Below are 115,343 nucleotides of genomic sequence, written 5' to 3'. Positions count from 1 at the left end.
TTAAAACATTAATCCCGTTAAAGGAGATTAAAATCAATACTTGAATAAATGAACCTAAAAATAATTAGTTTAATTGTTGCCTTTATTTTGTCTAGTTTATATTCCGCTTTTGGTCAGGAAAAAAAGGTTTTAGTTGCTGCTACTACAACCAGCTGTGAAGCGATGTGCAAGGCTAATACTTCCAAAAAAGCCTTGTTGTTGCAATCCATTGGGAAAAAATCCAAAGAAAATTCGACTACTTCAAACAATGAAATGGTTTGGATTTCGGGAGGGGAGTTTAGTATGGGAACCAACGATTATCCCGATGCAAAACCCGTTCACAAAGTGAGTGTCAAAGGCTATTGGATGGACGAACACGAGGTAACAAATGCCCAGTTTGCCGCTTTTGTGAAGGCAACCAATTATATAACCATCGCTGAAAGACCATTGGATGCAAAGGATTATCCGGGTGTTCCGCTGGAAAATCTTGTGCCGGGTTCGGCAGTATTTGTGCCGCCAACAGAGAAAGTGGCATTGGACAACATCCAGCAATGGTGGCAATACGTTCCGGGAGCGAGTTGGCAACATCCGTCAGGACCGGAAAGTAGTATTGTGGGACTCGAAAATAATCCTGTTGTGCAAGTTAGTTATTTGGATGCCAAGGCTTATGCCGAATGGGCAGGAAAACGATTGCCAACCGAGGCGGAGTGGGAGTTTGCCGCCAGAGCGGGAAGACCGCATACCAAATATTATTGGGGAACGGAATTGAAACCCAACGGTAAATGGGTGGCGAATATTTTTCAAGGAACTTTCCCAAACAACAACACGGCCGAAGACGGTTTTGCAGCCGCAGCTCCAGTCAAATCTTTTCCGAAAAACCCTTTTGGAATCTATGATTTGGAAGGCAATGTATGGGAATGGTGCAGCGATTTATACCGAGACGATTATTATAAAGATAGTACTAGTGATAATCCAGCAGGTCCTTCAACCAGCAAGGATCCCGAAGAACCGGGAGTGGAAAAACACGTTCAAAGAGGTGGTTCCTATTTGTGCAGCGACCAATATTGCATTCGCTACGTGGCAGGAAGTCGCGGCAAAGGAGAAACGACAAGTGCCTGCAGTCATTTGGGATTTAGATGCGTGAAAGATTGAAAATTTAACTATTGGAGGTAAAACAACAGTCAGACTTTTTTAAACACAATCATTTAATCGTTCAATTTTTTAATCTTTTAATTTAAAAATAATGTCACAAAAAACGAAACAATTCAGCATTCACGAAGATTGGACGGTAGTCATTCTGGGTTTCCTGGTTATCGGAATTTCTCTTTTTCTTTATCTTCCAACGGTTCCCGTATTCAAATGGTCCAACGGAGCAGATTTAGTGGGTGATGTGCTGGCTTTCGAGAATTTGAAAACCTTGCTCGTTCAATTTGTCTATTTTATTTCCATCGGGAGCATTGGTATTTTTCTGGTGGGGAAATCGGTCAAAAACTTTTTGTTGGGATTTCCAGCAGTTTATCTGTTGACCGTTGTCGCTTTGATTCTTGCCGGAAACACTTTCGTGAAAGGACTCAATTTGGAGGCCGTGATTTTTAGTTTGATAATCGGTTTGTTCATTGGTAATTTTTTCAAGCTTCCCGAATGGTTTAAGACAGCACTTTCCACCGAGATTTTTGTAAAAATAGGGCTGGTATTGTTGGGAACCAGCGTCATTTTTTCGGACATCTTGAAAGCGGGTTCTTTGGGATTGATACAAGCTTTGGTGGTGGTTTTGTCGGTTTGGTATTTTGCTTTTTGGTTGTGTAAAAAACTGAAAGTCGATGACGAACTGGCGTTGATGATTTCCAGTGCGGTTTCCATTTGTGGCGTTTCGGCTGCGATTGCGACTTCGGGTGCCATTAAAGGTGATTCCAAAAAATTGTCTTACGTCATTTCGATGGTGTTGGTAACGGCCATTCCGATGATGATTTTTATGCCCATTATTGCCAAATATTTCCACTTTTCCGAAGAAGTGACTGGTGCTTGGTTAGGCGGTAGTATCGATACCACGGGAGCAGTTGTGGCTTCGGGTTCATTGGTGGGCGAAACCGCCTTGAAAATTAGCACAATCGTGAAATTCTCTCAAAATGTATTGTTGGGAATTGCCGCTTTTGCCATTTCGGTTTATTGGACTTATACCCAAAATAAATCGGCGGAAGCTGTGGAATCCAAACCTACTTTGAAGGTGATTTGGGAGCGTTTCCCCAAGTTTGTCATTGGTTTTATTGCTGCTTCCTTGATTTTCTCTTTCTTGATTGCTCCAGAAGTCAGGGATGGAGTGAAAGACAGTTTGAAGAATTTGCAAGGGCTTTGGTTTGCTTTGGCTTTCACCAGTATTGGATTGGAAACCAACTTCAAGGATTTGTTCTCCAACAACAGCAAAAAACCGTTGTACGCCTTCTTGATAGCGCAGTCGTTCAATGTGGTTATTACGCTCATAATCGCCTTTTTACTGTTCGGAAAATGATTTGGCACTAATTTAAAAACACACAATTATGAACCCATTTTATAAAGAAATAGCGAGACAACATCAAAACTTTTTGGTGCTTCCAAAGAAAAAAACGATCCATCAATTCATCGACGAATTGTTTACGGTTTTGTTTTCCAACACCTCCAGATCATTGTCTGATTTGAATATTATCGAAAATAAATTTGTCGAATTGGAAATACAGTTCAATGAATTAGTTTTGGATTTTGAACCTAAAAACGACAAAAGTTTGGAGCAAACCAAAACGTTTTTTTCGGCCTTGCCCAATTTGCATCGAAAGGCATTGAACGATGCCAAGACTATTTTTGCCAAAGACCCGGCCGCCAAATCCTTGGAAGAAGTTTTGTATTCCTATCCCGGATTTTTTGCCATAGCGATTTATCGGTTTTCAAACCAAATTTGGAGGCAGGATTTAAAATTGTTGGCACGAACCATTTCGGAATATGCCCACAGCAAAACCAGCATCGAAATACATCCCGGGGCACAAATTGGCGATGATTTTGCCATTGACCACGGAACGGGAATCGTGATTGGAGAAACCGCCGTTATTGGTGATAATGTTCAAATTTATCAAGGAGTGACTCTTGGCGCTTTGAGTGTAAAAAAAGAAGAAGCCTTCATCAAAAGGCATCCAACGATTGAAAACAACGTCATTATTTATGCCAACAGCACCATTCTTGGCGGACAAACCACGGTGGGACGGGATTCCATCATCGGTGGGAACGTTTGGTTGACTTACACGATTCCGTCCAATTCGGTGGTGTATCACAAAAACGAAATCAAGATTAAGGACAACAATCCTTTTCCGGAACCTATTTTTTACTCGATTTAATTTCACTACCAAGAAAACAAACAATAGTGCCACGAAGGCACAAAGCCACAAAGGCTTTAGAGTAATATTAAACAACAATTTTACTTCGTGACTTAGCGCCTTTGCAGCAAAACAACTAAATAAATATCATTATGAAATTCGAAAACATTTTAGAAACGATAGGGAACACCCCTCACGTAAAGTTGAACAAATTGTTTCCAAACAACAAAGTTTGGATTAAACTGGAAAAAACAAATCCGGGAGCCAGCATCAAGGACAGAATCGCTTTGGCGATGATTGAAGATGCCGAGAAAAAAGGACTTTTGAACCCAGATTCTGTCATCATAGAACCTACTTCCGGAAACACTGGAATTGGGCTTTCGTTGGTGGCGGCGGTCAAAGGTTACAAGGTTATTTTGGTAATGCCGGAATCGATGAGTATCGAAAGACGGAAAATTATGAATGCCTACGGAGCCGAATTTGTCTTGACGCCAAGAGAAAAAGGAACGGCTGGTGCGGTGGAAAAAGCAAAAGAATTAGCCGAGTCCATTCCTAATTCTTTCTTGCCCCTGCAATTTGACAATCCCGCGAATGTGGAAGTTCACGAAAGAACGACTGCTTTGGAAATTTTAAAAGATTTCCCTGATGGGATTGATTACTTGATTACGGGAGTGGGAACCGGCGGGCACATCACGGGTGTTTCCAAAATTTTGAAACAACACTTTCCGAATCTGAAAACCTTTGCCGTGGAACCGGCCTTGTCACCGGTTTTAAGCGGTGGATTGCCTTCACCACATCCTATTCAGGGCATTGGAGCCGGATTTGTGCCGGGTGTTTTCAACAGGGAATACATCGATGAAATCATTCCTGTCGAAAAAGATGATGCTTTTGCTTTTTCCAAAAGATTGACTAGAGAAGAGGGCATTTTTTCGGGGATTTCAACCGGAGCGGCCTTGACGGCAGTTTCCAAAAAAATAAACGAAATACCGCAAGACGCCGTAATCCTAACCTTTAATTACGACACGGGAGAAAGATACCTTTCTGTAGACGAGTTGTTTGATGCCGTTTAGGGAGTTGAAGAATTTAATGAAATAATAAACGGGTATTAATTTTAATTATTTGTAATTCATTAAATTAGCATAGCGTTATTGCGTAAAATAGAGTTTCAAGAATACATTATAAACATTTAAAACTAAAAAAATGGCAGAAGAAAAAAAACAGCAGACCGCATTAGGCGACGTAGCCGCAAGACAATTAGCAATCGCGACACGTTCGGTGCCTACAATGGCAACATCTCCAAGATGGCTTACACACCTTTTGCATTGGGTTCCAGTGGAATCAGGGGTATATCGTTTGAATAAAGTAAAAGATGCGAGTCATATCGAAGTAGATTGTTCGGCAAGAGATGAGCGTACATTACCCAATACTTTTGTGGATTATGTGGAAAATCCAAGGGAATACAACTTGGCGGCAGTTCAAACTATCGTTGATGTTCACACCCGTGTTTCGGATTTGTACAGCAAACCATACAACCAAATTTCGGAACAATTGCGTTTGGCCATCGAAACCATCAAAGAGCGTCAAGAAAGCGAATTAATCAACAACAAGGATTACGGTTTGTTGAATAGCGTGGCGCCTTCCCAAATTATTAAAACCAGAACTGGAGCACCAACACCGGACGATTTGGACGAATTGTTGACCAAAGTTTGGAAAGAACCGGGATTTTTCTTGTTGCATCCATTGGCAATCGCAGCTTTTGGTCGTGAGTGTACCCGTCGTGGCGTGCCGCCTCCAACCACTTCTTTGTTCGGTTCCCAATTCTTGACTTGGAGAGGAATTCCGCTAATTCCTTCGGATAAATTGCCTATCAAGAACGGAAAATCCAAAATTATTTTGTTGCGCACGGGCGAAAGCCGTCAAGGCGTAATCGGATTGATTCAACCAGGCTTGCAAGGCGAACAATCTCCAGGATTGTCCGTGCGTTTTATGGGGATTAATGAAAAAGCCATTGCTTCTTATTTGGTATCGTTGTATTGTTCCTTGGCAGTTACCGTTGATGATGCCATTGCGGTATTGGAAGACGTAGAAATAGGCAAGTATCATGAGTATAAATACTAACAACACAGGCTTGCCAAGTACAGATGATTTGCAAAAATTAGCCAATGAGTTGTTCAGTGCCTTGCCCAATGAATTTCCAAAAGAGATTTCCTTGAGTCCAAACGCCAGTGACCATCCTCGTGCTACCAAAATTGCAGAAACACTGCTTGCTGCAGGGAATTTAGGAGGAGTCGATGCGGTATTTCCCGTGAGTAATCACGATACCCTATTGGCGCAGACAGGTTATGCACCATTGGCAACGCCAACCGTGCCAAGCAATCCGCTGAGTTCACTGCAAACACCGCCATCTTTTGGTGGTTTTGGTGGATCGCCTTCGGTTGCCCAATACGGAAATTTAGGAATTTTTGCAGCGAATCCCAATGCTTTCTCCGATCCCACTATTGAAAATATTTCGCAATTAGGCGATTTGAACTTGGATGTCAATCAAGGATTTGCATCTGCTCCCGTTTCGGGAAGTGGAGCTGATCCTTATGCCGTGAATAACGGCAATAATATCAATGCCGAGGATCCGCAAACGAGTTTCAATGATCCCAATCTGAAAAATAATGGCGGTAATTCGTCTTCATCGTCGAATCTGAATCAAAATTATTTGCCATTCGAATTGGAACATTCTTCTTTTGAAGCGGAATTGAAAACGGCATTGGAAGCGCTAAATTCCAGTTTTGGAATTCCATCTTTGGTAACAACTCCAGAAATTATTGACAGTCCGGGTTCTTATTATTTTTTGAATGAAAACCCTTTTGGCTTTGATTCCAAAAAAGCGGATATTTCTCCCGTAAGTCACCACGAATTGGAAGGATTTGGAGGAACGAATTTCAATGCACATAGCATCAAGAAGGATTTTCCAATTTTGAGAGAAACGGTGAATGGCAAACCGTTGATTTGGTTTGACAATGCAGCGACCACCCAAAAACCACAATCCGTGATTGATCGTATTGCTTATTTTTATGAGCACGAAAATTCCAACATTCATCGTGCCGCTCACGAATTGGCAGCCAGAGCTTCTGATGCGTATGAAGCCGCTCGTGAAAAAGTGAAAGTATTCCTGAATGCCAAATCCGTAAACGAAATTGTTTTTGTTCGTGGCGCGACCGAAGGAATCAATTTGGTGGCTCAAAGTTGGGGTGACCAGAATTTGGTTGCCGGTGACGAAATTGTGGTGAGTAATTTGGAGCATCACGCTAATATTGTGCCTTGGAAACGTCTAGCCGATAAAAAAGGCTTGAAGTTGAGAGTGATTCCAGTTGACGATAGCGGACAAATTCTGTTGGACGAATATGCCAAGTTGCTGAATTCCAAAACAAAATTAGTGGCTTTTACCCAAGTTTCAAATGCGTTGGGAACGGTAACTCCGGCCAAGCAAATGGTGGAAATGGCGCATGCTGTTGGTGCCAAAGTATTGTTGGATGGAGCACAATCTGTTTCGCACATGAAAGTGGATGTTCAGTATCTGAATGCCGATTGGTTGGTTTTCTCCGGTCATAAATTATTTGGACCAACGGGAATTGGCGCTTTGTATGGCAAGGAAGATTTGCTGAACGAAACCCAGCCGTACCAATCTGGCGGAAACATGATTCAGGACGTGACTTTCGAGGAAATTAAATACCACAAAGCACCGAATCGTTTTGAAGCAGGAACAGGAAATATTGCCGATGCCATTGGCCTTGGTGCTGCGATTGATTATGTTTCTAAAATAGGAATAGAAGTAATCGGGCAATACGAGCATTATTTATTGGAATATGCGACCCATTTGCTGAAACAAATTCTAGGCGTTCGATTGATAGGAACTGCTGCTCATAAAGCGAGTGTGCTTTCTTTTAACCTGCAGGGTTTTACCAATGACGAAGTAGGACAGGCATTGAATAAAGAAGGTGTTGCCGTGAGAACCGGACACCATTGTGCCCAACCTATTTTGAGAAGAATGGGCGTAGAAACCTGTGTGAGGCCTTCTTTGGCCTTTTACAACACCACCCAGGATGTGGATGTTTTTATAGAAACCCTCTGGAAGTTGAAATCCGGAAAAAAATAAAAAGTGAAGAAGCCCAAGATTTAGTTCTTGGGTTTTTTTTTGGATTTTAATTTTGACCAATTAATGAATTTATTAGTTTTTTATAGATTGATATAATTTTAAGAAAATTATTATAATTATATTTGAAAAAGTTTGTTAAGTGGTTGTATAATGTTGGGTTGTATAAAATCATAAAGAGTTAGATATCGTTTTAATGGCAATAATAAAATAAAAAATATGAAAGGATATGACATAATAGATATTCAAAAAATTGATACACATATTACTTTTATTAGGATACATCCTTATGATATTACTTTGACGTTAAAGCAGGTATTCGAATCTCTTTCAAATATTTCTTGGATTAGTTCTTTTGATGAAGAATATCTTCAGTTAGCTTTTAAAATTAGAGCTGAAGCATCGATTGATTATATCGCAAATAAAATAATTAAATGTGATGATGATTCTGTTACTAGCAATCCCGATCGCTCGGATGCAACAAAATATCTCGTTCAACGGATAGCGCGGTTTTGCACACGAGCTATAGCGAACTGACGAAGTAACTCCGACCGCTCGGACACACACCAAACACCTCGTAAACGGATAGCGCGGTTTTGCAAACCGTGCCCACAAACTTGTTTTAGCTGCCTATTGGAACCGGCACAGATTGCAAATCTGCGCTATCCTTGTTCGAACTGACGAAGTAAACCCGACCGCTCGGATATACACTAAATATCTCGTAAACGGATAGCGCGGTTTTGCAAACCGTGCCCACAAACTTGTTTTAGTTGCCTATTGGAACCGGCACAGATTGCAAATCTGCGCTATCCTTGTTCGAACTGACGAAGTAAACCCGACCGCTCGGATATACACTAAATATTTCGTAAACGGATAGCGCGGTTTTGTAAACCGTGCCCACAAACGAGAGCAAGCAATAATTTTTAGACTTGTTTTAGTTGCCTATTGGAACCGGCACAGATTGCAAATCTGTGCTATCCCTTGTTCGAACTACGAAGTAAGCCGTGCCCACAAACGAGAGAAAGCAATAAAAGTTCCAAAAGCTACAATAATAAATGTTGTGGCTTTTTTGTGTATATTTAAAACAAAAAAATGTCGACAAAATATAAAGCTATCACTACAGACCAAGCCTATTTTATAACTATAACAGCAGTAGGCTGGGTAGATGTTTTTACAAGATTAAATCAGAAATACAATATAATTAATGCATTGCAATATTGTCAAAAAAATAAAGGATTAGAAATATATGGGTATTGTATTATGTCGAGTCATATTCATTTGCTTTGTAAAGGAACAGATGGTTTTATTTTGGCGGATATTATGCGAGATTTTAAAAAATTTACTTCAAAAAAAATCATACAAACTATTCAAGACGAGCCTGAAAGTAGAAGAGAATGGATGTTGGATTATTTTAAAAAATCTTGTGAACATTTAAAAAGAGAACAAGAGTTTAAAGTTTGGCAAGATGGCTATCACGCAGAAATTGTAGAAACAAATTGGTTTATTAAACAAAAAATGAACTATATCCATAATAACCCTGTAAAAGATAAAATTGTTACTCTCGCTGAAGATTATTATTTCAGTTCAGCTAGAAATTACGCTGGATTAGATAATGATTTAGAAGTGATTTTGTTGGACTTATTTTAGTTGCTTATTGGAATGGGCACAGATTACTTCGTCAGTTCGCTATCGCTCGTGTGCAAATCTGCGTTATCCCTTGTTCAAACTGACTAAGCAAACCGTGCCCACAAACGAGAGTAAGCAATAAAATATAGTGGTAAAACGGTGTATTATTGAATCAAAATATTATACCAATTAAATCTTTAGATTTGTTTTGTAAAATTTTATGAAACATGAACTGTAAAATATCATTTGAGGAAAGAGCAAAGATTGGTATGGAGATGCTAGCCAAGCAAAAACCAGTTACTTTAGAAGAAGCAAGAGCACAGGTAAAATGGCTTAGTGAAGTGAGTACATCAAAAGAGAAGAAACAAAGGAAATAAGTATTTTGTAACTCAATAAATCAAACCTTGCTCTCCGCATTATGCTTCACCGGAAAATTCACGGAATTGGCAATAAAACACAATTTATTGGCTGCTGCGTGCAATTCATTGGCTTTGGCCAACTGCGATTCGTCAGTGATGGTTACAATGGGGTTTAGAGTTACTTCAATAAATTGTCCGGAGCCGTCATTGTTTACGACCATAATTCCCGTGGCATTGTCGACATAATCGGTGACCACGATTCCGGCTTTGACACAAACGTGCAAATACGACATCATATGGCAGGCCGAAAGCGAAGCCAGCAATAAATCTTCGGGATTGTGAACCGTCTTGTCTCCGTGAAAACTAGGGTCGGCAGAACCCAATAAAGTCGTTTTTCCTTCAATCAGTATTTCGTGGTTTCGGTCATAAGTTCGGTAAGAGGAAGTTCCGGTTCCTTTGTTTCCTGTCCATTTTAGCGTCAGTTTGTAGTGGTGATTGGGGTGCATTGGTTGTTGAGTTTAAGGATTACAAACCTAATGATTTTTAGGAAATTTATCCAGAATAGAGTCACTAGCCTGTGTTCTTAAAAAAAGCGAAAATTATTGACCCTAAATTTTGAAAGTAGTGAAAAACAAAAATGCCCGTAAATCCTAAGATTTACGGGCATTTAGTTCTAATTGAATTTAGATTGGTGGAATCGCCGGGAATCGAACCCGGGTCCAAACAAGCAACTAAAAAACTTTCTACACGCTTATTTCCTGATTGAATTTTCGTCGTCGTGCTTGGCCAGAAACAGCCACACAACACTTATCTTCTTTAATTTTTGTAACAGTTCCGAAGCTACACTGTTCTTAGGTTTAAATTTACGATTCATCTTTATCGACCGCTATAAACCAAAGCTTTCGAGATGAATCCTGCTTTCCTACCTGGTAGGACGAGGCTAATCTTACTATAATTCAGATTATGCAGCAAGAGCGTAGTTTCCTTCGCCGTGTAAGTGTTTTGAAACCTTTTATTAACGAGAATTGTCCCAGTTCTCGACGTGCTTACTTTTCAATTCGACTTGCTGTCAAAACCAGTCGACCCCGTTTTATAATTTATGTATTCGAAATTTTAAACTCGAATTCTTAAAATGGAATGCAAATATAGTCAATTTTTTAAACAAATACGATTATCCGATTTGGTTGGCCTTGAGCTTTTACCTGCTTCTTGTAACAACTATCAAAAATCATTCCTCTTTTTCGCCAGCTTCTAATTTAAAAGGATAATCTCCGAAAAGTGGAGCTAATTTCTTAAAGGCATAGATGTTCTTATTAAATTTATTGGACAAAGCAATAATGGTGACATTATCTTTGGACAAAGGAATATAAGACGAAGTATTTCCGTGCCACCAGCCGTTGTGGAAATAAAATTTTTGTCCTGTTTCCCATTCAACCATGCGAATTCCCAAACCATAATTTTTGGTGCCCTTGCGCTCATTACTGTAGCCTTGATAGACTTGACTTCTTAATTTAGGGTTTAAAAAAGTAGGTGCATTTCTTGCCAAATCAAATTTTAATAAGTCTCTCGGTGTAGAATAGATGTTTTTGTCCCCATAAACGGCATCTAAATAATCCAATGCCAATTCCATATTACTTGCCTTATAGGATGGAGTTGCTGTTTTTCTATCTTTTTCAAGGTCAAAAACATAAGTATTATTCATTCCCAATGGTTTAAAAATCATTTGTTGCATGGCTTCACGATAATTTAATCCAGTTATTTTTTCGATAACTAAAGCCAACATGGCATAATTGGTATTGCAATAGCAAAATCGGGTGTCAGTTGGAGATTCTAATTTAATGTTTTTTTGAGTAAAAAGATTCAAAATATCTTGGTTGGTGAGTGTCTTTTTACGATCCCAAACGCCTTTATCTTCGGTGAAATAGGCATAATTGCGTAAGCCACTACGATGACTCAATAAATTTTTAACGGTGATTTTCGGATAAGGAAAGCCTTTTAGAATGGTGTTTACTTTTTGATCCAAATCAATTTTTCCGTTATCAATTAATAGTAAAATTGCAGTTGCTGTTAATACTTTACTGACTGAGGCAATATGCATGGGAGTGTCTTTTTCTATAGAAATGTTTTTTCTTCTATTGGCAATGCCCTGATATCTTTCATAAATAATTTCGCCATTTTTTGCTACTAGAAAGCTTAAATTATTAGCTTCATTTTTCCAATATTTTTGACAAAAACGATCTATAGAAGCCCGTTTCGCATTTATAAAATTAGCATCAAGTCTTGGATAATCTAAATTAGACGGCTTCATCATTGGTAATGAATTTTCCGAAAGTTCATAATCATTGGAATCGCTGCCATCCGTTTTTTTGTGGTTGGAACAAGCTAAAAATAGAATTATCAGTAAGAACAGATTGATATATAAAAACGAGATTTTTGATGTCATAAATAAAACTTTGAAAGCAAATATAGCCAAAATCTCAAATTATCTAATGCGCATTTTATTAACTATTTATTTTAATTTGTTAACTATTTTTATCAATTCATTGGTTTTCAGTATTTAAATCTAGTTTTTTTAAGGATTAAATTTTTTGAAAACGTTATCGTAAAGCAGTACATTTGAAACCAAAATATAAATGTACTTACAAAGATGAAGTTCGGAATCATTAATGAAAGAAAGAATCCACCTGATAGGAGAGTAGTCTTCACTCCTGAAGAATTGGTTCGATTAAAGAAAGAATACCCTGAAGTGGAAATAAAAGTAGAAAGTTCAGATATTCGAGTTTTTAGCGATCAACAATATTCGGAATTGGGTATTGAAGTCGCAGTTGACATTTCGGATAGTGATGTTTTTTTTGGAGTGAAAGAAGTTCCAATAGAAGCGTTGCTTCCCAATAAAAAATATTTCTTTTTTTCACATACAATAAAAAAACAACCACATAACAGGAAATTATTACAGGCAATTCTCGAAAAAAATATCGAATTGTACGACCACGAAACTATTGTGGATGCCAATAACAATCGTTTGATTGGTTTTGGGAGATATGCAGGGATTGTAGGCGTTTATAACGGAATACGCGCATTTGGAATCAAATTCGAGCTGTTCCATCTTCCAAAAGCAGAAATGCTTTCAGGAAAAGATGCTTTGACAGAAAAACTTAAAAGACAAATTTTGCCCCCCATAAAAATTGTGATTACCGGTTGCGGAAAAGCAGGGATGGGTGTAAAAGAAACGCTGGATGCTATTAAGATTAAAAAAGTATCTATTGAAAATTATTTGACTAAAATTTATTCAGAACCCGTTTACACACAAATTGATGTGTTGGATTACAATAAAAGAAAAGACGGACAGATTCTTGGGAATAGCGATTTTTATAAGAACCCAACAGAGTATACTTCTGATTTTGAACGTTTCACAAAAGTATCTGATATTTATTTAGCGGCACATTTTCATGGGAATAATGCCCCAGTTATTTTGACTCGTGAAATGCTCTTGGCTAAAGATTGTAAAATAAAAGTGGTGGCTGATATTTCTTGCGATGTTAACGGGCCTATTGCATGTACCCTAAGATCCTCTACCATTGCGGAGCCTCTATATGGTTATTTGCCAATTGAAAATAAGGAAGTTCCGTTCACGCATCCAGCCGCAATTGTGGTCATGGCTGTCGATAATTTGCCTTGTGAATTGCCCAAGGATGCTAGTGAAGGTTTTGGAGAAATGTTTATGCAACATGTAATTCCCGCTTTTTTTAATGGTGATGCTGATGGTATTTTGCAACGAGCCAAAATGACCGAAAACGGTAAACTCACGGAAAAATTTAAATATTTACAGGATTTTGTTGATGGAAAATAATAAATATTGAACCAAATAATAGAAATGGGTAAACTTATGAAAAGTTTTAATATTTTAAAGGATTTTGTAACTGGTAAACATTTAAAGTGTTGTCTAAACCAAAATCGAAGTTGTTTGCATAATTCATAGCCTTATAAGTAATTTTTTTTTTACTTTTAAAAAATATTTAAATATTCAAAAATGAAAAAATTACATTACATTTTACTGTTCATTTCAATTGGTACAATCCAAGCGCAAAGTATCCAATCTCCATCCAAATCAATTACGCTAGATTTTAAACTTTCGCAAAATGGTAAGCCCAATTACACTGTTACTTATAAAAATAAACCTGTAATTTTAGAAAGTTTTCTTGGAATTAAATTAAAAGGAGGGATTGATTTGGCTTCCAATTTTAAAATTGAAGACACAAAAAAAAGTACTTTTAACGAAACTTGGCAGCCTGTTTTAGGGGAACAAGCCAACATTGTGAATCATTATAATGAACTTACAATTTCTCTTTCTCAAACAAAAGTTAATATTAAAATGAATATTGTTTTCAGGATTTTTGACGAAGGCGTTGCGTTCAGATACGATTTTCCAAAACAACAGAATCTCAATTATTTCATTATTTCGGATGAAGTTTCTGAGTTTAATTTAGCCGGAGATAACAAAGTCTTTTGGATTCCCGGAGATTTTGATAGTAACGAATATGCTTATAATGAAACTCTTTTTTCAAATATCAATACCGAAAAAATTGACTTAAACAATGGCATCGGAGTGAAATCAATTTCAGGAAAATATACCGTTCAGTCACCTTTAATGATGAAATCTGCGAATAATTTATATCTTAACATATTTGAGGCTGCGGTTGTCAATTATCCTGTAATGCATTTAGATGCCGATGTCACTAATTTTAAATTAAAATCACATTTGGTGCCTAATGCTATTGGAGATAAAGCTTATTTGCAGGCCCCTTGTGTTTCGCCTTGGCGAACGATTATGGTGAGTGATGATGCGCGTGATATTGTAAGTTCCAAAATGATTTTAAATCTTAACGACCCATCAAAAATTGATGATACTTCATGGATAAAACCAATGAAATATGTAGGCGTTTGGTGGGAAATGCACGTTGGCAAAGCCACTTGGGACTATGCTGGTTCCCAAAACGCACAAAACACTTCAGTAAATGATATGAAACCAACAGGAAAACATGGTGCAACGACCGCAAACACGAAACGATATATTGATTTTGCCGCAAAAAATGGATTTGATGGCGTTCTTGTAGAAGGTTGGAATGTAGGTTGGGAAGATTGGTTTGGCAATTGGAAAGAAGAAGTTTTTGATTTTGTAACTCCCTATCCTGATTTTAATATTGCTGAGGTTTCGGCTTATGCAAAATCAAAAGGAGTAAAGATGATTATGCATAGCGAAACCTCAGGTTCGGTAGCTAATCTTGAAAGGCATTTAGACCGTTCTTTCGAAAACATGAAAAAATACGATTATCCAGCGGTTAAAACGGGTTATGTAGGAAGAATTATTCCTCGTGGAGAATTTCATGACGGACAAACGATGGTCAACCATTTCAATTTTGTTGCCAGACGTGCTGCCGATTATAAATTAATGGTTAATTCACATGAAAGTTCCCGCCCAACAGGTTACAGTAGAACGTATCCCAATTACATTGCAGCTGAAGCCGCTCGCGGAACCGAGTTCAATGCTTGGAGTAATGGAAATCCACCAATGCACGAAACGATTTTGCCTTTTACTCGATTGTTGGGAGGACCAATGGATTACACCCCCGGAATCTTTGAGATCAAGATGAGCCATTATGATGTTTCAAAAAAAGAACAAGTACACACAACTTTGGCCAAGCAATTAGCACTTTACGTAACCATGTATTCTCCACTACAAATGGCTGCCGATTTACCTGAAAATTATGAAAAATATGCAGATGCTTTTCAGTTTATTAAAGACGTTGCCGCTGATTGGGATGAAAGTAAATATCTGGAAGCGGAACCAGGGGATTATCTAACCGTTGCCAGAAAAACTAAAGGAAAAGAAAGTTGGTTTTTAGGTGCAATTACGGATGAAAATCCAAGAAAAACAGAAATAAAATTAGACTTCTTAATGCCAAATAAAAAATACAAAGCAATCATTTATCAGGATGGAAAAACAGCAGATTGGAAAAATAATCCGATCAATTATGAAATTAAAACTATGCAAGTAACCTCAAAGTCCAAACTGAAATTAGTTTTAGCCGCTGGTGGAGGGACAGCTGTTAGCTTTGTTCCAATAAATTAAAAACAGGATTCTTCATTGACTTTCGTAAATAGAACTTTATTAATTGTTTGGTTTTACTCCTAAGGAAAAAAGATCCTATATTATGTCTCCAGTAATTTGTGTGGATTATATGGCGTAAAACTTTTCAGTCCAAAGGCTTGGAAAATACCGTCAACAATGTTTTAAAACATTACGGTTATCTAATCTACTTCGGAAAATCACCGGATAAATTATTAGGGTTCCATTATTGTCTATGGCAAAAACGAATATTATTTTAATGGCTTGGATAAATCAGATTTTTATTATTTCCAAATTGAAGCTTTCAAAGATAATAGTATTCGAATAAGACGTGAAATCAAAAAATCCGAATAATACAAGTGGATTATTTTGGCAGAACTTTTAATCACGTAAACGTTGTATTTTTATTGGATAACATCAAAGAAATCGATTTAGTTAATAACTATTTTTTTCTTTTCATACCGCTTTTTTAAATAAATGTATTTTTATCATAAATTTGAATTGTTTTATACCACATTTCTATTTTTTATGCTAAAAATTAAGCATATACTAAAATTAATCCATATATTAAATTAACCTTTTTAATTAAATTTACATGAGTTCAGAAAATGTTCAAACCAAATGGGGGCAATTTATTCCCTTAGTAATTGTTTTCTTTTTTTGGGGATTTGTTGCCGCCAGTAATGATATTTTAATTCCGGTATTCAAAAAAGCTTTTGATTTAACGCAAGGGCAAAGCCAGTTAGTTTCTTTGGCATTTTATATTGCTTATACTGTGGGTTCCTTAATATATATGGGAATTTCCTATTTAATGAAAGAGGATATTGTCAATAAAATTGGATATAAAAACGGATTGGCATTGGGTTTAACCATTTCAGCTTTAGGGACTTTACTGTTCTATCCAGCAGCAAATATGGGTTCATTTCCATTAATGTTATCGGGTTTGTTTATTGTGGCATTAGGATTTTCTTTGCAACAAACGGTTGCGAATCCATTAGCGATTGCATTAGGTCCTATCACAACGGGATCTCAACGATTAACGTTGGCTGGCGGAATAAATAACCTTGGAACTACAATTGGACCACTAATTGTGAGTTTCGCCATTTTTGGTTCCAGTACAAGTGCAAATACTGAAATGAGTATTGAAAGTGTGAAAATTCCTTATCTGGTATTGGGGCTGGCTTTTTTACTTGTGGCTATTTTATTGAAATTTTCTTCATTACCTGAAAGACCTGCAACAATTGTTGAAGTTAAAAATGATGTCACTTCATCAAAAAGTTCAGCTTTAAAATATCCGCAATTGGTTTTAGGGATGATTGCGATTTTTTTATATGTCGGTGTAGAAGTTTCTACGGCAAGTAATTTACCAGCTTATATGGAAAGTAAATTAGGTTTTGCATTAGGCGATATTGCCCCATACATTTCATTGTATTGGGCGAGTTTAATGATTGGCCGTTGGACAGGAGCGGTTGAAGCTTTTACTGACAACATGAATACACAAAAAATACTTCGGTTTGTAGCGCCTTATTTGGCATTTGGTGTTTTCTTACTCGTTAATGCATTGGCAAAACATGATTTAACACCATTTTATATTTACGGATTAATTATTTTAGTGTTGATTGCTGCTGATGTAGCCAGTAAAGGAAATCCTGCGAGAATGCTCCTTATTTTCGCTACTTTGGGGATTTTCGCTTTATTGATAGGGATTTCAACTAGCGGAATGGTAAGTGTTTATGCGTTTACAAGTGTCGGATTGTTTTGCAGTACTCTTTGGCCTTGTATCTTTACTTTGGCTGTAAGTGGTTTAGGAAAACACACCAGTCAAGGGAGTAGTTTCTTGATTATGATGATTATGGGTGGAGGAATTATAAGTTTTTTACAAGGACAAGTTTCTGAAAGTATAGGGATCCAAAATAGTTACATTGTTGGTGTTTTATGTTTTGCTTATTTGGCTTTCTATGCTTGGAAAGTAAGCGGAATTTTGAAGACCCAAGGGATTAATTTTGATAAAAAAGTTAGTGGAGGACATTAATTTTAGAATATAACAAAATTAAAAAGGGTTTGTGCAATAGAGCACAAACCCTTTTTTAATTAAGGATATTTCGATTTTTGTAAGCTTCTTAATGAGATTCAATTGTCTGAGTTGACAGTTTTGTGCTACTATTTAATTGTTCTCACCAAACACAATTTCGTCTGAGCTATTTATTTTAGCTGTAGGCTCCTCTGTCGGTAGTGTGAAATAAAAGGACGAGCCCTCACCTTCCACACTTTCGACCCAAATTTCACCACCACTAGTTTCTAAAAACCCCTTAACTAATAATAATCCTATACCTGCTCCTTTCGTCGCTTTCCTCGCTGTTAATAAATCATCCATTTGCGGGCTAAATAATTTTTCTCTTATTTCTTTAGACATTCCAATTCCGGTATCCTTTATTTCCACGATAATCTTTTCTTCTTTACTTTTTGCTGTAACTGTAATTTTTCCTCCAGGGTAGGAATGTTTTATCGCATTTGAAACTATGTTTTGAAGTATGGAAAGCAACATTTTTTTATCGGCAAAAACATTCGTGTTTTCTTCAACTTCATTATGGAGATTTATGGTATTTAGGGTAGCGGTTTCATTTAAAGTGTCAAAAACTTTCTTCACATATTGAGAGAGTTCAATTTTTGTGGGGGAAAAGGCTTCAGATGCATATTTTATTCTTGCCCATTCCACTAAGTAGTCCAACATATTTAATTCATCTTTCGATGTTTTATAAAGTAGGTCGAGCATCTCTTCAATCTCAGAAGGTTTCATTCGGCTAAAATTTGTTTTTAAATATTTAGCTGTCCCAATAATTCCGGTTAATGGACTTCTCAAGTCGTGTGAAAGTATAGATAGGATGTTGTCTTTATGGATAACGAGCTCTTCCATTTCTTTTACATATTTCTGTATAGCATCTTCGGATTTTTTTCTTTCCGTCAAGTCTCGAAGAATTTTGACATATCCTAACATTTCTCCTTCTTTACCGGTAAGCGGAAAAACTAAACCATAGGCATAGAATTTTTTACCATCTTTGCAAACGTGCCACCTGTTATCTGTGGATCTTCCTTCTTTTAATGCGGTATCAATTTCCTCCTGAGGAATGCCTTTTTTTTTATCTTCATCAATAAAAATAAGGTCAAAATGTTTGCCAATAATTTCCTCTGTTTCATAACCAAATATTTTTGTCGACCCAGAACTCCAACTGTTGATGACTAATTCATTATCCATTGTAAAAATCGAATAATCCTGAAGGCTATCTATTAGCTGACTATAAAATTCGGCAGTGGGAACGTACTGTTTTTTAAGAAGTTTAGAGTCTGTTTTTTGATTTTTATTATGCATTTAGGATGAAATTAGGTCTCATAGTTAAAGATTCTAAAAACGACACAAAATTTAAAAATTCTGGGAGTTTTATGTTTTGCAATATACCTTTTTTTAAGCACTTTAATTGCATATTTTGTTGGAGAAGTTGTTTTATGACAAAAATGGAATTATTACTTGCTGAAAGAAGCGGTATCCTCATTTTTTATGGCTTTGTCCCACCAATTAATAAGTTTAAAATGTCATCTTGTCAGCCTGTTTTTTGCCGATTTTAACAAAAACTGACAATTTAATAGAACTTATTGCATTGGCATAATCATTGACTTACCGACTTCGAGTTGTTAAAATAAGTATATAATAAAATTAAATATAAATAAAATGGGTAAAATAATCGGAATTGATTTAGGTACAACAAACTCTTGTGTTTCTGTAATGGAAGGTAATGAAGCAGTAGTAATTCCTAATGCAGAGGGAAAAAGAACAACACCATCTATCATCGCTTTTGTTGAAGGTGGCGAGATTAAAGTAGGTGACCCTGCTAAAAGACAAGCGGTAACTAATCCAACAAAAACGATTGCTTCTATCAAGCGTTTTATGGGGCATTCTTTCGCTGAGATTACAAATGAAGCAAAAAGAGTTTCTTACAAAGTAGTAAAAGGGGACAACAATACACCACGTGTGGATATTGATGGTCGTCTGTATTCTGCTCAAGAATTGTCAGCTATGACACTTCAAAAAATGAAAAAAACTGCTGAAGACTATTTAGGTCAAACTGTTACTGAAGCAGTTATCACTGTTCCTGCTTACTTTAATGACGCACAACGTCAAGCTACGAAAGAAGCTGGTGAAATTGCAGGTCTTAAAGTTATGCGTATTATCAACGAACCTACGGCCGCTGCTTTAGCTTACGGTTTGGATAAAAAAGGTAAAGATCAAAAAATTGCTGTTTACGATTTAGGTGGAGGTACTTTTGATATTTCTGTTCTTGAATTAGGAGACGGAGTTTTTGAAGTTCTTTCTACAAACGGAGATACTCACTTAGGTGGGGATGATTTTGACCACGAAATTATTGACTGGTTAGCTGCTGAATTTTTGACTGAAGAAGGTATTGATTTACGTTTAGATCCAATGTCTTTGCAACGTTTGAAAGAAGCTGCTGAAAAAGCAAAAATTGAATTGTCATCTTCTGCTGAAACTGAAATCAATTTGCCTTACGTTACGGCTACGGCTTCAGGACCAAAACACTTAGTTAAAAAATTAACTAGAGCTAAATTCGAGCAATTGACTGATTCACTAGTTAAACGTTCTATGGCACCAGTTGCTAAAGCGCTTAAAGATGCAGGTTTATCTGTTTCTGATATTGACGAAGTTATTCTTGTAGGAGGTTCTACTCGTATGCCAAGAATTGCTGAAGAAGTTGAAAAATTCTTCGGTAAAAAAGCATCTAAAGGAGTTAACCCAGACGAAGTTGTTGCCATTGGAGCAGCTATTCAAGGAGGAGTTCTTTCTGGAGATGTAAAAGATGTATTGTTACTTGATGTTACACCTTTGTCTTTAGGTATCGAAACTATGGGTGGTGTTTTGACAAAATTAATTGAGTCTAACACAACTATTCCAACAAGAAAATCACAAGTGTTCTCTACCGCTGCAGATTCTCAACCAACAGTTGAAATCCATGTTCTTCAAGGAGAAAGAACAATGGCTGTGGATAACAAAACAATTGGTCGTTTCCATTTAGATGGTATTCCACCAGCACCAAGAGGTGTTCCACAAATTGAAGTAACTTTTGACATTGATGCCAATGGTATCATCAAAGTTTCTGCAACTGACAAAGGAACTGGTAAATCTCATGATATTCGTATCGAAGCTTCTTCAGGTTTAACTGCTGAAGAAATCGAAAGAATGAAGAAAGATGCCGAAGCAAATGCTGGAGCAGATAAAATTGCTAAAGAAAGAGTGGAGAAATTGAACGAAGCTGACGGAATGATCTTCCAAACTGAAAGTCAATTGAAAGAATTGGGTAGCAAAATATCTGATGATCACAAAGTAGCAATCGAATATGCTTTGACTGAATTGAGAATGGCACACCAATCTCAAGATATTCCAGCAATTCAAACAGCCCTTGACAATATCAATGCAGCATGGAAAACAGCTACAGAAGCTATGTATGCTCAAGGAGAACAAGGTCAAGCACAAGAAGCACAACCAAAAGGGGAAGCTCAAGGTGACAATGTGGAAGACGTTGAATTTGAAGAAGTAAAATAAGCAGAGAACCATTTTGTGTAACAAAATTATGTAAATCGCTTATTCCGCTTTTTTGCGGGATTTATAAAAGTAAAACCGAGCTAGAAATAGCTCGGTTTTTTTATGCCAATGTATAAGAAGAAAAAATCATTTTTAGTACCTTTGTGAAAATGCCAAATTAGAATTTTCCGGATATCAATTTATAAATAAAAATAATGAACAAAGCTATTTATATAGCAACCACCAAAGAAAATAGTGGTAAGTCTATCATCACCTTGGGTTTAATGAGTATGCTTCTAGGTAAAACGGCCAAAGTAGGCTATTTTAGACCAATTGTGGAGGACTTTGAAGAAGGGAAATTTGATAATCACATAGAAACGGTGCTAACCCATTTCGGATTGGATATTCAATTTCAGGATGCATTTGCCATAACAAAGAGTAAGTTAATAAAAAAGAAGAACTCGGGGAAATTAGGAGAAGTTATTGATTTAATTATCGATAAGTATAAAAAATTAGAAGAGCGATTTGATTTTGTTTTGGTCGAAGGAACTAGTTTTACTGGTGAAGGAACGGCAATCGAGCTTGATTTGAACGTTCTAATTGCTAAAAATTTAGGAATACCGGTAATCATCGTGGGTTCAGGAGTCGATAAAACGTTAGAAGAATTAATAGACAATCTTCATTTGGCTTACGATTCATTCCGTCTAAAAGAGGTTGAAGTATTGGCTGTTTTTGCGAATAAAGTCAAACCAGATAATATTGACTTGGTCACTGCCGGATTGAGAAAAAATTTACCTAATACCATTTTAATTAATTCAATTCCTATAATTTCAAGTCTAAATAATCCAACAATTCAAGAAATTGTAAACGAATTGGGTGCAAAAGTTTTGTTTGGCAAGGAATATCTCAACAACCAAACAAGTAATTTTAGCGTTGGAGCCATGCAGTTGAGTAATTATTTAATGCACCTAAAAGAGGATTGCCTAGTAATAACTCCAGGAGACAGAGCCGATATCATTTTAGGGGCATTGCAAGCCAATGAATCGGTAAATTATCCAACAGTATCAGGAATCGTTTTAACCGGGAATATTTTACCGGAAACGAGCATTTTAAAATTAATAGAGGGACTTTCAACAATTGTGCCTATTATTACAGTTCGAGATGGTACCTATCAAATAGTCAATAAAATTGGGGATATTAAGGCTAAAATTTATTCCAATAATAAACAAAAAATTGAAACCTCAATTCACACTTTCGAAAAGTATGTTGATTTGGATAATTTGACCCAGAAATTAATCACTTTTGAGGCTGAGGGAATGACTCCAAAAATGTTTCAGTACAATTTAGTAAAAAGAGCCAAAAAAAATCGAAAACATATTGTGTTGCCGGAAGGAAATGATGAAAGGATTATCATGGCCGCTTCTCGGTTATTGGATATGGACGTAGTTGACATTTCTTTGATTGGAAACAAAAAACAAATCGAAAATAAAGTTTCCGAACTGGGTATAGATTTTGATTTCTCAAAAGTAGCCATAATCAATCCAATAGAATCCGAATACTATGACGATTATGTAAATACCTATTGCGAATTGCGAAAAGCAAAGAACGTGACTCTGGAAATGTCCAAAGATTTAATGGAAGACGTTTCATATTTTGGTACTATGATGGTTTATAAAGGTCACGCTGACGGAATGGTTTCTGGTGCAACCCATACAACGCAACACACCATTTTACCCGCTTTACAATTCATTAAAACCAAACCAAATTCATCCGTTGTATCCTCCGTGTTTTTTATGTGTTTGGAAGACCGGGTTTCTGTTTTTGGAGATTGCGCCATCAATCCTAACCCTACCGCAGAACAGTTAGCTGAAATAGCAATTTCCTCAGCCGATTCGAGTTTGGCTTTCGGAATTGAGCCCAAAATTGCCATGCTTTCCTATTCCTCCGGTTCTTCAGGAAAAGGGGATGAGGTGGACAAAGTAAGAACGGCGACAGAAATAGTTAGAAAAAAACGGCCTGATTTAAAAATAGAAGGGCCAATTCAATACGATGCAGCAGTTGACTTAGAAGTAGGACAAAGTAAAATGCCCAATTCAGAAGTGGCAGGACATGCTAGCGTTTTAATTTTTCCTGATTTAAACACGGGGAACAATACCTATAAAGCAGTTCAAAGAGAAACGGGCGCACTAGCCATTGGACCAATGTTGCAAGGCTTAAATAAGCCAGTAAATGATTTAAGCAGAGGTTGTACAGTTGACGATATAATAAATACCGTTGTAATTACAGCAATACAAGCACAAGGATTATAAAATAAATACATGAATATAGTAATTATTAATTCAGGAAGTTCTTCCATTAAATACCAATTAATCAATATGCCGGACAACGAAGTCATTTGTTCCGGTATGATTGATAGAATTGGATTGGACACGTCAAATCTTAGTTATATTACCAAAAATCATAGAATTGAAGAGGTTTTACCAATTGCCAATCATAAAATTGGTTTGGAAAAAATCGCTCAATTCCTGATGGACGTCACAGTAGGAGTAATCAAAAGCACATCAGAGATTGACGCGGTTGGTCATCGAGTTGTTCACGGTGGAAGCAGTTTTTCTAACACTGTAATTATTGACGAAGAGGTGAAAATAAAAATCAAACAACTTTTTGGTTTGGCTCCTCTACACAATCCTGCCAATCTTGAAGGAATAGCTGTTGCTGAAGCCATTTTTGGACATGCCAAACAGGTGGCTGTTTTTGACACAGCCTTTCATCAAACCATTCCGGTTGTGGCACACAAATATGCAGTACCTAATTCGCTGTTGACAGAAAATAAAATTCGAGTATATGGATTTCACGGTACAAGTCATAAGTATGTTTCAGAAAATGCAATCCAGTATTTAAAATCAAATTCAGTTAATAAAGGTTCTAACATTATTACCATCCATTTAGGAAATGGATGCAGTATGACGGCTATTAAAGAAGGAAAAAGTATCGATCATACGCTTGGTTTTGGCCCTATGAATGGTTTGATTATGGGTACCCGAAGTGGTGATATAGACCAATCCGTAATATTTTATTTGGTTAAATCTTTAGGGTATTCGCTTGAAGAAGTGGAAACGATGTTGCAAAAACAAAGTGGAATGCTCGGACTTACCGGTTTTAGTGATTTGAGAGATATTGAATCAAATGCTGAACAAGGAAACAAGGATTGTCAATTGGCTTTGGCAATGAATGCCTACCGAATAAAAAAATATATTGGTTCCTACACAGCAGCGCTCAATGGCTTGGATGCGATTGTATTTACGGCTGGAATTGGAGAAAATTCCTCTTATATACGAAAATTGGTTTGCACCGATATGGAGTATTTCGGAATGGAATTAGACGATGCTAAAAATGAAATGCGTTCCAAGGAAATCAGGGAAATCAATTCACCAGAATCCAAAACCAAAATTTTGGTCATTCCTACCAATGAAGAAATTGAAATTGCCAATCAGGTTTATGAATTGCTTTTGAGTTAAAAAGTAAGCATTAAAAAAAGTATAGATTTTTTATAAAAATCAGTAATTCAGATTGCGTTATTTTTTCATAAATTGCGCGACGAAGATTAAGAATAGAAACACAAAGCATTATAAATCAGTTAACAAACAAAAAATGAAAAGAGAAAATATTTTGACAGGCTCACCATGGGAAGACAAAATGGGATATTGTCGTGCGGTTCGAATTGGTAATGTTATAGAAGTTTCAGGCACGGTAGCCATAGTTGATGGTGAAAAAGTGAAAGCAGACGATGCCTACGCACAAACATTGAATATTTTGGAAAGAATAGAAAAAGTGTTGGAAGATTTAAATGTAGGAATGAAAGACGTAATCCGTACGCGTATATTTACTACCGATATTTCATCTTTCGAGGCCGTTGCAAAAGCACATGCCACTTTTTTTAAAGATATAAAACCTGCTACTGGTTTCTATGAAGTGAGCAAATTGGTCGCTCCGGAATACCTTGTGGAAATCGAATTTACGGCTATAGCCTCCTAAATAATGCGATTTGTATAATTCTAACGCGACAGGTTTTTAAAAACCTGTCGCGTTTTTTTATTCTACAACCTTAATTTCAAACATTTTATCCCAATATTTACCGGTAATAAAAAGGGTTTGTGTTTTAGCATTATAGGCAATTCCGTTTAATACTTCAGATTTTGGATATTTTAACTGTTTTCTCAAATCAGTCATGTTTAATATAGCCTCTACAGCACCATTCAAAGGGTTAACAATGGCTATGGCATCTTTTTGATAAATGTTACAGTAGATTTTCCCGTTGATCCATTCCAACTCGTTCACGCTTTTAATTTTACTATTATTGGTGTAAACATTAATATAATCCACCATTTTTTGCGTTTCCGGATTCATTCTCCAAATTTTCTCCGTTCCATCTGATTGATACAAATTTTTGCCGTCATTTGTCATTCCCCAACCCTCAATTTTTTTATCAAAAGTGAATGTTTTTTCTACTTTCCAAGTATCTGAATTGTAAACAAAGCCAGTTAGTTCTTTCCAGGTTAACTGAAAAATTTTGTTGTTTAAGATTGTAATGCCCTCACCAAAATACTTTCCGTCCAAATTTATGTTTTTATAGACTTTTCCCGTTCTGTAATCCGATTTATAAAGTTTTGATCTATTGTATTGCCCGCCACTTTCATACAAGGTATCTCTGTAAAATTCTAGTCCCTCAGTATAGGAAGTAGTGTCATGTGGAAAAGTATTTATGATTTTATATGTCAATAATTTAGGTTCAACATCCGAAACCAATTCTACTCTTGCCGTAGTTTCAACGTTTTCTCCTTCAAAATAGACCAATGACTTCAAATTTTGATATCCCAATTTTTTGGATGAAAAATCCAGTGATACTTTTTCCAATCCTTTTTTTGAACCAATTTTCACGTCATTCATATAATATATGACACTGTCAATTTTCTTATTTTGAGCATTCAAAATTTCTAGAGTAAGGGTGTCACTTGGTCGATATTGCTCCTTAAAACTTGAAGTATTAAAGCTAAAATAAGATGCCGCATCTTTTTCTGAATGTCCACAGGAGACTAAGAAGAAGTATAATAAAATGATTGACAGGAAGTTGTGATTTTTCATTTTTATGATTTTAAAACTGCAATATACAATAGTAATTTATAAGTTCAATTCCTTTTGCAAAAATACAAAAAGATTGTATATTTGCATCGGCAAGTCCTACACGACCAGCTCCTGCAGACTCCTCCAGGATGGGAACATAGCAAAGGTATGTGGTTGAGCGGTGCGATGTAGGTCGCTTGCCTTTTTTAATCTTCCTTATTTGGAAGATTTTTTTTTGAAGGTAATCCTGCTTTGCGTTGCAATCTTTTGTTTTGAAAAATCCCCGTAACTGCTCTCCGGAGACAAAATAAAATGGATTTCTAATTTAATCAGTGAAATTGCTTTGTGTAAAATAGTATATTTACCATCCTAATCAACAAAACTTAATTAAAAAACCAAAACCATGAAATCAATTTTAATCGCATTGTTGTTCGTCTCAACTTTTTCTTTTTCACAAACGGATGTGAAAACTTCATACAAATCCTTTGAACAGGAATTTGAAACCTACCGAACGAATCCTGAAGTTTCCTCAGAAAACAGTACCATAAAACCAGCACCATGCGGTCAATATAATCTTAAATTTGTGGTTACCGGAAAAGGTTCTAACGAGATCATTACTGTTCCTCCTGCACGTAAATTGTGCTTTGATATGAACAGATTCGACAAAAGCAAAAATCCAAACCTATCTGCCGATTGGGAGTATGAAGTAAAACCAATTGGTGACCGCTATTATACTATTCGTGCGAGTAAGAAAGGTGCTGACGACAAGCAAGAAGTTTATTATTACGAGCGTAAAAAATAAATATAAAAAGTAATAAAACAGAATATTATTTCGGATTCTATATTTGTGTCTGAACAATTGAATAAATCCAAATGTCTAAAGTTATTCTCATTACAGGCGGTTCCTCAGGAATTGGAAAATCCATAGGAGAGTTGTTGCATCACAAAGGTTATAGTGTTTACGGAACCAGCCGCAATCCAGAAAAAAATACCAACTCAGTTTTTCCTTTAATTGCTTTAGACGTAAGAAATATCGAAAGTATTAAATTGGCAGTTGCCAAAGTCATTTCCATTTCAGGAAGATTAGATGTTGTCATTAATAATGCGGGAGTAGGGATTACAGGTCCTTTAGAAGAGATTCCAGCGGAAGAAATCAAGAATAATTTTGAGACCAATTTCTTCGGGCCAATTGAAGTGATGAAAGCCGTTTTGCCTCAGTTGCGTTTGCAAAAATCGGGGTTAATTATTAATATTACCTCCATAGCAGGCTATATGGGTTTACCGTATCGCAGCATTTATTCGGCATCAAAAGGCGCGTTGGAGTTAATAACTGAATCCCTAAGAATGGAAGTCAAATCATTTGGTATTCATATTACGAATGTAGCACCGGGGGATTTTGCCACCAATATTGCTTCGGGTCGCTTTCATGCTCCTTTAATAAAAGGGTCTGCTTATGAAATTTCGTATGGCAATACGCTAAAAATGATGGATGAACATGTGGACAGTGGTAGTAATCCAAAGGATATGGCCGAAGCGGTATATGCCATTATTCAAAACCCAAACCCCAAGATTCATTATAAAGTGGGCATTTTCATGCAAAAATTTTCTATTGTTTTAAAAAGAATATTACCTGATAAATTGTATGAAAAAATGCTTTTGAATCATTATAAATTGTAATTTTGCACCCGCGTAAAGAATTTTAGTGAAAACCCCACGCATTTAGACGTGGATTGTAGCGGAAAGTCTGACTTGAAGTTGAGAAGGAACGAAGCATCTGAGTGTTACGCCCAAAATAAAATAAAAATTAAACCAAAAAAATATGAAATTTTTTATAGACACAGCTAATTTAGCTCAAATTAAAGAAGCACAAGCCTTAGGCGTTTTGGACGGAGTAACGACCAACCCAAGTTTGATGGCGAAAGAAGGAATTACCGGAAAAAACAACATTTTGAAACATTATGTTGACATTTGCAATCATGTGCATGGTGATGTAAGCGCCGAAGTAAACGCATTAGATTATGACGGAATGATCAAGGAAGGTGAGGAATTGGCCGATTTGCACGAACAAATTGTAGTAAAATTGCCAATGACCAAAGAAGGTGTTATGGCTGCAAAATATTTTTCGGACAAAGGAATTAAGACAAACGTAACATTAGTTTTTTCTGCGGGACAGGCTTTATTGGCCGCCAAAGCGGGTGCAACTTATGTTTCTCCTTTTATTGGTCGTCTTGATGACGTTTCTACGGATGGTTTGGCTCTTATAGAGGAAATCAGATTAATTTATGATAATTATGGTTACGAAACGCAAATCCTTGCCGCTTCAGTACGTCACACAATGCACATTGTAAATTGCGCTAAAATTGGTGCTGATGTCATGACGGGACCTTTATCTGCAATTTATGGATTGTTGAAACACCCATTGACTGATATTGGATTGGCACAGTTTGTTGCAGATTTCGAGAAAGGGAATAAATAGAAAAGAACAGTTGCAGTTAATTTGCAATAACTATAATTAAAAAGGCGATTTTCATGTTTTGAAAATCGCCTTTTTTTATTTCTAAAATTCCGAAAGCCAATAGCTTTAAAGAATTTATTTCAAATTGTCTTCAAAATGGGAATCGAAAATATTGGTAAATGCAGTTTTGATTGTAGCGTCTTTATTAAGAATTACAGATCGGTGGACTTTCATAATAGCCCATTTGGCTTTTAAATCTTCAAAATCAGCACTGCGGAGCTCCATAACGCCGTCAAATTTATATTTTGATAAAGTCATATTCCATTCTGCCTGATCTTTGTCTAGGTTGATGCCTATGAATTGGTAGTCGGGATACTTCGATTTTAAATACACGATTTTTTTATGGGCTGCAATCAAATGTGAGGTTAAATTTTTTGTCCAAAAAAAGATGACTGTTTTCTTTTTTGCGAAGGTATTCGAGGAGATTACATTCTTATGTTGATCTATTAAAGTTACTTCGGGTAGTGGTTTTCCAATTTTCAACAACTGAATTGCATTTCCAATTTTTAGGATTTCATTTTTCTTACTACTATCAGTGGAATATTGATGATAAATTTCAAGAAATTTTTGATTGTTTACCATATTTTGATCTTCAAGCAAATAGGTAAAGGCAATATTGTTGAGAATAATATTTTTTACTTTTTTGTTTTTAATCAACGTGTCCGCTATGTTTAGCTTGTTGACATTGGTTTTTAAAGCAAGGTCAATATCTGAAAAATGATTGTGATAAGTGATTGCACCCGTATTGTCAAGCATGTGAGATAAATACATAATATAGGGAGAAAAACTAGCTAGTATTGTGCTGTTGAAATCTATTGTTTTTCTGAAATCATAATAATTTGGGGGTAAATCGTCAAAAACATCCTTTCCAGTACGAATTTTATGAACAATAGGATAGAGTTCTTTTTTGGAATAATAATGAAAATCTAAAGCGCTTTTAGCAAACACATCAAATTCATCACTCCACTTTATTTCTTCTTTTTTAATCTGATAGAATTTTTTGGTCTTTGCATAAATGGAGTCTATATTTTTGTTGAATTTTGGGATATCATAATCAAAAACATCAAACAAATTGCTTTTATCCTTTTCATTTTTGAGGTATAAATCCATCAAAAAATTGTTCTTTTCATCACCTCTTCCACAAAAAATAATAGATTCATCAAAATCTTTTGAATTGATGTGAACCATGATACTGTCATTTTTATCAAAATAAACATATTGATATTCAGGTTCGTTTTTAAAAGTATATAAGCCTGGGGTAAGTGAATCGAAAGTAATAAAAAAACGATTATTTCGGTCTATTTTTATAGTGTCAATGATTTCTGAATCCCTGCAAAACAAGACATAAGGGCTTGTGGGATTTGTAACTTCTCCACCAAAATAGGCTGTATAATCATCACTTTTAAATTCTTTATTACAAGAACTAAATAGTACGATTGCTGCAGATGCAAACATTAAAAAATAAATTTGTTTTGGAATATGCATTGTGAAGATAGCTTGTTCACAAAAATATTTAGTTGGTTTGGATATTACTGTTAATGCATAGTTAAATAAATCGCTCTTAAATTGTGGTATAATCAGGGCAATAAGTGCAGTATTTTTGCTACTTTTGCAAAAATTTTATAAAATCAGGAATTCATGTTAACAGTAAATAATTTATCGGTTCAGTTTGGCAAAAGAATATTATTCGACGAAGTAAACACAACCTTCACGCATGGAAATATTTACGGAGTTATTGGAGCTAACGGAGCTGGAAAATCTACTTTTTTAAAGATAATAGCCGGAGATATTGACCCAACTTCAGGACACATACATTTGGAGCCTGGAAAAAGAATGTCCGTTTTAAATCAAAATCACAACATATTTGATGAGTATACGGTTTTAGAAACCGTTATGATGGGAAATAAAGTATTGTTTTCCGTTAAAACGGAAATGGATGCGCTCTATTTAGATTATACAGATGAGAATGCGGATAGAATTGGGGAGTTGCAAGTACAATTTGAAGAGATGAATGGCTGGAATGCCGATTCTAACGCCGCGGCTTTGCTCTCTAATTTAGGAATTACCGAAGACAATCATTACACCTTAATGGGTGATTTGGACGGGAAACTAAAAGTTCGCGTACTCTTGGCTCAAGCACTTTTTGGCAACCCCGATTTGTTGATAATGGATGAGCCTACCAATGATTTGGATTTTGAAACCATTGCCTGGTTAGAAAATTTCCTTGCCAATTATGAAAATACAGTTATTGTGGTTTCACACGACCGTCACTTTTTAGATGCCGTTTGTACCCATATTTCAGATATCGATTTTGGAAAAATAAATCATTATTCCGGAAACTATACTTTCTGGTATGAATCCAGTCAGTTGGCGGCAAAACAACGTGCACAACAAAACAAAAAAGCGGAGGAAAAGAAACAGGAATTGGAAGAATTTATTCGTCGTTTTAGTGCAAATGTGGCCAAATCTAAGCAAGCTACTTCTCGAAAAAAGATGATTAGTAGATTGAATATTTCAGAAATTAAGCCATCAAGCCGCCGTTATCCTGCGATTATTTTTGATCAGGAACGCGAGGCAGGTGACCAAATATTGAATGTGCAAAATTTAAGTGCTTCTACTGAAGGGGAAACCTTGTTTACCAATGTCGATTTGAACATGGCCAAAGGCGATAAAATTGTACTTTTCTCTAAAGATTCTCGTGCAACTACCGCTTTTTATGAGATTTTAAACGGTAACCAAAAACCAGATTCGGGTACTTATGATTGGGGAATTACCACAAATCAAGCGTATTTACCAGTTGATAATCATTCCTTTTTTGAAAATGATTATTCATTAGTAGATTGGTTACGTCAATGGTCAAAAACAGAAGAAGAACGGGAAGAAGTTTTTATCCGTGGGTTCTTAGGGAAAATGATTTTCTCTGGTGAAGAAGCATTGAAAACCAGTCGAGTTTTATCTGGTGGGGAAAAAGTACGATGTATGTTGTCTAGAATGATGATGGAGCGCGCTAATATATTGATGTTGGATGAACCAACAAATCACTTGGATCTGGAATCGATTACGGCTTTCAACAATTCACTGAAAAATTTTAAAGGATCGGTGATTTTTACGACCCACGATCATGAGTTTGCACAAACGGTTGGTAATAGAGTAATTGAATTAACTCCAAAAGGGGCAATCGATCGATACATGACTTTTGATGATTATTTAGATGATGAAAAAGTGCAGGATTTGAGAGTGAAAATGTACTCTTAAAGACAGCTTCTTTTTAAAGTTCTGAAAATAAAAGCAGTTTTTAATAGATTAAACAAACATAATTTTATCCCGATGTGAATTTATAAATGTGTTTATGAATCCTATTGCAGTATTATCAGCTAAGTTAATTAACTCTTTTCTGTTGAAGGTTTCAAGGCCAATAGTTTTTTGTAATTTTTTATATACTATAGGGCTAAATCCCATAGACCAATCGGGAAATTGTTTTTCGTAAATCACGTCATTACAAACAGTTAATATTCCCGTGTGTCGCTTGTCTTTTTTTATCCTTTCAAAAAGACTGATTATTGATTTTGATGGACCTTCTATCACCTGAAGAAAATTTCCTTCGAGATACAATAAGACACCTGTAATGTTGTTTTCTAAATTAAATTTCCGAGCTTGTTTTAAAAGGGAATCAATTTTTTCCGCAGAAAGGGGTTTTATGGCAGAGCTTAAATATATAATTCGATGCATGATGATTATCAATTAATTGAAATCAATATTACAAAATTAAAAATTAATTGTACGATTTTTATGCTTTTATTTTATTAAATTTTCAATATATATGAAAAAATGATAAAAATAGTATTATTTTTGTAGCCTGATTTTTTTATGGAAGAAGGGTTTATGTAAATGATATTTAAAACGATTCCATTTCTCTATAAAAAAAAACGAATCATTCCAGATTAAACAAATTTTGAAAAACCAATCATGAAAAAAAACATTACTTTAAAAAGGTTGCTTTTAATGTTGTTATTGAGCATAGCCAGTTCTGCTATCAGCCAAAATAGCATTAGTTTAACTAAAAGAACTCCATCCGGGAAAGTGCGTTGTGCATCGACAGAATATGAACAATACTTAAGAGCCAACAATCCCAAGAGAGCTACAAAAGAGGAGTTTGAAAATTGGATTGCCCCAAAAATTCAAGAGCTTAAAAATCAGCAATCAGTTCAAAGAGCAGCTACCGTAATTACCATCCCAATTGTTATACACATCATTCATAATGGTGACGCAATTGGTAAAAATGAAAATATTTCGGACGAGCAGGCATTGTCACAAATTACGGTACTAAACCAAGATTTTAGGAAGATGGCTGGTACCCCAGGTGAAAATTCAAACCCGGTTGGCGCCGACTTAGGAATAGAATTCTGTATGGCACAAAGAAAGCCGGACGGAACTGCAACTAATGGAATTGATCGTGTAAAAAAGACTACGGCCCAATATGCCACTATGACTTCTACTGAAGCCATGAAAGCGGCCACGCAATGGGATCCAACTAAATATTTTAATATTTGGACGGTATATTTTTCGGATACTTCAAGCGCAGAAATGAATGGTACTTTAGGATACGCTCAATTTCCCGCAACTTCAGGTCTAACGGGATTGTCAGGATTAGACGGAGAAGCTGCAAATACCGATGGATTGGTTATTGATTATAGGGCTTTTGGCACATCAGATATTGTTCCCGCTTTTGCTGTAAATGAGCCTTATGATAAAGGAAGAACCGCTAGTCATGAAATTGGACATTGCTTCGGGTTATTGCACATTTGGGGGGACGGAAATGGTAACGAAGCAAGTAATTCTCCTGATTGTACTGCAACAGATTACTGCGCAGATACTCCTCAAGCAGGTTGGGAACATTATGATTGTGGTACTTTTAATACGTGTACATCTAAACCTGGAAATGATATGCCAGAAAATTACATGGATTATTCTCCGGATGCTTGCATGAATATTTTTACTTTAAATCAAAAAGACAGGATTACTGCGGTAATGAATAATTCTCCTAGAAGAAAAGATTTGAAAACGTCTGACGCTTGTTTGGCTCCATTGGCAACTGATAAATATGAATTTTTGAATAAAATTCAATTGTATCCAAATCCTGCTAAGAATATATTAAATATTGCTGTTTCACAATCGGAATTGCCAGATGGGTTTACGGTGTACAACAGTTTGGGGCAAATGGTTGGAAACAAAAAAATAGGTTCAATTACCGATTTAAATGTGAACACCACCTCATATAGCAAAGGAATTTATTTCATTAAAATAGTAAAAGGAAATTCATCTAAAACTTTACAATTCATAAAAGAATAAAAGTTTTTTGGAATTATTGCAAAAAAGGAACTGAAGCTAATTCAGTTCCTTTTTTTTTTTGAAATATACCGCCATGAAATCAATGGGCACAGTGCCAAATTAACAAACGCTCAAATTTTTAAATCCTAGAAATAAATCTTACTTTAGCATTTCATAAATTCCCATAAAAAATGATTACCGAAGCACAGTTTCAAAACGAGTTACAAATCATTATTCAAAATGCTATCCGAGAAGATGTAGGAGCCGGAGATTACAGTTCATTAGCCTGTATTCCTAGTTCGGCAAAAGGAAAGGCAAAACTGTTGGTTAAAGATGAAGGCATCATTGCAGGAGTCGAATTTGCCAAAATGATTTTCCATGAAGTAGATGCAAATCTATTAATAGAAACCTTCATAAATGATGGTACTCCAGTAAAATATGGAGACGTTGTTTTTAACGTCTCGGGAAGTTCTCAATCTATCCTTAAAGCAGAACGATTGGTACTTAATTCCATGCAACGCATGTCTGCAATAGCAACCAAAACGAACGGTTATGTCAAATTTCTTGAAGGCACTACAACCAAAATATTGGATACTAGAAAAACTACCCCGGGATTTCGTGCCTGCGAAAAATGGGCAGTCAAAATTGGAGGTGGCGAAAATCACCGTTTTGCATTGTATGATATGATTATGCTTAAGGACAATCATATCGATTTTTCTGGTGGTATTACATTGGCAATAGCCAAATCTAAAGCATTTTTAAAAGAAAATAACCTCGATTTGAAAATTATTGTTGAAGCAAGAAATCTGGACGAAATTAAAGAAATCTTGCAAAGTGAAGGGATTTATAGAATTTTAATTGACAATTTCAATTATGAAGATACGCGACAAGCAGTAACGCTAATTGGTAATAAGTGCCAGACAGAATCATCAGGGAATATTAATGAAGATACCATTCGGCTTTATGCAGAATGCGGGGTCAATTACATTTCTTCAGGAGCTTTGACACATTCAATTTACAACATGGATTTAAGTTTAAAAGCAATTTGATTTAGTAATAAAAACGATAATCCCTAAACGATAAAATAAAATAATGTCAATAGAGATAGAAAATAGAATAGAAAAAATTCCAATACTAAGGAATCTTGCCCGTGTTCTAAAACGGATAAAATTGCCGTGGCTGCAGGGACTATCTCTCTATGATTTATTAGAGTTATATATTTTCGGAATTATAGAAAATGCTTTGACGTATCATGCCAGTGCCGTTGCATTTAGTTTTTTCATGGCATTATTCCCTTTTGCGTTATTCATTTTAAATCTAATTCCCTATATTCCTATAGAAGGATTTCAGTTGGATTTTTTACAGTTTGTAAAAGAAGGAGTTCCCCCAAATACTTATGATGCAATCTATAAAATCATAAATGACATTCTTAATAATAGTCATTCCGGATTGCTATCTACGGGTTTTTTATTATCTATTTTCCTGATGGCAAATGGATTGAACGGAATTCTAGGAGGCTTTGAATCTTCCCGCCATGTACTTGTTAAAAGAGGGTTTTTACATCAATACTTAGTCGCTCTCGGGATGTCATTATTACTGTCAGTGCTGTTATTGTTAACGGTGGCCATAATTGTTGTTTTTGAAGTTTTTATCCAGAAAACAATTATTCAGGATGTACTAAGTGATCGAATTCCGCTCATTATTTTAGGGCGATATGTGTTTGTAATTTTAATGATTCTCACTACGACATCCATTCTTTTCAAATTTGGGACTAAACATGACAAAAATAGGGCATTCATATCAATAGGATCCGTATTTACAACTATTCTCATCATTTTATCATCCTATATTTTCGGGATTTGGGTTATTCGATTCTCTAAATACAATGAGCTTTATGGATCAATAGGGACTTTGTTAATCATGATGTTTTACATTTGGATAAACTGTATGATTTTACTTTTAGGATTCGAATTGAATGCGTCCATTAATAAATTAAAAATGAAAAATTCGGTTTAATGCTATGGCAAGTCATGGAGCGGTTAGGAGAATTTGGTTGTCAATAGTCACGCTTTTTGCTCTATCTTTGTTCATACTATATAAGTTAATTGACTAAAATATAATTTATTTAACTTCTTTCCAATAAAGTCAAATAAAGCAATCGGGGCTCAAAAATATGCAAGCATGAAAAATATATTTACAATATTGCTATTGATTTTAACAATTTTCCAGATACAAGGGCAAGGTGTCATAGGGAAATGGAAGACTATTGATGATGAAACTGGCCAAGCTAAATCAGTCGTAGAAATATATGAGAAATCAGGAAAAATTTATGGAAAAGTAATCGAGATTTTAGATGTTAAGCATAAAAATAGCGTTTGCAGCAATTGCTCCGGAGATGATAAAAACAAACCCATCCTTGGGATGACAATCATAAAAGGGCTTTCAAAAGACGGAAACCAATACAATTCCGGAAAAATTTTAGACCCTAAAAACGGAAAATTATACAAATGTTTCATTACTCTTGAAGGAAGTGGCAAATTAAAAGTTCGTGGTTATATTGGAATTTCATTGTTTGGAAGAACGCAATATTGGTATAAAACTAAGGTCTAGATCTTTAAAATTTAAACTATGAAAAATCGTATCTTATGTATTTTAGTGTCATTGTTTTCGATGGTTTTTTATGCGCAAAATAAGACTATTATTGGAAAATGGAATAGTATTCACGAAGAAACGGGGAAAATCATTTCTGTTGTGGAAATTTATGAAGAAAACAATAAAATCTACGGAAAAGTCTGTGAGATTTCTAACCCTAAAAGCCGCAGTCTTTTGTGCGAAAACTGTTCTGGTGAAGACAAAAACAAGCCCTTTCTTGGCTTGGTAGTCATTAAAGGATTACAAAAAAACGAAAACCAGTATTCCGATGGCGATATTTTGGATCCAGAAAGTGGAAGGTTATATAATTGTGATATTACTTTAATAGATCAGGATAATATAAAGGTTAGGGGATACCTCGGGATTTCTTTTTTTGGAAGAACTCAATATTGGCAAAGAGTCAAAAACAATCAGAACTAAGGGATTTAGTTTACTGCAAAAAGAAAATTACATAAAGAATCTAATTCGTAAACCTAAATTCCTAAATCTAAAATGTATTTTGTTGAAGTAATTTTACCGCTCTCACTTGCTAAAACCTTTACCTATAGTATTTCGGAAACCGAATTCCATTATATTAAGATTGGAATGCGATTGGCAGTGCCTTTTGGTAAAAGTAAAATCTACACGGCATTAGCAATTCAAACACATCAAAACCAACCTACATTATACGATGCCAAAGAAATACATCAAATTCTCGATGAAATACCCGTTGTAAACGAAATTCAAATTGCGCACTGGCAATGGATTGCATCCTATTATATGTGTGCGATTGGTGATGTGTATCGTGGAGCTATGCCAAGTGCTTTGCTTCTGGAAAGTGAAACTATCATTTCCAAAAAAACAAATGAGTTTATTGATGAAAGCAAACTTTCTGATGATGAGTTTTTGATTTACCAGGCATTGTTGCAACAATCATCTTTGAAAGTTCAGGATATTATGTCCATTCTCAATAAAAAAAATATTTTCCCCGTTGTTCAAAAACTAATAGACAAAAATATATTGGTTTTGCAAGAAGAAATCTTAGAAACCTATAAACCAAAATTAATTCGTTACATCCGCTTGCACTCCAAATATGAATCCAATCAGGGATTAAGCGAATTACTCGAAACGCTAAAAAGTGCCAATAAACAAAAAGAAATCATATTAAGGTATTTCCAATTAATTGCCTCCAATAAGACCCGAGGCGAAGCCGAACGTAGCGGAGCTAAACCCATTGCGGTAAAAAAACTGATAGAAGCAGCTGAATCTACCATGGCAATAGTAAAAGCCTTGATTGATAAAGAAATTTTTGAGGAATATTATATTCAGGAAGACCGTATCAATTTTCAGGGAAAAATGAAAGAAGAATCCTTGAAATTAAGTGAAGCGCAGGGAAATGCTTTTGAGGAGATTAAAAACAATTTTGATAGTAAAGAAGTCTGCCTGTTGCATGGAGTTACATCTAGCGGAAAAACGGAAATTTACATCAAACTCATTGAGGACTATATAGCAATAGGAAAACAAGTTTTGTATTTACTGCCGGAAATTGCACTCACAACACAATTAGTTGAAAGATTGCGAGAATATTTCGGAAATAAAGTGGCGGTTTTTCACTCAAAGTTCAATAATAACGAACGGGTGGAGGTCTGGAAGCAGGTCATGGAAAATTCCGAAAAAAGTCAAATTGTGATTGGGGCAAGGTCGGCTTTATTTTTGCCTTTTTCTAATTTAGGGTTAATCATTGTTGACGAAGAACACGAACAAACATTTAAGCAACAAGATCCTTCACCAAGATACCATGCCCGTGATGCGGCGATAGTTTTAGCGAATTCTCATAAAGCCAAGGTACTTTTGGGATCAGCAACGCCAAGTATTGAAACGTATTTCAATGCCCAATCTGGGAAATATGGCTTGGTGGAAATTTCGGAACGATTTGGAAACGTAATGATGCCCGATATTGAATTAGTTGATTTGAAAGACAAATATTTCCGCAAGAAAATGTCAGGTCATTTCAGTGATACATTAATTGAAGAAATTACCACTGCCTTATCCTTAGGGGAACAAGTAATTCTATTTCAAAACCGTAGGGGTTTTTCGCCCGTAGTAGAATGTATGACTTGTGGGCATGTGCCACAATGCCAGCAATGCGACGTGAGTTTGACGTACCACAAGCACAAAAACCAATTGCGTTGTCACTATTGTGGCTATTCGATGGCAAATCCAACGAGCTGTCATGCCTGTTCCAGTCCACACCTTACGACCAAAGGTTTCGGTACGGAACAAATTCAGCAAGAATTGGTTGCTCTTTTTCCGGATACTAAAATCGGAAGAATGGATCAGGACACCACGAGAGGCAAATTTGGATTCGAGAAAATCATTGATAGTTTCAAAAATAGGGAAATTGATGTTTTGGTTGGGACACAGATGCTCGCCAAAGGGTTGGATTTTGATAACGTTAGCCTAGTCGGAATTATGAATGCCGACAATATGTTATATCATCCTGATTTTCGGGCTTTTGAAAGAAGTTTCCAAATGATGACCCAAGTTTCCGGACGCTCGGGACGTTCAGAAAAACGAGGAAAAGTGATTATTCAGACTTATAACCCGAATCACAACACGATCCAGCAAGTTACCAATAATGATTATGTAGGGATGTATAAGGAACAATTATACGAACGGCAAATTTACAAATATCCACCTTATTTCAGATTAGTGAAACTCACTTTGAAACATCGTGATTTTGAGAAACTTAAGGAAGGTGCGATGTGGTTGTATCAAGTAATGCAACAAAATTTGAACTTACCGGTTTTGGGTCCGGAAGAGCCATCAATCAGCCGTATTAGAAATGAATATATTCGAACGATAATGGTAAAAATCCCTCAAAATCACTCGTTGCAGGGCACAAAAAAAACCATCCGAAAAATGCTGGACAGTTTTGATTCTGTATCCCAATTCAGGGTCATAAAGGTCGCCGTGAATGTAGATTTTTATTAATTAATTGCAAGAGCGCGAATAAGGTCTTCTTTCTTATTTCTGCTTAAAGGTATTTTGGTTATTCCAATTTCTGCAAATTTACTGTTGAACCGTTCTACTTTGTCAATATTGATAATGTAGGACTTGTGCACTCTAATGAATTTATCTTTCGACAAATCATTCTCAAAAGATTTCATCGTGGAGAGTACCAAGTTGCTGTCTTCTTCGGTAACAACTTTAACGTAATCGCCAAACGCTTCAATCCATTTTATTTTAGAAGTAAATACTTTTAGTTTTTTAAGATTGCTCTTAATAAATATATGTTCACCATCTTCTTCTTGATTTTCTTTTTTAAGTAAATGAAAATCAATGGCACGTTTTACGGAAGCATTAAAACGATCAAGAGTAATCGGTTTTTGTAGGTAGTCTGTTGCGTCATAATCAAATGCTTTTAAAGCGTATTCTGATTTAGATGTTATGAAAATAATTTGAGGCTTTACTTTTAAACCATCTAAAAACTCAAAACCGCTAATGACAGGCATTTCAACATCTAGAAATATCAGGTCTACGTCATGAACCTTCATGCAATTTTTTGCTTCAATTGCATTAGAAAAATCACCAATTAAATGTAAATTCGCATGATTATTCACTAGTTTTGTGATGGTCATCCTCTGAATGGAACTGTCATCAACAACAACACAATTTAGTTTCATAATAATTAATTTTTTAGATTTGGTCACACGAAAATAGGTTTTTTTTTCAAAAAAAACTAAACTTTATCGATTTTTTTTGCTGTACAACGAATAAAGGTATTTTTTACTTGTTTGTTTTAAAAAAATATCTAATTTTGCAAAAAATAACAAATAAATATAATATTTATGAATCATTATGAAACTGTTTTCATTTTAAATCCCGTTTTATCTGAAGTTCAGGTAAAGGAAACAGTGAGCAAATTCGAAGAATTTCTTACGTCCAGAGGAGCAGAAATGGTATCAAAAGAGGATTGGGGTCTTAAAAAAATGGCTTACGAAATCCAAAACAAGAAAAGTGGTTTTTACCATTTGTTCGAATTCAAAGTAGCAGGAGAAGTTCTTATTGCTTTTGAAACTGAATTTAGACGTGACGAAAGAGTAATGCGTTTCTTGACTGTAAGTTTAGATAAACACGCTATTTCTTGGGCAGAAAGAAGAAGAACTAAATTAAAAGCAGCAAAAGCGTAATCATTATGGCAACTCTACAACAATCCGCTTCAGGAAAAAAAGACGGAGATATCAGATATCTTACTCCTTTGAACATCGAAACCAACAAAACTAAAAAGTATTGTCGTTTCAAAAAATCTGGAATCAAATATATTGATTACAAAGATGCAGACTTCTTATTGAAATTCGTAAACGAACAAGGTAAAATTTTACCACGTCGTTTAACTGGAACTTCATTGAAATACCAAAGAAAAGTGTCCGTTGCCGTGAAAAGAGCGAGACATTTAGCGTTAATGCCATATGTGGCTGATTTACTAAAATAATAAAGAAGCAACTATGGAAATTATATTAAAAAAAGACGTACAAAATGTAGGCTTCAAAGACGATGTGGTATCTGTGAAAGCAGGTTACGGTCGTAACTTTTTAATTCCTCAAGGGCATGCTCAATTGGCTACACCTTCTGCAAAAAAAGTTTTAGCTGAAAATCTTAAACAAAGAGCGCACAAAGAAGCAAAAGTGGTAAACGATGCAAAAGCATTGGCTGAAACTTTAAAAGCTATTGAAATTAAAATCTCTGCAAAAGCAGGTGGTGAAAAATTATTCGGTTCTATCACTAATATTGACATTGCTGAAGCTTTAGCTAAAGGTGGTCAAGTGATTGACAGAAAATTTATCACAAGCGGAATCGTAAAACGTACCGGTAAATATACTGCCAACGTGAGATTACACAGAGATGTGGTTATTGAATTAGCGTATGAAATTGTTGCTGAAAAAGCATAATTTCTAAATTTAAATATTTAAATCCCGATGAAAGTCGGGATTTTTTTGTTTATCCTCACCCCAACCCTCTCCAAAGGAGAGGGAGTAAAAATCTAACAGTCTAAAAATCTAATTATCTATAATGAAATACTCCAGACTAACCAAAGAGCAATTTGAAGAATTGCACCCAGAATTCATCAATTTTCTATCGACTCAAGCCATAGATAAGGCGGAATGGGACAAAATAAAAACAGAAAAACCAGAAGTCGCTGAGCAAGAATTGGATGTTTTTTCCGATTTGATTTGGGAAGGCGTTTTGGACAGAGCCGAATATTTAGAGCATTTTTCTAAAAACCATATTTTCCTTTTTCAGTGTTTTGATTCGCATGTAAAATCGATTGTATTGAAATCATTGGTTCCCGAAACCGATTTTCTGACCAAGGAAGGCTTGCAATGGTTGAGCGACAACATGTTTACCGATAGCATAGAAATGAAAGTGGGCAAAAAAGAATTTACCGAAGAGCGCAATTCGTCCATTTTTGGATTGATACAACAAGGCTCTTTTTTGAGTGACGGACAATTGTACCAACAAATAAATTCAATTATTGAATCGTAATTCTATTATTATTTCTTTTAAATTGGTTATTCTTCTTTTGGAATTTTTAACCCCTAATATTGAAATGATTTTATAAACTAAACAGGCAAATTGCCTGTTTTTTTATTCTAAATGCGTTAATGCTATATTATAAATAAAATTCTTGAAGAGTAGTTTCTTTTTGTTGTAAATCAATTTTTTAGGGATTACATTTGACTAATTTTAGTTGCCAAACTGATTTTAAAATATTTAAATTATGAAAGTATATTGTGCCTCTAGCTATGATGAAATAACAAAAATCACGTTTGATTTGAAGTGTAATTTTAATGATGAAATTTTATATAGAGGAACTACTAACGATTTAATTCCTTCAATTGTTCAAAAATGTTCTTATAGTACTTATGAAGATTTAGTTGTAAAAGAATATTTGTTATTGGAGGGCTTTAAAAAATATTCACATTTAAAATATAAATTTAAAGAAGGCGATAATTTAGAATGGGAAATTAGAATTGCTGCTCGTGAGCATGGGTTAGCAAGTAGTTTGATGGATTGGTCTAATTCTTTGGATATTGCAATTGAATTTGCAATTTATGATTTTGAAGCTAAAAATATAGATTACACGACTATTTGGATTCTAAACAAATCAAAAATTAAACAAATTAGTATACCAGAAAAAACAATTAATTTCAATCAAATTACAACGCCTTCAATTATTCAATTTACGCCTTATATTGAATCAACGTATTATAAAAGAAAATTTATACAAGGAGGATTTTTTTTAAAACAACCATTTCAAGACATTACCAATCCATTAAATTTAAACTCTTTTTATTCAGACCATTTGACACAAATAATTATCCTTAAAGATGCAGTTGGTGGAATTTGGAAAAAAATTGCTTCAAATGTTGATTTAGATATGCCTGCAATGCCAGTTACCAATGCTTCGGATAAGACTTTAGATAAAATTTGTAAAGCATTGAATGAAAATTATGCTTGATTGTATAATTTAAATAATTTTAAAAACAAGTTATTGGTAAGCATCTAGAAAATCCTGAAAAACAAGAAAATGACAACAATCGACAATATAGAATTAGACGAAAATAATGTAGAATTTAATTATGCTTCTGAATTTGTAAAGCATACTGATAAACTCGTTTATTTAACTGGAAAAGCAGGAACTGGAAAAACAACTTTTTTAAAGTCATTAAAAAGCAATACATCTAAAAACACTGTGATATTAGCTCCAACTGGAGTCGCTGCAATAAATGCTGGTGGACAAACAATTCATTCCTTTTTTCATTTACCTTTTGGTCCATTTGTAGTAAATGACAAAAGATTAAGAACAAGTAAAGAACTTGGAGATTTAGACAATACAACAATTTACAGCACTTTTAAATACAAAGATGACAAGAAGATAATTATCGAACAACTCGAACTTCTAATTATTGATGAAATTTCAATGGTAAGATGCGATACACTTGATGTTATTGATAAAATATTAAGAGTCTTTAGAAAAAAACCATTTTTACCATTTGGTGGCGTACAAGTTATTTTAATTGGAGATACTTTTCAGCTTCCTCCTATTGCAGATTTTGCTCAATGGGAAATTCTAAAAAATTATTATGAAAGTCCATTCTTTTTTAGCTCAAAGATTGTTGCTGAAAATAAACCAATTTATATTGAACTTAAAAAAATATACAGACAAAAAGAACAAGAGTTTATTGATTTATTAAACAAAATAAGGGTAAATCAAATAAATGAAATAGAACTTAACGATTTAAATAAAAAATATAATCCAACTTTTTCATCTAATGGAATTGATAATCATATAATTCTTTCAACAACAAACGCTCAAGTAAACCAAACGAATGCGACAAAATTAGATGAATTAAAAAGTGAAACTAAGATTTTTGAAGGAGAAGTTACAGGAATATTTCCAAAAGATAGTAAAGGAACTTTTGTGTTACCAACTGAACAGAATTTACATTTGAAAATCGGTGCACAAGTAATGATTTTGAAAAATGATTCAGGCGGAATTAAAAGATATTTCAATGGGAAAATTGGAAAAATTTCATCACTTGAAGACAACAAAATAATTGTAGAATTTTCGGACGAAAACAAAGTTCAAATAGAAAAAACATCTTGGAATAATATACAATATATTTGGAATAAAGAAAAGCGTAAAATCGAAGAAACAACAATTGGAACTTTCACACAATATCCATTAAGATTAGCTTGGGCTATAACTGTACATAAAAGTCAAGGCTTGACATTTGAACGAGTTTACGCTGATTTAGGTTCTGCATTTGAAGATGGTCAAGTTTATGTTGCTTTAAGTCGTTGTACTTCATTTAGTGGACTCGTATTGAAATCACAAATTCCAAGAAATAAAATAAGTACAAATAATAAAGTACTTGAATTTGCCAAATCAGAAACGCCAAGTACTCTAATAGTTCAAGAATTAAATTCTGGTAAAGCTGATTATTTTTATAGAAGAATTCGTGAAGATATAAAAACGTTCAATTTTAGTGAAGCATATAGCAATTTTGTCAAAGTACTAAAATTTAGAAATGATATTGAAACAGAAACGTTCAAGAAGTATTTTATAATCACAGCTTCCAAACTTGTTTCCTATATTAAAAAATATGAAGAACTGGAATATATAAATGTAGAATTAGAAACAAAATTACTCCTAGAACAAATAAAGAATAGTCAACAGAATAGCGAATTTAAAGTTTTGCTTAGCAATAATAAGAAACTCGAAACGTCCAACGAAAATCATAGAACTAGAATCGTAACTCTTATTGATGACAATCTAAAAGTTGATAAGTTAATCATTGATTATATAAAGACAGCAGAAGAACAAAGTTTTAAAATTGCTGAATTGGAAGAAACAGAAAACAGGAATAAAAAAGAAATAGAGAGGCTTAGGAAATTAAAATGGTATCATAAATTAATAGGAAAGAAATAATTTATGACACTAACGGGCATTTGAAATGCCCCAAAAAACTAAAATCCCTGCATGATTTATAAGGATTACTCTTCTATATTATTTAGGTAAAAGCTTAAAATTGATTGTAATTATAACTTTAATTTCATTAAATTGGTTATTTTAGTACTTTTTTTAAAATCTAAAATAGCCAATTTTATTTTCTATGGATATTCAACAAACCATCCAAAAATTAAGAGAAGAACTCAATGTTCACAATCACAATTATTATGTGTTGGATACGCCGACAATTTCTGATTATGAATTTGACCAAAAACTAAAACAACTTGAAGACTTAGAAAAAAAATATCCCGAATATTTCGATGAAAATTCACCTACACAACGAGTAGGGGGAACGATAACAAAAAATTTCCAAACTGTTCCTCATCAACATAGAATGTATTCTTTGGATAATTCCTATTCTAAGGAAGATTTAATCGATTGGGAAAACCGAATTCAGAAAGTTCTCGGGAATGTTCCCTTAGAATATACCTGCGAATTGAAGTATGACGGTGCGTCCATAAGTATCACATACGAAAACGGAAAGCTGAAACGTGCTGTAACCCGTGGCGATGGTTTTCAGGGAGATGACGTGACCAACAACATCAAGACCATAAAATCAATCCCTTTACAATTGAACGGAAAAGATTATCCTGAAAAATTTGATATTCGGGGGGAAATCATTTTGCCTTTTGCAGGTTTCGAAAAAATGAACCAGGAATTGATTGAAATTGGCGAAATACCGTATTCCAATCCCAGAAATACTGCTTCTGGAAGTTTAAAATTACAGGATAGTGCCGAAGTCGCCAAGAGACCTTTAGACTGTTTGTTGTATTTTTTGATTGGAAACAATTTGTCTTTCAATACCCAATTTGAAGGATTGGAAACAGCCAGAAAATGGGGTTTTAAAGCACCTAAAGAAGCAAAACTTGCCCATAATTTGGATGAAGTTTTTCAATATATTGATTATTGGGATACACACAGACACACCTTGCCTTACGAAACCGATGGTGTGGTGGTGAAAGTAAATTCTTTCCATTATCAGGATGAATTGGGTTTTACGGCCAAATCACCACGTTGGGCGATAGCGTACAAATTCAAATCGGAACAGGTTTCCACCAAACTCGTTTCGATTTCCTATCAAGTCGGAAGAACCGGCGCCATTACGCCTGTTGCTAATTTAGAGCCGGTGCAATTAGCAGGAACAGTTGTTAAACGTGCTTCTTTGCACAATGCCGATCAAATCGAGAAACTGGATATTCGTATTGGCGATACCGTTTTTGTGGAAAAAGGCGGTGAAATTATTCCTAAAATTATTGAGGTTGACTTGAGCAAACGCCCCGAAAATACGGAGCCTACAAAATACATTACACATTGCCCCGAATGTCAAGCCGAATTGGTGCGCTCTGAAGGGGAAGCCAATCATTATTGCCCGAATTTTTACGGTTGTCCACCACAAATCATTGGACGAATCCAGCATTTCATTTCCAGAAAAGCCATGGATATTGAAGGACTTGGCGGAGAAACGGTTGCCTTACTCTATAATAATGGATTGGTTCGTAATTATGCCGATTTGTATGAATTGACGGTCGAACAGATTTTGCCTTTGGAGAGAATGGCACAGAAATCGGCGGAAAATTTAGTGAAAGGTGTAGAAAAATCTAAAAGTATTCCTTTTGAAAACTTGTTGTTTGCTTTGGGAATTCGGTTTGTTGGAGAAACCGTCGCTAAGAAATTAGCCAAACATTACAAAAACATAGATGCTTTGAGTAAAGCCACTATGATGGATTTGATTTTAGTAGATGAAATTGGCGAACGAATTGCGCAAAGCGTGATTGATTTTTTTGAGAATCAGGAGAACAGAATTATTGTTGAAAGATTGAAAAGTTACGGAGTTCAATTTGAAATTTCAGAAAAAATAAATCCAAATGCTACCGATAAACTTTCTGGAAAAACCTTTGTGGTTTCTGGCGTTTTTTCAAAATTTTCCCGAGACGATTTAAAAAAAGCCATAGAAGACAATGGCGGAAAAGTGGGAAGTTCCATTTCTGCTAAAACCGATTATGTGGTTGCCGGAGAAAACATGGGACCCGCCAAATTAGAAAAAGCGAACCAATTGAAAGTGGCGATTATATCTGAGGATGATTTTATAAAAATGATTAATGAAAATTAAACAATAATTGATTTCCCGTTAGCGATTTTCGATTTATCATTGTCAAAATAAAAATCGATTCTCCCTAAATTAACACCATAACATCCCGCCTGATTTACCAAAACATCTTTGCCGTCAGCATTTTTTACAATAGTTGGTTTGTCTAAAAAAGTATGCGTGTGTCCGCCAATGATTAAATCAATGTCTTTGGTAAGTGCTGCCAATTTCAAATCGCAAATTTTATCGGGCTCATTTTTATATTGGTAGCCAATGTGGGATAAGCAAATAATCAAATCGCATTTCTGTTCTTGTTTTAAAATCCGAACCATGTCCTGGGAAGCTTCCACTGGATTTGAATATACCGTTTCTTTGTAATTTTTCTTGTCCACCAATCCGGCTAATTCCACGCCAAGACCAAAAACACCGATTTTAATTCCATTTTTGTAAAATATTTTATATGGTTTTACAATTCCATGGAGGACGGTATTGTCAAAATTATAATTGGCAGAGACAAAATCGAAATTGGCATTGTGCATTTGCGAATAAAATCCGTCAATCCCATTGTCAAAATCGTGGTTGCCTAGTGTTGCCAAGTCATATTTCATCATACTCATCAGCTTTAGTTCTAATTCTCCACCATAATAATTAAAGTAGGGAGTTCCCTGAAAAATATCGCCAGCGTCTAGCAATAAAACATTTGAGTTTTCCTGTCGAATGCTGTCAATCAAAGCCGCTCTTCTGGCCACACCGCCCATATTGGGATTTTTCGGATGATTAGGAGGAAACGGATCTATATAACTGTGAACGTCATTGGTATGAAGCACTGTTAAATGGCTAGTTTTAGCCGATTCAAAACTGCTAAACGACAACCCTAGTCCAACTAATGCTGTACTTGCGGCTGTTTTTTGTATAAAATCTCTTCTTTTCATATGTAGATAATATTCTGTTTTTATTTTTTTTTTGAAGCTATTTCCCGCTTTCGCCTTTATCTTTGTTCGTTCCTCTCAAAGGATATCAGCTCAATCGGGGCTAGGGTCTACGTTTTTTAATTCGGTTTTTGTATTTAATCGACGCTAATTCTTTTGTCGGTAATTAAAGGAATGGTGTCAACTTCTTTGAAATAATCAATGATGATATTTCTTAATTTATAATCCAAATCATATTTTTCGACTCCTTTTTTAAAAAAAAGCATGTTATCACCGCCATTTACCAAATAGTCAGAAGTGACTACATAGTAGATTTTGTCGTTTTCTAATGGTTTTCCTTGAACCAAAATGTTTTGGGCAACATTGTCTTTATCAATCGTAAAAGTCATTCCGGATAACGGATGCGGTTTTTTTTCTTTAATAATGTATTGAGTGATTTCCAAAATTTGCTCTCCCTTTAGTCCAATTACTTGGGTTGTGTTTTCAAAAGGTTGAATCTCAAAAGCAGTTCTAGTAGTGACATTCCCTTTTGGAATAATAGACCGAATCCCACCATGATTAAGCAAACAAATAGCAATAGTTTTTTTTTCTCGGGCATTAAATATCAAATTGCTTCTTTGCAAGGTGATGTCTGCAAGCAAATTTCCCATCGGGGTTTGCCATTGACCGCTTTTATCCAATGTCTGTGGGGAATAAGCCAAAACGGTATTTAAGTCTTTATCAATAGTGGCACGATACGGTTTTATAAATTCTTCAATGGCAATGACTTCTTTATTTTTGTCAGTAATTCCAATATCTTTACCTTCAATTTTGGTGACATACATTTGTTGCCCACCGCAGGAGACTAATAAAGCGAATGTTAAGAATATAACAAAACGTTGTAAAAATGCGTTATAGTTTTTTAGATTTACCATCTGATATGATACTAATTTAATTAATTTTGTAATCCAAGTAAAAGTAGTATGTTTTTAAATTACCTGAAGAATTTTTTCACAAAAAAAATAGTTAAAAATACGCTGTCAAATGTCGGGCACAGTTTGACAATTAATCAGATCAAAACCGTTGGAATTGTTTTTGACGAAACCTATTTTTATGAAAGAGAAGCCTTGATTCAGGAACTGGTGTTTAATGGGATTTCTGCTAATACTATTCAGGTATTAGTTTTTAAAGATAAAATTAAAAAAAACGAAATGTTTGATTATCCAACCTTTAGTCATAAAGATTTGAGTTGGACGGCAACATTTAATAAATCGGAGGTGAACCATTTCATTGCTCAAAAATTTGATTTGTTGATTAATTATTACGATACCGAAAAGTCAGCCTTATTACTGGTTTCCAATCAATCTAAAGCGAGTTTTAAAGTGGGATTTTCATCGATAGACAACAAACTGAATCATTTTATGATTAACACGAATGCCGAAAATTACAAGGTATTCATAGAAGAATTATTCAAATATCTAAAAATATTAAACAAAATATAATATGCAATCATTGATAGGAACTGGAGTTGCACTAGTTACACCATTTAAAAAAGACTTTTCGGTAGATGTCGAAGCCTTAAAAAAAATTGTTCATTATCAAGTCGATAATGGAATCGATTATCTTGTAATTCTAGGAACTACTGCCGAAAATGCTACTTTAGATAGCGAAGAAAAAGAAGTGGTTATCCAAACTGTTATCGATGCCAATCAAGGAAGATTACCCTTGGTTTTGGGTGTTGGCGGGAATGACACGCGCAATGTGGTTTCCGAATTGCAAACTCGTGATTTATCAAAATTTGTGGCCATACTATCCGTTTCCCCTTATTATAACAAACCAACACAAGAGGGAATTTACCAGCACTTCAAAGCAATTGCAGAGGCATCACCCATTCCCGTGATTTTATATAACGTTCCGGGAAGGACATCCAGTAATATGTTACCGTCAACGGTAATCCGTCTGGCTAACGATTTTAAAAACATAGTTGCCATCAAGGAAGCAGCGGGTGATATCGTTCAGGCAATGAAAATAATTCAGGATAAACCAAAAGATTTTCTAGTGATTTCTGGGGACGACATGGTGACTTTGCCTATTATTTTGGCCGGTGGGAGCGGAGTAATATCAGTAATTGGTGAAGGTTTTCCGAAACTGACTTCCCAAATGGTACGCTTAGGATTGCAACGAAAAGTGGACGAGGCCTACCAATTACACTATCTTTTGGCGGACAGCATCAACATGATTTTTGAACAGGGAAATCCTGCAGGAATAAAAGAAGTCTTTAAATCATTGGGTTTGTCTGAAAATACGGTGCGGTTGCCATTGGTCAATGTCGACGAGGATTTGGCAAACAGATTGTGTGAAGTGGAGAAGAAAATAAATGCTATTAAAGTATAAATTTTTTTGCAATATCTTTAAGAACCACTCTTTTTGGGTGGTTTTTTTATTTTATTTATGTTTTGGATAGATAATAATTGGCAAATGATATAAGAAAGCTGTTCTCAAATAATATTTAACTTTAATTAAAAAAATATCCTAATCACTATAAAATATCCTAATTATATAACAAAGAATCAAAAATCACGTTATCTCAATAAAAAATCAGATTCTACCCAAAATTAGTGTTCTTCTGAGGTTTTATTAAGATTTTTTTAATAAAATAAATATTTGCATTACATAAATTAATCACTAAATTTGCAGTTGGTTTTTGAAAACGGTAAAATAGTTGCAAATCAAAGGAACCTCCTAAGAAAAATGAAGAAAATTTTATATTTATTGCTTGTTGTTGCCTTTTTTTGCTCTTGTAGCGAATACCAAAAAGCATTAAAATCAGAGGATGTTGCAGTTAAATTTGAGATGGCAACCAAACTCTATGAAACTGGAAAATACGCTAAAGCGATTCGCCTTTTTGAAGAAATTTCGCCAGCTTATAGAGGAAAACCACAAGCGGAAAAAATGTTTTACATGTTTTCCCAGTCCTATTTCAAATCAAAACAGTATTATTTGGCGGGTTATCAATTTGAAAGCTTTGCTTCCAGCTACCCAAAAAGCGAAAAAGTGGAAGAAGCTTCTTTTTTAGGAGCCAAAAGTTACTCCATGTTGTCACCTGCATATAGTTTAGATCAAACAGATACGACAAAGGCAATCAATAAGTTGCAGGAATTTATAGATACCTATCCTAATTCTGCTTACCTTGCAGAAGCGAATACCGCCTTAAAAGTTTTAACGGATAAAATAGAGAAAAAGGTTTTTGAAAATTCCAAACAGTACAATACGATTTCAGATTATAAATCGGCAATCGTAGCACTTGATAATTTTATTGCAGATTATCCTGGAACAAAATATAAAGAAGAAGCGTTGTTTTACAAATTCGATTCCGCTTACAAACTGGCAATTAACAGTGTTCCCGCAAAAATGGAAGAACGATTGAATGTGGCCAAAGTAGCTCATGGGAATTTAATACGATTCAACAGCAATACATCACACAAAGAAAAAGCTGACGAAATGTTAGCTAAAATTGAAAAAGATTTACAACAATTTTCTAAATAAATTAAAGTCATGGATTTAAAAAAGACGAATGCTCCAGTAAATACAATCACTTATAACAAAAGTGTAATTGAGGAACCAACTGGAAATGTGTATGAAGCGATAACAATTATGGCTAAAAGAGCAAACCAAATCAACTCTGAAATTAAAAAAGAATTGACAGAAAAGTTAGAAGAGTTTGCTACTTACAATGACAGTTTGGAGGAAGTTTTTGAAAACAAAGAACAAATCGAGGTTTCTAAATTCTACGAAAAATTGCCTAAAGCACACGCATTAGCAGTTCAAGAATGGCTTGACGATAAAATTTACTACAGAGACGCAAACAAATAAGACAATGTCAGTTTTAAGCGGTAAAAAAATAGTGCTGGGTATTTCTGGCGGAATTGCCGCATATAAAACAGCTACATTAGTTAGACTTTTCATAAAAGCAGGTGCACAGGTCCAAGTGATTATGACACCTGCTTCTAAGGATTTTGTAACCCCGCTTACTTTATCCACACTTTCTAAAAACCCCGTACATTCCAGTTTTTACAACGAAGAGGATGACAATGCACAATGGAATAGTCATGTCGATCTAGGACTTTGGGCCGATTTGATGGTTATTGCTCCGGCCACTGCAAATACACTATCTAAAATGGTAAATGGTAATTGCGATAATCTTTTGATTGCAACCTATTTATCAGCTAAATGTCCCGTTTATTTTGCTCCGGCAATGGATTTGGACATGTACAAACATCCTTCCACAATTGCAAGTTTTGGCGCTTTAACAGCCTTTGGAAATACGATGATTCCGGCTGAAAATGGTGAACTCGCCAGTGGACTTTCTGGAGAAGGGAGAATGGCCGAACCGGAGAACATCCTAACTTTTCTTGAAGCCGATTTAGAAAGTAAATTGCCCTTAAAAGGAAAAAAAATACTCATTACTGCCGGTCCCACATACGAAGCAATCGATCCTGTGCGTTTTATAGGAAATCATTCTTCCGGTAAAATGGGATTTGATATTGCTAAAAGAGCAGCAAATCTTGGGGCTGAAGTTATTTTAGTTTCTGGGCCTACACATTTTAAAGTGGAACATTCAAATATAAAAGTGATTCCCGTCACATCTGCCCAACAAATGTATGATGCCTGCCATGTTTATTTTGATGAAGTTGACGCTGTCATTGCTGCTGCAGCCGTTGCGGATTATAGACCTAAATATGTTGCCCAACAAAAGATAAAAAAAGCAGGCGAAAATTTCACGATTGAACTAGAAAAAACGAAAGATATTCTGGAATCATTAGGCAAAATAAAGAAAAAACAGTTCTTAATAGGATTTGCATTAGAAACAGAAAATGAAATTGAAAATGCAAAGTTGAAAATTCAGAAAAAAAACCTAGATTTGATTGTTCTGAATTCATTGCAGGATGAAGGAGCAGGTTTTGGAAAACCAACAAATAAAGTTACCTTTATTGACCATTTTTATTCTATTGAACGGATGTCGTTGAAATCAAAAGAGGCCGTTGCTGAGGATATTGTAAACAAAATTATAGCGCATTATGAATAAGATATTTAGTTTTTTTCTGTTGCTTTCATTGAGTTTTGTTCAGGCTCAAGAACTCAATTGTATCATAAAAGTGAATGCCGAAAAAATAGGAGGGACTAATACGCAAGTTTATAAAACCTTAGAAAAATCGTTGACTGATTTTGTAAATAAAACCGATTGGACGGGACAAGTTTACAAACCCAATGAAAAAATAAATTGTTCGATGGTCATAAACATAAGTGCTTATGAATCGGATAATTTTACGGCGACAATACAAGTACAATCTTCCAGACCTGTTTTTAATTCTACATATTCATCTTCTGTTTTCAATTATAACGACAAAGATTTCAATTTTAAGTATACTGAATTTCAAAACTTAACTTTCAATCCTAATAGTTTTGATTCTAATTTGGTTTCTGTGATGGCTTTTTACAGTTATATAATTATTGGTATGGATGCCGATACTTTCTCTCTAAATGGTGGGACTTCAAGTTTTGAAACTGCACAAGAAATAGCTAACGTGGCGCAAGCAGGAGGTTATAAAGGATGGAGTCAAGGAGACGGCAATCAAAACAGGTATCATTTAGTGAATAATATTTTATCAGGTACTTACAGTCCTTTTAGAGAAGCCATGGCTCAATATCATTTAGAAGGCTTGGATGTAATGAATAGCGATTTGAAAACAGCTAAATTAAAAATAAAATCAGCAATTTCTACCCTCGGGAAACTACACTCCGTAAGGCCTAATGCTTTTTTAACACGAATATTTTTTGATGCAAAATCAGATGAAATTGTTTCTATTTTTACAGGTGGTCCAAGCATTTCCATAGACGATTTAGTCTATATTTTAAATAATATTTCGCCCTTGAACTCAACTAAATGGGCAGAGATTAGATAGTAATATCTAATTATATAAATTGCGATGGGCTAATTAATTAAAAATTCTGAATATCAACTGCACATGATTACTTCACTTTCTATTGAGAATTTTGCTTTAATTGAAAAATTATCAATTGATTTTTCTTCTGGATTTTCAATAATAACAGGGGAGACCGGAGCTGGAAAATCAATTCTGCTGGGCGCTTTAGGATTGGTTTTAGGAAAAAGAGCTGATTTGACTTCTCTCAAAAACAAAAGTGAAAAATGTATTATTGAAGCGCATTTTCAAATTTCAAATTACAATTTACAATCTTTTTTTGCCACGAATGATTTGGATTATGAAGCCGAAACAATCATTAGACGAGAAATATTGCCTTCGGGAAAATCAAGAGCTTTTATAAATGATACGCCGGTAAATCTTCAGGAATTGCAGGATTTGAGTTTGTATTTAATAGACATTCATTCCCAGCATCAAACCCAAGAATTATCGGAGGAAAATTTTCAATTTGAAATTATCGATTCAATCGCAGGGAATCAAGGGGTTATTTCGGAATATATTCTTGTTTTGAAATCCTATAAAAAGCAAAAAACCGATTTATTGCAACTGAATACTCAAATTCAACAAGCATTAAAGGAACAAGATTACAATACTTTTTTGTTGGAAGAATTGCTGGAAGCCAAATTAGAATCGTGTGATCAATTAGAGTTGGAATCAATATTTGAAAAATTGACCAATGTCGAGGCGATTAAAGAAAATTTAGAAAAATCTTTTGCAATTGCATCGGAAGAGCAATTTGGTGTTTTACATAATTTAAAAGAAATGAAGGTTGCTTTGCAGAAAGCATCCAGTTTTTCATCGGAATATCAGTTTTTATTTGAGAGATTAAATAGTGTTTCTATTGAGTTAGATGATATTGTGGACGAGTTAAATGGAGTTGCTGAAAATCTCGTTAACGATCCCGAACAATTAGAACTTGTGAATCAGAAGTTGCAATTGATTTATAATCTTCAAAAGAAACACCAGGTTTTAAGTATTTCAGAATTGCTTCAAATTCAGAATGATTTAGACAATAAAGTGATTTCTGTAAGCAATTTGGAAAACGAAATAAAAATCTTAGAAGAAAAAATTCAGCATTCTGAATTGGAGCTGGACAAACTAGCTCATTCCATACATGATAATCGCACAAAAGCAATTCCAATATTATCACAAAAGTTAGTTGGAATTTTAGAGCAATTGGGCATGCCTAATGTCCGTTTTAATATTGAAATTAATGCTACTTCCAATTATTTACAGAACGGAAAAGATGAATTACAATTTTTGTTTTCGGCAAACAAAGGTTCCGATTTCGGATTGCTGAAAAAAGTGGCCTCGGGAGGAGAAATGTCTCGGATTATGCTTGCCGTGAAAGCAATTTTGGCGCAATATTCAAAATTACCCACTATAATTTTTGATGAGATTGACACTGGAGTTTCCGGTGAAATTGCTATAAAAATGGGAGATATCATGAAAGGAATGAGCGAAACCATGCAGGTTTTTGCCATAACCCATTTGCCCCAAATTGCCGCAAAAGGAAATGCTCATTTTAAGGTTTTTAAAACTATAATTGGGGAACAAACCCATTCAGAATTAAAATTATTATCCGGCGAGGAGCGAATACTTGAAATAGCGCAAATGTTATCGGGAACAGTAGTTTCGGATTCGGCTCTAAATCATGCAAAAGCCTTGTTGGACTAAAAAAATGCCTTATATTTGCCAACTAAAAAAAACGATTCAAAGAATAACGGAGTAACCTTTACAATTATGATCATAGAACCTAGAATGAGAGGATTTATTTGTTTAACAGCCCACCCTAAAGGATGCGAGCAAAATGTTAAAAATCAAATTGAATATATAAAATCAAAAGGTGCTATTGCCGGAGCCAAAAAAGTATTGGTAATTGGTGCTTCAACAGGATTTGGTTTATCTTCTAGGATTACAAGTGCTTTTGGATCGGATGCCGCTACAATTGGCGTGTTTTTTGAAAAACCACCATTGGAAGGAAAAACGGCTTCACCAGGCTGGTACAATTCTGCGGCTTTTGAAAATGAAGCGCATAAGGCTGGACTGTATGCTAAAAGTATTAATGGTGATGCTTTTTCTGATGAAATAAAAAAACAAACTCTAGATCTTATTAAAAAAGATTTAGGACAAATAGATTTGATCATTTACAGTTTGGCGTCGCCAGTTCGCGTTCATCCAAAAACGGGTGTGTTGCATCGCTCTGTCTTGAAACCAATTGGAACTACCTTCACGAATAAAACGGTTGATTTTCATACTGGAATTGTTTCAGAAATCTCTATTGAACCATGTAATGAGGAGGATATTGAAAATACAGTTGCCGTTATGGGGGGAGAAGATTGGGCCATGTGGATTGAGGCGCTAAAAGCAGAAAATTTGTTGGCAGACGGAGCTACAACAGTTGCTTATTCCTATATTGGACCATCATTGACTGAAGCGGTTTACCGCAAAGGGACTATTGGACGCGCAAAGGATCACCTTGAAGCCACGGCTTTTGCCATTACCGATACATTAGCTTCTCTAAATGGGAAAGCCTATGTTTCTGTTAATAAAGCATTGGTTACCCAAGCCAGTTCTGCCATTCCTGTTATTCCTTTGTACATTTCGTTATTGTATAAAATAATGAAAGCAAAAGGAATTCATGAAGGATGTATTGAACAAATTCAACGTTTGTATCAAGAAAGATTATTCACGGGAGCAGCAATGTTAACCGATGAAAAAGGAAGAATTAGGATTGATGATTTAGAAATGCGAGATGATGTTCAGCAACAAATTGCTGATTTGTGGACAAAAGCCACTACCGAAAATTTGTCCGAAATAGGGGATTTGAAAGGCTACAGAAAAGATTTTCACAATCTTTTTGGTTTTGAATTTGAAGGTGTAAATTACAAAGAAGATACTAATGAACTCGTGAATATTTCTAGTATAGTTTAATAATAGTTTCAAAATTTATTGAAATTATATTTTCTTAATGCCCCTAAAATTTTATTGGTTTTAAACCTTTTAAAAATTAGGGGCTTTTTTATTAATGATCTTTTTTCTCCTAAAAGGACTTTGCCAAATGAATAAAAATGATCGTGACAAAACAAAAAATTACTTTTAAATTAGTAGTCCTAGAGCAATTGCCGTTTGGAAGTAAAAATGAATTTTCATCCCATAAAAAGACTTTATATAAACATTTAAAAATGAGCGTGAGTTAGCAATTTGCATAGAATTCCACAAAATGATTGTATTAATATCAAATAAACCGTTTTTATGATGTTATTATTTAGTTTTTTTTTACTTTTGCCAAATAAATAAACAAATAAAACTAAATGAAAAAAATTACCTTATTATTTATGTTGTTCATCGGATTTTCAGCTTTTGCTCAATTTCCTCAAGATTTTGAAGGGACATTTCCTCCAACAGGATGGGCTGTTTATCGAGGTGCAAATGATTTAGGAATAGAAAGTGATTGGACAGCAACTACAGTAGGAGTTGCAACAGGACTTCAAGCCGCTTATGTAGACTACGAGGCTGTGACCGCTGGTGAATTAGCTGAAGATTGGTTGGTTTCACCTGCTTATACTGTTACGGCACCTAACACGTTGATGGCATTTTATCAGGGACAAGACGATCCGACGGATTATGGTTCGACTTATACGATTAGAGTTTCTACTACTTCTCAGATAGATATTAATTCTTTCACAATTGTGGACACCCAAACAGAGTCAGATTTTACTATAGAAATGACTACAAGAACGGTTGATTTGAGTGCTTATGCAGGACAAACAATTTATATAGCTTTTGTATTAGAAAATAATGAGGGTGATGCTTGGGCTATTGATGGAATTGACTTTATTAGTAATACTGTTATTGCTCCAGGTTGCGTTTCAAATCCTTCACCGGCTGATGCGGCATTAGAGGTTCCGATTGGTGCCACAACTTTTTCATGGACAGCTCCAACAACAGGAGGGCCAGTTACATTGTATAATATTTATTCTGGAGCGACTTCAGATGCAGTAACCGATTTTATTACTAGCACAACAACGCCATCCGTTGATTTGTCCTTGGCCGATTTTAGTACAACATTTTATTGGAAAGTTGTTGCTGTAAATTTAGTTGGTTCGGCTACAGATTGCGCTGTGTGGAGTTTTACTACACAATCACCTCCTGGTTATTGTTTGGCGGCTTCCGGAGGTCAATACCCTGCGGATGCTTATACTCCAGAAATTTTGGATGGTGTAACTGAGAATATTATTGTGTCAGATGGTTTTGCGGGAGAATATTCAGTTGTAAATGTTTTGTCAGGGCAAACTTATACTTTTACTAGTGGAACGACAGATTTTATTACTATAGGTAATGAAGCAGGAGATACCTCTCTTATTGCTGGTGCATCACCTCTTACTTGGGTATCCGATATTTCTGGAGTTATCAGATTTTATTCTCATGTTGATGATCAATGTGGAGAAGAAAATATTGAAAGACCTAGAACAGTAATTTCTGACCCTCTCTTGGCAACAGATACTTTTAACAGTGCCAGCTTTCATACATTTCCTAACCCAGTGAAAGATATTTTGAATATATCCTACGATAAAAACATTTCTAATGTTGCAGTATTTAACTTGTTAGGTCAAGAAGTAATGACAAAATCAGTGAAACAAAATCAATCCCAAGTGGATATGTCACATTTGTCAAACGGAACCTATATGGTAAAAGTTACTTCCGATAATCAAGTAAAAACAATCAAAGTTATCAAAGGATAATCAATTCTTGAATTTTCATTTCAAAAGCCACCTTAAAGGTGGTTTTTGTTTTTTATATAGTTTATATTTGTTAAAAAAAATTATTTGTATGTTTTTCTCCTTAATAATTCCTGTTTACAATCGTCCAGAAGAAGTTGAGGAGCTTTTGGAAAGTTTGTCACTAGCAGATTATAATGCAGTTTTTGAAGTGGTAATTGTAGAGGATGGATCGACCGTATCATGTAAAAATAATGTGGAGAAATTTCAAAATAAATTAAATATTTCCTACTATTATAAAGAGAACTCCGGGCCGGGGGATTCTAGAAATTTTGGAATGAAAAATGCCAAAGGAGATTATTTTCTTATTTTTGATTCTGATTGTATCATTCCAAAACAATACCTGTCGGAAGTGTCTATTGGTTTGCAAAATAATTATGTAGATTGTTTTGGAGGTCCAGATAAAGCATTGGATTCATTTTCGGATATTCAAAAAGCCATCAATTTTGCCATGACATCATTTCTGACTACTGGAGGAATACGAGGTGGTTCTGAAAAAATAGATAAATTTCAGCCCAGAAGTTTTAACATGGGATTGTCCAAAAAAGCTTTTGAAATTTCAGGTGGTTTTGGAAACATTCATCCAGGAGAGGATCCGGATTTATCCATCCGATTATGGAATTTAGGTTTCGAAACTAAATTATTTCCGAAAGCATTTGTGTATCATAAACGAAGAATCGATTGGAATAAGTTTTCTATCCAGGTTAATAAATTTGGTAAAGCAAGACCCATTTTAAATAGTTGGTATCCGCAATATAGTAAATTCACGTATTTTTTTCCGTCGTTTTTCATACTTGGTTTTTGTTTCTCAATAGTGTTTTATGTTTTTGGGAAGGATGTCCTCTTAGAACTTTATTTTTTATATTTTCTAATGGTATTTATTGTTTCCTCCTTTCAAAATAAAAGCTTGAAAATAGGTTATTTATCAGTAGTTGCAGTTTGGAAACAGTTTTTTGGGTATGGCCTGGGTTTCATGGAATCGTACCTGAAAATTATACTTTTAAAGCAAAAACCACAAGAAGCTTTTCCTGAATTATTCTTTAAATTATGACAAAGATTATAGGATTAACCGGCGGAATTGGGAGCGGAAAAACGACCATAGCTAACTATTTTAAGGCACTGGGAATTCCTGTTTATATTGCTGATGATGAAGCCAGAAAAATATCGGAAACTCCAGAAATTATCCAATCTCTAAAGACCATTTTTGGAGATGGCGTTATTAATAATGAAAAATTAGATAGGGTAAAAGTCTCTGAGATTGTTTTTAATAACCCTGAGAAATTGCAACAACTAAACGCGGTTATTCATCCAGCAGTAAAAAAGCATTTTGAAAATTGGGTTTTGCAGCATTCAAATTTCCCTTTTGTAATTAAAGAGGCGGCAATATTATTTGAAAGTGGCAGTTATAAGGATTGTGATTTTGTAATTACGGTGATTGCTCCATTAGAAACTAGAATCCAAAGAGTTATCAAAAGAGATAAAGTTACTCGGGAAGAGGTGATAAAGCGTATAGAAAATCAATGGACAGACGAAAAGCGCATAGGAAAAAGCCAATATGTAATTGAGAATGTAGCTATTGATCAAGCAAAAGCTCAGGCAAATGAAATTCTTAAAAAAATTACATTTCAATAAAATTATTAACTTTTGTTAATCTTTGGTTAATATATTTACAGTATAAATGTTAAATTGTCTAACTTTGTTACGATGAATAAATTGTTTTTTAGGTTGCTGGTAGTTTTGATGAGTTTATCCTTAATTGGAATAATACTGGTTCAGGTTTATTGGTTTAATACTTCCTTCAAAAATAATGATGAACAATTCAGGTATCATGTTACCCAAGTAATTGGTAATGTGGCTGATAAGTTGCAAAAAGAGGAGGCATATAGTTTTATTGACAAGTATAAAAAATTAAAGGACAGTATAGGTAAAGAGCCCGAAAAGAGCGATTTTCTTGAGTTTGGATATTATCAAAGAGATTCTCGTACAAATGAAACTATCATTTATTCAAATAATATAATATCAGAAGATTTTAATGTTTCTTCTTCGTTCTTTGATAAAAAAACCGACAGTATAAAAAAGCTTAAAAACTTTTCATCAAAAAGAGTGACTGAAGTTTACAATAATGGTGAAATTGATAATTCAGATGTTCAACAAAAAGTGACCCCTGATATTAAAATTCAAAAAAAAGGAAAACTTGATGTTCTCGAAAATGCCCAGTTTGAAATTTTCTTTAAAGATATTGCTGCTGCAAAATCATTGCAAGAGAGAGTTTCTAAGGAAAAGCTCCATAAATTGCTCGAAACGGAATTAAAAGAGTATGAGGTAAAAACACCTTTTGAGTTTGGAATTTACAGTAATGGTTTAGCTACAAAAGTTAAGTCGGATAAATTTAGGTTCGATAAAAATTCTACCTATTCCATTCCAATATTTACTGATAATGAGGGGAATAACAAATATCAATTATTAGTAAGTTTTCCTCATAAAGAAAAGTTTTTGTTTTCAGAATTAGTTGGAATTACATTATTATCTATCATTTTTACTCTGATAATAGTCATTGCATATTCCAGTGCCTTGAATCAATTAATTAGACAGCGTCAGATTTCTGAAATTAAAACGGATTTCATCAACAATATGACTCATGAGTTTAAAACCCCAATTGCAACAATAAATTTGGCACTTGATGCGATAAAAAATCCAAAAGTGATTGACGATAAAGAAAAAGTAAGCAGGTATTTGCAAATGATTAGGGACGAAAATAAACGAATGCATGCACAGGTAGAAAATGTGCTTAGAATTTCGAAATTAGAAAAAAAGGAATTAGAGATTAATAAGGAATCAAATAATATTCACGAAATAATTGAAGAGGCAATAGAACATGTTAATTTAATTATTGAGGATAGACAAGGAACAATTACAACTCATTTTGCTGCCAATAGGACTACGGTTTTACTTAACGATGTCCATTTTACAAATGTGATTGTAAATGTTTTAGACAATGCGATTAAATATTCACCGGAAGAACCAAAAATTGATGTTTATACAGAAAATGTAAAAGATTTTGTTATCATTAAAATAAAAGATCAAGGTTCTGGGATGAGTAAAGTGGCACAAAAAAGAATTTTTGAAAAATTCTACAGGGAACATACGGGTGATTTGCATAATGTAAAGGGGCATGGGTTGGGTCTTGCATATGTTAAAAGAATCATAGAAGACCATAATGGTGAAATTTTCGTGGAAAGCGAAAAAGGGAAAGGGAGCACATTTATTATAAAAATACCACTAATTAATTAAAATTTAAATACCACAAATAAACAAAAATATGGAAACAGAAAATAAAAAAATTCTTTTAGTAGAAGACGATCAAAATTTTGGTGCGATATTAAAAGATTACTTAATGCTAAATGACTTTGACGTCACGTTGGCAAAAAACGGTATGGAAGGATTTGAGAAATTCAAAAAAGATACCTATGATTTATGTATACTTGACGTTATGATGCCATACAAAGATGGGTATACATTAGCCAAGGAAATCAGGGAGAAAAATAAAGAAGTGCCTATTATTTTCTTGACAGCAAAATCTATGAAAGAAGATGTGCTTAAAGGATATAAAGTTGGTGCCGATGATTATTTGAATAAACCTTTCGATTCAGAGGTGTTGTTGATGAAAATAAAAGCCATTATTCAAAGAAAAACGGTTGATGTAAAAAGCGATCACGTTAAATTTGAATTTCAAATAGGAAACTTTCATCTTAATTCTAAACTTCGTTTTTTAACGTTTAAGGATGAAGAGCCAATAAAATTATCTCCAAAAGAAAATGAATTGTTAAAAATGTTAGCAGTTTATGAAGATGATTTAATGCCTAGAGAAATGGCTCTTACCAAAATATGGAGAGATGACAACTACTTTACTTCCAGAAGTATGGACGTTTATATTGCCAAATTAAGAAAATACCTTAAGCCAGATGATAATGTTGAAATTCTAAATATCCATGGTGAAGGATTTAGATTAGTGGTTAAAAATAAAGTCGCAGTATAATCATAAATTAGGCTTCAATAAATGAAATGCCCTCAAAAAGTTAGAAGCTATTTGGGGGTGTTTTTTTTGATTAATCTTTCCAATTCAATTGCAAAGCGAAAGAGGTTTTGTCTTCTTTTGTAATACTGAAAACAGCAGTCTCTTTTGTTAGACATTCATGTAAAATAACATTGTCCTTTAGTGATAATTCCTTCATAAAATTCATTTCGAAACTTTCAATTTTTTGATTTAGAATTAAATTCTCAGGTACTAAATCCAGACACCATTCTAAATATTTCACGTTATTTACATGATTTACAATATCTAAATCAGATAAAGAAACGGTTCTTTCAAAAACGATTTCCTTTTCATTTGTAATATTAATTTTAGAAAAAGTTTTTTTAGTAGCTTTTTTTTCCGGATACAATTTAAAATGTTCAAATGGTAATGCCAGAGCTTCAGGTCTGCGGGTTTTAGTGTTAAATACAGCCCAATACGTCTCGGAACCCACAATCTTTTTATTATTAACATACATTTCTAAAGCACGAACAGAACGGGAGTTTTCTAGCGAATTGATCCATGTTTTTACCGTTACAATATCTTTCCATTTGGGTAATTCCTTAATTTCAACACGCATCCGGCTCAACACCCAAGCCTGATTAAATTCCTGCATATCCGAAAAACTAATCCCCCCAATTTCTGAATGGAAGGCTGCTGTCAGTTGCAAAAGATTACACAAATCGGTATATTTCAAATACCCGTTTGGCGCACATTGCGTGAAATTGATTTCCCAGTCTTTGCTTAAAATAGAGGTGAAATTTGGTGCTATCGGCATTATTTTTTGAGTTTATTATTCTTTGAGTTTAATTAATGATAATCTCTTTTTTTTCAAAAAAATCAAACCATTTGGTATTTTTGTTTTTTCTAAACTAAGTCACAGTTCCCGTTTTGAGAATTTTTTGGTGTTTTTTAATAAAACAAGACTAGTTCCTTGCTTTTTCCTCCAAATCTATAATTTCTTGATTTACGTAATTTTTTTAATTTCTTACCAACAAATATGTTCATAATTCGGTTGTTTCACATCAAAAATAGAAAATAAAAATTCATTTTATGACGATATTCCTTAATGAAATGTTAATGCATTTAAAAACATACATTTTGCATAAATTATATGAATATTAAAAAGTATAAATCTGAAAATTTTAATGGTATGCCACTATGGAAACAAAATTAACTGTATTTTTATTAATGCTTTCCATTTCGGGCTCATGGACTCAACTAGATAGACATGATTGTACAATCTGACAAAGACGAACTTTAAAATTAACTTCGTGATTTTAGAAAATTTATATCTAAAACAATTCTCGAAAAAGTTAATCCAATAGTTAGGATATGCCCTAAATTTATTTGTGTTGAATAGCGCAGAATTGCATACTGCGCCCACAAACGAGAGCAATGCAAAACAAGTCATGAAAAGGTATACCTATTACAGTACAAATGAATTCAGGTTTTTTGGGCAAAATATTTTAATTGAATGATAAAATTTGGGTCAATTTTTCCGATATTTACACCTTATAAAAACGTAAAATGCCACAATTATGGGGATGAATAAAAATACTATTTTGGGGTGGGCCACTTTATTAATGATCGTGATGGGATTCCTTTTAATAGGACTTGGCGCTTTTAGATACAGAGATATTTCAGGTTGGGGTTTTGCCGCTACAGGAGTTGGGTTCTTAGCCATTGCCTGGGTGTTCAGCTCTTTAAAAGGAAGAGTATAAGGAATATAGGAATTATGTTTTTGTAAAAAAAATCCATCCCGATCTTAGACTGGGATGGATTTTTAAGTATTAAGCAATTGACAGTTATTTTGCCATCAATTTTCCAGATTGAACGACTTTTTTATTGCTAATTATTTTATATAAATAGAAACCAGAAGTAAGATCACCCATTTCTAAAGTGGTTATTTTTTCGGTAACCGCAGCTTTTTTCACTTCTCTACCAAATACATCATATAAGACGATTTGAGCATTGTTCATTTCATACGCATCTTTAATCTCAATTGTAAGAGTAGAATGAAAAGGGTTTGGATAAATTGTCACTTTTTGAACCTCATTAAATGAATGTGTTCCCATTGTAGGACATCCTACAGGCATAACCACTGATACTGCAGCAGTACTTAATGCACCTGTTGTTGTAAAAGCTCTACCGTTAAGTACCACGCCAGTTGTTAAATCAACAGCACCGTTGTTAGCAACTACTGTACCTTTAATTTCGGAATAGTCGCTAATTAATACCGCACCATCAATTTTCCAGTATACGTTTTTAGCTTGAGCTCCGTTAATCAATAGTACTTTAGCATAAGTACTGGTAGAAAGTGCTCCATTAATTTTAATAATAAATACCGCATTGGCATTGCCCTGCGCATTCAAGTAAACCGTATTTGTCAATACAGTTGCTGCATTTAACAAATAGGTGTGTGGTGTTAGAACAAGGTCATTACCTAATTCTGCAGGATATAATAATTCGATATCATAAGGAAGCACGTTTAAATAATTATAAACATCATTCAAGTCTGCAGCAGCTTGCGCAGTAGAAGTATCGGGTTTTGGATGTATTTCTCCTTTTACATACATGGCATCAAAACCAGTTGTTAAACCTACATTTGTACCAATATCACCGGTAACTGTTGATACACCTGCGTTCGAAACAGAGCCTCCAGCAGAAAAGATGGCATAACATTCGGTTGATTTTAAAGCAGGGGCACTAGGTCCGTTAAGAATAGGACTTCCACATCCAATTGGAATGTAGGATAAAATGCCATCAACATCAATTGATCCGGTTGTAGAAAGCGCTCTTCCTTCTAATGAAACACCAGTATTCATGATTATTGCAGCATTATTAGCAATAACGGTTCCTTTCATGATGGTTCCGGTAGCCAAACTTACCAATCCTTCTATTTTCCAAAAAACATTACAGGCTTTTGCCCCGTTCAATAATTTTACTTCAGAATTAGATGTTGTTGCGAAAGCACCATCAATTTGAAAGATAAAAATGGCATTAGGATTTCCTTTTGCGTCTAAATTCAAAACATGGTCTAAGGAAGCCACACTTGGAATTGAATATATTCCAGGGACCAAAATTTGTCCGTTACCTAACAAAGGAGCAGGGAAATAATTGGGTATAGCACTATTTAATAGATTATATGCAATTAATAAATCGGCACCACATTGGGCACTCGTTCCGTCTCCGTCGTGCATTACCCCATCTACGTTACCAAAACCGGTACTGGAACCGCTATTTGTTCCTACGTTTCCTGTAAGGTGGGTAATCCCAGTATTTCTAACCGCTCCAACTGAAGAAAATAGCACAAAATTGGCTGAAGTTCCTAGTTTTGGGGCTTGCCCAAAACTTAAATTTTGCATGAATAATAGTGAAAGCACCATTATTGCACTAAGTAGTCTTGTTTTCATTTTTTTTATATTTAAAGGTGAAATTATTTTCACTTAGCAAAGGTGGTGGTCATTTTGTCTTAAATTGTTGTTTAATTTATGGTAAAAGTTACATTATTCACACCTATAGGCTTTACTTTAAAAAGGTTTGAAACATCTTGATTGGGAATTAAATTTTGAAAATGGATTTTTAAGTATTCTCCTAATTTATTCTTTATTGGTTAAAACTTTTTTTGTTATTATAATGTAATATATTTGCATGATAAAAAGTTTAAAATCGGTTTTTCAAAGGCCTAATGAGGCATTATTGGATTCTGTTTTAATTGAATCAGTCAAGAAAAATCATTCAAAAAATAAAATAAATAACAGTAAAATGGCAGACGATAAGAAAGTAATATTCTCAATGCAAAAATTGAGTAAAACCTATCCTGGAAGTGATAAACCGGTATTGAAAAATATTTATTTGAGTTTTTTTTACGGAGCTAAAATTGGAATTTTAGGTCTAAATGGTTCCGGAAAATCTTCATTATTAAAGATCATAGCCGGAGTGGATAAGAACTATCAAGGTGATGTTGTTTTTCAACCGGGGCATACCGTAGGTTATTTAGAACAGGATCCAATTTTGGATGATTCGAAAACGGTTATCGAAATTGTAAAAGAAGGCGTGGCAGAAACGATGAAAGTGCTTGAGGAATACAATCAAATAAATGATTTGTTTGGACTCCCAGAGAATTATGAGGATGCGGATAAAATGGATAAATTGATGGATCGTCAAGCCACTTTGCAAGATAAAATAGATGCCCTTGGCGCTTGGGAAATCGATACCAAACTAGAAATTGCCATGGATGCACTGCGTACTCCGGATCCGGACATGCTTATTAAAAATTTATCGGGAGGAGAGCGTCGTCGTGTTGCCTTATGCCGATTGTTGTTGCAGCAGCCAGACGTTTTGCTATTGGATGAACCTACGAATCACTTGGACGCCGAAAGTGTTCTTTGGTTAGAGCAACATTTGGCACAATACGCTGGAACTGTAATTGCTGTAACGCACGACAGGTATTTTCTGGATAACGTTGCCGGTTGGATTTTAGAGTTGGATAGGGGGGAAGGTATTCCTTGGAAAGGGAACTATTCCTCTTGGTTGGAGCAAAAATCAGGACGTATGGCTCTAGAAGAAAAAGTAGCTTCTAAGCGCAGAAAGACCTTGGAACGCGAGTTGGATTGGGTTCGTCAAGGTGCCAAAGGGCGTCAGACGAAACAAAAAGCGCGTTTGCAGAATTATGATAAACTTTTGAATGAAGACCAAAAACAACTGGATGAAAAATTAGAAATTTATATTCCCAATGGGCCACGTTTAGGAACCAATGTTATTGAGGCAAAAGGCGTTGCAAAGGCATTTGGAGATAAATTGCTTTATGATAATTTAAATTTTACTTTGCCACAAGCTGGAATTGTTGGAATTATTGGGCCAAATGGAGCGGGTAAATCTACTATTTTTAGAATGATTATGGGGGAAGAAAAACCCGATGCAGGTGAATTTATTATAGGGGATACCGTTAAAATTGCCTATGTTGATCAGGCACATTCCAATATTAATCCAGATAAATCCATTTGGGAGAATTTTTGTGATGGACAAGAATTAATTATGATGGGTGGGAGACAAGTGAACTCGAGAGCCTATTTATCTCGTTTTAACTTTGGAGGTAGCGATCAAAACAAAAAAGTTTCCATGCTTTCAGGGGGAGAACGTAATAGATTGCACCTAGCCATGACGTTAAAAGAAGAAGGGAACGTCCTTTTGTTGGATGAGCCAACAAATGATTTGGATATCAACACACTCCGTGCCTTAGAAGAAGGATTGGAAAACTTTGCAGGATGTGCTGTGGTAATTTCTCACGACAGATGGTTTCTAGATAGAATTTGCACCCATATTTTAGCCTTTGAAGGCAACTCCGAGGTATATTATTTTGAAGGTGGCTTCTCTGATTATGAAGAAAACAAAAAGAAACGTTTGGGTGGTGACTTGACCCCTAAACGTTTAAAATACAGAAAATTGATTAGAAGTTAATTTTAAAATTAATTTTTATGTACATTTGAGTAAACAACAGTTATTTAATGCCACGTACTAAAATAATTGCCCAACTATTTTTTTTATTTTTTTTCCAAATTGCTACTTATTCCCAGACAGAACGGATACCCAATAAGCAGCTTGAGGAGATGCTCGTTGATGCGGATAATTATTTGCATAAATTGGAGTATGATAAATCACTGGCGACTTCTGAAAAAGTGCTTGCCCAGGCTCTTAAAACTGGAAATAATGTGTTAATAGCCAAAGCCTGCAATCAAATAGGGTTGAGTTTGAGGGAGAATTCCGATTTTAATAAATCAATCCAATTTTATAATAAGGCACTTCATTATGCCGATTTAACATCTAATGATATCCTTAAGAATAGGATAAATAATAATATAGGAGACCTCTACATCAGTGAAAAAACAGATTTAGATAAAGGAATTCTGTATTACAAAAAAGCGCTTTTTATTGCAAAACAAATTGGTGACTCCATTGCAATTGCGCATACTCAACTTGATCTTACAAAAGCCTATTTCAAGAAAAAAGACTATACTGGAGGAATTCACTATTTAAATTCTGTAAATAATTTCATAATCAATAAAGGAGATTTTGAATCTAAAATTAGTTCTAATTTTTTATATGGGACTTATTATAATCATTTCAACAAGATTGATTTAGCATTAGCTTCTTATGAAAAAGCTATTGAGTACGGAAAGTTTACTAAAGATGAAAGATTTATTAAAAACGAAATTATTTTATCATACAAAGAACTTTCAAATATTTATAAGAAAAAGGGAGATTATAAAAATGCGCTGTTATTCCTTAAATTAAGAAATGACTTGAGTGATAGATATAATGAACAAGAAAATCTTAGAAAGGCAAAATTAATAGGTACTCAAATTAAAAATGACGATTATAAAAGGCAAATTTATAAGATAAAATTTGAAAAAGAATTACAAAGAAGATCTCTAAGAAAATCCAAAATTGTGGTTGGATTATTTTTTGCCATTTTCATTATTTTCATACTACTCCTTTTTACGCTTTTCAGGAATATAAATTTTAAAAAGAAAACTAACGATGAGTTATTAAAGGTTAATGCGGATCTAAAGATTGCTAAAGAAAAAGCAGAGGAGGCTTCTTTACTCAAAACACAATTTGTATCTACAATAAGCCATGAATTGCGTACTCCTTTATATGGAATTATTGGCATTGCAAATATGCTTCTGGATGAAAATAAGGGACGAGATAATAGTCACTTAAATTCGCTAAAATTTTCTGCCCGATATCTATTGTCGTTAGTAAATGATATTTTTCAAATCAACAAAATTGATGATAAACATGTAATTCTGGATAGGCTTACTTTTAATATTTCGGAAGAATTGGATATCGTTTCTAATTGTTTGCAATATATTGCAAATAAAAACGAGAATTCCATTTTCATTGATGTCGATCCCGCAATTCCTGAAAATTTAATTGGCGATAAATTGCGCCTTTCTCAAATCCTCATGAATTTAGTTAGCAATGCTTTGAAGTTTACCAAAAATGGAGAAGTCAATGTTAGTGTTCATTTAAAGAATGTTGTCGATAAATTACATTACCTAGAGTTTCAAATAAGAGATAACGGGGTAGGAATAGCAAAATCAGACCAAGATAAAATTTATGATAAATTTGTTCAAGTAGGCCGAAAAGAAGAAGATTATCATGGTACAGGTTTGGGCTTATCCATAGTAAAAAGATTGATAGGCTTATTCAATAGTGAAATTCATTTAGCAAGTCAAATAAATAAAGGAACAACATTTAGATTTACCATCGCTTTTGAAGTTGATTCTATCAAAACTGAAGAAATTATCAATAGTATTGAAGTAGATATGACCACGAATAATACTATAAAAGTTCTCGTTGTTGAAGACAATAAAATCAACCAGATAGTCACTAAAAAGATTATTGAAAAAAATAATTATAAATGTGATGTAGTCAATGACGGTCTTCTTGCTATTAAGAAGCTTGAAACAGAAACGTATGACGTGATTTTAATGGATATCAACATGCCCATTATCAGTGGATTTGAAACTACGAGACGCATCAGAAAAAAGGGAATTACTACGCCCATAGTGGCTCTAACTGCTTTTGTTAAAGAAGAGATAGCAGAAGAGGCATTTTCATCAGGAATGAATGACATTGTTAGCAAACCATTCGAACCTATAAAATTGTTTCAAATTATTAATAGCCAGGTTTATAAAACAAAAGCATAGCCCAATTTCAGCAATTTTTAATTTGTAAAAAACAAATTCAAATTCCTGATTTAAAGCGAACAAAACAAATCATAAAAACATCTAAAACTATTATTGTATTCCAACGTTTTTATTATTCTTTACCACCATATAGAATTGCAATAATGTCCTTGTCTATTTAATCTCGATTCTTTTTGGCGGTTTTTTCTTGTTGCCTCCTTTTTTATAGATAGTAACATGAAGAATTCCGTCTTTATAGTTGGCTACTATTTTGCTTTCATCAACTGAATCAGGCAGGTAAAATGATCTGAAAAAGGAATGATAACTAAACTCTTTTCGGATATAGTCATCATTTTTTTTGGACTCCTCATGTTCTTCTTTTTCAGAAGAAATTTTAAGGATACTATCCTCAATTTCAATCTTGAAATCTTTTTTTTTTCATTCCGGGAACTGCCAATTCAACCTCTAATTGAGTTTCGGTTTCCTTTAAGTTCACAGAAGGCAAATTACCACCTAATGCAGTGAAATTTCTATCGGTCCAATCAAAAATATTTTTTGAAAAAAAGTCATCGAAAATTGTTTTAATTGTTGGAATCGAACCGTTTTTCTTAATCAGTGTTTCCATAATTAGAATTGTTAAATTGTTAATTAATTGACACATTAAATTTAATCAAAATATTTTTTTATAAATAAAGATATAACAAACAATTAACTAGCAACATTCAGTTATACAGTATGTTATTGTAGTCAAAAGAGGGAGCAATTATTGTTTATAAAAGGGATGAATAAATACCAGAAGGGTATGGAATAATTCTTTAAAATTGTCTGGATAAATGAATAGGAAAGAATAAAATAATCATAAAACCATTCAAAATAGTTTCCTGTTTTAAATGGCTTTACGATTGTTAAAATTAAAAGGACAGAAAAGATTAATAAACAGCTACTTTATTTAATAGCAATAGATTTTGTAATTTTTTTCTTGTTGCCTTCTTTTATAGGAATTGCAACATGAAGAATACCGTCTTTATAGCTAGCCTCAATTTTGCTGTCATCGGCATATTCTGGAAGATAGAAGGATCTGAAAAAAGATTGATAGCTAAACTCTTTTCTAACGTAGTTGTCTTTTTTGCTGGATTCTTCTTTTTCTTCTTTTTTTTCAGAAGAAATCGAAAGCATGTTATTATCGACTTCGATTTTGAAATCTTCTTTTTTCAATCCAGGAGCGGCTAGTTCCACTTCTAATTGTTTATCGGTTTCCTTTAAATTCACAGAAGGCAAATTACTACCCATAGCAGTAAAATTTCGATCTGTCCAATCAAAAATATCCCTTGTAAAAAAATCATCCAAGAGGGTATTCACTCCCGAAAGGGTATTCACGACTGGGAATAAACTGTTTCTTTTAACTAATGTTTCCATGATTTTATAAAATTAAATTGTTATTAAAAACCTAATCAAATTTAACGAAAATGAATTGTTTATCAAAGATAAAAAACAAAAAATAACTTGTAAATGACTGATAGTAAGAAACTTATTATAAAAAAAATACCTTTTAGTTTTTTCTAAAAGGTATTCTTACAGGTGAAAAATTAGTCAAAAAGGTCAAATTAATACCAGCGTTTTTTATTTTGTTTTGAAGCGTCCGATTTCCTTGATTTATGTGCTCCTCCACTTCGATTGGAATTTTTTTGGGGAGCGGCAACTTCCGCTTCTGGACTACCAGAATGCCAAGGATATGGATGATCTGAAATGGTTTTCACATCCACTTTTATCAATTTCTGAATATCCTTCCAGTACGGTTCTTCGTCCTTGCTGCAAAAGGATATGGCTATTCCCCCGTTTCCCGCGCGCCCCGTTCTTCCTATTCGGTGAACGTAGGTTTCTGGAATGTTGGGCAAATCAAAATTGATAACATAAGGCAATTGGTCAATATCAATTCCGCGCGCAGCAATATCAGTTGCTACAAGAACACCCACTTCTTTATTCTTGAACGCATCAAGCACGCGTTGTCTGGCATTTTGCGATTTGTCTCCATGAATAGCCTCGGCTGCAACACCATGTTTGCGCAAGGCTTTTACCACATTATCGGCACCATGTTTGGTTCTGGAAAATACCAAAACATCCGACAGTTTTTCATTTCGGATTAAATGATAGAGTAAATTTCTTTTTTCAGTTTTATCAACAAAATAAACGTGTTGTTCTACCTTTTCAGCAGTGGATGAAACAGGAGAAACTGTAACTGTAGCAGGGTCTTTAAGGAACATTTCCGCTAATTCTCTAATAGCAATGGGCATGGTTGCCGAAAACAAAAGTGTTTGTCTGTTTTTTGGCGTCAATTTTACAATTTTCTTCACGTCATTCACAAAACCCATGTCCAGCATCTGATCGGCTTCATCAAGTACTAATGTGTGTAATTCGTCTAAATCTATAAATCCTTGTTTGTGTAAATCGAGCAGTCTCCCAGGTGTGGCCACTAAAATATCAATACCTTTTCTTAAAGCGTCCACTTGTGGAATTTGTGAAACGCCCCCAAAAATGGTGAGTTGTGTCAAATTGGTATATTTTCCGTATCGGTCAAAATTTTGACCAATTTGGACGGCCAATTCTCTTGTAGGAGTAATGACCAGTGCACGAATAGGTTTGGCCTTTTTAGACGAACCAACAATACGGTGCAATTGGTGAATGATGGGAATGGCAAAAGCGGCTGTTTTTCCTGTCCCCGTTTGTGCGCACCCTATTAAATCTTTTCCAGATAAAACGATTGGAATGGATTGTTCTTGAATAGGTGTTGCTTCAATATAGCCTTCTTCGAAAACGGCTTTTTGGATACTTTTGGAAAGTGATAAATCTTCAAATAACATATTTTTGTGTATTAAGAATCAAGCAAAAGTGATATGATTCGCGGCAAAGATAGTTTATTTAATTTATTTGGATTTTGGACACTACAATTTAACCTCAATGCCATTTATAATTCCTTCGGATGGATTATTTGCCTTCATAAAATCAGTAACTAAATAACCAATTAATTTCCCAATAAGGTGATTGCCACTTTCCTCACACAAATCAGGTGCGCCTTCGCAGATATGCAAATAAGCAGCATTTTGTCCTTTTCCAAAAAAATGGATAAATTGTCTTAACCGTTCCACAGAAAATCCACTAATAGTCATGGCACTACTGGCAATATTAGGAATGGCATCTAAGTCAATTTCAATTCCATAATAATCATTTCTTATAAATTCATAGGCTTGAGACAATTCCTTCTCAAAATTTTTTTGTTTTCTAATGGCAATTTCGTCATAGGTATTGAACCGAACACGATCTTCAATTTTCCTGATATTGCTCAATACTTTCTTCGAAGTATAATTTTCATGTAACCCAAAAATGAAATATTTTTTCAAAAAACCTTCTTCATACGCATACGAAAAACCGTTTCCGCTGTGTCTTCCTTCTAGAATTCTAAAATCAGAATGCGCATCAAAGTTGATGGCATTAATAGGTCTTCCTTTTGCAAGTGCCGTCCCCTTAATATTGCCATAGGAATTGTTATGTCCGCCACCTATTATAATAGGTTTTTTTCCTGATTTTACTACTGTAGAGATGATATGGGCTACTTCTTTATCAATGGAAACAACCAGATCACTTAGTTTTTTTCGATCAGTTATATCGTGAAAATTTAAATTTTCAACGGCTTTCATTTCTTCAGAAACATTTATCTGGCCTAAAATAAGTAATTCCTCTCCTTTGCAAAAGCGGTTGTGTTGGATATTAGCAATACTTTTTAAAGTATTTTCCCATGCTGAAGCGGTACCAGGCCTTCCAAAATTAGCCCGAACTCCAATATCTTCTGGGATTCCTAACAGAACATATTTTGCAGGACAATTTTTTATAAACAGTTTAATATCAGTATCTTTTGGAACTGTTAAAATTTTTTCTCCAAACTTTATTTCACCATTTCGATAGTTTGTGATTTTAATAAGATCACTCGCATAAAACGGAATTAACTTTTCCATATTTTTTTTTTAACATTCTAAAAATAAAACTTTATACAAACTTACGTTATTAGCTCAAATATTATTATTTTTGTTAAAACAATATAAAAAAAAATATGGAAAATCAAAAAAGTAACTCAAATTTAAAAGCGGTCGTAGCAATATTAGCTGTTCTTCTCGTTGGAAGTTTAGTGTATATTTTTAAAATGACCTCTGATGCTAAAGAACAGCTAACGGTATTAACTACTACCAATACAGAGAAAGCGACTGTAATGAAAGATTTAGAAGCATTGAAAGCTACTTATGATGCGGCAATTGCTGAAAACACCTCAATGTCTGGAGAGCTAATTGCAGAAAGAGAAAAAGTGGTTAACTTGATGTCAGATTTGGAAAAATCTAAAGGAGATGCCGCTTCAATGGCTAAATACAAAAGCCAATTTTTTGCATTACAAACCAAATTAAAAGGGATGACCCAGGAAATTGAAGGTTTGAAAAAGGACAAAACAATCCTTACAACACAAAGAGACAGTACAATAACAGTTTTAGGAGAATCTAAAAAATACAATGAAGTTCTTGTAGGAAAAAATGAGGAATTGACTAAAACCGTTGAGATAGCTTCTAAATTGACCGTGTTGAACTTGAAAACAGCAGCATACAAGCTAAGAAGCTCAGGAAAACAAATTGAAACAGAGAAAGCGGGTAGAGTGGATGTTTTGAAAATTAGTTTTACCATTGCTGAGAATAAAGTGGCCAAATCAGAAGATAAAACCTATTATGTTCAAGTGATTGACAGTAAAAATAATGTGTTGGGAGAAAAGAAAACAGCTTCTTTTGGAGATAATTCTTTAGTGTATAGTTTCTTGACAACTGTAAAATTTGAGAATAAAACGGTTGACGTTACTCAAGATTTACCAGGGAAAAACTTCGAAAAAGGAACTTATTTCGTGAATGTTTTCGATAACGGAGAATTGGTTTCTAAATCAAGTTTCAGTTTAAGATAATAAATTTATAAACAAAATTGAAAAGGAACCCACAATTACGGGTTCCTTTTTTTATGTCAAAATTTTTCCATTAAGGAGCACTTGGTCAATTAAATTGCTACCAAATGCATAAGGCAATTGATAAAAAGAAGATAACTGTTTTGTAATAATAAGATTGGCTTTCTTTCCTTTGGTTATACTGCCGTGAGTTTGTGAAATCCCCATAGCATAGGCTCCATTTATAGTTGCTGCATTTATGGCTTCTTCCGGAGTCATTTTCATTTTGATGCAGGCAGTGGCAACTACAAAATTCATATTTCCTGACGGCGTTGAACCCGGATTAAAATCAGTAGCTAAAGCAATTGGCAAACCAGCATCTATTATATTCCTAGCCGGAGTGTAAGGAATGCTTAGGAAATAGGAACAGGAAGGCAATGCTACGGGCATGGTCTCTGAATTTTTTAGTGCTTGAATATCTTCAGGATTCAGGATTTCAAGATGATCAACTGATAAGGCTTTGTATTTTACCCCAGCTTGAACTCCGCCAATAGAGTGGAATTGATTAACATGAATTTTCGGAATCAATCCGTATGCTAATCCTGCTTTCATTATGCTTTCCGTTTCTTTAACAGAGAAATAGCCCATTTCACAAAATACATCAATATATTCCGCAAGATTTTCCTGAGTTATTTTAGGGATCATTTCATTGATAATTAAATCAATATACCCCTGATGATTTTCTTTGTATTCTTTAGGAAAAGCATGAGCTCCAAGAAAGGTAGCTTTTATTGTGACAGGGTGATTTTCTTTTAAGCGCTTAATGACACGAAGCATTTTCAGTTCGTCTTCAACAGTAAGTCCATAACCTGATTTTATTTCAACAGCACCAGTTCCCAGATACATAATTTCTTCTAAGCGAACCTTAGATTGATTGTAGATTTCATCTTCAGAAGTTTCGTGCAGTTTTTTAGCTGAATTAAGAATTCCACCCCCACGATTGGCAATTTCTTCATACGATAATCCATTAATTCTGTCTACAAATTCCTGTTCGCGATTGCCAGCATAAACAATGTGAGTGTGACTGTCGCACCAAGAGGGTAAGACCATTTTTCCAGTAGCATCGATAGTTGTGACAGGATTTATTTTTGGACAATTTTCCATCAATCCAAAATCAAGAATGAAATCATTTTCAATCAATAAATACCCATTTTTCATGGTTGGAAGGATTGCCATTTCAGCCCCTGAAACTTTATCGATTTGGTTTTCCCTTACTTGCAATAATTCTTTAATATTGATGATAAGCGTTTGCATAGGAGATTTTTTTGTAAATGTAAATTGGAATTTTAAAAACTCCTATCTTTATGACAAATTATTAAGAAGTGAAAAGAATAAAATATAAGAAAGTCAGAAAAGTTCAACCTAATTATTTTGAGTATACAGGAATTCATAAAACTGATCCTGTAGAGATGCAATTGTTTGTATATGATGATGCTGGTTATGAGGAATATAAAAAAATTTCCTTGCAAAAAGTAAAGAAAGAAATAGAAGATGAACTTCAAATACAGGATGTAAAATGGTTTAATGTTCACGGTTTGCATGATGTGGAATTGATTAAGCAAGTTGGTGAAATGTTGTCAATTGAACCATTTATCATTAGCGATGTCCTCAATATCAATAGAAGGAGCAAAATGGAGGAGCTGGACAATGTACTTTTTTTTAGCATCAAATCAATTTTGCCCGATGATGATTATGATATGGTGAGCGTGGAGCAAATCAGTTTTTTATTAAAAGACAATTTGCTGGTTTCTTTTCAGGAAAAGAAGAGCGATTTTTTCACGCATATTCGGGAACGGATTAAAACCCATAGTGGAATTGTTCGCAAAAAGAAAAATGATTATCTGCTGTATTTGCTTCTAGAGGCCGTCATGGAAAATTTCTATATTACAATCGAGTTTTTTGAAGACCAAATAGAGGATTTAATGCTTGAGGCTAAATCGAGTGATAATCCAGAGGTATTGGTGCGAATTGAGCGAAACAGAGAGCACCTAAATTTTTTAAAACGTTCTATTTTACCACTTCGGGATGCTTTGTTTAATCTAAAAAGTGAGCATGATGAAGAGGATTATGACGGAATAGAAAAAGCGAATTATAGTTTTTTTGCCCGTTTGCATCAAAAAGCATTGGAGATTTTAGAGCAAATAGAGTATGATATGAATACTTTAGACAGTGCTTCGAGTTTTTATTTTTCTTCCCAAAGCCATAGAATGAATGAAATCATGAAGATTCTAACCGTGGTCTCAGTAATTTTTATGCCTTTGACTTTTGTTGTGGGAGTTTATGGAATGAATTTTAAATACATGCCGGAATTAGAATTATCTTATGGCTACTATACAATCATTGTAATTATGTTTTTTATTGCATTAGGAATGGTATATTATTTTAAAAAGAAGAAATGGTTTTAAATGTAAGATTCACATCTCATCCCAAATATTTGACAGTTCAGTTCATTACTTTTTCATAGTTTTAAAGGTCGAATTATATTTGCCCTAACAAAAATAAAAACGATGAAATCTATTTTTACGTTAATAATTCTTCTTTTTACAACAACTATATTTTCTCAAAATAGTTTGTCTGGTACCATAGTTGATGAAAAAGGGAATCCAGTTACTGGAGCAAATGTTTTTATTGAAGGAACCTATGACGGCACTTCTAGTACGGAGAACGGTGAATTTAATTTTACTACTACAACTTCTGGAAAACAAATTTTGGTAGTGAGTTTTTTGATATTTGAAACTTTAAAAACGGTAATAGATGTTACTGATTTTAAAAACAAAACCATAAAATTAAGAGAAAATGTTACTTCTTTAGATGCGGTTGTTGTTACTGCAGGTACGCTTGAAGCTGGCGACAAATCTAGAGTTTCGGTATTAAAACCATTAGATATTGTAACAACGGCAGGTTCAGCAGGGAATATAATTGCGGCATTACAAACATTGCCAGGAACACAAAGTGTAGGAGAGGACGGTAGACTATTTGTTCGCGGTGGCGAGGCCAATGAAACGCAGACTTTTGTTGACGGAATTCGCGTGGCACAACCTTATGGAGCATCAACTCAAAATTTACCAACTCGAGGTCGATTTTCTCCTTTTTTGTTTAGCGGAATTTCATTTTCTACTGGTGGTTATTCGGCAGAATATGGAGAAGCATTATCGAGTGTCTTGATTTTAAATACGCAAGACGAACCCGATCAAAATAAAACCGATATCGCTTTAATGACTGTTGGGTTAGGTATTGGAAACACTCAAAAATGGAATAAAAGTTCGTTGAGTGTCAACGCTAATTACATTAATTTGGCTCCTTATCAGGCAGTAATTCCGCAAAATGTAGATTGGAATAGTCCTTTTCAATCTTTGTCGGGAGAATCGGTATATCGATACAATTTCAATACTGGGATATTAAAGTTTTATGCCGCTTTTGATTCTTCTAAATTTGATATTAACCAGGAAAATTTTAACTCTTTAGCCAAAACGAGGGTAAATTTAAACAATACTAATTTTTATATGAATACGTCTTACAAAGGAAACTTTGGAAATAATTGGCAACTTACCTCGGGTTTGAGTTATGGAAACAGCCAAAATAAGATTGGGATTGATTTAAATGATGTGAAAAATACCGAAAATGCGGCTCATTTAAAATTGAAATTAAAGAAAAGTTTTTCAGAACGGTTAAAGTTGTCGTTTGGTGCAGATTATTTTGCGACTCAATTTGACGAAAACTATAATGAATATTTAGGAACAACAAATACAAGCGGTTATAATTCTAATATTGCTGCGGTTTATACTGAAATGGATATTTTCTTCTCTAAAAAACTAGCTGTAAAAGCAGGCTTTAGAGCTTCTAATAATGATTTGTTGAAAGAAAATACACTATCTCCAAGAATTTCGCTTGCCTACAAAATAGTAAAAAACAGTCAGTTTTCATTGGCTTATGGCGATTTTACTCAAACGCCAAATGTAGATTATATTAAATATTCTAAATTTCATCAATTCGAAAGTGAAAAAGCATCTCATTACATTCTGAATTTTCAATACAATAAGGAAGGAAAAACATTTAGAGCTGAAGCGTATTATAAAGACTATAGTAATTTAGTAAAATATGACACCCAAATAGCGCAATACAATTCAGTTTACAATAACAATGGTTTGGGATATGCTAAAGGATTAGACCTATTTTGGAGGGATGGAAAATCAATTAAAAATCTAGAATATTGGATTTCTTATTCTTATATAGATACAAAAAGAGACTACAAAAATTTCCCCACTCAAGCCACGCCAAATTTTGTTGCAAATAATAACTTGTCGGTTGTAACAAAATATTGGATTTCAGATTGGAAATCTCAAATTGGATTTACAAATTCCTATAGCTCGGGACGACCTTATAACAACCCAAATGAAGTGACTTTCATGAACGGGAAAACAAAGTCCTATTCTAATTTAAGTTTTAATTGGGCGTATTTACTAACAACGCAAAAGATTTTGTACTTCTCGGTTTCTAATATTCTTGGTACTCAAAATGTTTTTGGGTACGATTATGCTAAAAATCCAGATGAGACAGGTTATTATAATAGAAAAGAAATTACGCCTACAGCAGACCGATTTTTCTTTGTGGGATTTTTTTGGACAATAAGCCAAAACAAAAAAGATAATCAATTGAAGAATCTTTAAGAGACAATTCATCCATTAAAAATGACATTTCGGTATCAATAAGTTTTAATACTGGAACAATCGCTATAAATTTGTTCAAGAATTTAATATAAACAAAACATAAAACTAATTTCAAACAGAAAAATCATGGCTAAAATTATTATCACAATCGCATTATTTATCAGTAGTTTTTTATCTGCCCAAGGGCAATATGAACAAGGAATGGGAAAAGCTTTCGGATTATGGAAAGAAGGGAAAAATGCAGAAGCATCTGATTTATTCGAAAGAATTGCTTCGGCAGAAAAATTGAATTGGTTGCCTAATTATTATGTAGCGCTTGTAAATACAACGACTGCATTTGGTACAAAAGATAAAGAGAAAATAAATTTATTGCTTACTAAAGCCCAAAATGCTTTAGATGTTGAAATGGCAAAATATCAAAATAATGCAGAGCTTTATGTAATGCAGGCAATGATTAATACTGCCTGGATTGTTTATGATCCTATGACCAATGGAATGAAATTGTCTCCAAAAAATATGGAATTGTATGCTAAAGCCGAAGCAATTGCTCCAGAAAACCCAAGAGTTGTTTTTTCTAAAGCTGAATTTCAAATTAATGGTGCAAAGTGGACTGGAATTGATACCAAACCATTATGTGCTCAAATTGAAAAAGCAATCGGACTTTTTGCTACTTTTAAACCAGAATCCGCTTTTTCTCCAAAATGGGGTTTAGATAGAGCTACAGAAGCATTGAAAAACTGTAAGTAATCGTGATATAGGATTTCAGATGAATCTCAAAAAAAATAACATGAATTTATCTATTAAAGAAATATCGAGAATGCTCATAATAAGCTGTATTGTCTTTATTGTATTGCTTTTAGTCAATGTTTCTTTAGGAAATGAAATTCCGATTAATGGCAAATTAGTAATTCGGTTTTTATATGTTTTGCTATATTCTTTTTCAATTGGGTTTGCTAATAAAGCGCTTTTTGTTTTTTTAGACAAAGTATTTATTAATAATAGATTCTCGGTAAAGCGTATTGTGATTGGGTTTTTGAGCTCCTTTGTGGTGTCGTTGACAATTATTTTCTCGCTTCGAGTTTTTGAAGGTGTATTTATCAATAAAGTTTCTCTTGAATCATTTTTGACAAATGAAAATGTGGCTGATTATATTTTTGCTATTGTCATTACGTTTTTTATTATACTGTCTTTTTATTCTTTTTATTTTTATAAATCATATCAGGAAAATAAAGTCAAAGAGCAAAAAATTATTGCAGGAACGGCTTCGGCAAAATTTGAAACCTTAAAAAATCAAATAGACCCACATTTTTTATTTAATAGCCTGAATGTTTTAAGCTCTTTGATTGAAGAAAATCCAGAAAATGCGCAGCGATTCACGACTTCGCTGTCCAAAATTTATCGCTATATATTAGAGCAAAAAGACAAAGAATTAATTTCTGTTGATGAAGAATTGGCTTTTGCCAAAACGTATATGAATTTACTTAAAATGCGATTCGAAAACAGTTTGTTTTATGAACTGCCTGAAGGGAAAATAAATCCAGAGGCTAAGGTTGTGCCACTTTCTTTACAACTATTGCTGGAAAATACGGTAAAACATAACGTAGTTAGCGATAAAAGACCATTGCATATTCATATTTTTATGGAGAAAGATTATTTGGTTATTCAAAATGACTACCAAAAGAAAGAAGTTTTACAAGACAGGCAAGGCGTAGGTCTACAAAATATTATCGATCGTTACGGAATTATTACACATCGAAAAGTATTGATAGCACAAAACGCGAATACATTTACGGTTAAGATTCCAATACTTACTAAACAAATTTCAATCATGGAAATAGCTCCAAATTATAATGAAAAAACAGCCTATTATAAGGCTAAAAAACGAGTAGAAGAACTCAAAGGGTTTTATGGAAATTTAATGTCATATTGTGTTGTTGTTCCATTTTTAGTTGTTATTAATTTAATGTATTCGCCGCAATTTCAATGGTTTTGGTTTTCGGCTGTCGGTTGGGGATTTGGATTAACAATGCATGCTTTAAAGGTTTTTGGCTACAGCTCTAATTGGGAAGAACGAAAAATAAAAGAGATTTTAAGCAAAGAAAATAGCAAACAAACTTGGGAATAATACTTTATTGTTAAATTTCAACAGATTAAAAATTAAAAAGATGGAAAATACATATCAAAAAGAAGAGCGCTATTTATTAGCACAAAAAAGAGTAAAAAAAATAAAAGGGTTTTATATCCATTTACTGGTTTATATTCTTGTAAACGTATTTATTATTATTGCAAATACAAACGAATACTTCTCAGGAACAGAAGTTTTTTGGAGCTGGAATACTTTTTCAACGGCATTGTTTTGGGGAATAGGTTTAATGGCTCACGGTTTGTCTGTTTTTAGCAGAAATATATTTTTTGGAAGCCAATGGGAGGAACGTAAAATCAGGGAGTTTATGGAAAAGGAAAAAACTGAAAAATGGGAATAATTCATTTTTAATTCTTTTTAGGTACCCAATTAATTAAATTAATGTTTAATACAAAATGACAACAATAATTATTGAAGACGAAAAACCAGCAGCTAGATTACTGCATCGAAAGCTCGAAAAGTTAAATATAGGAGTAGGGGTAATGTTGCATTCTGTTGAGGAAGCTATCGATTGGTTTTCTAAAAATGAGCATCCTGATTTGATATTTTTAGATATTCAATTATCCGATGGATTGTCATTTGAAATTTTTGAAAAAGTAACCATAAAAAGTGCAATTATTTTCACAACGGCTTATGATGAATATGCTTTAAGAGCATTCAAATTAAATTCGATTGACTACCTTTTAAAACCAATTGATGAAGATGATTTAGAAGCTGCTATTTCTAAATTTAAAGCTCATTTTCCAAAACATGAAACGGTACAATTGGATTTCAATCAGATAAAAAAAATGCTATCAAATCCATTTGAAAAAAATTATAAAAAAAGATTTACGGTTAAAATCGGGCAACATTTAAAAGTCATTTCGACAGAAGAAATTGAATGTTTTTATAGCGAAAATAAAGGTTCTTATATTCATACTTTTGACAATCGTGATTATCTTATTGAGACCACTTTAGAAGTATTAGAACAAGAATTAGACTCAAAAGACTTCTTCAGAATTAGCCGGAAATTCATCATTCCACTTTCTTCAATAAAAGAAATTGTTGTGTATTCTAATTCGAGATTAAGGGTAATTTTACCATCTTATAAAGCGGAAGAAGTGATTGTAAGTCGAGAAAAAGTATCTGATTTTAAAAATTGGATAGGGTGATTTTACCTAAAAAAAATCAAAGACAATTGTATTAAATGATTACTTTATATGTACAAATTTCGAGGTTTAAGTTGTATAATTTCAGAATTTGGTGTGTTTTGTTTAACGAAAAAGCACACTAATTGCGCACGATTGTATTAAATTACAATAATAGGTAATTTAACTTAAGTTATTAATAATGTTTAGTTAAGCACATTAGTATAGGTTATGTCTATAATGTTTTTTAAGCACTTAAAAATAGTTTCCGAATTCCTATCAATACAAAAATAAACAGGGTGTAAACAATAAAAAAAGGAATGATATATTCTATCCAATTCATAGGCAACATGATGGCAATAAGCAGCAATTGAAAACCCAAACCATAGATGGAAACAAACGTCATAAACCAATTTGGGAACGTTTTTACTTTATAAGCGTCTTGGTCTAAAAAGTGGATGACCTTATCAAAGACTCCATAAACGATGGTATAAATTCCAAACAAAATATCGACATTTTTTTGAGTTTCCCCTGGTAAAGCTCGTGGGGATTTGTATTCGAAAATTTTACTTGTTGTGTCTCCTCCAGCCGATTTGTTCCTTAAAATTACATAGTAATAATTATATAAAGTTCCTTGTAATTGAATAGCAATAAAGGCCACTATTGTAAACCAAATTGACGTTTTTGAAACATGGCAAATGGCCATTAAAAATATAAAATTAAGAATGATATCAAATACGCTATCTAAATATCTTCCGGTATAAGAAGGCGTGTTTTTTATTCTGGCAAGTTCTCCATCGGCAGCATCAATTACCGATTTTAGAATGATAAAAAATCCGGCATAAAAATAATGATTTTGTAAAATACAATAAATGGCAATCAAACCGGAAATACCAAAAAGCAACGTAACGTGAATGGGTGTAAATCGAGTGTTTTTTAATTGATTGGCAAACAGTCTTGCCAGGGGTCTTCCGTAATCGGATAAATCAAGAAATTGATCTTGTGTTGCAAGTTTAGACATTTAGGAATGTTGAACAAAGAAATGCGACAATATAGTCAGGGGTAAAGGAATTATTATTTTGATAATCGATGCAAGGCATAAGTCATTGCCGAAAGCAAGAAAAAAGCACTTATTTGGTGTGTCAGACCCAGCCATAACGGAACGCCATAGAGCAAAGTAAAAACGCCTAAAATAAACTGAACAAAAACCAATAACAGTAGTAATTTAATGCTGTCAGTTTGTTTTGTGTCTAAAGTAAATTTTTTGCTTTTGAAATAAAGCAAAACAATTAGCCCAACAACAATGTAAGCTAATGTTCTGTGTACAAATTGAACGCCACTTTTACCTTCGGTGAGTCTTTGAAACCAAGTGTCTTTTTCTAAAATTACACTTTCGTGCATAAATTGCCCATCACTCATCAAAGGCCAGTGATTGTGGATTAAACCGGCATTTAAACCAGCAACAAAACCGCCGTAAATAATTTGTAACACTAAAAAAACAAGGGCATAACGGGCAATTGTTCGTAACGATTTTTCGATAGTGGTTCTTTCAGGATAAATTAAATCTAAAACTACCCAAAATGTATAAGCAAAAGTGATAAAAGCAGTCGTTAAGTGCAACGCCAATCTAAAATGGCTTACATCTGGATTGTCAATTAATCCACTTCTCACCATGAACCAACCAAAAAAACCTTGTAATCCGCCCAAGCCTAAAAGAATGACGCATTTTCTAATTGTTGAGCTATCTAGTTTTTTCTTAATCAAAAAATAAATAAATGGGATGATAAAAACCATACCAATAACACGTCCAATCAATCGGTGGAACCATTCCCAAAAATAAATGAATTTATAGTCTGAAATCGTAAAATCATTATGAATATTAATTTTTTGATATTCTGGAAATTGCTTGTATTGCTCGAAAGCTTGCTGCCATTTGGCTTCGGTTAGTGGTGGGAAAGTATCTGTCACCAAATGCCAATCGGTCATTGATAGTCCAGAATTTGTCAGTCGAGTAATTCCGCCAACAACAACCATTAAAAAAATTAGAATACATCCAGATAGTAACCAAATAATTACGGATTTGTTTTCTTTTTCCATTTTAAACTAATTTATTTAATCCCTTTTTGTTAAAAGAGGGTATTTTTATAACGTTATTTTAAATTCAACAAGTGTTAATATTTAAGCCTAATTTAAACGCTTTTTTTAGCATAAACTCATAAGCAGCATCATAATTATTAGGAATTTCTCCTTCAAGAATGGCTTCTTTTATGGCTTCTTTCAGTATTCCGATTTCACGGGAAGGTTTCAAATTAAAGATTTCCATAATTTCTTCACCCGTAATTGGTGGTTGAAAATTACGAATGCTATCTCGTTCTTCCACTTCCACAATTTTCTTGCGAACGATTTCAAAATTTTGATGGTATTTTTTAAATTTATTAGGATTTTTGGTGGTAATGTCTGCTTCACATAAGGTCATTAGATTTTCTACATCTTCACCAGCATCAAAAACCAGACGGCGAACAGCAGAATCAGTAACGGTTTCTTGTGATAATACGATGGGGCGAGAACTCATCATTACCATTTTTTGCACAAATTTCATTTTGTGATTCAAAGGCATGCGCAGACGTTCAAAGATTTTCTTAGCCATTTTTCCGCCAAGAAATTCATGTCCGTGAAACGTCCAACCTTGTTTTTTGTTGAACCTTTTAGTAGGCGCCTTGCCAATGTCATGTAATAAAGCCGACCACCGCAACCAGACATCGTCGGTATTTGGACAAATGTTATCAACTACTTCCAGTGTATGGTAAAAATTGTTTTTATGCGTATGGCCTTCAATTTCTTCCACTTGATTTAATGCAGTCAATTCAGGTAAAATTAGATCTAAAAGGCCGGTTTTGAATAATAACAAGAACCCAATGGAAGGTTTATCAGTCAAAAGAATTTTGTTTAATTCATCAACGATTCTTTCGCCAGAAATAATCTTGATTCTTTCGGCATTTTTAGTAATAGAATTCAGGGAATCGGCATCGATTTCAAAATCCAATTGATTGGCAAACCGTATGGCGCGTAGCATTCGCAGGGGGTCGTCAGAAAAAGTAATATCCGGATTTAAAGGTGTTTTGATAATTTTATTTTTCAAATCGCTTAATCCATCAAAAGGATCTGAAAGTTCCCCGTAATTGGATACATTCAATGATAGTGCTAAGGCGTTTATAGTGAAATCACGACGGTTTTGATCGTCTTCGAGGGTTCCGTTTTCTACAACTGGATTACGGCTTTCAAAATGATAACTTTCTTTACGGGCACCAACAAATTCAATGTCAATTTCTTCAAATCGCAACATTGCAGTTCCGTAATTTTTGAAAACCTGAACTTTTGGTTTTCTGGGAAGTAATTCCGAAACTTTTATAGCTAATTCAATTCCATTGCCTACAGCCACAATATCAATGTCTTTTTTGAAATCTCTTTCAAGGATTAAATCTCTCACAAAGCCACCAATCACATAACTTTCAATTTTGAGTTCTAGGGAAGCTTTTGATATGATTTCAAATATTTTATTATTTAATGCTTTAGTATAATTCATTTTCTTTGTTTAAAGTTTAAAGTTTTAAAGGTGCTGAACCGTAAACCGTAAACTGAATGCATCAAATTATTTTCGAATCACTTTTACTTGCGAATCGTTGGTCAATTTAATAATTGTAGAGGACTTTCCTGCAATTTTATCGTGGTGCAAATTTACAACATAGTCCACACCTTTTATAATTTCTGGGCTAATATCTTTGAAAGCAATGGGCGTGGGTTGACCAGATATATTTGCGGAGGTGGAAACCAGTGGTTTTTTCATTTTTTCCATTAATTTGAAACAAAAAGGCTCTTTTACAATTCGAATTCCCAAGGTATTATCGGAAGCAATGAGGTTTGGAGCTACATTTCTAGGTTTGTCCAGAATTATGGTAGTCGGTTTTTCGGATAAATCGATGATTTGCCAAGCTACTTCTGGGATGTCTTTAAAAACATTATACATCATTTTTTCGCCATTCATCAAAACAATCATGCTTTGTGTTTCTGCTCGTTGTTTTAGTTTAAATATTTTAGCTACGGCTTCTGGATTAGTGGCATCACAGCCAATACCCCAAACGGTATCGGTCGGGTAAAGGATGATGCCACCGTTTTTTATGACTTCGTAAGCTTTTTGGATTTCTTGGTTGATGTCCATTTTTTTGAGTTCTTTGATGCAAAGATATTTATTTGATACAATATAAATAGTCATTTGGGAAAATCATAAACTAATAGTACTATTTCAGTATATTTGCTTTTTTAAATTAAACACAAAATGTTGGATAACAAATCGATTTTAATTACAGGAGGTACAGGTTCTTTAGGAAAAGAATTAACAAAGACTATTTTAAAGAAATGGCCAAATATAAAAAGATTGGTTATTTATTCCAGAGATGAGCAAAAGCAATATCAGATGGCTCAAGAATTTCCAGAGTCCCAATTTCCTGCAATACGTTATTTTATTGGAGATGTAAGGGATTTGGAACGGATGAAAAGAGCTTTTAACGGTATAGATTATGTCATTCATGCCGCAGCAATGAAACACGTTCACATTGCCGAATATAATCCGGATGAGTGTGTGAAAACCAATATAGGTGGGGCTGATAATGTTATTAAGGCAAGTCTTTCATCCAATGTTTCAAAAGTGGTAGCCCTTTCTACTGACAAGGCCTGTGCGCCAATTAATTTATATGGAGCAACGAAACTAACCTCGGATAAACTATTTATAGCAGCAAATAATATAAAAGGCAATCAGGATATTAAATTTTCTGTGGTTCGTTACGGCAATGTTATGGGGTCAAATGGTTCTGTAATTCCGTTTTTTATGAATAAAAGAGCGGAAGGTGTTTTGCCAATTACTGATGCTAACATGACCCGTTTTAACATTTCGCTTCAAGGCGGGGTTGACATGGTTTTACACGCTTTGGATGCTGCTTGGGGAGGCGAACTGTTTGTCCCGAAAATCCCGTCATATAGAATTTTGGATGTAGCTCAGGCTATCGGTCCGGAGTGTGAGCATAAAATTTGTGGCATTCGTCCAGGCGAAAAAATTCACGAGGAAATGATCACATCATCTGATTCCTTTACTACTTATGATCTAGGGAAATACTATGTGATTCTGCCTCAAGTAACCAATTGGGACATGAAAGAATACATTAAAACGTTCAACGCCAAATTAGTTCCCCAAGGGTTTAACTACACTTCTGGGGAAAATACAGAATGGGAAACTGTTGACTCCTTAAGAACATTGATAAAAGAACATTTGTATTCAGATTTCACAGTATAATATATGATACCTTACGGAAAACAAAATATTACCGAGGAAGATATAAAAGTAGTTTCAGAAGCGCTTAAAGCCGATTTTCTTACTCAAGGACCAAAAATTTTAGAATTCGAGAAATTATTCGCTAATTATATTGGCAGTAAATTTGCCGTCGCAGTGTCTAACGGAACTGCGGCTTTACATTTGTCCACTTTAGCATTAGGAGTTCAAGAAGGCGATAAAGTGATTACCACTCCAATAACTTTTGCTGCATCTGCAAATTGCATTCGCTATTGTGGTGGTGAAGTTGTTTTTTCCGACATTGATCCCGAAACCTATTTACTGGATATTGAAAAGGTGGAAGCTTTGTTAAAAGCATCCCCTAAAGGGACGTACAAAGGAATTGTTCCTGTTGATTTTGCAGGACGGGCTGTAAATTTAGAGGCCTTTAGAAAATTAGCAAATGAATACGATTTGTGGATTCTTGAAGATTCTTGCCATTCTCCAGGAGGTTATTTTGTGGATAGCACTGGAAAACAGCAAAATTGTGGGAACGGTAATTTTGCAGAATTGGCCATTTTTTCTTTCCATCCCGTGAAGCATATTGCTACTGGTGAAGGAGGGATGGTTACCACAAATAATGAAGAATTATATAAAAAATTACTGGAGCTAAGAACACACGGAATCACTAGGGATGCGAGTGTTTTTAAAAATTCGAAATCATTTGCGGCAGGTCAGGAAGTTCCTGAAAGCAGTTCTTACCCTGCTTGGTATATGGAAATGCAAACCTTGGGTTATAATTATCGCTTTACCGATTTTCAGGCAGCACTCGGAATCAGTCAATTGTCACGTGCGGATAAAGGTCTTGAAAGAAGAAGGGCGATAGCAAAAAAATACTTTGATGTTTTCTCCAAAAACTCAAAAATAATAGGACAGTCAGGAGTAATTGATGGACACGCCTATCATTTATACGTAATAGAAATCGAAGACCGATTGGGTTTGTATAATTATTTACGGGAACATCAAATTTTCGCTCAAATACATTATATTCCCTGTCACTTGATGCCGTATTATCAAGAATTTGGTTGGAAAGTAGGCGACATGCTCATTTCTGAAAACTATTATAAAAATTGCATCAGTTTGCCGATGTTTCCAACGTTAACAGAGGAGGAACAGGATTTTGTGATTGAAAAAGTATTGTCCTTTTTAAAATAAATAATTTTGAAAAATAAACTTATTTTAGGGACGGTTCAAATGGGTTTGGCTTATGGAATTAATAATTCTACAGGGAAAATATCTTTTGAAAACAGTTGCGAAATTTTATCAAAGGCGTTTGAATTAGGGATTTCGACACTTGATACTGCTGAAGCTTATGGAAATGCACATCAGGTTATTGGCGAATTTCATAAATTAAATCCCAACATAAAATTTAACATCATCACAAAAATCCCGCATGATGTTGATATCAATAAAATTGAGGAAAGGGTCAAAACCTATATCAAAGACATGAATGTGGACTGTTTGGAGGTTCTTATGTTTCATTCCTTCGATTCTTATAAAAATAACCATCAGATTATCGAAAGGTTAAAAAGCATTAAAAGTCAAGGATTAATCAAAAATATTGGGGTTTCAATTTATACGAATGAACAAATTGAAGCATTGTTATTGGATGATGCTATTTCTGTTGTTCAAATGCCTTTTAATTTATTAGACAATGAATCTGTTAGAGGGGAACTAATGCAGGAATTAAAAGATAAGGGTAAAATTGTTCATACAAGATCGGCATTTTTACAAGGATTGTTTTTTAAAGAAAGTTCAGATGCGAATGCGGTTTGTCAAGAGTTATTGTCGGAATTAATTGAAATCAAAAGCATAGCAAAAGGCGAAAACTTAAGCATCTCAGATTTGGCATTAGGGTATTGCTTGCGTCAAAAAAATATAGATCAAGTCCTAATCGGAGTAGACTCCATACTTCAATTATTGGATAACGTGAAATCATCTAATTGTATACTTAATCAGGAAGTTGTAAATAAAATAAACGCTATAAAAGTCGAGAATTCAGATTTATTAAATCCATCATTATGGAACTAAAAACAATACTTATAACGCAAGCCCGAACCGGAAGCACCAGATTGCCGGGTAAAGTTCTTAAAGAAATTTCCGGAAAATCGTTGCTTCAAATTCATTTGGAAAGATTAAAAAAATGTTCCAAAATTTCAGAAATTATTGTAGCAACTACAATAAACGATGAAGATACAATCATTTACGACAAAGCTTTAGAATGGGGTTTTAGTTCTTTTAGAGGTTCAGAGGCTGATGTTTTAGATCGGTTTTATCAATCCGTAAAAGATAAAAATGCGGATTGGATTGTTAGAGTTACCTCTGATTGTCCTTTGATTGATCCGGAATTGGTAGATGAAATAGTAACTTTTGTTCAGGAAAACAATTGTGACTATGGTTCCAATGGACTTGTAGAGAATTACCCAGACGGTCAGGATGTTGAGGTTTTTAAGTTTTCAGCTTTGAAATCAGCTTGGGAAAATGCGGTTTTAAAATCAGAAAGGGAACACGTTACGCCATTTATCAGAAACAATTCCGATTTTAATGATGGGAATTTATTTAAAGCCATGAATTTTCCTTGTGATTTAGATTTTTCTAAAATAAGAATGACCGTGGATGAACAGAGAGATTTTGATTTAATGGAAATTTTAATACATCAATTAGGAACAGATAAATCGTGGTTAACCTACACTAATTTCATTATTGAAAATGATTTGGCCAAGGTAAACGACCAAATTATAAGAAACGAAGGATTAATCAAGTCCTTAAAAAACGACTAATCATGGGAAAAGGACAAGAATTATATAAAAAAGCCAAAACACTCATTCCAGGAGGGACGATGTTGCTCTCTAAAAGACCGGAAATGTTTTTGCCAGATCAATGGCCTTCTTATTTTTCTAAATCCAAAGGCTGTAAAGTTTGGGATTTGGACGGTAAAGAGTATCTAGACATGAGTATCATGGGAATTGGCACCAACACGCTCGGATATGGTAATGATGAGGTTGATGCTGCCGTTATGGAAACGGTCAAAAACGGTAACATGAGCACATTAAGCTGTCCTGAGGAAGTCTATCTTGCTGAAAAATTAATAGAAATAAATCCATGGGCAGACATGGTTCGATTTGCCCGAAGTGGTGGGGAAGCCAATTCTATTGCTATCAGAATAGCTCGTGCTGCATCAGGAAAGGATAAAGTAGCCATTTGTGGGTATCATGGATGGCATGATTGGTATTTATCTGCCAATCATAATGATGGCGATGAATTGTCAGGGCATTTATTGCCGGGATTAAGTCCAAATGGAGTTCCAAAGAATTTAAAAGACACCGTTTTTCCTTTCAACTACAACAATTATGAAGAGTTGTTGTCTATTGTTGAAAATAATGATATTGGAGTTATCAAAATGGAAGTGGTTCGGAATTTTGGGCCAGAAGACAATTTTTTGCAAAAAGTAAGAGCATTGGCCACGGCTAAAAATATAGTTTTAATTTTCGACGAATGTACTTCGGGCTTTAGAGAAACCTTTGGGGGAATTTACAAAAAATTTGGTGTGCAACCAGACATGGCAATGTACGGAAAAACAATAGGTAACGGCTACGCATTAACTGCCGTAGTTGGAACCAGAGCGGTAATGGAAGCAGCACAAACTACCTTTATCAGCAGTACTTTTTGGACAGAAAGAATTGGGCCTACCGCAGCTTTAGCCACCTTAAAAGTAATGGAGCGGGTAAAATCATGGGAAACCATTACTGAAATGGGAAACAAAATGCGAAACGGATGGCAAAAACTAGCTGATGCACACGATTTGAATATTTCCATTTCTGGGATACCGGCATTAAGTACTTATAGTTTCAACTGCCCGGATGCCATGGGGTATAAAACCCTGATTACACAAGAAATGCTAGAAAAAGGATTTTTAGCCAGTACCAATTTTTATGCAGCTACAGCTCATAACGACGCTAATTTAGAACTGTATTTTAATGCATTAGATGAAGTTTATCAATTAATAGCCAACTGTGAAAAGGGAAATCTAAAGATAGAAAATTTGCTAAAAGGTCCCGTTTGTCATGGCGGATTTAAAAGATTGAATTAGAGCTATGAGAAATTATACATGTTTGGTTAACTCAACTTTTCAAGGAAACACATTTTCTTTAGTTCCAATTCGGGATGAAGATAAATATGCAATTTTGGAAATGAGAAACGAACAAATGTACCATTTGCGACAAGCAAAGCCATTAACGGTAAAGGATCAAGAGGATTATTTTGAAAATGTAGTTTCAAAATTATTCGAAGTGGAAAAACCCAATCAATTGCTTTTTTCATTTCTGAAAAATGATGAATTTGTAGGTTATGGCGGTTTGGTTCACATCAATTGGATCGATAAAAATGCAGAGATTTCGTTTATAATGAAAACGGAATTGGAGAAAGAAAATTTCGAATATTTCTGGAAAAATTATCTCTCGTTATTAGATAAAATGGCTTTTCAAGAATTGAATTTTCATAAAATATTTACGTACGCCTTTGATTTGAGACCGCATCTATATGAAGTTTTAACTTCTTGTGGATTCAAAGAAGAAGCTCGTTTAAAGGAGCATTGCTTTTTTGGCGGACAATTTTTGGATGTGGTTTATCACTGTAAAATGAACCGAGGAATTGCTTTTAGGAAGGCTAATGAAAAAGATATGATGCTCTATTTTGAATGGACAAGTGATGCATCTGTAAGAGAGAATTCCTATCAATCGGAACCCATTTCTTTGGAGAATCATAAAAATTGGTTTTTGAATAAAATTAAGGATTCCAGTTGTTTTATGGTGGTTTTTGAAAACCATATCGGAATTCCAATCGGTCAGGTTCGTATTCAAAAACAAGATGAAACAACGGCTGTTATCGGGATATCAAATGATGTCAATCATAGAGGAAAAGGGTATGCGAGCGAGATGATTCGAATGGCATCGAATGAGTTTTTAAAAGAGAATCCTCAGATGCAAATCAGTGCCTACATCAAATTAGAGAATAGAGCATCCAAAAAAGTATTTGAAAAAGCAGGTTACGAATTAAATGTCGTTTTGGAATATGATTCCATTCCAAGCTATCGTTATATCAAAAAAATATGAAATCGCCACTAACAACAAGTTTGCCCAAGCAAACACCAATAAATAAAAAGGCGATACCATATATGACCGCTAAAAAACAACTTTTACATATATGAAAATAGGAGATTTTAATATAGACAAAAACAGTCCGGTTTTTATCATTGCCGAACTTTCGGCCAATCATAACGGCAGTATACAAACGGCAATCGAAACCATTCGTGCAGCAAAACGTACCGGTGCGGATTGTATTAAATTGCAAACCTATACCGCCGATACGATTACTTTAGACTCCGACAAAGATGATTTTGTCATAAAAGGAACCATTTGGGACGGAAAAAAATTGCATACTTTATATCAAGAGGCCTACACGCCTTGGGAGTGGCATGAGGAATTATATAGAGTAGCAAAGGAAGAGGGCTTGATTTGTTTCTCTTCTCCATTTGATAATACGGCAGTCGATTTATTGGAAAGTTTAAATTCTCCAGCATACAAAATTGCTTCCTTTGAAATTACTGATATTCCCTTAATAGAGTATGTAGCTTCCAAGATGAAACCTGTAATCATTTCTACAGGAATTGCCGAATTAGAAGACATCGAATTGGCTCTTGATGCCTGTCATAGAATGGGGAACTATGATGTTGCTTTGTTGAAATGTACCTCGAGTTATCCGGCACCCATTGAGGAAGCCAATATGTGTATGGTTAAAGATTTGGCCGAAAGATATAACGTCATTTCTGGACTTTCAGACCATACCATGGGAAGCACAGCACCTGTTGTGGCAACCGTTTTTGGCGCTAAAATAATCGAAAAACATTTCATTGTAGATAGAGCTATTGGAGGGCCTGACGCTTCTTTTTCGATGAATGAAGAAGAGTTTGCTCAAATGGTAAAAGCGGTTCGAGAAGCTGAAAAAGCAATTGGAACAGTAGATTATACGTTGACCGAAAAACAGGCTAAAGGAAGGGATTTCAGTCGTTCTTTGTATGTTGCCGAAGACATCAAAGCAGGAGATGTTTTTACCGAAATCAATCTTCGTTCGGTGCGTCCTGGTTTTGGACTGCATCCTAAATATTATTACGATATTTTAGGAAAAAAAGCTTCGGAAGATATCACTAAAGGGACTCCCTTGCGATTGGATTTTTTAAAAGAACAATAAACAAATTTCAAATTTATGACCCATTTAGATTCCATTGCAAACCAAACTATTCTAGTGCAAACCACCTATCATCCTGCACCACATCTTGAAATAGAAATGGAAATCATGGAACGATTGTTAGCACAAGGAAATACCGTCTATTGGATTATTTGTAAAAGTGACTTCAAAAATTGTTTCAATAATCCGGAGCATAAAGTAATGGATTGTAAAGTGTGTTTTTCTAGAGTAAATAACGGACTGAATGCTCTTAAAAACGGAATAGAAAATCATAAAAACCTTCATGTGTTGCAGTACAACCAGTTTTTGAAATTGGATGATTTTAAAAAAAATAATTTCAAGAAAGAATTTAGTTGCTCTACTGTAAATGACTTGAAAACAATTCATTATAAATCCTATGATTCAGGAATGGCAACCGCTTCATCTCTTGTTTCCTTTACCAGAAATCATGAGCCACAAGTAGAAAATCATAGAGATTTTATTTACAGAGGACTTTTAACGGGAGCATATTTATATGAAACATTTCAATTAATTTTAGATAAAATTAAACCCGATTTGGTGGTTTTGTTTAATGGAAGATTCATTGAAAACCGACCTCTACTTCGTGTTTGTCAAGAACGAAAAGTGAATTATGCAACTCACGAACGTGGCGGTAAAATCAATAATTTCCTCTTTAGAATCAATTCTATACCCCATTCTATAGAAACCATAAGCAATGAAATGGAACATTTATGGGAGAATGCAAAAAATGACCGAAACCAAATAGGTAAACTGTTTTATACCAATAGGATAAAGAGGGTAGAAGATGCTTGGTATTCTTTTACTAAAGAACAACAAGAAGGACGATTGCCTGAGAGTTTTAATGCAAACGAAGATAAAAAAGTAATTACAATTTTCAATTCATCCCTTGATGAATATGAAGGATTGGAAGGTTTTGGTCCCTTCTTTTATCCAAATGACAATGAAGGTATAAAACAAATTTGCGAGAGTCTAGAAAGCTATTCAAACATTAAATTGTATTTAAGAGTACATCCCAATCTGAAAGGGTTGGATAATAGCCAAAATAAATTCTTGAAAGAGAAAATTTCAAAATTCACATCAATTGAAATTATTCCGGCTGAAGACAGTGTCGATACGTATGCTTTAATTCATAAAAGTGACATTGTGATTGTCTTTGGTTCAACTGTTGGAGCAGAAGCCGCTTTTGCAAACAAAAATGTAATTTTATTGGGTCGTGCTGCGTATGAGAATTTGAATTGTGTCGTCATACCTAAAAATCACGAAGAGTTAATTCAAATTTTGACGGATGACCAATATGAATTCCCAACAATTAATCCTGAAGGACCATTAAAATACGGGTATTGGAATGAAAGTTTTGGAATTGAAAACAAGTATTATAAGCCAATACATTTGGGTAAAGGAAAGTATAAAGGAAAACAAATTAAAGCCAATTTCATACTTCGGGAATTGAGAAGGTTTCTGGAAAAAAGAGGAAACAGTAAACAATAATTTATTTACCCGATAACCGATTTTAAAAAAAGTATTGTTTTGTCCAAGTTGCTTATTTTTTGAAACAATTCTGGTTCATTATTTTTCAAATACTTATAAAAAGAAAAGTTATTGTTTTTGGCGTTTCTAATCGTTCGAATTAAATTCTTTGTTATCTGTTTTTCTATTCGTTCGGGATTAAAATTCCCTAATTTTTTGTTTTGGGAAAGTAAAAATTTTGAGGATTCAATTGCTTTAATAATTTCTTCTGTACGGAGTCCTTTTTTTACAGATACGACATTCAAATAGGAATCAATTTTACTGTCCGTAGGTTCAATTCCAAATGCACTCATTTGGTTTATTTTCACTTTTCGGACAGAGCGATTTACATTTTCAATTTTTGTTTTGCTAATGTTAGTTCCGTGTTGTCTGTAGTTTAACAATGATTCTTGAATGTTGTAGAATTTAGTTTTAGGCAATAACCTACTCCACAAATCGTAATCTTCTACGGGAACATAGTCGTCATTAAATTGCAATCCCTGTAAAGCTTCTTTTCTAAGCATAACGGTTGGATTTCCTATACCGCAACTGTGCAAGAAAGAAATTTTTATGTCATCATGATGTTCACTGTGTCGAATAACCTTGTTTTTTTTTGCCCCGAAAAAGGTAAACCATGTTCCGCAAACTCCAATTTCTGGATTGTTTTTAAGGATGGTAACTTGTTTTTCAAAACGGGTTGGCAAAGCAATATCATCAGCATCCATAAGGGCAATAAATTCTCCTTTTGCCATAATAAAGCCTTCGTTTCTTAGGTTTGCAGGACCACTATTTTGGAGCTTGTCTACTAGGATAATTCTGGGATCTTTCGCCAGATATTTTCGGATAATCGCTAAGCTGTTGTCTGTAGATTTATCATTAAGAATAATTAATTCAAAATGTTTATATGTTTGATTTATAATACTTTCTATAGCCTCACTTAAATGATTTTCTGCGTTATAAGCTGGCATTATAACTGAGATTTCTGGGATTAACATGATGCTTAATTTTTGTTTTTGAGTGAAACAGTATATAGATTTTAAATCAAATCTATTTCTTAACCGCAAAATTAATATTAATATTTTAATAAAATCAATATTGTTATATTTGCCGTGTAAATAAAGACAAATGAAAAAAATTCAAGTGGGCTTTTTAGTTTCATACGATTATGAATTGCTTAAAAATGCCATCCCTCAAATATATAAAGAATCGGATGCCATTTTTCTGGCAGTTGATAAGGAAAGAAAAACGTGGAATGGAGCCTCTTTTCAAATTAAAGAGGATTTTTTTCAATGGATAAAAACTTTCGATGTTGATGCCAAAATTGAAATTTATGAGGATAATTTTTATTGTCCAGAATTGACAGCTATGCAATGTGAAGTCAGAGAACGCAAGATGCTCGCAGAAAAAATGGGTATCGGCAACTGGCTTGTTCAATTGGATGCAGATGAATATTTTTTAGATTTCAAGTCGTTTGTTGCGTTTCTTAAATCGAAAAATCATTTGTTGGATAATCCAGAGAAAACACCTGTGCAAATTTCTCCCTTTCTAATTAATCTATACAAACGAGTTGAGGGAGGATTTCTATATGTTGACCAAGCAACGAAAATCATGGCGGTGACGAATTTCCCAGATTACAAATTGGGTAGAAATACCAAAAAGCGAATAATTTACCAAGACTCACTAATTCTGCATGAATGCCTTTCGAGAACGAAGGAAGAGTTATTGATGAAGTTTAGTAATTGGGGACATGATGTAGATATTAATGTAGATAGTTTCATAAGTAAATGGGAAAGGGTAAATGAAAATAATTATAAAAATATGAATGACTTTTTTTATTTAGAACCCCATAAATGGAAATCACTGGAATTTGTAAAAGGAAATTCTTTAACTGAAATATGTAAGAATTTAGAACATTTAACTATGATGAGACCTTCTAAATTTTTTATCTGGAAGAAAAATTTCGGTCAATGGTTTAAACATTTATTTAAATAAGCCATGAAAGTAGGATTATTAATTTCAACCTATAACTGGCCTGAATCGCTAAATTTGGTACTTAAAAGTGCGTTGTTACAAACTCGTTTGCCTGATGAAATCCTGATTGCAGATGATGGTTCAAACCAAACCACAATAATATTGATTGAAGAATATCAAAAAAAATATGATATCCCAATTAAACATTTTTGGCAGGAAGATAAAGGTTTTAGGAAATCAAAAATATTAAATAAAGCAATTGCAGGTGCCACTGCCGACTATATTATTCAGGTGGACGGAGATTGCATTCTGCATCCTAAATTTATTGAAGACCATGTAAATGCTGCTGAGAAGGGGCTTTATCTATATGGCTCTCGAGTGAATATTTTACCAAACGCAATTGAAGAAGTTTTTGCTAAAAATATAATTACATTTTCTGTTTTTTCTAAAGAAATTAAAAACAAAACCAGAGCCATACATATTCCTTTTTTATCCCAATTGTATAAATCTCACTTTGGTATTTCTAAAAAATTTAGAGGATGTAACGTTTCCTTTTGGCGAAAAGATTTTATTGCCATTAACGGCTACAATGAAGATTATGAAGGTTGGGGTAGGGAAGACTCTGATTTAGTTATCCGCATGGGTAATAATGGCATTAAAGCTAAAAGACTGCGCTATGCCGGAATCGTATACCATATACATCACAAAACTAGTTCTAAAGATAATTTTGAATTGAACGATAAAAGGCAAAATGAAACCATCCTTAAGAAAACAGTTTGGATAATGAATGGAGTAGACCAATATTTGAAATGAATGCCTTGATATTGCATTAATTTTTTATAGAAAAAAACATTTTTATAGGTGATATTAATTTTGATGGAATCGCTTTCTTAAATTGGATAAATAAAAAACAATACCTACTTTTGATTTTATATAAATAATAGTAATGCAACTCAATATTCATCCCCAATTTCAGAATTACAAATCGAATTTGTTGAACTTTATTGAGAATTTCGATTCAACAGGACTACTTTTTGGTGATGGAAAAAGGAATAAAATCAAACTCTTTAATTTAGATGGGAAAACGATAAATATTAAATCATTTAAAGTTCCCAATTTCATTAATAAAATTGCTTATAGATATCTAAGAAAATCAAAAGCCCAACGCTCGTTTGAATTTGCGAATATATTATTAAAAAATAATATTGGAACACCGCAGCCTATTGCCTATTTTGAAAATTCTAATCTTATTGGGCTAAATGAAAGCTATTATCTCAGCGAACACCTTGACTGTGATTTGACTTTTCGTGAATTAGTGGAAATTCCGGATTATCCAAATCACGATTGCATTTTAAGGCAATTTGTACAGTTTTCGTTTCATTTGCATGAAAAAGGAGTGGAGTTTTTAGATCATTCTCCGGGAAATACTTTGATAAAAAAAAGAATCGAAAATCAATATGAATTCTTTTTAGTCGATTTGAACAGAATGAATTTCCATGACGAGATGACCTTTGATATGCGGATGAAAAATCTTTCCCGATTGACACCTAAAAAAGTAATGATTGCGATAATGAGCGAGGAATACGCAAAATTATACCACAAATCAGTGGATGAAGTTTTTGAAAAAATGTGGTTTCATACTAACGAATTTCAGGAAAAACATCTCCGAAAAATAAGATTGAAAAAGAAATTATTTTTCTGGAAATAATGGCTATTTTTTATTCCAAAGGTTGCCTAATTCCTGATACCTAACATACACGCTATAGGCATTGAGGTAACAAATGGTTATGCCTTTTTTTCCGTCAAAAACCCCCAACCTTATAATGTAATTATACAAAAAGGTATACATGGGATGAAATAATTGGAGTAACAAAGAGGGTTTCAGATTTTTAATAAACTTTTCTTGGGCTTTAAATTTTCCATAGATAATCATTTTAGCTTTGTAGGAATCAAAATCGGAATAAGAGTAATGAATCAATTTGTTTTTGAGGATTCCTATTTTCCCTTCTACTTCTAGTTTCTCATGAACAAGTCGTTCCGTAGTATATTTGGCAAAATTCTTGTGAAAAAGCCGGAAAATTTTATCAGTTTGAGAGCCACTAAAACGTAAAATTGTTTTCTTGAACATGAATGTTCTATAAAATAAGAATGCAGTATAGGTTTCATTGGTTTTTATGGTATCCAGAATTTCATTCTTCAATTCTGCCGTAAGTCTTTCATCGGCATCCAGAAATAAAATCCAGTCATTTTTTGCTTGTGCAATAGCAAAATTTCTTTGGGTAGTAAAGTTTTCAAATTTATTCTGAATGAATTTCACATTCTTAAACGACTTAGAAATGCTTTCGGTATTGTCCGTACTAAAAGAATCTACAATAAGTATCTCGTCGGCAAAATCCAAATCAGCTAAAAGCCCATTCATTTGAGCTTCTTCATTTAGTGTAATAATTAATACCGATAGGTTTGTATTGTTATTGTATTTCATTAATTCTATAATATTTTACAAATATAAATTATTCAAAAAAAAATGTTGCTGTTTTTTATTGTTTTTAAGTTCGTCTATTTCAAATGTCTTTCTAAAAAAGTGTCTAAAGAGGGTATTATGAGCTCAGGATGAAATTCTTTATAAAGTGAAAAGGTTTCTTTTTTTATGATTTTGTCTGTTTTATGCTCAAAAATCTCAGGCTTGAACTCCTTTAAATGAACCGAAACATGATTGATTCCGTCTTCAAATGTTGCCCATCCTTTTTTGTCAATCCATGGAGAAAAAATTATGTAGGATGGTTTTTTCAGTGCTTTTGCCATATTTATTGCGCCACCGTCGTTTCCAATAATTAAATCACATTGATTCATTATCGCGATAAACTCTCGGATGTTTTTTCCTAGAACCGAAAAATATATTTTCTGTTTCGTGCTTTCTTTACAGCCGTTGTAAATCTGTGTGGCTTCGTCAATTTGTTTGGGGATATAATTCAGCAGCAAATTCACATCGCCTTTATCTGCAATAAAATCAATTAATTGCGACATATATTCTAGGGGGTAGGTTTTATCCAATCCGCTGCCAATAATGCTCAACATGATGGTTTTCTTCGATGAATCGATACCTTTTGATTTAAATAACGAAATTGCAAAATCCTGTTCTTTCAGGTTCACATAAATTTTCGGGAAGGTTTCTAATTCAATATTCAAATGCAAAGGATTCAATAATGCCAAACGTTGATCAATTATTAAACCCAAATTAGTTTTAGAAGATTGAATTCTTTTGACGGTATCTGTATAAAGGAAGCTTCGTCCTTTTTTCCAATAGGAGATTTTTTGTTTTGCTCCAGAAAATAAAACAATCAACCAGCTTTCTAATTTGGAATACGCATCGATTACCACATCATATTTCTCTTTTCGTATCGATTTTATCAATTTGAAATATTCCCATTTACTTTGGCGATGTTTTTCCTTAAAAAGAATTAAATGATCAAAATTTGTATTTCCTTCTAAAACGGCAATGGTCGATTCATAAACCATATAATCAATTTGCGCCTTTGGGTAGGCCTTACGCAAATTATCGCACAAAATAGAGCTTACCAAAACATCCCCAATCATCTTTTGCTGAATTACCAGTATTTTCATATTGAAATGATTAGGCTTTGGTTTTTAAATAATTCATGGCTCTAGGACTAATCCATGTTTGCTTTATGATGGCATTAAAATAATAAATCGAGATATTTTTAAGCATTAGCCGATTCACTTTTAATTTTGGAATAAAAAATAAAAACATTCCTAAAAATGCCAAAATGGATTTAACGGACAGCGTACCCATAACTAATAAAACATGTAAAAAAAAACTTTTTACTACTGAAAAATGATTGCTGATGTAAACGTGTTTGGAAATGATAACCTCTGTTTTGGTGAGTGCTTTAGTCTTAACATTAATACGGGATGCACCTCCATGTTGATGGAAAATAGTGGCTTTTTGGGTAACGGCAACTTTTCCGCCTATTGCTGCAATTTTTTTGCAAATATCCACATCTTCAAAATAGAGCCAATAATCTTCGTTCCATCCCTTAATTTTGTCAAACCAGTTCCGACTGATGAATATCACGGCACCGCTAACCCAATCTGGATAAAACAAATCGTTTGTTGTCGTGAAGCGTTGCTCTAACTTCTCTTTGTTAACAGTTCTATAAAATGATCTGGAAATCCCGAAAAACCGTCCAAAAGCAGGAAATAAAAGATTTTGTTTGTAATAATCATCCTTCTCGTCAATTTGTAGACAGGAAAGGATTCCAATTTCCAGATGTGAAATAGCCGTTTGCAAAAGCGTTTCTAAAGCGTTAAGGCTAATTTTGGTATCGGGATTTAGAAAAAATAGATATTCTCCTTTGGCTACAGTGGCTCCTCTATTGCATCCATTAGAAAAACCGTTATTTCCGGAGTTTTCAATGAAGAAAAAATCTTTGTATTTTTTTTCAAAAACAAGAAATTGCCCGTCATTGGAATAATTATCAACAACAACAACCTCAAAAGAAAAAGCTTGGGAAACAATATTGTCTAATGAATCTAAGCATTTCTCTAAAGCTTTCCAACCCCGGTAATTAACAATGACAATTGAAATATCCAATATGTTTTTTTTATATAATTTAAACCGCTACATCATATTCTCTCAAGGCATTGTTCAAGGACGTTTTTAAATCAGTCGATGGTTTACGAGTACCGATGATTAGAGCGCAAGGCACTTGGAATTCTCCAGCGGCAAATTTTTTGGTATAACTTCCTGGAATTACAACTGAACGAGCAGGCACAAACCCTTTTCTTTCAATTGGAGTTTCTCCTGTAACATCAATAATTTTGGTTGATGCAGTAAGGCAAACATTAGCGCCAAGAACAGCTTCTTTTCCTACATGAACACCTTCTACAACAATACAACGAGAGCCTATAAATGCACCGTCTTCTATAATTACGGGAGCTGCTTGCAAGGGTTCAAGTACCCCGCCAATTCCTACGCCTCCGCTCAAATGAACGTTTTTGCCAATTTGGGCACAACTTCCTACCGTTGCCCAAGTATCCACCATGGTTCCTTCATCAACATAAGCTCCTATATTTACATAACTTGGCATCAAAATAACTCCTTTAGAAAGATAGGCACCATGTCTAGCCACAGCATGAGGTACTACGCGAATTCCTTTTTCGGCATAACCACGTTTCAAAGGAATTTTATCATGATATTCAAAAATACCAACCTCAAAGGTTTCCATTTTTTGAATTGGAAAATAAAGAACGACCGCTTTTTTTACCCATTCGTTCACTTGCCAGCTTCCGTCATCTTTAGGTTCTGCAACGCGCAAAGTGCCGGTGTCAAGTAAATTAATAACTTCTCTAATAGCTGTTGTTGTAGTTTCTTCTTGTAACAAAGCGCGGTTTTCCCAAGCTTGTTCTATAATTGCTTGTAAAGCTTTCATAAAATTTTGATTTTTAGCAAATGTAATTTATTTAGGTAAGTGGCAAAAGTGAAAAGGTAAATATATTTTTTTAAAATGGAGTTTTCAAGGGAAAATATTTGATAATTTTTAGAGTTATATTTTTATCTCATAATGAATACCAAATAAGAAGATTATTTTTTGGATAGTTTGACTTTGATTTTAAAATGCAATACAGCACATCCCAAAGTCAAAATAATTTAACCTAAAATCATAATTAGAATTAAAAATTATCATTTTAGGTTGAGAAAAATATAAAGATTAGTATATACAAATCTTCCTTTCTATCTTTGAATAAAAAAGATGCCAAGAATTCTCGCCATAGACTACGGACAAAAACGCACTGGAATTGCAATAACAGATGAATTGCAAATTATTGCTTCTGGGCTAACAACAATTTCTTCAGAAACGGCAATCGCATTTCTCAAAGATTATTTCAATAAAGAAAATGTAGCGGAAGTACTCATTGGTGAACCTAAACAAATGAATGGTGAACCTTCTCAAAGCGCAGAGATAATTGAAGCTTTCGTGTCCAAATTCACTAAATCATTTCCTGAAATGAAAGTTATTCGCGTTGACGAACGTTTTACTTCTAAAATGGCTTTCCAAACGATGATTGATAGTGGATTGAAAAAGAAACAACGTCAAAATAAAGGTTTAATTGACGAAATTTCCGCCACAATCATGTTGCAGGATTACTTAACCAGAAAGGTAATTTAATTTATTTTTTCAAGATTTATTCAAATTTTCAATTTCCTTCACAATGTTTTCTGACAAACTGGTCAGCCAAATTAATTGTTCGATTACCAATTGCGCTTCTTCAATTTTTGACTGAAATTCGGATTCATTAAGTGTTCCGGATTCTTTTAATTCTCTGGCTCGAATGTTTTTTAATTCTGTGAAACGTAAATTTAAATCTGTTTTTTGTGTTTCATAGATTAAAATATCTCCGTCTTTAGACTGTAACATTTCAATAGCGTAATTCAGTTTTTTTATTACCGAATCAACCACTACATTAAAGGCTTCTGAAGCTTTGGTCGTTTGATGTGTTTTTACATAAGTACCTAATGAAGCCGATGCAGTAAGCAACGTGTGATTCAGTTCCACTAATTTATAAATCAACGGTAATTGTTTTTGTTTCGATTTGGGTTCCTGAGTCATCCTTTGAAAGGAAGTCATTAAATTGCCAATTTCTATAAAAGCCTGTTTTCTGCTCAATTTATAGGAGGTGGTAACTTCTCCTTTTTTATTATAGAAAACAGAAATTTCTTTTAAATAATTGCGATTTGCTTTTATGGATTTCTTCAAAAACAACCTAATATTTAAAAATTCCCAAGAAGGCCAAAGGAAATAATTGGCAGCAAATGCCAGTGCAGCACCAACCAAGGTATCCAAAATTCGGTACTGTATTACATCTTCAATATTTGGCGTTAGCATGCCATAAATAAAAACAACGTACATGGTTACAAATGTTGCACCTATTTTATAATTGACCTTGGTAAATGAAAATCCCAACAGCATAGAAAGTATGGCAAATAAGCTAGTAAAAAATTCATTATGGACAAATGAAAGTATTCCAAAAGCGATTAAGCCACCCACAATAGTCCCAAAAATTCTTTCGAAAGATCTTTGTTTAGTCAAGCCATAACCAGGACGCATGATTACAACAATGGTCAACAAAATCCAATACACATTTTGAAAAGGAAGTATTTTTCCTATCAAGAAACCAATTAATATGGTTAGGGTTAATCGGAGTGAATGTCTGAAAAGGGTGGAATGAAAACTCAAATTTTCTAATAAAGTTGAAAGGGGATAATATTGGGGGGTAAGGAATTTTTCTAAATCTTTTTCTGCCCCTTTTAAATCCTTAGGTTTTACGGCAAGCCTGAAAGCGCGTTCTACAATCTTTATTTTCTCAACTTGTTTTTCGGCATAATGATGCATATTGCTTAACATCAACACGCCTTCTGAAGCAGCTTTCTTTCCTAATTCTTTTTCATATTCTAAAATGCCATTTTCTAAAGCTTCCAAATCTTGAAATAAGGAGTGTTGCGAAACATATTTAGTTTTGCTTTCTAAAGATTTGGAAAGAAATTTTAAAGTTTTAGCAAGATTGTAGGCTAGGTTTTGATAGGTAACCAAAACTTTAGGATTCATATTAAATTTTTCATGTAATTTACTATGGTCAAAAGATGTGGATAATGCCAATTCTAGAATATCTAATAAAGAGATAAATACAATAAGCATCTTTCTATTTTGATTGGAACTTCCCGAACTGGAATGGTTTCTTATGATGATTTCCCTTAAATTTTCATGAATTATGTTGAGTTCCACTTGCAGATGCAATTGCTTTTCAATTATGGTTTTTCTATCGGCATCAATATTCCACAAATCGCCCCTTAATTTCAAATATTTTGAAGTTAATTTGATGCATTCGGCAATTTGTAATTCCACATAGCGATAGGGTCTTATGTAATGGGATACAAGCGCAATCAATAAATAAAACAGTCCGCCAAAAAGAATTAATCCTGAATGTTTCATCACTTCAATACCAGTATGCAAATGAGCAAAACTTAGAGAGATGGATAGCAAAACTGAAAAAGAAACCATTGTGGCGCGTTGTCCATAAACCGAAATCAATGAAGAAAAAAACAACAATAGAGCCAGAAAAGGATAAAAAATGTAAGGAATCGGATATAGTAGATTGATTAATAAATTAGCGCTGGCAATCATTAAGGCGGCAACAAGAACACCATTTATTTTGTGTTTCAAATTGCTGGGAATATCACTTGGATACGTTAAAAAAGCACCAAGAGCAATGGTAAATCCTATTTGAAAATTACCGAAATAAGAAAACACCAGAACCGGAACAACTGCAGCAATTGTAACTTTTAAAGCATTGGTAAAATTAGTGCTATCTGTAAATTTTTTTATATGACGAATCATTCCTAAAGTGTTGGAACAAAGATAAACTTTGTATGTTTTATTTGGTAGTATACGAGATCCATTTATGATAATATTATAAATAAATGCTAATTCTTAAATTTCAACCAAATCAATATTTATTTTTTTACTATTTTTGCTGAAATTATAAGGTATGTTTGTAAGCGTTAATACCATAATCTTAAAATAACAAAAATGATATTACCAATAGTAGGATATGGAGATCCTGTCTTGAGAAAAGTAGGTGAGGAAATCACTGCCGAATATCCAAATTTGAAAGAAACAATTGCAAACATGTACGAAACGATGTACAATGCCTATGGAGTTGGGCTCGCCGCCCCACAAGTAGCTTTATCTATTCGTCTATTTGTTATCGATACAACCCCCTTTGGAGAAGACGAAGATTTGTCCAATGAGGAGCAAGATGAATTAAAGAATTTTAAAAGAACGTTCATTAATGCCAAAATCCTAATGGAAGAAGGTGAAGAATGGGGTTTCAATGAAGGTTGTCTTAGTATTCCAGAAGTTCGTGAAGACGTTTTTAGAAAAGAAAAAATCACGATTGAATACTATGATGAAGATTTCAACAAAAGAACAGAAGTATTCGATGGTTTGGTAGCAAGAGTAATACAACATGAATACGACCACATTGAAGGGGTTTTATTTACCGATTTGATTTCATCATTAAAAAAGCAATTGATTAAAAAGAAACTTAAAAATATTATGGAAGGCAAAGTTCGTCCAGACTATAAAATGAATATTTTTAATGTAAAAAGAAATAGATAAATTGACAATTATGAATTTATCGTATAGAAAATAACAATAAAATTTACAATATTAAAAAATGAATTTAGAAAAAATATTATCTATTTCAGGAAAACCAGGATTATTTGCATTAAAAGTTCAAACCCGTTCAGGATTTGTAGCAGAATCTTTGCTTGACGGGAAAAAAATTACTGTTGGAATGAGAAGCAATGTGAGTTTATTGTCAGAAATCTCAATGTACACGCACAATGCTGAGAAACCATTGGCAGAAGTGATGCGTAACATAGCTATTAAAGAAGATAATGGTCCAGCCATCTCTCATAAGGAAGACAATGACAAATTAGTCGCTTATTTTAAAGAAATTCTACCTGATTATGATAGCGAAAGAGTATATCCATCAGATATAAAAAAGGTTTTAAATTGGTACAATATGTTGCAAGCAAAAGGGCTAGTTTCAAAAGAAGTACCCGTTAAAGAAGAAGCCTCTGTTAAAGAGGAAGTTGCTACTTCCGAAGAATAAATTTTAAATCCACTTTCAATAAATTAATCCTGTCAAGTTCTATTTACTGACAGGGTTTCTTATTTTTAGAAAAAATCATTTCCAATGAATTCCAGACAACATCAACTACAAGCTTTCGAAAGACTATTAAACATTATGGATGATTTGCGAGAAAAATGTCCCTGGGACAAAAAGCAAACCTTGCAGAGTTTGAGACATCTAACGATAGAAGAAACCTATGAATTGGGAGATGCTATTTTGGACAATGATTTGAATGAAGTCAAAAAAGAATTAGGGGATGTATTATTGCACATTGTTTTTTATGCAAAAATAGGTAGCGAAACCAATGATTTTGACATAGCGGATGTTTGTAATGAAATTTGCGAAAAGTTAATTCACCGTCACCCACATATTTACAGTGATGTGATTGTAAAAGATGAGGAAGAAGTAAAGCAAAATTGGGAAAAATTAAAACTCAAAGAAGGAAAAAAATCAGTTTTGGAAGGCGTTCCCAAAAGTTTACCGGCATTGGTTAAAGCAAGCCGAATTCAGGATAAAGTAAAAGGAGTTGGTTTTGATTGGGAAGAGTCGCATCAAGTTTGGGACAAAGTTCAGGAAGAGTTGACGGAACTGCAAGTTGAGGTTGAAGCAGGGGATCAGGATAAAATAGAAGCAGAGTTTGGAGACGTATTATTTTCCATGATTAATTATGCCCGGTTTTTAGATGTTAATCCAGAAGATGCTTTGGAACGGACTAATAAAAAATTCATCAAACGGTTCCAATATTTAGAAAGTAAGGCTGGAGAATTGGGCAAACCTTTAATGGACATGACTTTGGCAGAAATGGATGTTTTTTGGGAAGAGGCGAAGCGTCTTCCAAATAAACAGTAATAGGAAATTTTTGATTTTCAAATATCCAAAAAATTTGGGAGGAAGCGAAGCGTCTTCCAAATAAACAGGAATAGGGAAATCAAAGATTTTCAAATATTTAAAAATTGGGAAGAGGCGAAGCGTCTTTCAAATAAACAGGAATAGGAAATCTTTGATTTTAAATAACTAAAAATTTGGGAAGAGGCGAAGCGTCTTCCAAATAAAGAGGAAAATATTTGAATTTATTAAGGCCTGAAATTTTAGGGTTAAGCTAAAAGCGAATTGCTTATTCCGCTATTTTTTTAAGCTTGTTGATGTCTTTTAATACAATCTTTTTACCAGACAATTCAATCAAACCTAATTTGTTAAAATCGGATAATAGCCGAATACAACTTTCTGTTGCGGTTCCTATCATTCCGGATAATTCTTCTCTAGAAAGCTGTATAACTAATGATCCGTCCACATTCTTGCCAAAAGTTTCTTCTAGGTAAATTAAGGTTTCGGCTAACCGTTCTTTTACACTTTTTTGAGCCATTGAAACCATGTGGTCATCAGAGTCTTTCAAATCGCTACAAATGGTTTTCATCACATTCATAGAAAACTGGTTGTTTTTATCAAAGAAACCCATTACTTCAGATTTTGGTATGAAACAAACTTCCATATCTTCAAGGGCTACCGCACTCAAATTTACGGGTTCATCACTAATCATCGAGCGTTGCCCAAGCAATTCTCCCTTTTTAATTAACTTGACAATATGATCCTTACCATTTGGACTCAGTTTTGTGAGTTTACAAATGCCATCTTTTACACAATAAATACCATTTATGTTTTCGCCTTCTTCAAAAATGACTTCACCTTTTTTTATGGTATGAGATGTTTTACAATCAGAAAGCTTCAGAAGTTCATCTTTATTAAGCGCTTTTAAAGAGCTAAATTCTCTCACAATACATTGGTCACACTTGCTCATATTAAAAAAGGTTTTTGGTAAGGCAAAGTTAATCATTTATATGATAATTATCATATTTTTAGGTCATTCAATTTGCAATCTTTGTATCAGGTAAAATGAGCATAGTTATGGACACACAAAACTGTTTCCATTGCGGTTTAGATATAGTAAAAACAGAAGAGATTATTTTTGACGAAAAAGAATTTTGTTGTAACGGTTGCAAAACGGTCTATGAAATTTTTAGTCTCAATGATATGACTTGTTATTACGATTTTGAAAAATCGCCTGGAGCAACCCCTTTAGATATTAATGGTAAATTTGATTTTTTAGACAATGAAAGTATCGTTTCAAAACTTTTGGAATTCCAGGAGGATACAACCGCAATTGTTTCACTTAACATTCCTCATATTCATTGCAGTTCGTGTATTTGGATTTTGGAAAATTTACAGCGTCTTCAAAAAGGAATAAGCACTTCGCAGGTTAATTTTCCTGAAAAAAAAGTCAGGATTTCCTATAATCCCGAAATCGTTTCGTTAAAAACAATTGTTTATTTATTAAGTTCCATTGGCTACGAACCTTATATTAGTCTGGAAAATTATGAAACGGGAAAGAATAATGTCGATAGAAGTTTAACTTATAAGCTAGGAATAGCCTTCTTTTGTTTCGGCAATATCATGTTGCTTTCGTTTCCAGAATATTTTGAGGTAAAAGAGTTTTGGTTAGACCAATACCGTGGTTTTTTTAGATGGTTAATATTTGCATTGTCCTTACCAAGTTTTTTCTATTCTGCCAGCGGATATTATGTTTCTGCTTATAAAAGTATCAAATCTAAGATGCTTAACATTGACATCCCAATTGCTTTGGGTATTGTCATTTTTTTTATCAGAAGTACTTTTGATATAGTCATGGATTATGGCTCGGGATTTTTTGACAGTCTCACGGGTTTGATTTTTTTCATGCTTTTAGGAAAAATGTTCCAAATTAAAACGTACAGTTTTTTGAGTTTTGAAAGGGATTTTAAATCCTATTTTCCCATTGCAATTACACGAATTAATTTGGATACCTCAGAAGAAAGTGTTCCGGTCTATGATGTTCAAAAAGGCGATAGATTGTTGATTCGGAACCAAGAGTTGATTCCCGTTGACGGGATTTTAATTTCTGAAAAAGCTGAAATTGATTATAGTTTTGTGACTGGCGAAGCTATTCCGATCACTAAAAAATCTGGAGATAAAGTATTTGCTGGAGGAAAACAAATTGGGAAAGTCATTGAAATGGACGTGTTACATTCTGTTTCTCAAAGTTATTTGACACAATTATGGAGCAATGATGTTTTTCAAAAAAATGTAGAACAAAAATACAAATCCATCACGGACAAAATCAGTCATTATTTTACGCCAATATTACTATTAATTGCCTTTTCGGGATTTGGGTATTGGATTTTCATTGATGCGAATATTGCTTTCAATGTTTTCACGGCCGTGCTTATCGTTGCCTGCCCGTGTGCATTGGCATTAACGGCACCATTTACTTTTGGAAATATTTTACGGATTTTAGGCAAACGGAAATTCTATCTTAAAAATGCCTTGGTTATAGAACAGTTGGCCAAAGTTGACACCATTGTTTTTGATAAAACGGGAACAATTACCACAAATAAAAAATCGAATATTTCTTATGCTGGAAAAGTGCTTTCAGAAGAAAACGTATTAATGGTTAAAAATGTGCTTCGAGCTTCGAACCACCCTTTAAGCAGAATGTTGTATGACTTTTTACCTGAAATGAAAAGATTAAAATTAGACGATTTAGAAGAGATCACAGGAAAAGGCATTCGGGCAATTATAGGAGATAAAAGTATTAAAATAGGTTCCGCAGAATTTTGTTCGCTATCTATATCCGTTTCGTCTCCCACCACTCCGGGGAGTATTGGGGAAGGGAATACAGCGGTACATATCAATATAAATGAAGATTATTATGGGAAATACGTATTCAATAATCAGTATAGAGAAGGTTTAGAGGAACTTTTTAAGAATTTAAGTGAGAATTATCAAATCAAAGTATTATCGGGAGATAATGAAGGGGAGCGGACTCATTTATCGACTATTTTGCCTAAGGGAACTGAATTAATTTTCAATCAAAAACCTGAGCAAAAATTAGAATTTATAAAAAAATTACAAGAGCAAGGCAAAAATGTCATGATGGTAGGGGATGGACTGAATGATGCAGGTGCATTGGCACAAAGTAACGTGGGAATTTCAATCTCAGAAAATGTGAATGTTTTTTCCCCCGCCTGTGATGCAATTTTAGACGCAAGTGAATTTCAGAAGTTAAACTCATTCTTAAAATTGTCTAAAAATGCCATTACAACCATCAAAATGAGCTTTGCACTTTCGCTTTTGTATAATTTAGTAGGGTTGTCATTTGCCATAACTGGAAATCTGTTGCCTTTGGTTGCAGCTATTATCATGCCGTTAAGTACCATCACGATAGTGAGTTTTGTAACGTTAATGAGTAATTATTATGCGAATAACAAATAAAATTCAATTATAAAGCGTTTATAATCAAATTTTTTCACTTAAATTTAACACAAAGTTGTAAGTATGACAAATGTCATATTTTTTAAAAAATAGGAACAGTAATTTTGAAAAAACAAATTTAAAGCATGAGCGTCATTTATTTATTAATCTCCATTAGTATATTAGTTGCAATTGGGTTTTTTATTGCCTTTATAAGGGCAGTAAAAACGGGTCAATATGATGACGATTATACTCCATCGGTCAGAATGCTTTTTGACGATGAAATCATTCAGTCCAAAGTTGAAAAGTCCAAAGTCGAAAATTCAACGACTTTATGACATTTGACCAATCAATACTCTTTCAACCTTTTAATTATTCAATTTTTAAATCTTTTTAATTTATGGAAATGCAACAATTTTATTACGACAACAAAATTGTAAAGAAATTCATTTATGCTACCATCCTCTTTGGTGTAGTGGGGATGTTAGTTGGGCTAATATTGGCCTTTATGTTTCTTTTTCCAAACCTGACTGACGGTATATCTTGGTTAAGTTTTGGACGATTGAGACCTTTACATACTAATGCAGTTATTTTTGCCTTTGTGGGAAATGCCATGTTTGCAGGAATTTATTACTCTTTACAGCGTTTGTTGAAAGCAAGGATGTTCAGTGATTTATTGAGTAACCTTCACTTTTGGGGTTGGCAATTAATTATTGTTGCAGCTGCCATTTCTTTGCCATTGGGGTATAGCACGTCAAAAGAATATGCGGAATTAGAATGGCCAATAGATATTGCTATTGCTTTAATTTGGGTTGCTTTTGGAATCAACATGATTGGTACAATTTTAAAAAGAAGGGAGCGCCATTTGTATGTAGCCATTTGGTTTTACATTGCCACTTTTGTTACTGTTGCGGTTTTGCATATTTTCAATAGTTTAGAATTACCCGTCTCTGCACTAAAAAGTTATTCTGTTTATGCCGGAGTTCAAGATGCTTTGGTACAATGGTGGTACGGTCATAATGCAGTAGCTTTTTTCTTGACAACACCATTCTTAGGATTGATGTATTACTTTGTGCCGAAAGTGGCTAATCGTCCAGTATATTCGTACCGATTATCAATTGTACATTTCTGGTCATTAATATTTTTGTATATCTGGGCTGGACCGCACCACTTGTTATATTCAGCATTACCAAACTGGGCACAGAATTTAGGGGTTGTATTTTCTATCATGTTAATTGCTCCATCTTGGGGAGGTATGATAAACGGACTTTTAACTCTAAGAGGGGTTTGGGATAAAGTACGTGTGGAGCCTGTTTTGAAATTCTTTGTCGTGGCGATTACAGGATATGGAATGGCAACTTTTGAAGGACCTATGTTGTCTCTTAAAAATGTAAATGCGATTGCACATTATACCGATTGGATTATTGCTCACGTTCACGTAGGTGCATTAGCTTGGAACGGATTTATGGCTTTTGGTATTATTTATTGGTTAATTCCTAGAATGTCTAAAAGTACATTGTATTCGACTAAATTGGCCAATTTCCATTTTTGGATTGGAACCTTGGGAATTATACTTTATACACTTCCAATGTATGTAGCAGGATTTACTCAGGCTTCTATGTGGAAACAATTCAATCCAGACGGAACCCTAACCTATGGTAATTTCCTTGAAACAGTTACTCAAATCATGCCAATGTATTGGATGAGAGCCATTGGTGGTTGTCTTTATTTAATTGGAATGTTGACCTTGGTTTACAATATCATTCAAACAGTAAGGTCAGGAGCTACAATTGAAGACGAATTAGCCGAAGCTCCCGAATTACAAAAAATTTCCACAGGAAGAATCAAAGGGGAAAAATACCATGCTTGGTTAGAAAGAAAACCAATACAATTAACCATTTTTGCTGTAATTGCCATTCTAATTGGAGGAGTTGTTCAAATTGTTCCTACCATTATGGTAAAATCTAATATTCCAACCATTGCTAGTGTAAAACCGTATTCTCCATTAGAACTAGAGGGTCGTGATTTATACATTCGTGAAGGTTGTGTTGGTTGTCACTCTCAATCCGTTCGCCCTTTCCGTAGCGAAGTGGAACGTTATGGACCACAATCTAAAGCTGGAGAATTTGTATACGACCATCCATTTTTATGGGGATCAAAACGTACTGGTCCGGATTTGTTAAGAGAAGGAGGGAAATACAATGACAATTGGCATTTTAATCACTTTTGGAGTCCACAAAGTATTTCGACTGGTTCCATAATGCCTGCCTATAAATGGCTATTTGACAACAAGCCACTAGATATTTCATTGACCGAAAAGAAAATGAAAGCTATGGTTACGCTTGGTGTTCCTTATACAGATGCCCAAATCGCTAATGG

At 34.1% G+C, this 115,343-nt stretch carries 102 protein-coding genes and 2 other RNA genes (1 of these 104 only partly in view); 75 read left to right on the top strand and 29 right to left on the bottom strand.

What is annotated here, in order from left to right; translation table 11 throughout:
* Window positions 1-48 precede the first annotated feature (48 nt).
* The 9 genes from DB895_RS04770 (at window position 49) to DB895_RS14245 (ending at window position 9,464) form a co-directional block, all read left to right on the top strand.
* Entirely contained in the window at window positions 49-1,131 is a 1,083-nt protein-coding gene (locus DB895_RS04770; protein ID WP_116724217.1) for a formylglycine-generating enzyme family protein, read from the top strand.
* A 91-nt stretch (window positions 1,132-1,222) separates the two neighbouring features.
* On the top strand, window positions 1,223-2,485 hold the full coding sequence (locus DB895_RS04765; protein ID WP_116724216.1) for a YeiH family protein: 1,263 nt from the start codon (window positions 1,223-1,225) through the stop codon (window positions 2,483-2,485).
* Window positions 2,486-2,513: 28 nt separating this feature from the next.
* Window positions 2,514-3,338 (top strand): serine O-acetyltransferase, encoded by an 825-nt coding sequence (locus DB895_RS04760; RefSeq protein ID WP_116724215.1) that lies wholly within the window; start codon window positions 2,514-2,516, stop codon window positions 3,336-3,338.
* Between the two features lie 131 nt (window positions 3,339-3,469).
* Window positions 3,470-4,387, top strand: a complete 918-nt coding sequence (gene cysK, locus DB895_RS04755) for a cysteine synthase A (RefSeq protein WP_116724214.1) — start codon at window positions 3,470-3,472, stop codon at window positions 4,385-4,387.
* A 130-nt stretch (window positions 4,388-4,517) separates the two neighbouring features.
* Entirely contained in the window at window positions 4,518-5,435 is a 918-nt protein-coding gene (locus DB895_RS04750) for a family 2A encapsulin nanocompartment shell protein (RefSeq protein ID WP_116724213.1), read from the top strand.
* Complete coding sequence (locus tag DB895_RS04745) at window positions 5,419-7,464, top strand: family 2A encapsulin nanocompartment cargo protein cysteine desulfurase (protein WP_116724212.1); 2,046 nt, start codon at window positions 5,419-5,421, stop codon at window positions 7,462-7,464. The genes DB895_RS04750 and DB895_RS04745 overlap by 17 nt, the downstream gene beginning before the upstream one ends.
* Window positions 7,465-7,680: 216 nt before the next feature.
* On the top strand, window positions 7,681-7,998 hold the full coding sequence (locus DB895_RS04740) for a hypothetical protein (RefSeq protein WP_116724211.1): 318 nt from the start codon (window positions 7,681-7,683) through the stop codon (window positions 7,996-7,998).
* A 555-nt stretch (window positions 7,999-8,553) separates the two neighbouring features.
* Window positions 8,554-9,108, top strand: a complete 555-nt coding sequence (locus DB895_RS04735) for an REP-associated tyrosine transposase (protein WP_116724210.1) — start codon at window positions 8,554-8,556, stop codon at window positions 9,106-9,108.
* Window positions 9,109-9,314: 206 nt separating this feature from the next.
* Window positions 9,315-9,464, top strand: coding sequence for a hypothetical protein (locus DB895_RS14245; protein ID WP_166426932.1), 150 nt, complete (start codon window positions 9,315-9,317; stop codon window positions 9,462-9,464).
* Window positions 9,465-9,484: 20 nt separating this feature from the next.
* Here the strand turns inward: DB895_RS14245 and DB895_RS04730 are convergent, their stop codons facing one another.
* The 3 genes from DB895_RS04730 to DB895_RS04720 all read right to left on the bottom strand — a co-directional run bounded on the left by DB895_RS04730 (window position 9,485) and on the right by DB895_RS04720 (window position 11,889).
* The gene (locus DB895_RS04730; protein WP_116724209.1) at window positions 9,485-9,952 is read right to left on the bottom strand and encodes an OsmC family protein; all 468 of its coding nucleotides are present in this window, start codon (window positions 9,950-9,952) and stop codon (window positions 9,485-9,487) included.
* A gap of 183 nt (window positions 9,953-10,135) precedes the next feature.
* Window positions 10,136-10,533: a transfer-messenger RNA gene (ssrA, locus tag DB895_RS04725) on the bottom strand.
* A gap of 141 nt (window positions 10,534-10,674) precedes the next feature.
* The gene (locus tag DB895_RS04720) at window positions 10,675-11,889 is read right to left on the bottom strand and encodes a serine hydrolase domain-containing protein (protein ID WP_116724208.1); all 1,215 of its coding nucleotides are present in this window, start codon (window positions 11,887-11,889) and stop codon (window positions 10,675-10,677) included.
* Window positions 11,890-12,093: 204 nt separating this feature from the next.
* On the opposite strand from DB895_RS04720, the gene DB895_RS04715 reads away from it, so the two are divergent.
* From DB895_RS04715 to DB895_RS04705, 3 genes are all read left to right on the top strand, one after another.
* Window positions 12,094-13,296, top strand: coding sequence for an NAD(P)-dependent oxidoreductase (locus tag DB895_RS04715; protein ID WP_116724207.1), 1,203 nt, complete (start codon window positions 12,094-12,096; stop codon window positions 13,294-13,296).
* Window positions 13,297-13,476: 180 nt separating this feature from the next.
* Window positions 13,477-15,576: a glycoside hydrolase family 97 protein gene (locus tag DB895_RS04710; protein ID WP_116724206.1), complete on the top strand. Its 2,100-nt coding sequence runs from the start codon at window positions 13,477-13,479 to the stop codon at window positions 15,574-15,576.
* A 592-nt stretch (window positions 15,577-16,168) separates the two neighbouring features.
* Window positions 16,169-17,605, top strand: coding sequence for an MFS transporter (locus DB895_RS04705; RefSeq protein WP_116724205.1), 1,437 nt, complete (start codon window positions 16,169-16,171; stop codon window positions 17,603-17,605).
* Window positions 17,606-17,737: 132 nt separating this feature from the next.
* Here DB895_RS04705 and DB895_RS04700 read toward each other — a convergent pair whose 3' ends face one another.
* Window positions 17,738-18,940, bottom strand: a complete 1,203-nt coding sequence (locus tag DB895_RS04700) for a PAS domain-containing sensor histidine kinase (RefSeq protein ID WP_116724204.1) — start codon at window positions 18,938-18,940, stop codon at window positions 17,738-17,740.
* A gap of 357 nt (window positions 18,941-19,297) precedes the next feature.
* Between DB895_RS04700 and dnaK the strand changes: the two genes are divergently transcribed.
* The 4 genes from dnaK to DB895_RS04675 all read left to right on the top strand — a co-directional run bounded on the left by dnaK (window position 19,298) and on the right by DB895_RS04675 (window position 25,198).
* A complete protein-coding gene (dnaK, locus tag DB895_RS04690; protein WP_116724202.1) occupies window positions 19,298-21,184 on the top strand; it encodes a molecular chaperone DnaK in 1,887 nt (628 codons plus the stop codon).
* A gap of 194 nt (window positions 21,185-21,378) precedes the next feature.
* A complete protein-coding gene (gene pta / locus DB895_RS04685; RefSeq protein ID WP_116724201.1) occupies window positions 21,379-23,472 on the top strand; it encodes a phosphate acetyltransferase in 2,094 nt (697 codons plus the stop codon).
* A 9-nt stretch (window positions 23,473-23,481) separates the two neighbouring features.
* Window positions 23,482-24,681: an acetate/propionate family kinase gene (locus tag DB895_RS04680; RefSeq protein WP_116724200.1), complete on the top strand. Its 1,200-nt coding sequence runs from the start codon at window positions 23,482-23,484 to the stop codon at window positions 24,679-24,681.
* 133 nt (window positions 24,682-24,814) lie between these two features.
* A complete protein-coding gene (locus tag DB895_RS04675; RefSeq protein WP_116724199.1) occupies window positions 24,815-25,198 on the top strand; it encodes a RidA family protein in 384 nt (127 codons plus the stop codon).
* A 57-nt stretch (window positions 25,199-25,255) separates the two neighbouring features.
* Here DB895_RS04675 and DB895_RS04670 read toward each other — a convergent pair whose 3' ends face one another.
* A complete protein-coding gene (locus tag DB895_RS04670; protein ID WP_116724198.1) occupies window positions 25,256-26,305 on the bottom strand; it encodes a glutaminyl-peptide cyclotransferase in 1,050 nt (349 codons plus the stop codon).
* Window positions 26,306-26,392: 87 nt separating this feature from the next.
* Between DB895_RS04670 and ffs the strand changes: the two genes are divergently transcribed.
* The 4 genes from ffs to fsa all read left to right on the top strand — a co-directional run bounded on the left by ffs (window position 26,393) and on the right by fsa (window position 28,760).
* Window positions 26,393-26,490, top strand: an RNA gene (gene ffs, locus DB895_RS04665) — signal recognition particle sRNA small type.
* Window positions 26,491-26,687: 197 nt separating this feature from the next.
* Entirely contained in the window at window positions 26,688-27,086 is a 399-nt protein-coding gene (locus tag DB895_RS04660; RefSeq protein ID WP_116724197.1) for a hypothetical protein, read from the top strand.
* Window positions 27,087-27,157: 71 nt separating this feature from the next.
* Complete coding sequence (locus DB895_RS04655; RefSeq protein WP_116724196.1) at window positions 27,158-27,961, top strand: SDR family oxidoreductase; 804 nt, start codon at window positions 27,158-27,160, stop codon at window positions 27,959-27,961.
* Between the two features lie 142 nt (window positions 27,962-28,103).
* Window positions 28,104-28,760 (top strand): fructose-6-phosphate aldolase, encoded by a 657-nt coding sequence (fsa, locus tag DB895_RS04650; protein WP_116724195.1) that lies wholly within the window; start codon window positions 28,104-28,106, stop codon window positions 28,758-28,760.
* Window positions 28,761-28,874: 114 nt separating this feature from the next.
* Here the strand turns inward: fsa and DB895_RS04645 are convergent, their stop codons facing one another.
* Window positions 28,875-30,254: a thioredoxin-like domain-containing protein gene (locus DB895_RS04645; RefSeq protein ID WP_116724273.1), complete on the bottom strand. Its 1,380-nt coding sequence runs from the start codon at window positions 30,252-30,254 to the stop codon at window positions 28,875-28,877.
* A 183-nt stretch (window positions 30,255-30,437) separates the two neighbouring features.
* On the opposite strand from DB895_RS04645, the gene DB895_RS04640 reads away from it, so the two are divergent.
* Window positions 30,438-32,054 (top strand): ABC-F family ATP-binding cassette domain-containing protein, encoded by a 1,617-nt coding sequence (locus DB895_RS04640; protein WP_116724194.1) that lies wholly within the window; start codon window positions 30,438-30,440, stop codon window positions 32,052-32,054.
* Between the two features lie 48 nt (window positions 32,055-32,102).
* Here the strand turns inward: DB895_RS04640 and DB895_RS04635 are convergent, their stop codons facing one another.
* Entirely contained in the window at window positions 32,103-32,528 is a 426-nt protein-coding gene (locus DB895_RS04635) for a BLUF domain-containing protein (protein ID WP_116724193.1), read from the bottom strand.
* 237 nt (window positions 32,529-32,765) lie between these two features.
* Here DB895_RS04635 and DB895_RS04630 point away from each other — a divergent pair, with 237 nt between their 5' ends.
* From DB895_RS04630 to priA, 6 genes are all read left to right on the top strand, one after another.
* Window positions 32,766-34,148 carry a T9SS type A sorting domain-containing protein gene (locus DB895_RS04630; protein ID WP_116724192.1) on the top strand — a complete coding sequence of 461 codons (1,383 nt, stop codon included), beginning with the start codon at window positions 32,766-32,768 and terminating at the stop codon, window positions 34,146-34,148.
* Between the two features lie 170 nt (window positions 34,149-34,318).
* Window positions 34,319-35,176, top strand: a complete 858-nt coding sequence (nadC, locus tag DB895_RS04625) for a carboxylating nicotinate-nucleotide diphosphorylase (RefSeq protein ID WP_116724191.1) — start codon at window positions 34,319-34,321, stop codon at window positions 35,174-35,176.
* A 43-nt stretch (window positions 35,177-35,219) separates the two neighbouring features.
* Window positions 35,220-36,143, top strand: coding sequence for a YihY/virulence factor BrkB family protein (locus DB895_RS04620; RefSeq protein WP_116724190.1), 924 nt, complete (start codon window positions 35,220-35,222; stop codon window positions 36,141-36,143).
* Window positions 36,144-36,308: 165 nt separating this feature from the next.
* Window positions 36,309-36,737 carry a DUF2147 domain-containing protein gene (locus tag DB895_RS04615; RefSeq protein WP_116724189.1) on the top strand — a complete coding sequence of 143 codons (429 nt, stop codon included), beginning with the start codon at window positions 36,309-36,311 and terminating at the stop codon, window positions 36,735-36,737.
* Between the two features lie 18 nt (window positions 36,738-36,755).
* Window positions 36,756-37,199, top strand: coding sequence for a DUF2147 domain-containing protein (locus DB895_RS04610; RefSeq protein ID WP_116724188.1), 444 nt, complete (start codon window positions 36,756-36,758; stop codon window positions 37,197-37,199).
* A gap of 72 nt (window positions 37,200-37,271) precedes the next feature.
* Window positions 37,272-39,752: a replication restart helicase PriA gene (priA, locus tag DB895_RS04605; protein ID WP_116724187.1), complete on the top strand. Its 2,481-nt coding sequence runs from the start codon at window positions 37,272-37,274 to the stop codon at window positions 39,750-39,752.
* Here the strand turns inward: priA and DB895_RS04600 are convergent.
* Window positions 39,749-40,444: a LytR/AlgR family response regulator transcription factor gene (locus DB895_RS04600; protein ID WP_116724186.1), complete on the bottom strand. Its 696-nt coding sequence runs from the start codon at window positions 40,442-40,444 to the stop codon at window positions 39,749-39,751. The genes priA and DB895_RS04600 overlap by 4 nt on opposite strands.
* 165 nt (window positions 40,445-40,609) lie before the next feature.
* Between DB895_RS04600 and rpsF the strand changes: the two genes are divergently transcribed.
* From rpsF to ligA, 7 genes are all read left to right on the top strand, one after another.
* Window positions 40,610-40,951: a 30S ribosomal protein S6 gene (gene rpsF / locus DB895_RS04595; protein WP_116724185.1), complete on the top strand. Its 342-nt coding sequence runs from the start codon at window positions 40,610-40,612 to the stop codon at window positions 40,949-40,951.
* A 5-nt stretch (window positions 40,952-40,956) separates the two neighbouring features.
* Entirely contained in the window at window positions 40,957-41,253 is a 297-nt protein-coding gene (gene rpsR / locus DB895_RS04590) for a 30S ribosomal protein S18 (RefSeq protein ID WP_007138295.1), read from the top strand.
* Window positions 41,254-41,266: 13 nt separating this feature from the next.
* Window positions 41,267-41,710, top strand: coding sequence for a 50S ribosomal protein L9 (gene rplI / locus DB895_RS04585; RefSeq protein ID WP_116724184.1), 444 nt, complete (start codon window positions 41,267-41,269; stop codon window positions 41,708-41,710).
* Window positions 41,711-41,831: 121 nt separating this feature from the next.
* The gene (locus DB895_RS04580; RefSeq protein ID WP_116724183.1) at window positions 41,832-42,305 is read left to right on the top strand and encodes a DUF6495 family protein; all 474 of its coding nucleotides are present in this window, start codon (window positions 41,832-41,834) and stop codon (window positions 42,303-42,305) included.
* A 235-nt stretch (window positions 42,306-42,540) separates the two neighbouring features.
* Window positions 42,541-43,281, top strand: a complete 741-nt coding sequence (locus DB895_RS04575; protein WP_116724182.1) for an FRG domain-containing protein — start codon at window positions 42,541-42,543, stop codon at window positions 43,279-43,281.
* A 69-nt stretch (window positions 43,282-43,350) separates the two neighbouring features.
* Window positions 43,351-45,255 carry an ATP-dependent DNA helicase gene (locus tag DB895_RS04570; RefSeq protein WP_116724181.1) on the top strand — a complete coding sequence of 635 codons (1,905 nt, stop codon included), beginning with the start codon at window positions 43,351-43,353 and terminating at the stop codon, window positions 45,253-45,255.
* Between the two features lie 184 nt (window positions 45,256-45,439).
* Window positions 45,440-47,446 (top strand): NAD-dependent DNA ligase LigA, encoded by a 2,007-nt coding sequence (ligA, locus tag DB895_RS04565; protein ID WP_116724180.1) that lies wholly within the window; start codon window positions 45,440-45,442, stop codon window positions 47,444-47,446.
* Here the strand turns inward: ligA and DB895_RS04560 are convergent.
* Both DB895_RS04560 and DB895_RS04555 read right to left on the bottom strand, forming a co-directional pair.
* Window positions 47,443-48,354, bottom strand: a complete 912-nt coding sequence (locus DB895_RS04560; protein WP_116724179.1) for a bifunctional metallophosphatase/5'-nucleotidase — start codon at window positions 48,352-48,354, stop codon at window positions 47,443-47,445. The genes ligA and DB895_RS04560 overlap by 4 nt on opposite strands.
* 134 nt (window positions 48,355-48,488) lie before the next feature.
* A complete protein-coding gene (locus DB895_RS04555) occupies window positions 48,489-49,265 on the bottom strand; it encodes a 5'-nucleotidase C-terminal domain-containing protein (RefSeq protein ID WP_116724178.1) in 777 nt (258 codons plus the stop codon).
* A gap of 48 nt (window positions 49,266-49,313) precedes the next feature.
* Between DB895_RS04555 and DB895_RS04550 the strand changes: the two genes are divergently transcribed.
* The 13 genes from DB895_RS04550 (at window position 49,314) to DB895_RS04495 (ending at window position 63,149) form a co-directional block, all read left to right on the top strand.
* Window positions 49,314-49,832, top strand: a complete 519-nt coding sequence (locus DB895_RS04550) for a DUF6913 domain-containing protein (RefSeq protein ID WP_116724177.1) — start codon at window positions 49,314-49,316, stop codon at window positions 49,830-49,832.
* A 1-nt stretch (window position 49,833) separates the two neighbouring features.
* Entirely contained in the window at window positions 49,834-50,724 is an 891-nt protein-coding gene (dapA, locus tag DB895_RS04545) for a 4-hydroxy-tetrahydrodipicolinate synthase (RefSeq protein WP_116724176.1), read from the top strand.
* 357 nt (window positions 50,725-51,081) lie between these two features.
* On the top strand, window positions 51,082-51,876 hold the full coding sequence (locus tag DB895_RS04540) for an outer membrane protein assembly factor BamD (protein ID WP_116724272.1): 795 nt from the start codon (window positions 51,082-51,084) through the stop codon (window positions 51,874-51,876).
* A gap of 9 nt (window positions 51,877-51,885) precedes the next feature.
* Window positions 51,886-52,203, top strand: a complete 318-nt coding sequence (locus tag DB895_RS04535) for a DNA-directed RNA polymerase subunit omega (protein ID WP_116724175.1) — start codon at window positions 51,886-51,888, stop codon at window positions 52,201-52,203.
* Window positions 52,204-52,207: 4 nt separating this feature from the next.
* Window positions 52,208-53,416, top strand: a complete 1,209-nt coding sequence (gene coaBC / locus DB895_RS04530) for a bifunctional phosphopantothenoylcysteine decarboxylase/phosphopantothenate--cysteine ligase CoaBC (RefSeq protein ID WP_116724174.1) — start codon at window positions 52,208-52,210, stop codon at window positions 53,414-53,416.
* Complete coding sequence (gene porD / locus DB895_RS04525) at window positions 53,409-54,293, top strand: type IX secretion system protein PorD (RefSeq protein WP_116724173.1); 885 nt, start codon at window positions 53,409-53,411, stop codon at window positions 54,291-54,293. Before coaBC ends, porD begins: the two co-directional genes overlap by 8 nt.
* Before the next feature lie 63 nt (window positions 54,294-54,356).
* Complete coding sequence (recN, locus tag DB895_RS14185) at window positions 54,357-56,009, top strand: DNA repair protein RecN (RefSeq protein WP_133242644.1); 1,653 nt, start codon at window positions 54,357-54,359, stop codon at window positions 56,007-56,009.
* Window positions 56,010-56,075: 66 nt separating this feature from the next.
* A complete protein-coding gene (gene fabV / locus DB895_RS14180) occupies window positions 56,076-57,266 on the top strand; it encodes an enoyl-ACP reductase FabV (protein WP_133242643.1) in 1,191 nt (396 codons plus the stop codon).
* 380 nt (window positions 57,267-57,646) lie between these two features.
* Window positions 57,647-59,077, top strand: a complete 1,431-nt coding sequence (locus DB895_RS04515; RefSeq protein WP_116724172.1) for a T9SS-dependent choice-of-anchor J family protein — start codon at window positions 57,647-57,649, stop codon at window positions 59,075-59,077.
* Window positions 59,078-59,165: 88 nt separating this feature from the next.
* Window positions 59,166-60,164 (top strand): glycosyltransferase, encoded by a 999-nt coding sequence (locus DB895_RS04510; RefSeq protein WP_116724171.1) that lies wholly within the window; start codon window positions 59,166-59,168, stop codon window positions 60,162-60,164.
* The gene (coaE, locus tag DB895_RS04505) at window positions 60,161-60,745 is read left to right on the top strand and encodes a dephospho-CoA kinase (protein ID WP_116724170.1); all 585 of its coding nucleotides are present in this window, start codon (window positions 60,161-60,163) and stop codon (window positions 60,743-60,745) included. The genes DB895_RS04510 and coaE overlap by 4 nt, the downstream gene beginning before the upstream one ends.
* 72 nt (window positions 60,746-60,817) lie before the next feature.
* On the top strand, window positions 60,818-62,404 hold the full coding sequence (locus DB895_RS04500) for a sensor histidine kinase (protein WP_116724169.1): 1,587 nt from the start codon (window positions 60,818-60,820) through the stop codon (window positions 62,402-62,404).
* Between the two features lie 28 nt (window positions 62,405-62,432).
* Complete coding sequence (locus DB895_RS04495; protein ID WP_116724168.1) at window positions 62,433-63,149, top strand: response regulator transcription factor; 717 nt, start codon at window positions 62,433-62,435, stop codon at window positions 63,147-63,149.
* Window positions 63,150-63,219: 70 nt separating this feature from the next.
* On the opposite strand, the gene DB895_RS04490 is transcribed toward DB895_RS04495, so the two are convergent.
* The gene (locus DB895_RS04490; RefSeq protein WP_116724167.1) at window positions 63,220-63,963 is read right to left on the bottom strand and encodes an acyl-[acyl-carrier-protein] thioesterase; all 744 of its coding nucleotides are present in this window, start codon (window positions 63,961-63,963) and stop codon (window positions 63,220-63,222) included.
* 763 nt (window positions 63,964-64,726) lie between these two features.
* On the opposite strand from DB895_RS04490, the gene DB895_RS04485 reads away from it, so the two are divergent.
* Window positions 64,727-64,909: a CAL67264 family membrane protein gene (locus DB895_RS04485; RefSeq protein WP_116724166.1), complete on the top strand. Its 183-nt coding sequence runs from the start codon at window positions 64,727-64,729 to the stop codon at window positions 64,907-64,909.
* Between the two features lie 84 nt (window positions 64,910-64,993).
* Here DB895_RS04485 and DB895_RS04480 read toward each other — a convergent pair whose 3' ends face one another.
* Complete coding sequence (locus DB895_RS04480; RefSeq protein ID WP_133242642.1) at window positions 64,994-66,601, bottom strand: ice-binding family protein; 1,608 nt, start codon at window positions 66,599-66,601, stop codon at window positions 64,994-64,996.
* 352 nt (window positions 66,602-66,953) lie between these two features.
* Between DB895_RS04480 and ettA the strand changes: the two genes are divergently transcribed.
* Together ettA and DB895_RS04470 are read left to right on the top strand one after the other, a co-directional pair.
* Complete coding sequence (ettA, locus tag DB895_RS04475) at window positions 66,954-68,648, top strand: energy-dependent translational throttle protein EttA (protein ID WP_116724271.1); 1,695 nt, start codon at window positions 66,954-66,956, stop codon at window positions 68,646-68,648.
* A 182-nt stretch (window positions 68,649-68,830) separates the two neighbouring features.
* Window positions 68,831-70,903 carry a response regulator gene (locus DB895_RS04470; RefSeq protein ID WP_243694625.1) on the top strand — a complete coding sequence of 691 codons (2,073 nt, stop codon included), beginning with the start codon at window positions 68,831-68,833 and terminating at the stop codon, window positions 70,901-70,903.
* Window positions 70,904-71,056: 153 nt separating this feature from the next.
* Here DB895_RS04470 and DB895_RS14435 read toward each other — a convergent pair whose 3' ends face one another.
* The 5 genes from DB895_RS14435 to DB895_RS04450 all read right to left on the bottom strand — a co-directional run bounded on the left by DB895_RS14435 (window position 71,057) and on the right by DB895_RS04450 (window position 74,889).
* Window positions 71,057-71,275, bottom strand: a complete 219-nt coding sequence (locus tag DB895_RS14435) for an Hsp20/alpha crystallin family protein (protein WP_243694630.1) — start codon at window positions 71,273-71,275, stop codon at window positions 71,057-71,059.
* 22 nt (window positions 71,276-71,297) lie between these two features.
* Window positions 71,298-71,507: an Hsp20/alpha crystallin family protein gene (locus tag DB895_RS14430; protein WP_243694624.1), complete on the bottom strand. Its 210-nt coding sequence runs from the start codon at window positions 71,505-71,507 to the stop codon at window positions 71,298-71,300.
* A 320-nt stretch (window positions 71,508-71,827) separates the two neighbouring features.
* Window positions 71,828-72,298: an Hsp20/alpha crystallin family protein gene (locus DB895_RS04460; RefSeq protein ID WP_116724163.1), complete on the bottom strand. Its 471-nt coding sequence runs from the start codon at window positions 72,296-72,298 to the stop codon at window positions 71,828-71,830.
* A gap of 188 nt (window positions 72,299-72,486) precedes the next feature.
* Entirely contained in the window at window positions 72,487-73,740 is a 1,254-nt protein-coding gene (locus tag DB895_RS04455; protein WP_116724162.1) for a DEAD/DEAH box helicase, read from the bottom strand.
* 81 nt (window positions 73,741-73,821) lie between these two features.
* A complete protein-coding gene (locus tag DB895_RS04450; RefSeq protein WP_116724161.1) occupies window positions 73,822-74,889 on the bottom strand; it encodes a formimidoylglutamase in 1,068 nt (355 codons plus the stop codon).
* A 95-nt stretch (window positions 74,890-74,984) separates the two neighbouring features.
* On the opposite strand from DB895_RS04450, the gene DB895_RS04445 reads away from it, so the two are divergent.
* Window positions 74,985-75,869 carry a hypothetical protein gene (locus DB895_RS04445; protein WP_116724160.1) on the top strand — a complete coding sequence of 295 codons (885 nt, stop codon included), beginning with the start codon at window positions 74,985-74,987 and terminating at the stop codon, window positions 75,867-75,869.
* 51 nt (window positions 75,870-75,920) lie between these two features.
* Here the strand turns inward: DB895_RS04445 and hutI are convergent, their stop codons facing one another.
* Window positions 75,921-77,159, bottom strand: a complete 1,239-nt coding sequence (hutI, locus tag DB895_RS04440) for an imidazolonepropionase (RefSeq protein ID WP_116724159.1) — start codon at window positions 77,157-77,159, stop codon at window positions 75,921-75,923.
* Between the two features lie 68 nt (window positions 77,160-77,227).
* Between hutI and corA the strand changes: the two genes are divergently transcribed.
* From corA to DB895_RS04410, 6 genes are all read left to right on the top strand, one after another.
* Window positions 77,228-78,310: a magnesium/cobalt transporter CorA gene (corA, locus tag DB895_RS04435; RefSeq protein WP_116724158.1), complete on the top strand. Its 1,083-nt coding sequence runs from the start codon at window positions 77,228-77,230 to the stop codon at window positions 78,308-78,310.
* 102 nt (window positions 78,311-78,412) lie between these two features.
* Window positions 78,413-80,572, top strand: a complete 2,160-nt coding sequence (locus tag DB895_RS04430; RefSeq protein WP_116724157.1) for a TonB-dependent receptor — start codon at window positions 78,413-78,415, stop codon at window positions 80,570-80,572.
* A 126-nt stretch (window positions 80,573-80,698) separates the two neighbouring features.
* The gene (locus DB895_RS04425; protein ID WP_116724156.1) at window positions 80,699-81,319 is read left to right on the top strand and encodes a hypothetical protein; all 621 of its coding nucleotides are present in this window, start codon (window positions 80,699-80,701) and stop codon (window positions 81,317-81,319) included.
* A gap of 40 nt (window positions 81,320-81,359) precedes the next feature.
* Entirely contained in the window at window positions 81,360-82,697 is a 1,338-nt protein-coding gene (locus tag DB895_RS04420) for a 2TM domain-containing protein (RefSeq protein ID WP_116724270.1), read from the top strand.
* 40 nt (window positions 82,698-82,737) lie between these two features.
* The gene (locus DB895_RS04415) at window positions 82,738-83,055 is read left to right on the top strand and encodes a 2TM domain-containing protein (protein WP_116724155.1); all 318 of its coding nucleotides are present in this window, start codon (window positions 82,738-82,740) and stop codon (window positions 83,053-83,055) included.
* A 55-nt stretch (window positions 83,056-83,110) separates the two neighbouring features.
* Window positions 83,111-83,866: a LytR/AlgR family response regulator transcription factor gene (locus tag DB895_RS04410; protein WP_116724154.1), complete on the top strand. Its 756-nt coding sequence runs from the start codon at window positions 83,111-83,113 to the stop codon at window positions 83,864-83,866.
* A 223-nt stretch (window positions 83,867-84,089) separates the two neighbouring features.
* On the opposite strand, the gene DB895_RS04405 is transcribed toward DB895_RS04410, so the two are convergent.
* From DB895_RS04405 to DB895_RS04390, 4 genes are all read right to left on the bottom strand, one after another.
* On the bottom strand, window positions 84,090-84,863 hold the full coding sequence (locus DB895_RS04405; RefSeq protein ID WP_116724153.1) for a CDP-alcohol phosphatidyltransferase family protein: 774 nt from the start codon (window positions 84,861-84,863) through the stop codon (window positions 84,090-84,092).
* A 53-nt stretch (window positions 84,864-84,916) separates the two neighbouring features.
* Complete coding sequence (locus DB895_RS04400; RefSeq protein ID WP_116724152.1) at window positions 84,917-85,939, bottom strand: COX15/CtaA family protein; 1,023 nt, start codon at window positions 85,937-85,939, stop codon at window positions 84,917-84,919.
* A 64-nt stretch (window positions 85,940-86,003) separates the two neighbouring features.
* Complete coding sequence (locus tag DB895_RS04395; RefSeq protein ID WP_116724151.1) at window positions 86,004-87,425, bottom strand: CCA tRNA nucleotidyltransferase; 1,422 nt, start codon at window positions 87,423-87,425, stop codon at window positions 86,004-86,006.
* 66 nt (window positions 87,426-87,491) lie between these two features.
* Window positions 87,492-88,058 (bottom strand): L-threonylcarbamoyladenylate synthase, encoded by a 567-nt coding sequence (locus tag DB895_RS04390; protein WP_116724150.1) that lies wholly within the window; start codon window positions 88,056-88,058, stop codon window positions 87,492-87,494.
* A 117-nt stretch (window positions 88,059-88,175) separates the two neighbouring features.
* On the opposite strand from DB895_RS04390, the gene pseB reads away from it, so the two are divergent.
* From pseB to DB895_RS04355, 8 genes are all read left to right on the top strand, one after another.
* Window positions 88,176-89,186 carry a UDP-N-acetylglucosamine 4,6-dehydratase (inverting) gene (gene pseB / locus DB895_RS04385; RefSeq protein ID WP_116724149.1) on the top strand — a complete coding sequence of 337 codons (1,011 nt, stop codon included), beginning with the start codon at window positions 88,176-88,178 and terminating at the stop codon, window positions 89,184-89,186.
* Between the two features lie 3 nt (window positions 89,187-89,189).
* Window positions 89,190-90,377, top strand: a complete 1,188-nt coding sequence (gene pseC / locus DB895_RS04380) for a UDP-4-amino-4,6-dideoxy-N-acetyl-beta-L-altrosamine transaminase (RefSeq protein WP_116724148.1) — start codon at window positions 89,190-89,192, stop codon at window positions 90,375-90,377.
* 6 nt (window positions 90,378-90,383) lie between these two features.
* Window positions 90,384-91,253 (top strand): aldo/keto reductase, encoded by an 870-nt coding sequence (locus DB895_RS04375; RefSeq protein WP_133242641.1) that lies wholly within the window; start codon window positions 90,384-90,386, stop codon window positions 91,251-91,253.
* Window positions 91,244-92,002, top strand: coding sequence for a cytidylyltransferase domain-containing protein (locus tag DB895_RS14240; RefSeq protein ID WP_166426931.1), 759 nt, complete (start codon window positions 91,244-91,246; stop codon window positions 92,000-92,002). The genes DB895_RS04375 and DB895_RS14240 overlap by 10 nt, the downstream gene beginning before the upstream one ends.
* A gap of 2 nt (window positions 92,003-92,004) precedes the next feature.
* Entirely contained in the window at window positions 92,005-93,312 is a 1,308-nt protein-coding gene (locus tag DB895_RS14235; protein ID WP_166426930.1) for an aminotransferase class III-fold pyridoxal phosphate-dependent enzyme, read from the top strand.
* 4 nt (window positions 93,313-93,316) lie between these two features.
* Window positions 93,317-94,333, top strand: a complete 1,017-nt coding sequence (locus tag DB895_RS04365; protein ID WP_116724146.1) for a GNAT family N-acetyltransferase — start codon at window positions 93,317-93,319, stop codon at window positions 94,331-94,333.
* Between the two features lie 91 nt (window positions 94,334-94,424).
* Window positions 94,425-95,468 (top strand): pseudaminic acid synthase, encoded by a 1,044-nt coding sequence (pseI, locus tag DB895_RS04360; protein WP_116724145.1) that lies wholly within the window; start codon window positions 94,425-94,427, stop codon window positions 95,466-95,468.
* 15 nt (window positions 95,469-95,483) lie between these two features.
* Window positions 95,484-96,974 carry a capsular polysaccharide export protein, LipB/KpsS family gene (locus DB895_RS04355; RefSeq protein ID WP_116724144.1) on the top strand — a complete coding sequence of 497 codons (1,491 nt, stop codon included), beginning with the start codon at window positions 95,484-95,486 and terminating at the stop codon, window positions 96,972-96,974.
* Window positions 96,975-96,979: 5 nt separating this feature from the next.
* Here DB895_RS04355 and DB895_RS04350 read toward each other — a convergent pair whose 3' ends face one another.
* Window positions 96,980-97,987 carry a glycosyltransferase family 2 protein gene (locus DB895_RS04350; RefSeq protein ID WP_116724143.1) on the bottom strand — a complete coding sequence of 336 codons (1,008 nt, stop codon included), beginning with the start codon at window positions 97,985-97,987 and terminating at the stop codon, window positions 96,980-96,982.
* A gap of 130 nt (window positions 97,988-98,117) precedes the next feature.
* Between DB895_RS04350 and DB895_RS04345 the strand changes: the two genes are divergently transcribed.
* The 3 genes from DB895_RS04345 (at window position 98,118) to DB895_RS04335 (ending at window position 100,671) form a co-directional block, all read left to right on the top strand.
* The gene (locus tag DB895_RS04345; protein ID WP_116724142.1) at window positions 98,118-98,984 is read left to right on the top strand and encodes a hypothetical protein; all 867 of its coding nucleotides are present in this window, start codon (window positions 98,118-98,120) and stop codon (window positions 98,982-98,984) included.
* A 3-nt stretch (window positions 98,985-98,987) separates the two neighbouring features.
* Entirely contained in the window at window positions 98,988-99,776 is a 789-nt protein-coding gene (locus tag DB895_RS04340; RefSeq protein WP_116724141.1) for a glycosyltransferase family 2 protein, read from the top strand.
* Between the two features lie 133 nt (window positions 99,777-99,909).
* A complete protein-coding gene (locus DB895_RS04335; protein WP_116724140.1) occupies window positions 99,910-100,671 on the top strand; it encodes a Kdo domain containing protein in 762 nt (253 codons plus the stop codon).
* Between the two features lie 3 nt (window positions 100,672-100,674).
* Here the strand turns inward: DB895_RS04335 and DB895_RS04330 are convergent, their stop codons facing one another.
* The 4 genes from DB895_RS04330 to DB895_RS04315 all read right to left on the bottom strand — a co-directional run bounded on the left by DB895_RS04330 (window position 100,675) and on the right by DB895_RS04315 (window position 104,413).
* Window positions 100,675-101,445 (bottom strand): glycosyltransferase family 2 protein, encoded by a 771-nt coding sequence (locus DB895_RS04330; protein WP_116724139.1) that lies wholly within the window; start codon window positions 101,443-101,445, stop codon window positions 100,675-100,677.
* A gap of 74 nt (window positions 101,446-101,519) precedes the next feature.
* On the bottom strand, window positions 101,520-102,584 hold the full coding sequence (locus DB895_RS04325) for a glycosyltransferase family 9 protein (protein WP_243694623.1): 1,065 nt from the start codon (window positions 102,582-102,584) through the stop codon (window positions 101,520-101,522).
* Window positions 102,585-102,594: 10 nt separating this feature from the next.
* A complete protein-coding gene (locus tag DB895_RS04320; protein WP_166426929.1) occupies window positions 102,595-103,575 on the bottom strand; it encodes a glycosyltransferase family 2 protein in 981 nt (326 codons plus the stop codon).
* Between the two features lie 19 nt (window positions 103,576-103,594).
* On the bottom strand, window positions 103,595-104,413 hold the full coding sequence (locus tag DB895_RS04315) for a 2,3,4,5-tetrahydropyridine-2,6-dicarboxylate N-succinyltransferase (RefSeq protein ID WP_116724137.1): 819 nt from the start codon (window positions 104,411-104,413) through the stop codon (window positions 103,595-103,597).
* A gap of 321 nt (window positions 104,414-104,734) precedes the next feature.
* Between DB895_RS04315 and ruvX the strand changes: the two genes are divergently transcribed.
* Entirely contained in the window at window positions 104,735-105,151 is a 417-nt protein-coding gene (gene ruvX / locus DB895_RS04310) for a Holliday junction resolvase RuvX (RefSeq protein ID WP_116724136.1), read from the top strand.
* 9 nt (window positions 105,152-105,160) lie between these two features.
* On the opposite strand, the gene DB895_RS04305 is transcribed toward ruvX, so the two are convergent.
* Window positions 105,161-107,377: an FUSC family protein gene (locus tag DB895_RS04305; protein ID WP_116724135.1), complete on the bottom strand. Its 2,217-nt coding sequence runs from the start codon at window positions 107,375-107,377 to the stop codon at window positions 105,161-105,163.
* Between the two features lie 192 nt (window positions 107,378-107,569).
* Here DB895_RS04305 and def point away from each other — a divergent pair, with 192 nt between their 5' ends.
* The 3 genes from def to mazG all read left to right on the top strand — a co-directional run bounded on the left by def (window position 107,570) and on the right by mazG (window position 109,529).
* Window positions 107,570-108,160: a peptide deformylase gene (gene def / locus DB895_RS04300; protein ID WP_116724134.1), complete on the top strand. Its 591-nt coding sequence runs from the start codon at window positions 107,570-107,572 to the stop codon at window positions 108,158-108,160.
* 58 nt (window positions 108,161-108,218) lie between these two features.
* Window positions 108,219-108,659: a DUF5606 family protein gene (locus tag DB895_RS04295; RefSeq protein WP_116724133.1), complete on the top strand. Its 441-nt coding sequence runs from the start codon at window positions 108,219-108,221 to the stop codon at window positions 108,657-108,659.
* Between the two features lie 84 nt (window positions 108,660-108,743).
* Complete coding sequence (gene mazG, locus DB895_RS04290; RefSeq protein WP_116724132.1) at window positions 108,744-109,529, top strand: nucleoside triphosphate pyrophosphohydrolase; 786 nt, start codon at window positions 108,744-108,746, stop codon at window positions 109,527-109,529.
* A gap of 265 nt (window positions 109,530-109,794) precedes the next feature.
* Here mazG and DB895_RS04285 read toward each other — a convergent pair whose 3' ends face one another.
* Window positions 109,795-110,475, bottom strand: a complete 681-nt coding sequence (locus DB895_RS04285; RefSeq protein ID WP_116724131.1) for a Crp/Fnr family transcriptional regulator — start codon at window positions 110,473-110,475, stop codon at window positions 109,795-109,797.
* 107 nt (window positions 110,476-110,582) lie between these two features.
* On the opposite strand from DB895_RS04285, the gene DB895_RS04280 reads away from it, so the two are divergent.
* The 3 genes from DB895_RS04280 to ccoN form a co-directional block, all read left to right on the top strand.
* Window positions 110,583-112,985 carry a heavy metal translocating P-type ATPase gene (locus DB895_RS04280; RefSeq protein ID WP_116724130.1) on the top strand — a complete coding sequence of 801 codons (2,403 nt, stop codon included), beginning with the start codon at window positions 110,583-110,585 and terminating at the stop codon, window positions 112,983-112,985.
* 125 nt (window positions 112,986-113,110) lie between these two features.
* A complete protein-coding gene (gene ccoS, locus DB895_RS04275; RefSeq protein WP_116724129.1) occupies window positions 113,111-113,302 on the top strand; it encodes a cbb3-type cytochrome oxidase assembly protein CcoS in 192 nt (63 codons plus the stop codon).
* A gap of 62 nt (window positions 113,303-113,364) precedes the next feature.
* Window positions 113,365-115,343: the 5' portion of a cytochrome-c oxidase, cbb3-type subunit I gene (gene ccoN, locus DB895_RS04270; protein ID WP_116724128.1), read on the top strand. 208 nt of this gene lie beyond the right edge of the window; 1,979 of the gene's 2,187 nt are visible here — the first part of the coding sequence; the start codon lies at window positions 113,365-113,367; its stop codon lies off the right edge, out of view.

The organism is Flavobacterium psychrotolerans, assembly GCF_003097635.1.
Classification (GTDB): Bacteria; Bacteroidota; Bacteroidia; order Flavobacteriales; family Flavobacteriaceae; genus Flavobacterium; species Flavobacterium psychrotolerans.
Note: the sequence above shows the minus strand (reverse complement) of the source record. Positions and strands in the feature narration are given on the sequence as shown.

Excerpts from the sequence above, each read along its gene's own strand:
- DB895_RS04510 (WP_116724171.1), top strand. The coding sequence starts at position 59,166 with ATGTTTTTCTCCTTAATAATTCCTGTTTACAATCGTCCAGAAGAAGTT.
- DB895_RS04415 (WP_116724155.1), top strand. The coding sequence starts at position 82,738 with ATGGAAAATACATATCAAAAAGAAGAGCGCTATTTATTAGCACAAAAA.
- hutI (WP_116724159.1), bottom strand. The coding sequence starts at position 77,159 with ATGCAAACGCTTATCATCAATATTAAAGAATTATTGCAAGTAAGGGAA.
- DB895_RS04735 (WP_116724210.1), top strand. The coding sequence starts at position 8,554 with ATGTCGACAAAATATAAAGCTATCACTACAGACCAAGCCTATTTTATA.
- fsa (WP_116724195.1), top strand. The coding sequence starts at position 28,104 with ATGAAATTTTTTATAGACACAGCTAATTTAGCTCAAATTAAAGAAGCA.
- pseI (WP_116724145.1), top strand. The coding sequence starts at position 94,425 with ATGAAAATAGGAGATTTTAATATAGACAAAAACAGTCCGGTTTTTATC.
- DB895_RS04740 (WP_116724211.1), top strand. The coding sequence starts at position 7,681 with ATGAAAGGATATGACATAATAGATATTCAAAAAATTGATACACATATT.
- dnaK (WP_116724202.1), top strand. The coding sequence starts at position 19,298 with ATGGGTAAAATAATCGGAATTGATTTAGGTACAACAAACTCTTGTGTT.
- DB895_RS04550 (WP_116724177.1), top strand. The coding sequence starts at position 49,314 with ATGTTTTTAAATTACCTGAAGAATTTTTTCACAAAAAAAATAGTTAAA.
- DB895_RS04710 (WP_116724206.1), top strand. The coding sequence starts at position 13,477 with ATGAAAAAATTACATTACATTTTACTGTTCATTTCAATTGGTACAATC.
- DB895_RS04460 (WP_116724163.1), bottom strand. The coding sequence starts at position 72,298 with ATGGAAACATTAGTTAAAAGAAACAGTTTATTCCCAGTCGTGAATACC.
- DB895_RS14245 (WP_166426932.1), top strand. The coding sequence starts at position 9,315 with ATGAACTGTAAAATATCATTTGAGGAAAGAGCAAAGATTGGTATGGAG.
- nadC (WP_116724191.1), top strand. The coding sequence starts at position 34,319 with ATGATTACCGAAGCACAGTTTCAAAACGAGTTACAAATCATTATTCAA.
- DB895_RS04670 (WP_116724198.1), bottom strand. The coding sequence starts at position 26,305 with ATGAAAAATCACAACTTCCTGTCAATCATTTTATTATACTTCTTCTTA.
- DB895_RS04770 (WP_116724217.1), top strand. The coding sequence starts at position 49 with ATGAACCTAAAAATAATTAGTTTAATTGTTGCCTTTATTTTGTCTAGT.
- DB895_RS04570 (WP_116724181.1), top strand. The coding sequence starts at position 43,351 with ATGACAACAATCGACAATATAGAATTAGACGAAAATAATGTAGAATTT.
- DB895_RS04535 (WP_116724175.1), top strand. The coding sequence starts at position 51,886 with ATGGATTTAAAAAAGACGAATGCTCCAGTAAATACAATCACTTATAAC.
- DB895_RS04295 (WP_116724133.1), top strand. The coding sequence starts at position 108,219 with ATGAATTTAGAAAAAATATTATCTATTTCAGGAAAACCAGGATTATTT.
- DB895_RS04700 (WP_116724204.1), bottom strand. The coding sequence starts at position 18,940 with ATGCATAATAAAAATCAAAAAACAGACTCTAAACTTCTTAAAAAACAG.
- DB895_RS04495 (WP_116724168.1), top strand. The coding sequence starts at position 62,433 with ATGGAAACAGAAAATAAAAAAATTCTTTTAGTAGAAGACGATCAAAAT.
- DB895_RS04580 (WP_116724183.1), top strand. The coding sequence starts at position 41,832 with ATGAAATACTCCAGACTAACCAAAGAGCAATTTGAAGAATTGCACCCA.
- DB895_RS04315 (WP_116724137.1), bottom strand. The coding sequence starts at position 104,413 with ATGAAAGCTTTACAAGCAATTATAGAACAAGCTTGGGAAAACCGCGCT.
- rpsF (WP_116724185.1), top strand. The coding sequence starts at position 40,610 with ATGAATCATTATGAAACTGTTTTCATTTTAAATCCCGTTTTATCTGAA.
- cysK (WP_116724214.1), top strand. The coding sequence starts at position 3,470 with ATGAAATTCGAAAACATTTTAGAAACGATAGGGAACACCCCTCACGTA.
- DB895_RS04450 (WP_116724161.1), bottom strand. The coding sequence starts at position 74,889 with ATGGAAAAGTTAATTCCGTTTTATGCGAGTGATCTTATTAAAATCACA.
- DB895_RS04480 (WP_133242642.1), bottom strand. The coding sequence starts at position 66,601 with ATGAAAACAAGACTACTTAGTGCAATAATGGTGCTTTCACTATTATTC.
- DB895_RS04330 (WP_116724139.1), bottom strand. The coding sequence starts at position 101,445 with ATGAAATACAATAACAATACAAACCTATCGGTATTAATTATTACACTA.
- DB895_RS04575 (WP_116724182.1), top strand. The coding sequence starts at position 42,541 with ATGAAAGTATATTGTGCCTCTAGCTATGATGAAATAACAAAAATCACG.
- DB895_RS04515 (WP_116724172.1), top strand. The coding sequence starts at position 57,647 with ATGAAAAAAATTACCTTATTATTTATGTTGTTCATCGGATTTTCAGCT.
- DB895_RS04280 (WP_116724130.1), top strand. The coding sequence starts at position 110,583 with ATGGACACACAAAACTGTTTCCATTGCGGTTTAGATATAGTAAAAACA.
- DB895_RS04620 (WP_116724190.1), top strand. The coding sequence starts at position 35,220 with ATGTCAATAGAGATAGAAAATAGAATAGAAAAAATTCCAATACTAAGG.
- DB895_RS04410 (WP_116724154.1), top strand. The coding sequence starts at position 83,111 with ATGACAACAATAATTATTGAAGACGAAAAACCAGCAGCTAGATTACTG.
- DB895_RS04720 (WP_116724208.1), bottom strand. The coding sequence starts at position 11,889 with ATGACATCAAAAATCTCGTTTTTATATATCAATCTGTTCTTACTGATA.
- DB895_RS14430 (WP_243694624.1), bottom strand. The coding sequence starts at position 71,507 with ATGGAAACACTGATTAAGAAAAACGGTTCGATTCCAACAATTAAAACA.
- DB895_RS04490 (WP_116724167.1), bottom strand. The coding sequence starts at position 63,963 with ATGCCGATAGCACCAAATTTCACCTCTATTTTAAGCAAAGACTGGGAA.
- DB895_RS04655 (WP_116724196.1), top strand. The coding sequence starts at position 27,158 with ATGTCTAAAGTTATTCTCATTACAGGCGGTTCCTCAGGAATTGGAAAA.
- DB895_RS04610 (WP_116724188.1), top strand. The coding sequence starts at position 36,756 with ATGAAAAATCGTATCTTATGTATTTTAGTGTCATTGTTTTCGATGGTT.
- DB895_RS04425 (WP_116724156.1), top strand. The coding sequence starts at position 80,699 with ATGGCTAAAATTATTATCACAATCGCATTATTTATCAGTAGTTTTTTA.
- DB895_RS14240 (WP_166426931.1), top strand. The coding sequence starts at position 91,244 with ATGGAACTAAAAACAATACTTATAACGCAAGCCCGAACCGGAAGCACC.
- DB895_RS04765 (WP_116724216.1), top strand. The coding sequence starts at position 1,223 with ATGTCACAAAAAACGAAACAATTCAGCATTCACGAAGATTGGACGGTA.
- coaE (WP_116724170.1), top strand. The coding sequence starts at position 60,161 with ATGACAAAGATTATAGGATTAACCGGCGGAATTGGGAGCGGAAAAACG.
- mazG (WP_116724132.1), top strand. The coding sequence starts at position 108,744 with ATGAATTCCAGACAACATCAACTACAAGCTTTCGAAAGACTATTAAAC.
- DB895_RS04760 (WP_116724215.1), top strand. The coding sequence starts at position 2,514 with ATGAACCCATTTTATAAAGAAATAGCGAGACAACATCAAAACTTTTTG.
- DB895_RS14235 (WP_166426930.1), top strand. The coding sequence starts at position 92,005 with ATGGGAAAAGGACAAGAATTATATAAAAAAGCCAAAACACTCATTCCA.
- DB895_RS04745 (WP_116724212.1), top strand. The coding sequence starts at position 5,419 with ATGAGTATAAATACTAACAACACAGGCTTGCCAAGTACAGATGATTTG.
- DB895_RS04730 (WP_116724209.1), bottom strand. The coding sequence starts at position 9,952 with ATGCACCCCAATCACCACTACAAACTGACGCTAAAATGGACAGGAAAC.
- DB895_RS04420 (WP_116724270.1), top strand. The coding sequence starts at position 81,360 with ATGAATTTATCTATTAAAGAAATATCGAGAATGCTCATAATAAGCTGT.
- ligA (WP_116724180.1), top strand. The coding sequence starts at position 45,440 with ATGGATATTCAACAAACCATCCAAAAATTAAGAGAAGAACTCAATGTT.
- DB895_RS04335 (WP_116724140.1), top strand. The coding sequence starts at position 99,910 with ATGCAACTCAATATTCATCCCCAATTTCAGAATTACAAATCGAATTTG.
- DB895_RS04400 (WP_116724152.1), bottom strand. The coding sequence starts at position 85,939 with ATGGAAAAAGAAAACAAATCCGTAATTATTTGGTTACTATCTGGATGT.
- DB895_RS04555 (WP_116724178.1), bottom strand. The coding sequence starts at position 49,265 with ATGGTAAATCTAAAAAACTATAACGCATTTTTACAACGTTTTGTTATA.
- DB895_RS04485 (WP_116724166.1), top strand. The coding sequence starts at position 64,727 with ATGGGGATGAATAAAAATACTATTTTGGGGTGGGCCACTTTATTAATG.
- dapA (WP_116724176.1), top strand. The coding sequence starts at position 49,834 with ATGCAATCATTGATAGGAACTGGAGTTGCACTAGTTACACCATTTAAA.
- DB895_RS04630 (WP_116724192.1), top strand. The coding sequence starts at position 32,766 with ATGAAAAAAAACATTACTTTAAAAAGGTTGCTTTTAATGTTGTTATTG.
- DB895_RS04540 (WP_116724272.1), top strand. The coding sequence starts at position 51,082 with ATGAAGAAAATTTTATATTTATTGCTTGTTGTTGCCTTTTTTTGCTCT.
- DB895_RS04635 (WP_116724193.1), bottom strand. The coding sequence starts at position 32,528 with ATGCATCGAATTATATATTTAAGCTCTGCCATAAAACCCCTTTCTGCG.
- DB895_RS04675 (WP_116724199.1), top strand. The coding sequence starts at position 24,815 with ATGAAAAGAGAAAATATTTTGACAGGCTCACCATGGGAAGACAAAATG.
- DB895_RS04750 (WP_116724213.1), top strand. The coding sequence starts at position 4,518 with ATGGCAGAAGAAAAAAAACAGCAGACCGCATTAGGCGACGTAGCCGCA.
- DB895_RS04600 (WP_116724186.1), bottom strand. The coding sequence starts at position 40,444 with ATGAAACTAAATTGTGTTGTTGTTGATGACAGTTCCATTCAGAGGATG.
- priA (WP_116724187.1), top strand. The coding sequence starts at position 37,272 with ATGTATTTTGTTGAAGTAATTTTACCGCTCTCACTTGCTAAAACCTTT.
- DB895_RS04365 (WP_116724146.1), top strand. The coding sequence starts at position 93,317 with ATGAGAAATTATACATGTTTGGTTAACTCAACTTTTCAAGGAAACACA.
- def (WP_116724134.1), top strand. The coding sequence starts at position 107,570 with ATGATATTACCAATAGTAGGATATGGAGATCCTGTCTTGAGAAAAGTA.
- DB895_RS04445 (WP_116724160.1), top strand. The coding sequence starts at position 74,985 with ATGGAAAATCAAAAAAGTAACTCAAATTTAAAAGCGGTCGTAGCAATA.
- DB895_RS04285 (WP_116724131.1), bottom strand. The coding sequence starts at position 110,475 with ATGAGCAAGTGTGACCAATGTATTGTGAGAGAATTTAGCTCTTTAAAA.
- DB895_RS04355 (WP_116724144.1), top strand. The coding sequence starts at position 95,484 with ATGACCCATTTAGATTCCATTGCAAACCAAACTATTCTAGTGCAAACC.
- DB895_RS04430 (WP_116724157.1), top strand. The coding sequence starts at position 78,413 with ATGAAATCTATTTTTACGTTAATAATTCTTCTTTTTACAACAACTATA.
- porD (WP_116724173.1), top strand. The coding sequence starts at position 53,409 with ATGAATAAGATATTTAGTTTTTTTCTGTTGCTTTCATTGAGTTTTGTT.
- DB895_RS04500 (WP_116724169.1), top strand. The coding sequence starts at position 60,818 with ATGAATAAATTGTTTTTTAGGTTGCTGGTAGTTTTGATGAGTTTATCC.
- pseB (WP_116724149.1), top strand. The coding sequence starts at position 88,176 with ATGTTGGATAACAAATCGATTTTAATTACAGGAGGTACAGGTTCTTTA.
- DB895_RS04405 (WP_116724153.1), bottom strand. The coding sequence starts at position 84,863 with ATGTCTAAACTTGCAACACAAGATCAATTTCTTGATTTATCCGATTAC.
- DB895_RS04640 (WP_116724194.1), top strand. The coding sequence starts at position 30,438 with ATGTTAACAGTAAATAATTTATCGGTTCAGTTTGGCAAAAGAATATTA.
- DB895_RS04660 (WP_116724197.1), top strand. The coding sequence starts at position 26,688 with ATGAAATCAATTTTAATCGCATTGTTGTTCGTCTCAACTTTTTCTTTT.
- DB895_RS04615 (WP_116724189.1), top strand. The coding sequence starts at position 36,309 with ATGAAAAATATATTTACAATATTGCTATTGATTTTAACAATTTTCCAG.
- DB895_RS04715 (WP_116724207.1), top strand. The coding sequence starts at position 12,094 with ATGAAGTTCGGAATCATTAATGAAAGAAAGAATCCACCTGATAGGAGA.
- DB895_RS04395 (WP_116724151.1), bottom strand. The coding sequence starts at position 87,425 with ATGAATTATACTAAAGCATTAAATAATAAAATATTTGAAATCATATCA.
- DB895_RS04340 (WP_116724141.1), top strand. The coding sequence starts at position 98,988 with ATGAAAGTAGGATTATTAATTTCAACCTATAACTGGCCTGAATCGCTA.
- DB895_RS04680 (WP_116724200.1), top strand. The coding sequence starts at position 23,482 with ATGAATATAGTAATTATTAATTCAGGAAGTTCTTCCATTAAATACCAA.
- DB895_RS04305 (WP_116724135.1), bottom strand. The coding sequence starts at position 107,377 with ATGATTCGTCATATAAAAAAATTTACAGATAGCACTAATTTTACCAAT.
- DB895_RS04560 (WP_116724179.1), bottom strand. The coding sequence starts at position 48,354 with ATGAAAAGAAGAGATTTTATACAAAAAACAGCCGCAAGTACAGCATTA.
- ruvX (WP_116724136.1), top strand. The coding sequence starts at position 104,735 with ATGCCAAGAATTCTCGCCATAGACTACGGACAAAAACGCACTGGAATT.
- DB895_RS04705 (WP_116724205.1), top strand. The coding sequence starts at position 16,169 with ATGAGTTCAGAAAATGTTCAAACCAAATGGGGGCAATTTATTCCCTTA.
- fabV (WP_133242643.1), top strand. The coding sequence starts at position 56,076 with ATGATCATAGAACCTAGAATGAGAGGATTTATTTGTTTAACAGCCCAC.
- rpsR (WP_007138295.1), top strand. The coding sequence starts at position 40,957 with ATGGCAACTCTACAACAATCCGCTTCAGGAAAAAAAGACGGAGATATC.
- DB895_RS04345 (WP_116724142.1), top strand. The coding sequence starts at position 98,118 with ATGAAAAAAATTCAAGTGGGCTTTTTAGTTTCATACGATTATGAATTG.
- DB895_RS04350 (WP_116724143.1), bottom strand. The coding sequence starts at position 97,987 with ATGTTAATCCCAGAAATCTCAGTTATAATGCCAGCTTATAACGCAGAA.
- ettA (WP_116724271.1), top strand. The coding sequence starts at position 66,954 with ATGGCAGACGATAAGAAAGTAATATTCTCAATGCAAAAATTGAGTAAA.
- DB895_RS04455 (WP_116724162.1), bottom strand. The coding sequence starts at position 73,740 with ATGTTATTTGAAGATTTATCACTTTCCAAAAGTATCCAAAAAGCCGTT.
- rplI (WP_116724184.1), top strand. The coding sequence starts at position 41,267 with ATGGAAATTATATTAAAAAAAGACGTACAAAATGTAGGCTTCAAAGAC.
- recN (WP_133242644.1), top strand. The coding sequence starts at position 54,357 with ATGATTACTTCACTTTCTATTGAGAATTTTGCTTTAATTGAAAAATTA.
- DB895_RS04325 (WP_243694623.1), bottom strand. The coding sequence starts at position 102,584 with ATGAAAATACTGGTAATTCAGCAAAAGATGATTGGGGATGTTTTGGTA.
- pta (WP_116724201.1), top strand. The coding sequence starts at position 21,379 with ATGAACAAAGCTATTTATATAGCAACCACCAAAGAAAATAGTGGTAAG.
- DB895_RS04645 (WP_116724273.1), bottom strand. The coding sequence starts at position 30,254 with ATGTTTGCATCTGCAGCAATCGTACTATTTAGTTCTTGTAATAAAGAA.
- coaBC (WP_116724174.1), top strand. The coding sequence starts at position 52,208 with ATGTCAGTTTTAAGCGGTAAAAAAATAGTGCTGGGTATTTCTGGCGGA.
- ccoS (WP_116724129.1), top strand. The coding sequence starts at position 113,111 with ATGAGCGTCATTTATTTATTAATCTCCATTAGTATATTAGTTGCAATT.
- pseC (WP_116724148.1), top strand. The coding sequence starts at position 89,190 with ATGATACCTTACGGAAAACAAAATATTACCGAGGAAGATATAAAAGTA.
- DB895_RS04390 (WP_116724150.1), bottom strand. The coding sequence starts at position 88,058 with ATGGACATCAACCAAGAAATCCAAAAAGCTTACGAAGTCATAAAAAAC.